69 protein-coding genes, 1 tRNA gene and 1 riboswitch are annotated in these 98460 nt (G+C 54.1%); of the genes, 37 read left to right on the top strand and 33 right to left on the bottom strand.

Annotation, left to right across the window (positions count from 1 at the left end):
• Nucleotides 1-336 precede the first annotated feature (336 nt).
• From uppS to RC85_RS04530, 3 genes are all read right to left on the bottom strand, one after another.
• Nucleotides 337-1053 carry a polyprenyl diphosphate synthase gene (gene uppS, locus RC85_RS04540; protein ID WP_068259050.1) on the bottom strand — a complete coding sequence of 239 codons (717 nt, stop codon included), beginning with the start codon at nt 1051-1053 and terminating at the stop codon, nt 337-339.
• A 187-nt stretch (nt 1054-1240) separates the two neighbouring features.
• Nucleotides 1241-2566: an adenylosuccinate synthase gene (locus tag RC85_RS04535; RefSeq protein ID WP_200836809.1), complete on the bottom strand. Its 1326-nt coding sequence runs from the start codon at nt 2564-2566 to the stop codon at nt 1241-1243.
• A gap of 187 nt (nt 2567-2753) precedes the next feature.
• The gene (locus tag RC85_RS04530) at nt 2754-3329 is read right to left on the bottom strand and encodes a glutathione peroxidase (RefSeq protein WP_068259048.1); all 576 of its coding nucleotides are present in this window, start codon (nt 3327-3329) and stop codon (nt 2754-2756) included.
• A 345-nt stretch (nt 3330-3674) separates the two neighbouring features.
• Between RC85_RS04530 and RC85_RS04525 the strand changes: the two genes are divergently transcribed.
• Complete coding sequence (locus RC85_RS04525) at nt 3675-5297, top strand: MFS transporter (protein ID WP_068259046.1); 1623 nt, start codon at nt 3675-3677, stop codon at nt 5295-5297.
• 74 nt (nt 5298-5371) lie between these two features.
• Here RC85_RS04525 and RC85_RS04520 read toward each other — a convergent pair whose 3' ends face one another.
• From RC85_RS04520 to ychF, 3 genes are all read right to left on the bottom strand, one after another.
• Nucleotides 5372-5698, bottom strand: coding sequence for an amidohydrolase (locus tag RC85_RS04520; protein WP_068259088.1), 327 nt, complete (start codon nt 5696-5698; stop codon nt 5372-5374).
• A 14-nt stretch (nt 5699-5712) separates the two neighbouring features.
• Nucleotides 5713-6285 (bottom strand): hypothetical protein, encoded by a 573-nt coding sequence (locus RC85_RS04515; protein ID WP_068259044.1) that lies wholly within the window; start codon nt 6283-6285, stop codon nt 5713-5715.
• A 164-nt stretch (nt 6286-6449) separates the two neighbouring features.
• Nucleotides 6450-7541: a redox-regulated ATPase YchF gene (gene ychF / locus RC85_RS04510; protein WP_084422342.1), complete on the bottom strand. Its 1092-nt coding sequence runs from the start codon at nt 7539-7541 to the stop codon at nt 6450-6452.
• Nucleotides 7542-8046: 505 nt separating this feature from the next.
• Between ychF and RC85_RS04505 the strand changes: the two genes are divergently transcribed.
• Nucleotides 8047-8538, top strand: a complete 492-nt coding sequence (locus RC85_RS04505; protein WP_157593876.1) for a hypothetical protein — start codon at nt 8047-8049, stop codon at nt 8536-8538.
• A gap of 243 nt (nt 8539-8781) precedes the next feature.
• On the opposite strand, the gene larC is transcribed toward RC85_RS04505, so the two are convergent.
• Complete coding sequence (larC, locus tag RC85_RS04500) at nt 8782-9963, bottom strand: nickel pincer cofactor biosynthesis protein LarC (protein WP_068259039.1); 1182 nt, start codon at nt 9961-9963, stop codon at nt 8782-8784.
• Between the two features lie 108 nt (nt 9964-10071).
• Between larC and ykgO the strand changes: the two genes are divergently transcribed.
• The 9 genes from ykgO (at nt 10072) to RC85_RS04455 (ending at nt 19264) form a co-directional block, all read left to right on the top strand.
• Entirely contained in the window at nt 10072-10224 is a 153-nt protein-coding gene (gene ykgO / locus RC85_RS04495) for a type B 50S ribosomal protein L36 (RefSeq protein WP_068259038.1), read from the top strand.
• 448 nt (nt 10225-10672) lie between these two features.
• Nucleotides 10673-11047: a DUF4430 domain-containing protein gene (locus RC85_RS04490; protein WP_068259036.1), complete on the top strand. Its 375-nt coding sequence runs from the start codon at nt 10673-10675 to the stop codon at nt 11045-11047.
• A gap of 63 nt (nt 11048-11110) precedes the next feature.
• A tRNA-Ser gene (locus RC85_RS04485) sits at nt 11111-11199 on the top strand.
• A complete protein-coding gene (gene upp, locus RC85_RS04480) occupies nt 11158-11868 on the top strand; it encodes a uracil phosphoribosyltransferase (protein WP_084422341.1) in 711 nt (236 codons plus the stop codon). Before RC85_RS04485 ends, upp begins: the two co-directional genes overlap by 42 nt.
• Nucleotides 11869-11897: 29 nt before the next feature.
• Nucleotides 11898-13142 carry a NupC/NupG family nucleoside CNT transporter gene (locus tag RC85_RS04475; protein ID WP_068259034.1) on the top strand — a complete coding sequence of 415 codons (1245 nt, stop codon included), beginning with the start codon at nt 11898-11900 and terminating at the stop codon, nt 13140-13142.
• Between the two features lie 309 nt (nt 13143-13451).
• On the top strand, nt 13452-14405 hold the full coding sequence (gene ygfZ, locus RC85_RS04470) for a CAF17-like 4Fe-4S cluster assembly/insertion protein YgfZ (RefSeq protein ID WP_068259032.1): 954 nt from the start codon (nt 13452-13454) through the stop codon (nt 14403-14405).
• Nucleotides 14406-14422: 17 nt separating this feature from the next.
• On the top strand, nt 14423-15091 hold the full coding sequence (locus RC85_RS04465) for an ECF-type sigma factor (RefSeq protein WP_068259030.1): 669 nt from the start codon (nt 14423-14425) through the stop codon (nt 15089-15091).
• Nucleotides 15088-17787, top strand: coding sequence for a serine/threonine-protein kinase (locus RC85_RS04460; RefSeq protein ID WP_068259029.1), 2700 nt, complete (start codon nt 15088-15090; stop codon nt 17785-17787). Before RC85_RS04465 ends, RC85_RS04460 begins: the two co-directional genes overlap by 4 nt.
• A 256-nt stretch (nt 17788-18043) precedes the next feature.
• On the top strand, nt 18044-19264 hold the full coding sequence (locus tag RC85_RS04455) for a MerR family transcriptional regulator (RefSeq protein ID WP_068259028.1): 1221 nt from the start codon (nt 18044-18046) through the stop codon (nt 19262-19264).
• Between the two features lie 125 nt (nt 19265-19389).
• On the opposite strand, the gene RC85_RS04450 is transcribed toward RC85_RS04455, so the two are convergent.
• From RC85_RS04450 to RC85_RS04440, 3 genes are all read right to left on the bottom strand, one after another.
• A complete protein-coding gene (locus RC85_RS04450) occupies nt 19390-20736 on the bottom strand; it encodes a DEAD/DEAH box helicase (RefSeq protein WP_235033457.1) in 1347 nt (448 codons plus the stop codon).
• Nucleotides 20737-21043: 307 nt separating this feature from the next.
• The gene (locus RC85_RS04445) at nt 21044-21322 is read right to left on the bottom strand and encodes an RNA recognition motif domain-containing protein (RefSeq protein WP_068259027.1); all 279 of its coding nucleotides are present in this window, start codon (nt 21320-21322) and stop codon (nt 21044-21046) included.
• 411 nt (nt 21323-21733) lie between these two features.
• On the bottom strand, nt 21734-22969 hold the full coding sequence (locus RC85_RS04440; RefSeq protein ID WP_068259026.1) for a GTPase: 1236 nt from the start codon (nt 22967-22969) through the stop codon (nt 21734-21736).
• 65 nt (nt 22970-23034) lie between these two features.
• Here RC85_RS04440 and RC85_RS04435 point away from each other — a divergent pair, with 65 nt between their 5' ends.
• From RC85_RS04435 to RC85_RS04405, 8 genes are all read left to right on the top strand, one after another.
• Complete coding sequence (locus tag RC85_RS04435) at nt 23035-24072, top strand: putative zinc-binding metallopeptidase (RefSeq protein WP_068259024.1); 1038 nt, start codon at nt 23035-23037, stop codon at nt 24070-24072.
• Between the two features lie 217 nt (nt 24073-24289).
• Entirely contained in the window at nt 24290-25315 is a 1026-nt protein-coding gene (locus RC85_RS04430; RefSeq protein ID WP_068259022.1) for a D-alanine--D-alanine ligase family protein, read from the top strand.
• A 108-nt stretch (nt 25316-25423) separates the two neighbouring features.
• Nucleotides 25424-25594 (top strand): hypothetical protein, encoded by a 171-nt coding sequence (locus RC85_RS26600; RefSeq protein ID WP_157593875.1) that lies wholly within the window; start codon nt 25424-25426, stop codon nt 25592-25594.
• 672 nt (nt 25595-26266) lie between these two features.
• On the top strand, nt 26267-26698 hold the full coding sequence (gene rplM, locus RC85_RS04425) for a 50S ribosomal protein L13 (RefSeq protein WP_068259079.1): 432 nt from the start codon (nt 26267-26269) through the stop codon (nt 26696-26698).
• Nucleotides 26699-26761: 63 nt separating this feature from the next.
• Nucleotides 26762-27178 (top strand): 30S ribosomal protein S9, encoded by a 417-nt coding sequence (rpsI, locus tag RC85_RS04420; RefSeq protein ID WP_068259020.1) that lies wholly within the window; start codon nt 26762-26764, stop codon nt 27176-27178.
• Nucleotides 27179-27322: 144 nt separating this feature from the next.
• Nucleotides 27323-27544: a translation initiation factor IF-1 gene (gene infA, locus RC85_RS04415; RefSeq protein WP_068259019.1), complete on the top strand. Its 222-nt coding sequence runs from the start codon at nt 27323-27325 to the stop codon at nt 27542-27544.
• Nucleotides 27545-27957: 413 nt separating this feature from the next.
• Entirely contained in the window at nt 27958-29676 is a 1719-nt protein-coding gene (locus RC85_RS04410) for a hypothetical protein (protein ID WP_149753010.1), read from the top strand.
• A 23-nt stretch (nt 29677-29699) separates the two neighbouring features.
• The gene (locus RC85_RS04405) at nt 29700-30698 is read left to right on the top strand and encodes a DUF1571 domain-containing protein (RefSeq protein WP_068259018.1); all 999 of its coding nucleotides are present in this window, start codon (nt 29700-29702) and stop codon (nt 30696-30698) included.
• A 23-nt stretch (nt 30699-30721) separates the two neighbouring features.
• Here RC85_RS04405 and RC85_RS04400 read toward each other — a convergent pair whose 3' ends face one another.
• Both RC85_RS04400 and RC85_RS04395 read right to left on the bottom strand, forming a co-directional pair.
• Nucleotides 30722-31414, bottom strand: a complete 693-nt coding sequence (locus RC85_RS04400; RefSeq protein WP_068259017.1) for an MIP/aquaporin family protein — start codon at nt 31412-31414, stop codon at nt 30722-30724.
• Nucleotides 31411-31953 (bottom strand): NUDIX hydrolase, encoded by a 543-nt coding sequence (locus RC85_RS04395; protein WP_338060563.1) that lies wholly within the window; start codon nt 31951-31953, stop codon nt 31411-31413. Before RC85_RS04395 ends, RC85_RS04400 begins: the two co-directional genes overlap by 4 nt.
• 310 nt (nt 31954-32263) lie before the next feature.
• Between RC85_RS04395 and truB the strand changes: the two genes are divergently transcribed.
• From truB to RC85_RS04350, 9 genes are all read left to right on the top strand, one after another.
• Nucleotides 32264-33241, top strand: a complete 978-nt coding sequence (gene truB / locus RC85_RS04390) for a tRNA pseudouridine(55) synthase TruB (protein ID WP_084422339.1) — start codon at nt 32264-32266, stop codon at nt 33239-33241.
• Nucleotides 33242-33430: 189 nt separating this feature from the next.
• Nucleotides 33431-33527, top strand: a riboswitch (cyclic di-GMP riboswitch).
• Nucleotides 33528-33702: 175 nt separating this feature from the next.
• Entirely contained in the window at nt 33703-33891 is a 189-nt protein-coding gene (locus RC85_RS04385; RefSeq protein WP_068259015.1) for a Flp family type IVb pilin, read from the top strand.
• A 374-nt stretch (nt 33892-34265) separates the two neighbouring features.
• Nucleotides 34266-34832, top strand: a complete 567-nt coding sequence (locus RC85_RS04380) for an A24 family peptidase (protein ID WP_068259014.1) — start codon at nt 34266-34268, stop codon at nt 34830-34832.
• 318 nt (nt 34833-35150) lie between these two features.
• Nucleotides 35151-36218 carry a Flp pilus assembly protein CpaB gene (gene cpaB, locus RC85_RS04375; protein WP_068259013.1) on the top strand — a complete coding sequence of 356 codons (1068 nt, stop codon included), beginning with the start codon at nt 35151-35153 and terminating at the stop codon, nt 36216-36218.
• A 112-nt stretch (nt 36219-36330) separates the two neighbouring features.
• A complete protein-coding gene (locus RC85_RS04370) occupies nt 36331-38031 on the top strand; it encodes a type II and III secretion system protein family protein (protein WP_068259012.1) in 1701 nt (566 codons plus the stop codon).
• A 66-nt stretch (nt 38032-38097) separates the two neighbouring features.
• Entirely contained in the window at nt 38098-39324 is a 1227-nt protein-coding gene (locus tag RC85_RS04365; protein ID WP_068259010.1) for a MinD/ParA family protein, read from the top strand.
• 218 nt (nt 39325-39542) lie between these two features.
• The gene (locus tag RC85_RS04360; RefSeq protein ID WP_149753011.1) at nt 39543-40517 is read left to right on the top strand and encodes a hypothetical protein; all 975 of its coding nucleotides are present in this window, start codon (nt 39543-39545) and stop codon (nt 40515-40517) included.
• Nucleotides 40514-41539 carry a DUF362 domain-containing protein gene (locus RC85_RS04355; RefSeq protein WP_068259003.1) on the top strand — a complete coding sequence of 342 codons (1026 nt, stop codon included), beginning with the start codon at nt 40514-40516 and terminating at the stop codon, nt 41537-41539. The genes RC85_RS04360 and RC85_RS04355 overlap by 4 nt, the downstream gene beginning before the upstream one ends.
• 203 nt (nt 41540-41742) lie before the next feature.
• Nucleotides 41743-43248 carry a DUF1598 domain-containing protein gene (locus tag RC85_RS04350; RefSeq protein ID WP_068259002.1) on the top strand — a complete coding sequence of 502 codons (1506 nt, stop codon included), beginning with the start codon at nt 41743-41745 and terminating at the stop codon, nt 43246-43248.
• Between the two features lie 193 nt (nt 43249-43441).
• On the opposite strand, the gene odhB is transcribed toward RC85_RS04350, so the two are convergent.
• From odhB to RC85_RS04335, 3 genes are all read right to left on the bottom strand, one after another.
• Complete coding sequence (gene odhB, locus RC85_RS04345) at nt 43442-44785, bottom strand: 2-oxoglutarate dehydrogenase complex dihydrolipoyllysine-residue succinyltransferase (RefSeq protein ID WP_068259001.1); 1344 nt, start codon at nt 44783-44785, stop codon at nt 43442-43444.
• Between the two features lie 112 nt (nt 44786-44897).
• Complete coding sequence (locus tag RC85_RS04340; protein ID WP_068259000.1) at nt 44898-48488, bottom strand: mechanosensitive ion channel domain-containing protein; 3591 nt, start codon at nt 48486-48488, stop codon at nt 44898-44900.
• Nucleotides 48489-48720: 232 nt separating this feature from the next.
• Nucleotides 48721-50649, bottom strand: a complete 1929-nt coding sequence (locus RC85_RS04335; RefSeq protein ID WP_068259073.1) for a preprotein translocase subunit SecA — start codon at nt 50647-50649, stop codon at nt 48721-48723.
• A 513-nt stretch (nt 50650-51162) separates the two neighbouring features.
• Here RC85_RS04335 and RC85_RS04330 point away from each other — a divergent pair.
• Nucleotides 51163-52785, top strand: a complete 1623-nt coding sequence (locus tag RC85_RS04330; protein ID WP_157593874.1) for a BBP7 family outer membrane beta-barrel protein — start codon at nt 51163-51165, stop codon at nt 52783-52785.
• Nucleotides 52786-52938: 153 nt separating this feature from the next.
• Here the strand turns inward: RC85_RS04330 and RC85_RS04325 are convergent, their stop codons facing one another.
• From RC85_RS04325 to ypfJ, 4 genes are all read right to left on the bottom strand, one after another.
• Nucleotides 52939-54153, bottom strand: coding sequence for a pyridoxal phosphate-dependent aminotransferase (locus RC85_RS04325; protein WP_068259071.1), 1215 nt, complete (start codon nt 54151-54153; stop codon nt 52939-52941).
• Between the two features lie 573 nt (nt 54154-54726).
• The gene (locus RC85_RS04320; RefSeq protein WP_068258999.1) at nt 54727-55482 is read right to left on the bottom strand and encodes a PEP-CTERM sorting domain-containing protein; all 756 of its coding nucleotides are present in this window, start codon (nt 55480-55482) and stop codon (nt 54727-54729) included.
• A 266-nt stretch (nt 55483-55748) separates the two neighbouring features.
• Nucleotides 55749-57512 carry a hypothetical protein gene (locus tag RC85_RS04315; protein WP_068258998.1) on the bottom strand — a complete coding sequence of 588 codons (1764 nt, stop codon included), beginning with the start codon at nt 57510-57512 and terminating at the stop codon, nt 55749-55751.
• 384 nt (nt 57513-57896) lie between these two features.
• Nucleotides 57897-58748, bottom strand: coding sequence for a KPN_02809 family neutral zinc metallopeptidase (ypfJ, locus tag RC85_RS04310; protein WP_068258996.1), 852 nt, complete (start codon nt 58746-58748; stop codon nt 57897-57899).
• A gap of 511 nt (nt 58749-59259) precedes the next feature.
• Between ypfJ and RC85_RS04305 the strand changes: the two genes are divergently transcribed.
• Together RC85_RS04305 and RC85_RS04300 are read left to right on the top strand one after the other, a co-directional pair.
• Nucleotides 59260-63183, top strand: a complete 3924-nt coding sequence (locus tag RC85_RS04305; RefSeq protein ID WP_238383088.1) for a DUF7133 domain-containing protein — start codon at nt 59260-59262, stop codon at nt 63181-63183.
• Nucleotides 63184-64096: 913 nt separating this feature from the next.
• Complete coding sequence (locus RC85_RS04300) at nt 64097-66487, top strand: YidC/Oxa1 family insertase periplasmic-domain containing protein (RefSeq protein WP_068258994.1); 2391 nt, start codon at nt 64097-64099, stop codon at nt 66485-66487.
• Between the two features lie 370 nt (nt 66488-66857).
• Here RC85_RS04300 and bcp read toward each other — a convergent pair whose 3' ends face one another.
• On the bottom strand, nt 66858-67343 hold the full coding sequence (gene bcp, locus RC85_RS04295; RefSeq protein ID WP_068259065.1) for a thioredoxin-dependent thiol peroxidase: 486 nt from the start codon (nt 67341-67343) through the stop codon (nt 66858-66860).
• Between the two features lie 174 nt (nt 67344-67517).
• On the opposite strand from bcp, the gene rsfS reads away from it, so the two are divergent.
• Nucleotides 67518-68048, top strand: coding sequence for a ribosome silencing factor (rsfS, locus tag RC85_RS04290; protein WP_235033289.1), 531 nt, complete (start codon nt 67518-67520; stop codon nt 68046-68048).
• A 137-nt stretch (nt 68049-68185) separates the two neighbouring features.
• Complete coding sequence (gene argS, locus RC85_RS04285; protein ID WP_068258992.1) at nt 68186-70168, top strand: arginine--tRNA ligase; 1983 nt, start codon at nt 68186-68188, stop codon at nt 70166-70168.
• Between the two features lie 144 nt (nt 70169-70312).
• On the opposite strand, the gene glgB is transcribed toward argS, so the two are convergent.
• Together glgB and RC85_RS04275 are read right to left on the bottom strand one after the other, a co-directional pair.
• Complete coding sequence (gene glgB / locus RC85_RS04280; protein WP_068258990.1) at nt 70313-72178, bottom strand: 1,4-alpha-glucan branching protein GlgB; 1866 nt, start codon at nt 72176-72178, stop codon at nt 70313-70315.
• Between the two features lie 225 nt (nt 72179-72403).
• The gene (locus RC85_RS04275) at nt 72404-73744 is read right to left on the bottom strand and encodes an outer membrane protein assembly factor BamB family protein (RefSeq protein WP_162273164.1); all 1341 of its coding nucleotides are present in this window, start codon (nt 73742-73744) and stop codon (nt 72404-72406) included.
• A 133-nt stretch (nt 73745-73877) separates the two neighbouring features.
• On the opposite strand from RC85_RS04275, the gene RC85_RS04270 reads away from it, so the two are divergent.
• Nucleotides 73878-76790, top strand: coding sequence for a hypothetical protein (locus RC85_RS04270; RefSeq protein WP_068258988.1), 2913 nt, complete (start codon nt 73878-73880; stop codon nt 76788-76790).
• A gap of 135 nt (nt 76791-76925) precedes the next feature.
• Here the strand turns inward: RC85_RS04270 and RC85_RS04265 are convergent, their stop codons facing one another.
• The 11 genes from RC85_RS04265 to RC85_RS04215 form a co-directional block, all read right to left on the bottom strand.
• Complete coding sequence (locus tag RC85_RS04265; protein WP_068258986.1) at nt 76926-77504, bottom strand: Uma2 family endonuclease; 579 nt, start codon at nt 77502-77504, stop codon at nt 76926-76928.
• Nucleotides 77505-77922: 418 nt separating this feature from the next.
• The gene (locus RC85_RS04260) at nt 77923-78879 is read right to left on the bottom strand and encodes a tetratricopeptide repeat protein (RefSeq protein WP_149752769.1); all 957 of its coding nucleotides are present in this window, start codon (nt 78877-78879) and stop codon (nt 77923-77925) included.
• A 228-nt stretch (nt 78880-79107) separates the two neighbouring features.
• Complete coding sequence (locus RC85_RS04255) at nt 79108-81267, bottom strand: Tex family protein (RefSeq protein WP_068258980.1); 2160 nt, start codon at nt 81265-81267, stop codon at nt 79108-79110.
• Between the two features lie 100 nt (nt 81268-81367).
• Nucleotides 81368-82741 carry a cytochrome P450 gene (locus RC85_RS04250; RefSeq protein WP_068258979.1) on the bottom strand — a complete coding sequence of 458 codons (1374 nt, stop codon included), beginning with the start codon at nt 82739-82741 and terminating at the stop codon, nt 81368-81370.
• Nucleotides 82731-84623 carry a SidA/IucD/PvdA family monooxygenase gene (locus RC85_RS04245; RefSeq protein ID WP_068258978.1) on the bottom strand — a complete coding sequence of 631 codons (1893 nt, stop codon included), beginning with the start codon at nt 84621-84623 and terminating at the stop codon, nt 82731-82733. Before RC85_RS04245 ends, RC85_RS04250 begins: the two co-directional genes overlap by 11 nt.
• On the bottom strand, nt 84620-85723 hold the full coding sequence (locus RC85_RS04240) for a hypothetical protein (RefSeq protein ID WP_068258976.1): 1104 nt from the start codon (nt 85721-85723) through the stop codon (nt 84620-84622). Before RC85_RS04240 ends, RC85_RS04245 begins: the two co-directional genes overlap by 4 nt.
• Nucleotides 85716-86660, bottom strand: coding sequence for a hypothetical protein (locus RC85_RS04235; RefSeq protein WP_068258974.1), 945 nt, complete (start codon nt 86658-86660; stop codon nt 85716-85718). Before RC85_RS04235 ends, RC85_RS04240 begins: the two co-directional genes overlap by 8 nt.
• A gap of 36 nt (nt 86661-86696) precedes the next feature.
• Complete coding sequence (locus RC85_RS04230; RefSeq protein ID WP_084422332.1) at nt 86697-87191, bottom strand: ATP-dependent metallopeptidase FtsH/Yme1/Tma family protein; 495 nt, start codon at nt 87189-87191, stop codon at nt 86697-86699.
• A gap of 6 nt (nt 87192-87197) precedes the next feature.
• The gene (locus RC85_RS04225) at nt 87198-88079 is read right to left on the bottom strand and encodes a ThuA domain-containing protein (RefSeq protein ID WP_162273163.1); all 882 of its coding nucleotides are present in this window, start codon (nt 88077-88079) and stop codon (nt 87198-87200) included.
• A gap of 750 nt (nt 88080-88829) precedes the next feature.
• The gene (locus tag RC85_RS04220) at nt 88830-90059 is read right to left on the bottom strand and encodes a glycosyltransferase family 4 protein (RefSeq protein ID WP_068258969.1); all 1230 of its coding nucleotides are present in this window, start codon (nt 90057-90059) and stop codon (nt 88830-88832) included.
• 319 nt (nt 90060-90378) lie between these two features.
• Nucleotides 90379-94872 carry a DUF885 family protein gene (locus RC85_RS04215; protein ID WP_068258968.1) on the bottom strand — a complete coding sequence of 1498 codons (4494 nt, stop codon included), beginning with the start codon at nt 94870-94872 and terminating at the stop codon, nt 90379-90381.
• A 286-nt stretch (nt 94873-95158) separates the two neighbouring features.
• Between RC85_RS04215 and leuB the strand changes: the two genes are divergently transcribed.
• Genes leuB through RC85_RS04200 form a run of 3 tightly spaced genes read left to right on the top strand, consistent with a single transcriptional unit; the run spans nt 95159 to nt 98063 of the window.
• On the top strand, nt 95159-96232 hold the full coding sequence (gene leuB / locus RC85_RS04210) for a 3-isopropylmalate dehydrogenase (RefSeq protein ID WP_068259053.1): 1074 nt from the start codon (nt 95159-95161) through the stop codon (nt 96230-96232).
• A 10-nt stretch (nt 96233-96242) separates the two neighbouring features.
• The gene (locus RC85_RS04205) at nt 96243-97280 is read left to right on the top strand and encodes a phosphatidate cytidylyltransferase (protein ID WP_235033291.1); all 1038 of its coding nucleotides are present in this window, start codon (nt 96243-96245) and stop codon (nt 97278-97280) included.
• A 6-nt stretch (nt 97281-97286) separates the two neighbouring features.
• On the top strand, nt 97287-98063 hold the full coding sequence (locus tag RC85_RS04200; RefSeq protein ID WP_068258967.1) for a TatD family hydrolase: 777 nt from the start codon (nt 97287-97289) through the stop codon (nt 98061-98063).
• The last annotated feature ends 397 nt before the right edge of the window (nt 98064-98460 follow it).

Raw genomic sequence — 98460 nt, 5'->3', positions numbered from 1 at the left:
GGACAAGCCCGCAACGGAAATCGATCGAGTTGCCTCCTACGATTCGAATGGCCGCATTGGACTGAAAGCGGAACAAATTCTTAATTGCAAAATACTATGTCAATACCAAAGATTTAGCGGCCCAGGCATCGCCCCGCGCGTCCATGCGGGGCGAAACGCGCGGGGCGATGCCCACGCGGTTAAACGAACTAACCCGTTTTTTCCGAGGCCAAAACACTTCACGGCGTTGGGCAAGACCCACGGCACCGTGCTTTCGCCCCAGCCGGGGCTGTAGCAAATGCCCGGCTACGGGGGCGGGGCGCCGGCAATCTACTTTCGCCTACTACAGCCCTTACGCTACACATCCAAACCGCCAAACCGGCGTTGGCGGCTGGCGAATTCGTGGATCGCTTCCATGAAATCTTCTCGTTCAAATTCGGGCCAGCATTTTTCTGTCATCCACATTTCGGCGTAGCTGATTTGCCACAGCAGAAAATTGCTGACACGCATGTCGCCGCCGGTGCGAATTAGAAGGTCAATCTCGGGCAGCCCGTCGGTGTACAGCTTGCTGGCGAACGTTTCTTCATTGATGTCAGAAGATGCGAGATTACCCGATGCAACGTCATCAGCAAGTTGCCGGGCGGCATGCGTGATTTCATCGCGACCGCCATAGTCGATCGCAAGCACCAATTGGGTGCCAGGATTATCGGCGGACATTTCGAGCGTGCGATCCATCTGGTCCAACACGTTGGCGGGTAAGCGATCGCGGCGGCCAATGACTTTCAATCGCAGGCCTTGGTCCATGATCGTCCGCCGCTCTTCGATCAGATACTGCTCCAACAGGTGCATCAGGAAATCGAGTTCCGTTTGCGGTCGTTTCCAATTCTCGCTGGACAAGCAATATAACGTCACCGCCTCGATCCCAAGCTCCGTTGCCGTTTCGCTGACCATGCGAACGGTGCTCACGCCACGGCGATGGCCTTCGACTCGCGGCAGATCGCGAGACGTGGCCCAACGTCCATTCCCATCCATGATGATGGCGATGTGATGCGGTGGTTGCAGATTGTTTGGCATCAGTTTTAACGACGGGTTACTCAGAAACCGATACGTAAAGGCTTGTTCAATTAATCGATATCTCAACGTTCATGGTGAGCCGCTGGCCGTCAGGCCGTCAGGCCTCGGGCAACCTGGCATGCCCGGCCGCTCACGCGTCGCGGCTCACTTAATCAATAAGCCGTTACAGATTGGTTTGCTAACAAAGCTACGCGACGGGCGCTGCTTTCAGCGGCAAGGCCTGATCGGTGAAAATGGTTTGAGCTCGGTCGGGGCCAACGCTCAATACGCCAACGGGAACGCCAACCAATTCTTCGATTCGTTTGACATACGCCAACGCACCGGCAGGGAATTCTTCCATCTTGCGAACGTCGTCCACGGGCTCTTTCCAGCCTGGAATCGTTTCGTAGATTGGCTTGCAACGACGCAGTTCTTCCGCATGAGCCGGCACGCGTGTGATCCGCTCGCCATCAAGTTCGTAAGCGACACAGACTTTCAGTTCATCAAGATGCGCCAGCACGTCCATCATCATCAATGCCAATCGAGTCACGCCGCTTAGTCTTGCCGTGTAACGAACCGCGACCGCGTCGAACCAACCGCAACGTCGTGGGCGGCCGGTGGTGGTTCCAAATTCGTTTCCTAGCTTGCGAATTTTCTCGCCGATCTCGTTGTCCTGTTCAGTTTGGAATGGACCACCGCCAACACGCGTGCTGTAAGCCTTGCAAACCCCAAGCACCTGATGAATCCATTTCGGCGGAACTCCCGCACCGGCACAAACGCCGACACCGCTACTGTTGCTGCTGGTCACAAACGGGAACGTGCCGTGGTCGATGTCCAGCAAAGCTCCCTGAGCACCTTCGAACAGAATCGCTTTGTCATCTTCCGCCGCATCGAGCAAAAAGTCGGTTGTGTCACCGATCATGCCGCCCAAGCGATCCGCCCAACCAGCCGCCATCGCGATGATTTTCTCGGGCGAGATTTCATCGAGGTCTTCCTGCGGGGCGCCCATGCCTCGCAGCAATTCCAGCTTGGCCTTGGCAACGTCGCCAAGTCGTTCGTCACGATTTTGCTGCATCAAATCCGCCATGCGAATCGCGTGCGTGCGACCGACCTTATCGCGGTAACACGGACCGATGCCACGGTTGGTCGTCCCGATCGATTCACCACGAACCGCGGCTGCGTTGATGAATTTGTCCTCGGCCATGTGCCAAGGCATCACCAAGTGAGCTCTTTCACTGATCCGCATATTCACGCTGCAATCGATGCCGCGTTTGGCCAGCCCGTCGATCTCGTCCAACATCGTGGTTGGGTTAATGACGACGCCGGGCGTGATCAGGTTTTGGACTTCTGGATGCAGGATTCCGCTAGGGATATGGTGCAGTTTGTAAGTCTGATCGCCGGCGACGACCGTGTGACCGGCGTTGGCACCGCCCTGATAGCGAACGACCAAATCAAATCGAGGGGCTAGCAGATCGACGAGCTTTCCCTTCGCCTCATCACCCCACTGCAAACCAATTACGCAAGTTCCCGACACCACAAAACCCTTCACAAAGCCAGTAAAAAGGACCAACGCTAGGTGTGGACGACCTACACCGCACGCGCAGCCCGAAAGCCTAAAGGGATCGGTAAGCCAAGGCAATGACCAGGAAGGCCGGGGATCCAACACGCCCCAATGCAATTGCCGGAACTGCGCTAAGCTTGTTCCGGCCTACAAAAAACGGCTACTTCGCCAATTCGGCTTCGATCACCTTGACCAGATCTTCGTCCAGGGGAATTGTCCGCGGCGAAAAGCGGGCGACGGCTTGGCCTTCGCGATCGATGACGAACTTCTCGAAATTCCAGCTAATCTCGCCATCTCCGGCAGGTTCCAGCTCTGTTCCGGTCAGCTTTTTGTAGATCGGTGCGGCGTCGTCACCGTTCACCTTCACTTTGCTCATCATCGGGAACGAGACGTCGTACTTGGTGCTGCAGAACTTTTTGACGTCCGCATCGCTGCCGGGTTCTTGGCCACCGAATTGGTTGCAGGGGAAACCCAACACGACGAGCCCCTGGTCTTTGTACTTGCCATACAGCTTTTCCAAATCCGAGTATTGCCGGGTCAGACCGCATTTGCTGGCCGTGTTGACGATCAGTACGACCTTGCCTTCGTAGTCTTCGAGATCGACTTCGTTGCCGTCGATGTCGTTCATCTTGAAGTCGAGGTTGCAGTCATGGCCTTCGTGGTCGTGAGCAGAGACGGGATTGGTCATGGCGGCGAGGACTCCGAGGCAAAGGACGGAAAGCAGGAAAGTACGCATGGGCAAAGGCTCCGGTGAGGATGGCAACCGTAGCTGATCCCGCCAGGGTTCAGTCCACGATCAGTTGAGGTTCGACTGAACGAGTTACGGCTGAACGCGGTTCGACTGGCACCCTGGCCGGGAACAGCTACGACAACGTTCAGCTAGGACAAAGTTCAGCCAGGACAAAGTTCAGCTACGGCAAAGTATACGGACCATGACAGTGGCGACGACCAACCCCGTCGATTAGGCTGCCCTTTTGGCGAGAATGCGCACCAGTATTCTTGACGAAGGGAGTGCAGACTGCCAGCATTGGCAGATTGCTCGCCTCTGCCCCCGTTCTCCAACTGCTGATTGGCCTTGTCCATGACTGATTCCACCGACAAACCATCTCTGTACATGTTTTGGGGATGCTTCATCGCGTTGATCACGACCGCGTTCGCATTCATCACGCGAGCTTTCATGATCAACACCCAATCGATGTGGCCATCAGACTTTGGACTTAATGATGTTCAGGCTCAAGAATTATTCGGCAGCGGGATCTGGCCATTCGCGATCAGCATCATTCTTTTCAGCTTGGTGATCGACAAAATTGGCTATCGAGTTGCGATGGTGTTTAGCTTTGTTTGCTACACAGCCTACGCCGCATTGGCGTTGATGGCTTACAGCACCGTTAACGCCGAGGGGCTTGCGGGTGCAGAGTTGGCCGATGCCCAGGCTGCTGGTTTGAAGCTATTGACGATCGGTTCAATCATTCTGGGGTTGGGGAACGGCACCGTCGAAGCTTTTATCAATCCCGTCGTCGCCACCATGTTCAGTTCCAACAAGACAAAATACTTGAACATGCTGCACGCGGGTTGGCCGGGTGGATTGGTCCTCGGTGGAATCATTACGCTTTTACTTGGCACTGCGGCGACTGACGATTGGCGTTTACTGATTTACATCATCGCAATTCCTGCGGTCGTTTATTTGGCGATGTTGATCGGCGTGAAATTCCCTGTGTCTGAACGTGTCAGCGGAGGAGCGACTTACCGCGACATGCTCGGCGAATTTGGTGTGATCGGGGCGGCGCTTGCTTCGTATCTGATCTTCCGTCAACTGGGTGACGTGTTCGCACTCCCATCCGCGGTCGTTTGGGGGCTGATCATTGCCTCGGTCGTTGCCTATGGAGCCTATTGTCGCTCGCTCGGTCGGCCACTAATGATCTTGCTTTGTTTGATCATGATGCCTTTGGCTACGACTGAACTTGGAACCGACGGTGCGATCACGGGGATTATGGAGGAACCGATGACAGCGGCCGGTTTTAGTCCGCTTTGGGTTCTGATTTATACGTCCGCCATCATGATGGTTTTACGATTTTTTGCCGGTCCAGTGGTCAAGGCACTAACCCCGCTGGGATTGTTGGCTTCGTGTGCGGCGCTGGCGATTATTGGCTTGTATTGGCTTTCGGGCGTCCAGGGTTTTGCAATGATTTTCGCGGCTGCTGGTGTTTATGGTGTTGCCAAAACGTATTTCTGGCCAACGATGTTGGGTGTCGTTGCGGAACAGTTCCCGAAGGGCGGAGCAGTCACGCTCAATGCGATCGCCGGTATAGGGATGTTGTCTGTTGGTATTATTGGCGGACCGTTAATCGGGCGAATGCAAGAAGGTTCAGCCGAAACTGCGATTGTTCAGCAGATGCCCGGTGTTTACGAAGAAATCTCAGCCGAGAATTCTTACTTTTTAGGAAAGTACACCGCCGTTGATTCGGACAAAGTTGAAAAGATGGAGCCGGAACAGGTTGAGCAAATTCAGCAAACGGTCAAAGCCGCCAAGCAGAACGCCCTTGCGAAAATCGCCATCTTCCCCGCCGTCATGCTGATTTGTTACATCGCATTGCTGCTGTACTTCAAGTCAAAGGGCGGTTATCGAGCTGTCGAAATGTCAAAAGGCGGCGAAGTCTCTGCTGCGGACGCGATCGATGATGCCGCCGAAGCGCCCCAGCTTTAAAGCTTTCCGGCAGTCCAATACGCCGCAATGCAATTGCCGGAACTTCGCTTCGCTTGTTCCGGCCTACGGGACGCCTACAGAAGAACTTTGATTTGATCGACGGCCAACCTTAATGAGCGGGCGGCCATTGCGAAATTGGTGTGGCCGCTGACTTCGGGTTGGATCTCTTCGTACAACTCCGTTGCCCTGGTTAGGCGGCGGAGTTTTTTCTTGGCCATCTTCAAATAGACCGCCGGATCTTCGACTTCGGCGACCGGACCGACGGCCAAGATAAAGTCGTAGAGGTCTCGAACGATGTCGCGAAGGTCTTCGTCATCTTCGGCTTCGTCGGCATGCTTCAAGAAAGTGCGCACCATCCAGACGTGCGACACCTGTTGGTCGATCGCACGAACTCGATGCATTGGATCGTCAGCGGTCACGACGACGTTTCATCTTTCAGCGTTGCTGGTGAACTCTGCGCCGTTGTCGTTTCCACCGCTGGCTTTTTCGGTGCGGCGTGTCCGTGCGGCGTGTTCATTGCGACTAAAACGACGCCGACAACAGTTAACGCCATGCCGACCCACAACAGCGGATTGATTGTCACACCGCCGTGCAATCGAAGGATCGAAACGATCGCGGTGACCGATACTGCACCACCAAATACGATCGGCATGACCAACAACGCGTTGCCCTTGCTGGTCATCATCGCGGTGGTCAAACACAACGCGCCGAACGCACCAAGCGACCCAGCCAGGAAGCCCCATTTCATGGTCGCAAAATGTTCGCCGGTGAAACTGTAAGTGTCACCCTTGACGCCCATCATGATCAGGCCGCCGATGACCGCGATCACCAGGTAGGCGATGCCGATGAAAACATAAGGCTTAAACGGTGACCACAGTTTGGCTCCGTCCACCATCGGTGCCTGAGCGTTTCCGATCGTCGGTCCATAACAGCCCCAGAACATCGCGGTGCCGAGTGCAAAGAGAATTGGAATTAACATTTTGTTCATGAAGCTCTCGAAAAGGATGTGCTGGATTTTTTTATAGGTGGGCTTCGAAGGGCCTTGTCTTAACGTAGCTGATCCCGCCAGGGTTCAGTCCACGATTGGCTACAGCTTGACTGAACCCTGGCGGGATCAGCTACGGGGAAATCGCTGCAATTCTAAAGCCGTTTTTAAACGTTGAACAGGAAATGGCAAATGTCGCCATCCTTCATCACGTAACTCTTTCCCTCGACTCTTAGTTTACCGGCTTGGCGAATGTCTTTTTCTGTCTTGTGTTCTTCCAGGTCTTCAAGCGTGTAGACCTCGCAGCGAATGAAGCCGCGTTCAAAATCCGTGTGGATCACTCCGGCGGCCTGCGGCGCGGTCGCGCCGGCGGGAATCGTCCAAGCTCGGACCTCTTTTTCGCCGGCGGTGAAATAGCTTTCCAGACCGAGTGTTTTGTAGGCACCGCGAGCGATCGAATGCAGGGCTGGTTCATCCAAACCGACTTCGGACAGCATTTCGGCACGATCAGCTTCGTCAAGTTCGGCGAGTTCAGATTCTAATTTTGCACAAACGCAAACGACGCTGGCCCCGGCCTTGTCGGCGTACTCGCGAACCTTGGTCACCAGAGGATCTTTGCCTTCCAGATCATTTTCGCCGACGTTGGCGACGTACAAAATCGACTTGGCCGTCATCAGCCCGTAGCTGGACACCGCCGCACGTTCGATCTCGTTCAATTCAAGCGTCCGCAGCGGTTGGTCGGCCGCCAGATGCTCGTTGCACTTCTTGATCACTTCGACGCGAACCTTCGCATCCTTGTCGCCGCTGCGAGCCGTCTTTTCGGCTTTGCCGATCGCGTTTTCCAGCGTTTGGATGTCGGCCAGCATCAATTCAGTTTCGATGATTTCGATGTCGGCGATCGGATCGACTTGACCGGAAACGTGGATCACATCGGGATCCTCGAAACAGCGGACGACTTGGATGATGGCATCGACTTGGCGAATGTGGCTGAGGAATTTATTGCCGAGTCCTTCGCCTTCGCTGGCCCCTTTGACAATGCCAGCGATATCGACCAATTTCAAAATCGCCGGGATCGTTTTTTTAGGAACGATGTACTTGGTGATTCGATCCAGCCGCGGATCGGGCACGCTGACGATGCCCTCGTTCGGCTCGATGGTGCAGAACGGATAGTTTTCGCTTTGCGCCGCTTGTGAACAAGTCAGTGCGTTGAAAAGGGTGCTCTTGCCAACGTTTGGCAGGCCGACGATGCCAGCTTCCATGGAAATCTGCGAATTACGTGGTTGTTTTGGGATGATTTACTTCGCCAAAATCGTATCACCGGGGATGGATAGGGCCGAGGGGGGCACGCGAATGGAGTCATTTTCAAGTTTTTGAATGGATTTGCTTTAGGAGGCTAGCACGCGATGCCGATCCCTAGCTTTTGCACGACGCATTTTTGATCGACCCACTGTCGATTTAGTTTCATGGACGAAGCTGGTAGCCCACTCGCTGCTGCCGAGCTTTCATTCCAACTGCTTGGCTGGCCGCGTTCGTTTTTCCTTCCAGCTCCGAGCCCTCAGTACCTTGCGCAACTTAACTCTTGGCGTATTAATCGTCACAGGCGGCACCCTCGCAGCCCTACCGTTCCGCCGATCACCCGCCATTCCAGACGCACCCTCCCATCTAACTCAATCGCCAACCCAGGCAACTGGAACGTTAGATTCGGCGCTGGATTCAGTAACCGTCGTTTCTCCGGTGCATGCCGCTGTTTCGCATGGCAGTCAAATGCAACGCGGTTCCGCCCAGCCTTTTTCTCGTCAAGAAATCCCGGGCTTGGATGAGTTCATTCGCGACGAGGTTCCACCGCGATCAAACGATTTCGCGATCGGCAACCGACCGAATTCGTCGATCAAGCCGCTGACCTACGAAGACTTGATGGCACCGATCGTTCGCCCCAAGTCGATCCAGGATCGATACCAAGCGATCGCGTCGGTCGCTGCCGAGGCACGCCCGCAAAGCGAGGGCTTGGCGATGGAGTTGCCGCCGGTGGAGCGATTGGCCCCGGAACTTCGCAACGAGTTTCAACAGCGGTTCTCGTCCATGAAGCCAAGCCAAATCAGGCAACCGGGTTCACCGGCACCAGCCAATGGCGAACGCGCAGGCGGGTCGCTCGCCAGTTCGATGATTCCAAGAACACCCAGTCTGCCCGAGCTTTCGCAAGCACCGGTGATCGAACAGCCCAGCCAACGGCAGCATCATTGGATCGTGCAGCCTTAGTTGGCGGTTTTCGGCTTGTTGATTTAGTGAGCCGCGACGCGTAAGCGGCCGGGCGTTTGCGCATTTCCCGGTAAACCCAAAATGTCCCTTACGTCCAGCGGCTCACCATCGCCGTTGGGGTGTCGATTGCATATGCAAGCCGCTGCGGCGCAGTCCCGGCAATTGCAGTTCCGGCAACTGCATTGGATGGTGTGGGATTGCCGGAACTGCGTTTCACTTTGTTCCGGCCTACTTCAATTACATCTACTCGGTGAATTTCGACTGCGCCGCCAAGCGAACATCGCTGGCCAATTCGCCTTTTTCCATCGCGATTTTTTCCACCGCATCGTGGTCTGGCTTGAAGCGTTGTGTACCGCTGGGCAACGTGACCGTCTTTCCCGTGATCGTTCCGAACTTGGTTTCGACGGACGAATCTTGTCGGGCTAATTTGTGTCGGTCGAGTGTTTGACGTCGAATGCCGATCGTCGAGGTTGCTGCAAAAAGCAGTGACTCCAACTCATCAACCAAATGGGTCGGCGCGAGCACGGAGAAGAGAGCTCCGCTGCGACCCTTCTTCATCACGCAGGGAGTTTGGAAAACGTCCAACGCTCCGGCCGACATCAATCGCTCCGCCGCACCGGCGAGTTGTTCGGCGGTGCAGTCATCGATGTTGGTTTCCAGCATCACAACTTGATCGGACTCGATCGATGTCGAATCTGAACCCGTCACCGTTCCGATCAGCACCCGCAGCACGTTGGCTTGTGAGGGCAAGTCTTTGGTACCGGCTCCGAACCCGATCGCGTCGATGGTCATCGCGGGCAACGATCCGAACCGAGTCGCTTGCGCCTTCAAGATCGCCGCGCCGGTCGGGGTGGTTAGTTCGGCTTCGACGTCGCAAGCTGCGATCGGGACGCCTTTCAAAATTTCGGCGGTCGCGGGTGCTGGGATCGAGACTTTTCCATGCGCGATCGTGATGGATCCGGTGCCGGTCGGGACGGGTGATGATTGGACTTCGTCGATGCCGAGCGAGACCAGTGCCACGGCGGCTCCGACGATGTCGGCGATCGAATCGATGGCTCCGACTTCGTGAAAGTGGACTTTTTCGAGCGTCGAACCGTGGACCTTGGCCTCGGCGACGGCAACTTCCTGGAAAATTTTCTTGGCCAACGTTTTGGCGGCGGGCGAGATTTCGGTCGCTCCGTCGATCATGTCGGTGATGTGGTGCAGGTGCCGGTGAGCGTGTTCCGGCGGGTGGTCGATTTGCACACTGACCGCACGAAAACCATACTTTTTGACTTCTGACGCGGTGATTGAAACCTCTGGCAGCCCCATCGATTGGACTGCGGACTCGATTTTCTTGACGTCGGCACCGGCGTCGATCAGGGCCCCCAAAGTCATGTCGCCGGAGATTCCGCTGAGACAGTCAAAGTATGCAATTCGTGGCATTTGGGCAGGATTTGATTTGGCGTTGAAGGTTTAGTGAGTGTTGCTATACTCCGCGATTCTTAAACCAGCACAAGATGCCTCCATCTAAATAGCCAGAGATTCGATTCGATGAAAGTTGTCAGCAGCATTGGTGCCTTGAAGTACCGTCACCCCGACTGCCAAGTCGTCAAACGCCGTGGCCGAATTTACGTGATTTGCAAGAGCAACCCGAAGTTCAAGGTCCGCCAAGGCGGAGCCAAGGTCAAGAAAACTCGCCGATAATCGGCAGTTAGAGAGAGCGAGAGCTCATCCCGAAATGTGACGACCGGAAACCCGCCGGTCGTTTTTCATGCGCCAACATTGCGGCAAACCAGAGAATTGATGTGGGGCAGCCATCCGGGTGCTCGCGCACCCGGCAGGGAGCTGCCGGCCCTCCGGGCCTATTGCGCAGTAACTGATGCGACGTCCCCAGCGAAATCCCCAGCGAAAAGCGACTATAAAAAGTCGTACGTTCCTAACACGTGTTTTCCGGGACCAAAACCCTTCACGGCGCGGGGCGATGCCCACGCGGCTAAACAAAACAATCGTTTTTACTGGATAGAATCTCCTCACGGCGTGGGGTTCAGGATTCGATCGATTCATGCTCGACTGAACCCTGGCGGGATCAGCTACGGGTAGATGTTTTTTCAGTGACTCACACTACTTTCCTCATCGATTAGGTCTTTTCATCATGCGCATTCTCGGTCCACTGTTCCTGCTGATCGCACTTGCCGGTTGCACGACACAAACCCAAGAACCAGATACGAATGCCGCCACCGGTGTTGTCACCTTCGAATTCAAAACAGGTGACGAAACAGAAGTCGTCAACGTGGAAGGCATCGCTGATGGAGAAACGGTTGAATCCGTGATGCGTAAGATCGACGAAGTTGAGGTTTCAATTTCGGGCAGCGGCACGACTGCTTTCGTCAACAAGATTGGCGAAAAGGCGACCGCCAATGGTGAAGGTTGGACGTACACCATCGATGGTCAGCGGGCCGAACGCGGCATCGGAGCAACCCCGTTGTCACCACCGGCAACCGTGACTTGGGAATACGGTGAGTTTTAAACTCGCTGGGTTCGAGATCACTTTCACGGTCGATAACGCTTTGCTACGATGCACCCACCAGAAGGACGGTTGGCCGAGTCTGGTTTATGGCACTAGTCTTGAAAACTAGCGTGCGTGAAAACGTACCGGGGGTTCGAATCCCTCACCGTCCGCTTCTTACATCGAGCAGCATCGAGCAGTATTCCGTGTCAGGTGTCATCAAAATCGAACACCCGTTGATTGAGCATCACCTTTGCGTGGTGCGAGATCAGGCGACCCGCCCGAGTGAATTCCGTGCCGCGATTGCTCGTTTGACGGTCTTGGTTGCGACTCACGCGACAAATGACCTGCCGCTAAGTCCGGTCAAGATCACGACGCCGATTTGTGATGCGGATTGCCGATCCTTGTCGATCAACATCGGCTTGGTTCCGATTTTGCGTGCGGGCTTGGGCATGGTTGATCCACTGCAAAATCTGTTGCCCGATGCTGCGGTTTGGCATTTGGGTTTGTATCGAAACGAAGAGACCGCCGAACCGGTTGGCTATTACGACAAGCTGCCCAACAGTGGTGCGCCCAATGTTGCTTTGGTCTTGGATCCGATGTTGGCGACCGGCGGCAGCGTTGAATTGGTGATCGAGCGATTGCAGAGTTGGGGCGTCGATGACATCCGAGTGCTCAGCGTGATCGCGTCACAAACAGGCATCGACCGAGTTGCAAAAGACTTTCCTGATGTGCGATTGTACGTGGCTGCGATCGATCCGGAATTGAACGACCAAGCTTACATCGTGCCGGGGCTGGGCGACGCCGGCGATCGTATTTTTGACACTCCTCAAAACGATTAAACTGCAAATCGGCAAAACGAAAGAATCGCATGCAAGCCCGAATGATTTGTTTGTTGGGATTGTTTGCCTTCATCGCAATCGCCTGGGTGATCAGCACTGACCGTCGTCGGTTCCCCGTTCGCATCGTCATCGGCGGGCTGTTTTTGCAGTTGGCATTGGGGCTGCTTGTCTTGCGAACTGAACCCGGCCGATTTGTCTTCATCAAGATCGGCGAAGCGTTTTCGGCGGTCATGGAAACGGTCGCCGTCGGCAGCGGATTCCTGTTCAACGCTGGCCCCGATCCATCTTTGTTGCAGACGTTTGCGTTCGGTGTCTTGCCAACGGTGATCTTCTTTTCGTCGCTAATGAGCATCCTGTATCATCTGGGAATCATGCAGCGATTGGTTTGGGCGATGGCGTGGGTGATGCGTTTTACCCTGGGAACATCAGGTGCAGAAACCTTGGCGGCAGCGGCGAACGTTTTCGTCGGGCACACCGAAGCACCTTTGGTCGTGAAGCCTTACTTGGCAACGATGACCCGCAGCGAATTGTGCGCGATGATGACTGGCGGATTTGCGACCGTGACCGGCGGCCTGCTGGGCGTCTACGCGGGAATGGGAATCGATATCTCTCACTTGCTGACCGCGTCGGTGATCAGTGCGCCGGCCGCGCTGTTGATTTCTAAAGTCATGGTGCCTGAATCAGAACCAGAAAAAGTGTCAGCCGAGATGACGCTCTCTGCGCCCAGCAACCATGTCAACGTGATCGGCGCGGCCGTCGAAGGAGCGAGCGATGGGATGAAGTTGGCGATCAATGTGGGGGCAATGCTGATCGCGTTCTTGGCGTTGCTGGCCCTAGTCGATGTCATCCTGGGTTATGGATGTCAACTAACGGGATTGATCGATGAACAGAAAAATCCGCTGGTGACTTTGGGCGTGATTTTGGGTTACGTGTGTTGGCCGTTGGCTTGGTTGTTGGGGATTCCGGCGGCCGAATGCATGGAGGCGGGGCGATTGATTGGTCTGAAAACGGTTGCCAATGAATTCATTGCTTATGATCAGTTGGGGAAAGTTGCCACGGGCGAAGGTGGCGTCATCAGCGAAAGAACGCGAACCGTTTTGACATACGCGTTGGCCGGGTTCAGCAATTTGGGCGCGATCGGAATCCAAGTCGGTGGCATTGGCGGATTGGAACCAACGCGAAAGAATGATCTGGCCCGACTCGGCCTGCGAGCGATGGTGGGCGGGCTGCTGGCATGCTGCATGACTGGTGCCGTCGCCGGGTTGTTGCTGTAACAGAATACTTGACGCGAGCGACACTGTTTACTTCCACCGCGCAGCGAGGGAGGGCGGCCGTTCGAAGACACGTGTTAGTTCGTTTAGCCGCGTGGGCATCGCCCCGCGCGTTCGGGGCCGCACGACGCGTGGGGCGATGCCCACGCGGTTAAACGGGTTAGAAATCCTTCACGGCGTTGGGGGGCCAGCGTTGCCGTGAACCCTCTCCCTCGCTTAGGCTCGACCTCTCCCGAAGGGAGAAGTGCAACATTGAAAACGCAATACAATTAATCAAAACGGAAAAGCGCGGTGCCCAGCACTGATTCAATCATGACAAACATTTACTACCTACCCAAGCTATCCATCATCGATGTTCGCGGTGCGGACAGCGCCGCGATCCTGCACAACGTGACCACCAACGCCGTCAAGACGCTGGACGTGGGGCAAGGCTGCGAGACTTTTGTTACGGAAATTCGTGGCAAGACGCTCGGCCATGGATACTTGTTCCGCACCACCGACGGTTTTCGTTATCTCGGTGCGATGAACCAATCCGACGTGATCATGCAGCACATGGACAAGTACACGATCCGCGAAGACGCTGTTCCGACCAATGCCGATGACCAGTTTCAGGCTCTGGTGATTGCCCCTGGCGATGCCGCGAACTTGGCGATTACGTTGCCTGACAATTCGGCTCCTGCATGCTGGCAGCAGCAGTTTGCTGGCCAGGAATTGACGATGTACCAGGTCGATTTCCTGGGCCCATCAACGGTGATTGCATTGGTCCCATCGGATGTCATGGACTCGGTTTGCGGATCGCTGGCGCAGAAAGACATTACTGTTTTACCGGAGCCCGATTTTCATCGCGCGAGGGTTCACGCCGGTTTTCCTTGGTATGGAATCGATGTGGACGACAAGAATTTGCCTCAGGAAGCCGATCGCGATGCAGCCGCCGTTTCGTTCACTAAAGGGTGCTATTTGGGCCAGGAAACGGTCGCCCGACTGGATGCTCTTGGGCAGGTTCAGCGAAAATTGGTCAAATGGTCGATCGTTGGAATAATGCCTCCGGTGGGGGCGACGTTGGATTGCGACGGCAAGACAGTGGGACGCCTGACCAGTATTGTTGATTCCAGCAGTATTGTTGATTCCAGCAGCGAGGCGTCAGCCATCGCGATCGCACTGGGTTTTGCTCGCAGGAGCCATTTCGAGCCCGGTGCCACCGCCCAAGGCGTGGACGCAGAAACAGGCCAATCGTTTACTGGAACGGTGGTTGGTTCGGACACCTGAGTTGGTACGATAATCCGATGGCAAAACAATCAAAAATTGGCGATCCAGAATTCACGGCGCTGCTCGAATCCGTTCGTGCGGGTGACGAACAGGCGATTGCAACGCTCTGGGAAAACTACTTTCAAAAACTGGTTCGTATCGCGGCCAAGCGATTGCCTGCCAATCTGAAACGCAGCGGCGACGAAGAAGACATTGCCCTGTCGGCTTTCCACAGTTTCATCGCGGGAATTCGCCGCGACCAGTATCCGGACCTAAGTGGTCCCGATAATTTGTGGGGTCTGCTGATCACGTTGACCAGCCGCAAAGCGCACGCACATCTGCGACACCAAACGCGTCAAAAACGTGGCGGCGGCAGCGTCCGCGGCGAATCGGTGTTCATGGATTCGTCAAACCAAGATCGCGGCGGAGGAATCGGTGGCGTCGGGTCGGACAACCAGTCGGCAGACATTCACGCCGAGCTGGCCGAAGCATGCGAAGGCCTGTTGGCTCAACTTGGCGACGATCAGCTTAGGCAAATCGCGGTGATGCGAATGGACGGGTATCTGGTCGATGAAATTGCAGAAAACTTAACGATCAGCAAACGTGCGGTCGAACGAAGATTGCAACTGATTCGCAAAATGTGGAGTGAGCAGGAAGAGGATGAGTCGATCGGCGATGAGTCAAGCGATGACGGGGAATCGTCATGACGCTAAGCGGATTGTCAGCGACCGAGCTCGCACGCATCGATTCGGTTTGCCTGGATTTCGAGTCGCAGTTGCGCCGAGGCGAGGAACCGTCGATCGATGAGATCGTCGATTACCACGGTGGTGAGAACGCCGATCTATTGCGTCAGGAACTCGGCACGATCCGGCAGGAATTGTTGGTTGGCTTGGGCAAGCGTCTCACGCCTTCGCAAGATTCGCAGACCACGATCGCTCCGTTCGGAACCGGACCCCCACCAGCCTCGAAACAGTCGCTGCATCAGTTGCCAATCCCCGGCACACGACTTGGCCCCTATCAAATCGAACGGCAAATCGGTCAAGGTGGAATGGGCGTTGTCTTCTCGGCGCACGATCATCGGCTTGGGCGAAAAGTTGCGATCAAGGTTTTGTCAACGAACATGGCTGGCCGATCTGATCTTGTCGAACGGTTTGATCGCGAAGCACGCGCGGTCGCTGCGATCAGTCATCCCCACATTGTCGAACTGTTCGATGTCGGCAACTTCCAAGGATTGCCTTACGCGGTGATGGAGTTCTTGGACGGGATCACATTCGAGGACTTCTTGAACGATGAATCGTTGACTCCGACCCAGGTTCGTCGGTTCGGCTGCCAGATTGCTGACGCCCTGACCACCGCCCATGCCGCCGGCGTGATTCACCGCGACTTGAAACCGCAAAACATCATGTTGGTCGGCGGCGACCCCACGCGCGACTCGTCCATTTCCGACTCGCGAATTTCGTCGGTTGACCACGCCATCACCAAACTGTTTGACTTCGGATTGTCGCGAGTCGAACTGTTGGTCGCCAGTATGGACGCAGGTGACGAGCTTGACGGCACCCGGACCAGCGAAGGCATGATCATGGGCACGCCGGGTTACATGGCACCCGAACAGGCGTCCGGCGAAGCGGTCACGGCGTCGGCGGATCTGTTCTCGCTGGGCTGTATTTTGTACGAAGCGTTCTACGGCGAACGAGCGTTTGAGGGGAAAACGAAATCTCAGCGAATCGCTGCCGCGATCTCTGATTCACCGGGCGGCGATGCGAACAAGCGAACCGAAGATCCGGAGTTGGCAAAGCTGATCGACGACTGCCTGCAAAAACGCCCGGAGGATCGACCGGAAAACGCTGCCGTGATCGCCGATCGATTGCGAATGGGGTTGGCCGGTGGCGATGGGGCTCGGCCCGTTATTTCGCGTCGAGGTTGGATGGGTTTGGCGGCGACGGGCACGGCGTTGGCGCTTGGCGGTGGAGCAGTCGGCACGTGGTTCAGCATGAAGTCGCGGGCCACGCTGCACGCGATCAATTCGTTAGCTGTTTTGTCATTCGAGGATGAAACGGGATTTCCAAAACTGGACACCAGCCCGGGCAAATCAGACGAACTGCAACCGCTTGGTCAATCGACGCTGTCGCCCGGTGAAGCTCTGCCAGGTTTGTTGGTCCATGAATTGACGCGAGTGTCCGACTTGATGGTGCCCAGTTTTCGTCCCGCGACCGCCAGTTCACCGGCCGAGTATCGTGAGCTTGGTGCTCTGATGGAAGTCGATGCTTTGCTGACGGGAACGGTACGTCCGATCAATTCTGGATCGCAGTCCGCGCCGATGTGGGATCTGGATTTGCAACTGATCTCGTCAAAAACGGGAACTCAAATCTGGGGTAACCGGCTGCAGACCGTCGCCGGCGAACACCGGCTAGCTCAAACTCAAGCCGCATCCAAAATTGCCGCCGTCATCGGGCGACAACTAACGGCATCCGCCGACGGTTCGTCGGCCCCGAATGAACAAGCGTTCCATTGCTTGGTCGATGGGAAACTACGTTCAGATCCAGACAGTGCTGACGGGCTTGCACGTGCCTTGATGTGCTTTGAGAAAGCACATGAGTTTGACGCGAGTTTTGTTGATCCTATCGCTGGGATCGCGCTGACTTCAATCACGTTGGCGGCACAATCGCCGCCCGACCAGGCGATTGAATTGGCCGAACGTGCGAGAAAACGGGCCAGCGAAGCATTGCAGCTAGACAAGATGTCCATCGATGCTCGATTGGCGAAGCTGATGGTGGATTGGCAAATGTTGGGTCGATACAAAAAGATCGACGCGGGCTTTCAAGAATTGATCATGAAGTCGCCCGATCGTTGGCAGATTCATCATCAGTATGCCTTGTTCCTGTTGGCAAGCGGACGCACCGAAGTCGCGATTGCTGAACTTCGCGAAGCATCACTGCTGAGTCCATTATCGATCTCAATCCGAATCGATTTAGCACGAGCGTATTGGTTCGCTGGTGATCACGATCGAGCGATCACGGACGCGATACGAATTCGATCTCGTCCGGGTGGTCAGAAATTGGCTGACGGTTTGCTGATCGATATCTATGAACAGGATGGCGATTTTCAAAAAGCGGCCGAACTGGATCCGATGATCGCCGCTGAATCATCGACATTGGACGCGGCGGGCTATTGGATGAAACGCAAGGATCTTTTGGACTCGATGCCCTACGCTGCTTTTGGCGAAAAGGTCAGTCAGCTCATTTGGTATTCGCGTGCAAGGGAACTCAATGACAAGGCGCTCGCGTATTTCCTGGAACCACGCACTCCGATGTTACCGCTAGCACTGGCGGCCCATCCCAGCCTAACCAAGGCGCGGATGATGAAGCGGGTCACGGAGTTGTTGCCCAGCCGGGGAATGACGTAGGAACTTTCCCGAAATAACTTCCCGGTTTTCCCGTAGCTGGGCCCGCCAGGGTTCAGTCGAGCATTAGCTGTACTCGACTGAACCCTGGCGGGCCCAGCTACGAATAATTTCGCCAAATACGGAAATTGCTTCAGGAAAGTTCCTTAGCAGCAAAGGGTGCATCGGCTTCCGAAGTCCCTTCGCTTGCTTTGCCATTTGCTCACAGCTAGATTCCAGACGCGTTCCGCCCACCCTTTTCTTTTCGATCAAGCACGCGATGCCATTGGAAGACACCGATACGTTCTCCGGAACTCGCGTCGCATTGCTGGGGCGTTTTGGTGGAATGAACCAACGCGAAGCGGGCAACGTGTTGCGGTCTTTCGGAATGGTCGTTAGCGAACCCAACCCTAATGCGATCGATTGGGTTGTTGTTGGTGCCGATGAATCGCCGCTAGCCGAAGCCGATTTGATACGCGGTCCGATTCGCGATGCAGCGGCGACAGGCAAAATCGAAATCCTGCACGAAACCGAATTGTGGCAGCGATTGGGGCTGGTCGAAATTCAAACGACGCATCGCCAATACTACACGCCCGTCATGCTGGCTCATTTGCTGGGCGTATCCGTGCGAGTGATTCGACGTTGGCACCGCCGGGGACTGATCAAGCCTGTGCAAACGCTGCATCGACTTCAGTACTTTGATTTTCAAGAAGTCACCACGGCACGCCGATTGGCCCGATGGATCGCGTCGGGTGCGAACCCCAAAGTGATCGAACAGAGCCTGGTGGAACTGGTCGAAGTCTTACCAGACATTCAGCGACCGCTGGATCAGTTATCGATTTTGGTCGAAGGCAAACAAGTCCTGCTGCGCGGCGGCGAAGGCTTGGTAGAAACCGGTGGTCAACTGCGTTTCGATTTTGATCTCGCCGATGATGAATCGATTTACAACGAATCAGCGGAACCGACCCGGTGGCCCGAATTGGCACAGCATGATCCACCGGCGACGCTTTCAATGTTCAGCGGAAACAAATCATCGCCCGAAGCGTTGGACCCGCTGATCCAACAAGCGTTTGACGCGGAGGACGAAGGTGATTTCCAGGTCGCGATTGATTACCTGCACATCGCGATGGGCCGTGACGGGCCGCGATCGGATTGGTGTTTTCAACTGGCCGAGCTTCTTTACCGAGTCGGCGATGTCACGGCCGCTCGCGAGCGGTACTACATGACGATCGAATTGGATCCAGACTTTGTCGAAGCTCGTGCAAGCTTGGGCAACGTGCTGGTGGAAACGGGGCAGTTGGAATTGGCTGTGTCGGCTTTCCGCGGAGCCCTTTCATTACACGACGACTACTCCGACGCGCATTACCACCTAGCAAGATTGCTAGACCGATTGGACCACGACCTCGAAGCCGATCACCATTGGAAACGTTTTTTAGAACTCGCACCCGACAGCCCTTGGGCCGACGAAGCGCGATCACGTCTAGCCACGTCCACTACCTGAGCGAAAGTTATTCCCGGACGGTTTTCAACCGTAGCCGATCCCGCCAGGGGTCAGTCCACGATTGGGTCGTGCTCGACTGAACCCTGGCGGGATCAGCTACGGGTGGGGCGTTTTACAGCGGTTATTTAGACACCAGCGGGTTGTCGCCTGCCGGGGCCTCCGGATTTGCGATTACGGTTTTGGCTGCCGCCTCGCTTGTTTCCGCCGCCACCGCTTCGTGGGCGTCCGCCGCCACCGCGGTTGCCGCCGTGACGACTACGCGAATTTGATTTTGGCTTGGATCCACCGGTGGAAACCATCGACAGGTTTTTTGGGTTGTCGATTACCAGCTTTTGCTTGATCTCTTTTTCGATCGCACGCAACTCTTCAATCTCATCAGTCGTGCAGAACGAAATTGCGATCCCGCTGGCACCCGCGCGACCGGTTCGGCCGATTCGGTGAACGTAGCTTTCGGGTTCAACGGGCATGTCAAAGTTGACAACGTGAGTCACACCGTCAATGTCGATGCCGCGTGCGGCAACGTCAGTCGCAACCAGTACGCGAATCTTTTCTTTCTTGAAGGCGTCGAGTGCGCGTTGTCGAGCGTTCTGTGATTTGTTGCCGTGGATCGCGACCGCGCCGATTCCGGCTCGGTCCAGTTTGGTCGCCAACGTGTTGGCACCACGCTTGGTTCGCGTGAACACGATCGCTCGTTCGATTTCGCCACCGGCCAACATGTCTTCCAACGTGCGAACCTTTTCGGAACGCTCGATCATGCGAATCGTTTGCTTGATCTTGGTAACGCTGGACACCTTGGGCGTGACATCGACGCTGATCGGATTGAACAGCAATTCGGATGCGAGTTCGCGAATCTTGGGTGCCAGTGTTGCTGAGAAGAACAACGATTGTCGTTCTTTTGGCAATGCTTTGACGATCTGTTTTAGTGCTGGCAGGAATCCCATGTCCAGCATTCGATCGGCTTCGTCGAGCACGAATTGTTCGACGTCGGACAGGTCGATGTGACCTTGGTCCATCAAGTCGATCAAGCGACCGGGCGTGGCGATCATGACTTCGCTGCCACGCGCGACGCTGCGCACTTGGCTGTTTTGGTTGACTCCGCCGTAAACCGTGACGTGTCGGACTTTGGTGTGTTTGCCGTAAACCTTAAAGCTGTCCGCGATCTGGATTGCCAGTTCACGGGTCGGTGCCAAGACCAACGCCAGCGGACGTCTGGGCTTCGCTTGCAGTTTTTCGCCAGCGATGTAGTCCAGGATCGGCAGCGCGAAGGCGGCGGTTTTTCCGGTTCCCGTTTGGGCACATCCCAGGATGTCGTTGCCGGCAACGGCCGGCGGGATGGTTTGAGATTGGATGGGAGTGGGCGTGGTGTAATTTTGGTCGGCGAGTGCCTTTTTCAGCGGGCCGTACAGGTCCATCGACGCAAAGGTTTCGCTTTTGTTTTTGTTTGCGTCGTTCTTCGTTTGTTGAGTGTTCAATGTTTTCTTTCGGGAGTTGTCCATCCGCAAGAGAAAAACGTTTGCGCCGGTCACCGTCGCAGGTTTCTTCGGATGGGTTGAGCCAGGTCGTCGGCGGGAGGCGTACGCACGCATCCGCCGCGACGGCTAATCGATTCAGTTCGTGACCGAATGGTTCGTCTGTGTTTCTTTGTGGTTTCTGTGAGCCGCAGGCGCGTGAGCGGCCGGGATTCATACTGTGATTTCTGTGAGCCGCGACGCGTAAGCGGCCGGGATTCTTGCGATGCCCGATGCCCGAGGCCTTACGGCCAGCGGCTCACTTTTTCGGCTACCAGCGTCCGCCACCGCCGCCACCGCTGCGTTGTTCACGCGGCTTGGCTTCGTTGACGGTCAAACTGCGGCCGTCCATTTCTTTTTGGTCCAGGCCTTCGATCGCACTGGCACCCGCTTCGGCGGAAGCCATTTCGACGAAACAGAAACCGCGAGATCGACCGGTGTCACGGTCCTTGATAATGTTGACGCTTTTGACTTCACCGAATTCACCAAACACGTTTTCGACGTCTGATTCGTTCGAGTCAAAGCTTAAATTTCCGACGTAAATGTTCATCTGAGAACACTCCATAAAATTGTTTTGCTGAATCCGAGCGGACATTCATCCAAGCGCTTCAAACAAAAAGGGAAAACCAGGAGTCCAAATCTAAGGACTGCAAATGATTTCCGGCGCTAAGAAGATTCGGCGACCTGTGTCGCGGAGCCAAAGCGATGTGCCGACCATTTGCGGGTCGATCACATAAAAAGAGTTGAAGGGAAGACGCGAAGGTTACCGGGGAATCATCCCCAAACACGAAAACGAGAATCCAAAACAATCACTCAACCGAACTTATTCTCGTCAACCTCATACGCACTAACCTGGGTCGCGGGAAATGTGTTCTGCCAAAGGCCACACGAACACGTCTTAAACGCCCACGACCTCAAAACTATACCGTCAAAGCCCACCAAGTCGATACGAATTCGGGTTTCACGCGTCCAATTGAGGCAAATCGGTTGCCTTTGCGATCAGTGCAGCAACCGCCTCGATCACACCCTTATCATCGCCCGCGTTGCTAATTCGCCGCAAAGCTTCGACTTGACGCTGATTGACCGCGGCCGGTGAACCCGCCGACGGCCGATGCTGGACAAGTTGGTTTTTGATGGTGCTAAGCAGTGTTTCAACGCCATCGCCGTTGGTGGCAGAGACCAGAATGGCCGAAATGTCGCCGTCAACAATGTGGCTGTCAATAAACTGGCCGTCAGTGATTAAGTCCGATTTGTTGGTCACATCGATTGACTTGATGCGACCAGGGATGGCTGCGAAGTCGGTTTCGGGATCGCGAACTCGAATCACCAGGTCGGCAGTTTCGATTTCCTGAATCGCCCGGCGGATGCCTTCTTTTTCGATTTCGTCAGCCTGTTCAAAGCCGGTGTTTTGTTCAAAGCCGGTGTTTTGGCGGATCCCCGCCGTGTCGCTGATTCGGATCGGGATGCCGCCAATGATCGTTTCCGCATGAAGGACGTCGCGAGTCGTGCCAGCGGTGTTCATGGTAATGCTGCGGTTGTATCCAAGAATCGCGTTGGTCAGGCTGCTTTTGCCGACGTTGGGAGCACCGACCAAAACGATTCGATAGGGCTGCGTTAGGTGAGTGGTCAGCGGGGCGTAGGTCAGAATCTCACGTGCCTGTTCGATGATGGATTTCCAGTTTTGCCGGGCGCTAGTCAAGGCATCTTCCGCCCATTGGTTCATCGATCCGCGAACTTGGTCCATCGCGATCGCAGCGTTTTGTGCAGTCGTACACTCGATCAGGACGGATTCGGCTTCGCGGATCAGCAACGGCTTGGTTGTCATCGGATGCGGTCCCGTGGCGATTTCAACGCCGGCGACCTGCAAGTCTGAAAGGATCACGTCGATCGCGGCCTGGCCGCCGTGACAGTGGATCTCGAATTGATCGACATCGATTGGCGTGACGACGATTGATTCACCGGATGCTTGATTTTGAGATGCTTGGTTTTGGCTGCTCGACCAAGTCCCGTAGCGAATTTGGCCGGGATGCATTGGCGACGGCGTCGCGCGATGGAAGTACTGATCGACGGCACTGGCGGCTTGATCACCGGCGACCGAAATCACGGCGATCGCGCTGCGGCCAAGCCCAGTCAGCACGGTCGCGGCCGTGCGTGGTGTGACTGTTTTTTGGTCGGTGTTTGATTGGGGTGAAGACATATCAGTAATCTCGAATAGACTCTTGAGACCGACGACGTTTCAACAAAACTTTGCCGCACGGATTCATGGCGAAACGAAAAGCCCAACTCGACAGCAAGCTTCTTGGAAAGCTGAGCGACGAGCAATTGCTCGACACGCGGATTTGTGATCTGCCGTTGTCGATCGCTGGCACGCCGCTGGAAGCTCGGGTGGGACAGCTTAACGCAGAATTGGTCGCCCGAGGACTCGACTTCAAACCGCACTGCTGGCTCAGCGAAGAATGGTTTTCGCCCGATGGAGTTCCCGGTATCGCGATCCCGTTCTACCTGGCCCATCCGCGACTGATCCGGTTGGAACGAAAACAACTGCTAGAAGTCGAAGGCGGGACCAAGGCGGGCTGCATGAAGATCCTCCGTCACGAAGCCGGTCATGCGATCGATACGGCGTATCGCTTGCGAAGCCGAGCCAGTTATCGCAGCGTATTCGGCAGATGGACCGCAACTTACCCAACCTACTATCAGCCGATTCCATCGAGTCGTGACTACGTGTTGCATCTGGAGATGTGGTACGCTCAGGCTCACCCGTTGGAGGATTTCGCGGAAACATTTGCCGTCTGGTTGAAACCTGGGTCGCGTTGGCGAAGTCGGTATCGTGATTGGCCGGCATTGTCAAAGCTGCATCAGGTGGACGATTTGATGAAGTCGGTTCGGGGAAAGAAACCCAAGGTGACTTCGCGAAGTCAGCCGGAATCCTTGTCGCGAATCCGCAAAACACTGCGAACCCATTACCGACAAAAACGAGAGCATTACGGAATCGAAGTACCCAGCATTTATGACAACGATTTGCGAAAGCTATTTTCAAGCGATCCAGTGCATCGCCGCAACATGACCGCGGCGGCTTACCTGACTCGAATTCGATCTGAATTGTGCCGAAGCGTTGCCAAGTGGACCGGAGAATACACCTACACGATCGACCAAGTGGTGCAAGAAATGATCGAACGATGTCGTGACATGAATTTACGATTGGGATCTTCACCCGAAGAAGCAAAGTTTGACGCAATGATTCTGGTCGCAGTGCGAACGACGAATTTTCATCAGGAAGGACGCCGCAGAATCGCGGTTTGAGAAGAAGCTTTTAGCTGTTAGCTGTTAGCTTTTAGCTGTTAGCTGTTAGCTGTTAGCTGTTAGCTGTTAGAAACGATCGCATGCCCAAACCACCCTAGTACCTAGTACCTAGTACCTAGTACCTAGTACCTAACCGCTAACCGCTAACCGCTAACCGCTAACCGCTAACCGCTAACCGCTAACCGCTAACCGCTAATCGCTAATCGCTAATCACCCCATGAGCAAACTTCGCATTCTAGTGCTGGTCCGCGAGGGCCATGTTCCGCCGCTGACCTTAAAAGGGGTTAGCGATGCGGAGATGGATCCATGGAAGGCTGAATTCGATGTTTGCGAAACGCTTCGCAACCTGGGGCATGAAGTATTGCCGATCGGGGTTTACGATGATCTAGGTCCGATCCGCAAAGCACTTAAAGAGTTCGATCCCAACATCACGTTCATGATGCTGGAAGAATTCCACGGCGTCGTGACGTATGACTTTGCCGTGATCAGCTATCTGGAATTGATGCAGCAGGCCTACACCGGATGCAACCCGCGCGGCTTGCTGCTTAGCAAAGACAAAGCTCTGTCGAAGAAGGTGTTGTCTTATCACCGGATTCCGACGCCACGCTTTGCGGTCTTCCCGATCAACCGACAAGTCCACCGGCCAAAGAAGTTATCGTTTCCGCTGTTCGTCAAAAGCGTCATCGAAGATGCGTCGTTTGGGATCGCGCAAGCATCGATCGTTCACGATGACGCTCAGTTGCAACAGCGAGTCGAGTTCATTCACGCTCAAACCGGCGGTGCCGCGATCGCTGAACAGTATATCGAGGGTCGCGAGTTGTACGTCGGCGTGCTGGGCAACACTCGGTTGACGACTTTTCCGGCTTGGGAAATGGACTTTGGCCGGATGCCTGACGACGTCGCTAGAATTGCGACGCGTGCCGTCAAGTGGGACAAGAAGTATCAAGTCAAGCATGACATCACGACGCGTGCGGCCAGCGATATCGACGACGCGACTCAGGCAAAAATTGGCAAACTTTGCAAACGGGTTTATCGAGCGCTTAGCATGAGTGGGTATGGGCGGATGGATTTACGCATGACCGATTCGGGTGAGATCTTTGTGATCGAAGCCAATGCGAATCCCAACATCGAGTTCGGCGAAGACTTTTCGGAATCGGCCGAGCTGGCCGGCGTGACCTATGAAATGTTGATGCAGCGAATCTTGAATCTGGGGCTGAACTATCAGGCTGCCTGGATGGTGTGATTTTGATGACACATTTTGTGCGGGACTTCTCGAAATCTTCCGCGTCTTAGATTGTGGACGCAGTGTTGCGTCCGTGATTCCAAAGTTCTCTGCCGGGGGGGCGGGGCGATGTGCAAAATTGAAGAACGCAAGGTTGAATCCGCTGCGCCAGACGGGGCAACCAACAAGCAACCCGCCGCGGTGACAAATCCGGTCAAGGCCGCCGAGCGTGCCAAGCCGAACGTGACCGACCCATTGCCGTGGTTGATTCAGCGTTTGCTAAAAAAAACCGTTGCTTAGGTTGGTGAGCGTGAATGCAGCGCAAACCAGCCAATCTAGCCACAAAGCGGTAACAGCCGGTTTCTAAATTGTTTAACCGCGTGGGCATCGCCCCGCGCGTCGTGCGCGTCGTGCGTCCCCACAGTGCGCGGGGTGAGTCCACGGCTGGGCTGATGAAAATGTGTCGTTGTCAACCCTTGAAAGTAGGCCGTAGCGAGCCATAGCGAGTTACGGCGGTGCGCTAATTGCCGTAACTCGCTATGGCTCGCTACGGCCTACATGCTGGCGATCAGGGAAATGCGCCGTTGCCACAATGCTTCACAACGCTGCAGTTTGTGTTGTCTGCCATGGTGCAGCTTGCCCAATTTGCTGGGATGCAATGATTTTCATCAGGCCATTCTACGTCTGGGAACCAGAAAGTAGGCCGTAGCGAGCCATAGCGAGTTACGGCGGTGGGCAGATTGCCGTAACTCGCTATGGCTCGCTACGGCCTACAAAAACGTTTGGCGATTCGCGTGGCTGAACCCTTTTAGCAACACGCAACCGTTTAGGGCTTGCCGATCAGCGGGGATGCCGATAAGTTCTCCGATTCTCAAAATCGATGAGAACCTGATTCTGGGCAGCCAAACCGCTGCTTTTTCCGAACTGAACGCTTTTATTTAGTTGCAAAACGTGGTCGCTCAACCAACTTTCATGGCCAAACCGGGCCAAGTCGAAAAACAATGGCACATCGTAGACGCCTCGGACGAAGTCCTGGGCCGTCTGGCAAGCGATATCGCTGTCGTTTTGATGGGCAAGCATCGCCCTGAATACACGCCTCACGTTGATTGCGGTGACTTTGTCATTGTTACCAATGTCGAAAAAGTCGCGATGACAGGTCGCAAGATGGATGTTCGCCATTACACGTGGTACACCGGACACCCGGGCCTGCGTTTGGAAAGCTACGGCGATCGTCAAAACCGCAAGCCCGAAGACTTGCTTTACCATGCCGTTCGCCGCATGTTGCCAAAGAACAAATTGGCCTACGCGATGATCAAAAAGCTGAAGATCTACGCTGGCCCAGAACACCCGCACACGGCTCAACAGCCAACCGAACTCAAACGAACCGGCAAGAAGGTCGACTAGTCCAGTCCCTTGCTTGCTTGATTCCATTTAAACACCACCTTCAATTCAAACACACACGATTTTATGGTCGCGGTCCAAAAGAAAGACAAGATCAACGGTGACTCACTCGGCACCGGTCGTCGCAAAAGCAGCGTAGCTCGAGTTCGAGTTCGCGCCGGCAGCGGCAACATCAAGATCAATAACAAGCCGATGGCGGATTACTTCGTCAACGATCAACACCAAAACGCGATCACTCAAACGCTCGCTGCGGTTGAGCACAGCGACAAGGTTGATGTTCTGGTTCGTGTCAACGGTGGCGGAATCACTGGGCAAGCCGGTGCCGTTCGCATGGGGTTGGCACGTGCGTTGGTCAGCTTGGACGAATCGCTTCACGATGTTCTTCGCGAAGGCGGATTTCTGACTCGTGATTCGCGAATGAAAGAACGTAAGAAGCCAGGTCTTCGCGGTGCTCGTCGTGGTCGCCAATTTAGCAAGAGATAGAGTACGGCAAGCGTTAAGATCACCAAGCTTCGGTTATCAGCAACAGTCAGGCAGACTCCCAGCAAATGGGTGGCCGGAATACAACATTGCTGCCATACTACGAGTCAGCAAATGATTCCATCAGTCACCATAGGGTTTTAAGTTTTGGGAAAGAAAGAAGATGCCTTCGAGGTCGAAGGTACTGTTACACAAGCTTTGGCGAACACCCGGTTCCGAGTTCAATTGGAAACCGGGTCCGAAGTCATGGCGCACGTCGCTGGCCGAATGCGTAAACACTTCATCCGAATTGTCCCCGGGGACAAGGTTCGGGTCGAACTATCGCCCTATGATTTGACCAAGGGTCGAATTGTCTATCGCGAACGCTAATTCTTTGCGGTTCTATCCGCCCGGCGTATGATCCAGTTTCTAAGGTTGCGGAAACCATCGAAACGATTGTTTTGATGTCGAAGGAATCGTCCCGAAATACCTTGATGAGATTGGATTCAGCAAGATCCCTCGCTTTCGCGTTCGGGTTGGGATTTACGAAGCTGTGTCGGTACAATTCCTAACGATCAGGTTCGGCCGTCGTAGATCTTGTTTTCAATCGATAGATCCCAGCGTAGTGGGATCTCAGCGTGGTGGGATCTTTAGCAAGATCCACTACCCTACACCATCGGCAGCGGCCTAGAAAAAACTACAGATTCTTGAAACTCTATTGATGGTCAGTGGGTATAGCTTTACTGACTGACACCCAATCAACACTTCAAAGGATGATCTTTATGCTCACGGGGAAACTACCAATGCGCACCAACGGAATTCGCAACAAAATTGCGAACTTGTTTGTTTGCATGACAGCAGCTTTGCTGATCGCCACACCGGCGATCGCGCAAGAACAACTTCAGACAACGCCTAAACTAGCGCCTGCTGGCACCGGCGCATCCAGCGACGCGACTGATCCAGTCCTGATCGTGACCCTGGGGTCGCTTGACAAGTTGATGCAGGATGCCAACTACATCACCGGTGCTGTTGGACAGCCACAGTTGGGCGGATTGTTTTCGATGATCGCCGGTAGCTATGCCCAGGGCATGGACATGAATCAGCCCATCGGGGTACTGGTACCGCTGGTCGATGGTGTGCCGCAACCGATCGCGGTTTTGCCGACGTCGGACATCAAGTCAATCTTGAAACGCTTGGAAGCTCAAACCGGCGGACCAGCAGACGAATTGGATGACGGAACGATGGTGATTTCCATCGGTGCCAACACGATTTTCATTCAGCAGAAAGGTGCCTGGGCCGCATTGGCACCTCGCAAAGAACTGCTTGAATTCGCTCCGATGGATCCAACCAGCCTGTTCGAGGGAATGGGGAATGACTACGACATCGCCATTCGCTTGAAGGTCCAACAAGTGCCGCTGGAAACCCGCAACATGTTGGTCAGCCAAATGCGGCAAGGGTTTGAGCAAGCGATGCAGAAACAAGAAGGTGCCGATGCCGAACAAACTCGCGAAATGGCCGATAGCTCGATGAAGCAGCTCGAACAATTCATCAACGATACCGATGAATTGAACTTGGGCTTGAACATCGACAAAACCGAACAGCTTGTCGCGATCGATTCATCGTTCACCGCGGTTGATGGATCCAAGCTTGCTTCGCTTTACAGCGGAGCCCACGCAATCCCGTCGCAATTTGCGTCCGTGATTCGCTCCGATGCAGCGGCGTACTACCACGCCGCAACTTCCATCGGCCCCGAAGCGATTGAACAGACTCGTAAAACGCTCAAATCGAGCATGAACTCTCTTTCGGGAATGCTGGAAAGTCAAGACAACCTTACGCCCGGGCAAGCAGACGATATCAAGATCTTGATTGACCAAATCGTCGAACTTTCGATGAAGTCGATTTCGGAAGGGCGTGCCGACATGGGCGCGTTGTTGCTGACCGCCGAAGATAGTTTTCAGTTCGTGTTTGGTGCGTTTGTTGCCGATGGCGACGAAGCAGCACAAATTGCCAAAGACGTTGCTGCAAAGCTTGAAAACGAACCCGACGCGCCTCGCTTTGAATTTGACCGCAGCACCTACAACGGCGTCACCATGCACTTGGTCGAAGCCGACGTACCCGAAAGCGAAGACGAAGCTCGTAAGGTGTTCGGCGAAAAGTTGCAGGTTCACATCGGAACCGGTGAAAAATCCGTCTACGTTGCGATCGGCAAGGAAAGCGAATCGTTGATGAAGCAATTGATTGACAACAGCGATTCGGACAAAAGCGCCGACCGACCGATCGGGCAATTTAACCTGAAATTGAAGCCCATTTTGGAATTTGCACAATCCATCGAATCCAACGAAGGGATCGCTGCAATGATCGAAGAACTCGCTCGCGGAAACGCCGATGGAGTGATGACGATGGTCCAAGACAGTATCGAGAATGGTCAGGCCACCAAGATCACCATCAGTGAAGGCTTGCTGAAGGCCGTCGGCGCTGCTGCACAAAAGGCGCAAGCTGCCAACATGCAGGGACAGTTCTAAGTTCGCCTGATGAAACCTAGCGAATGAACTTTTCCGATATGGATTTTGATCAATCATCCAACCAGCCACGCACGCGTTTCATCACGGTGAAACGTGTCGCGATGGCTGGTTTTTTGTTGGCGTCAGTCGCCGCGGTCTTCGTCTGGAACTCCGGTGCAGCCGCCGATCGAGAGCGTGAAGCATCCGTGGTTGCGGCGATCGATTCTAAGTCGCTGGCCGAGGATGAAATTCAATCGCTAACGATGGCGGACGTGATCGAGCGTGCTCGTAACATCCGTCAAGCGATGTCAGAATCGCTCCATGATTACACCGCTACGTTTGTGAAGCAGGAACGTGACGCCAGCGGTGTGCTGGGCGAGGAAACGGCGATGCAGATGAAAGTGCAAACACCGTTTCGAGCCGAAGATGGTCAAGCTGCCAAACGAGTCTTCTTGCGTTTTGTCGCGCCGAAGTCACAAGCAGGCCGCAAAGTGATCTGGGGCGAAGACATTTACGACGGAAAGATGGCTGTCCATGAAGTTGGCATGCTGCTGAGCCTAAAAACCATCTGGCTGGACCCCACGGGCATGCTGGCGATGCAGGGGCAACGCTATCCGATCAGCGAAATTGGCATGATCAAGTTGATCGAAAAATTGATTGAGCGTGGCCAACAAGATTTAGGTAATCCGGACCTGAAGATCACGCTGAAACAACAACATGACTTCGGCGGTACCGAAGCTGAACTGTTGCAGGTCGTTCGCAGTCGTCCATCAAACGGCGAAAACGATTTTTCGATGGCGGAAATCGTATTGGATCCAAACCGTCAATTGATTTTGCAATACCGAAGCTTTGGTTGGCCAGATTCGGATTCCGAATCGTCGGATTCCGAATCATCGGATTCTGAATCACCAGATTCCGAATCATCGGGCGCGGAAGCACCGCTGCTAGAATCCTACACGTACAAAGACGTCGAGGTGAACGTCGGATTGGCGGACATTGATTTCGATGTCAAGAATCCAGAGTACGGCTATCCGGCGTTTTGAATCAGCGCGGAGCTCCACACGGCCTACGTTTTCGGATCGACGACAGCTTCCGCTTTCGTGTGCTTGATCAGGCAATGCAGTACACAACCAATCAACGCACCTAAAATTGGTGCGGCAATGTAGATCCAAAGGTTATCGGTATAACCCGATGCGATCGCTGGGCCAATGCTGCGAGCCGGGTTCATCGACGCTTTGGTCAGCGGTCCGGCGACAAACGCTTCCATCGCAATGGTCGATCCCACGGCGATCCCAGCGGTGATGGTTTCTTCCTTCGCTCCCGTTGAAACTCCCATTACGACGAACATCAAGATCGCCGTCATCGCAGCTTCGACGGCAAATCCCGCACCCGCCGTCAGTCCGTTACCAATTTGGGTGCTTCCCAATAGCGATTCATCGAGTCCCAATACGGCGCGAAGTGCAAGTGCTGCCGCCAGGGCCCCGGCGCACTGAGCCGGAATGTAAGCCAAGCAATCTCGCAACGGTAATCGCCGGGCAGCGGTAAATGCAATCGTCACTGCGGGATTCATGTGAGCGCCGCTGATCGGACCGACGGCGTAGATCATCACCATCACAATCAGTCCCCAAACCGTGGCGACGCCAACATGCGTGAGCGCGCCGGTTTGAAAATCAACGACCATCGCTCCGCAGCCGATCAAGATCAGGCAAAAGCTGCTGATGAATTCGGCGAGGCATCGTTGTGGGAGAGGACTGTTCATGCTGAACCGATACTTTGCATCAGCGGTGAGTAGAGAAAAATATACAAACCGATCAGCGTTTTTCCGTCGCGAATCTTTCCTTCCGCGATCAACTGCGCAACCTCGTTTCGAGTGACGATCCGATTTTCAATTTGTTCGACCGCTTCGCGAGCAGCGGAGCCCTCGGTCAAACCGGACGCAGCGTATAGATGCATCAATTCGTCGCTGATGCCTGGTGCTGAAAAGAATTCGTGCAGACAATCCAACCGCTTGGCGTGGTAGCCCGTTTCTTCGACCAGTTCGCGTGCGGCAGTCGTTTCGGCTGGTTCGCCCACTTCGCGAGTTCCCGCTGGCAGTTCCAACAAAGTTTCTCCCACAGTCGGTCGGCCATTTTCAATCAAGACAACCGTGTCCTGATCAATTAACGGCAACAGAACCACTGCGCCGGGATGCCGAATGACTTCGCGGTGATAGTGCTTTCCGTCACTTCCGGCGATTGTCATCTGATGAACGTCGAACCGTTCACCACGCAGTAACAACTTTTCTTCGATCGGTTTCACGAGTTTGTCTAAGGTTAAAAGGTTAAGTATCGAAGCTGGACGTTCAGTAAGCCCTAGTATTCCGCGTCACCTCAATTTTCGGGTAGCGGAACTCGCCAAGAGTTTCGGCTACGAGGGGGACGCCGAAAGTCTACGCGACTTCCGCTACCTCCTAACCGAAGATTGAGCTGACATGGACTACTACCCGTAGCTGATCCCGCCAGGGTTCAGTTGAGTTTCAGTTGAGTTTCAATCGGTCGTGGACTGAACCCTGGCGGGATCAGCTACGGTTTCGCTGCACAAACTCCACACCCTACTTAACTGCAAGGCGATGGTCCACAATGCCAGTTACTCGTACCACTATCCCCTCAATCAATTCTCGCATTCCATGACACCGTTTGGATTTCTTTGTTGCGACAAACCGGTCGGGATGACTTCACGCGATGCCGTCAACATTGTGGCTGGCTGTCTTCGCAAATCCAATGACGGCAAGAAGGTGAAAGTCGGGCACGCGGGGACGTTGGACCCGTTGGCCGAGGGAGTATTGGTGCTGGCGGTCGGCCGAGCGGTTCGGCTGGTGCCTTATGTGCAGCAGCAATCCAAGTTCTATCGGGCGACATTCTTGCTGGGGCAGTCAACGGTTTCGGGTGACACCGAAGGCGAAGTGACGGTCCGCGATGACCTGCCGATGCCTAATCGTAATCAGCTTGATGCCGCCGCAGCGAGTCTTCGCGGCACGATCACACAAATTCCTCCCGCGCATTCCGCGATCAAGATTGACGGCAAACGGGCTTACGATCTGGTGCGTGCTGGAAAAGAGGTCGTGGTGCCAAGTCGCCAGGTCATTATCAACCATTTAGACATTACTCGATTCGCACCGCCGGAATTCGATCTGGACATCGGTTGTGGTTCGGGCACGTACATCCGGACGCTTGGGATCGACTTGGCTAACGCAGCCGGATCGGTTGCGGTGATGACGTACCTAAGACGTTACGCGGTCGGTGTTTTTCACGAACGTGACAGCATCCCAATCGACGAAATACGAAACACTGATCCGTGTCAGTTCCTGCGACCAGGATTGGATGCGGTCGGTTATTTACCGAGTTTTCAAATCGACGACGACCAGGCAAGACGTTTGATTAACGGATTGGATTTAAATCTTGACGCGTTGGACGATGCGGGCAACGTTGTGACATCGGGTGATGCGGCAGCGATTTGGAAAGGCGAGTTGTTTGCGGTGGTTCATCGCCGCAAAATCGAATCGCAGAGTTACCAGTGGTGGCCTAAACGTGTGTTCCCCCGCGACTAATCGTTACGACCGCTACATCTTGCTGAATTCTCTGATCGTTAAGGTTTCGCCTGCCGGAGTTTTTTGACTCGCACGGTTTATGGCATACGTTTCCAGTAAGAAGTGAGTGGATCGATGTTCGATCCGCTGCCGAGAGTTCAGCACTGGTTCGTATAGCGAGTGCAACGTTCTTTCGGTCAGCCTTGCTTTCCAAGACAAAGGCAAACCGTTTGAGAAAACGGGGCGCAAAGCCACGGATCCGTGAGTGACCCATTTGGGATAGCTTCAGGAACGCCGGGCTGCCAGGGAACCTTCCATCGCAAACTTGTTTGTTGATCGATTGAGCCAAGGCGAGTCGGACGAAAGTCGAAAGACCAGGCTGCCTAAAACCGGGAAATGGTTCGCTTTGAACTTGCCCCAATTAGTCAATCGTGTGCTGCGGTATACCAAAGCACTCATCTCACTCGCGAGGATTGAGAACTATGAAGAATTTCGCAACAAGCGTCGTTGAATTCCTTAAAGAAGAAGATGGCCCAACTGCAGTTGAGTACGCAGTCATGCTTGCTCTTATCGTTATCGTTTGCTTGGGTTCGGTCAGCTTGATCGGTACCAACGCAAACGTGAAGTTCAAAGAAGTTGCTGACAAGATCGGCGCTGGCGCTGCATCTTGATCCGCGTGCTGAGGAAATTTCCTTAGCAATTGTTTGATGTCGCCGGCACGCACTCCCGATTACGCGGAGTGCGTGCTAGGCGCTTCGAACGGAACCACCGACTGGAGACAATACAAGTCATGAACTATCCACTTATTCCTGTCGATGCTGCGGCTTATGCCTGGCAATTGTCTTGCTGTGTCGTCACCCTTCTGTTTGCCGTTTTCAGTTGGATGATTGGTCCCCGCTAACAGCCAAGTTGGCTGACGCGTTTTACAAAATGAACAACCGGCGATAAACCGAAAACCGAGTTTCGCACGAACTCGAACGAAATAGCGGGATCACGATTCCGCCCAATGATGCTCGCTTAACAAAACATACACGGGGAACACACAATGTTTCATTCCACTGCTGCCGCTGCCGCGGATACCTGGGTCGTCTGGTTCGTCACGATTGTCTTGATCGTGGCCGCTGTGATCGACGGAAAAATCTTGAAGGTGCCAAATTGGTTGACCTTCCCCTTCATCATCGCTGGCTGGATCCACTGGACCGTCCAAGGCGGATTCGGAACCGATGGACTGCTTTTCAGTCTTTCAGGAACGTTCGTCGGCATGATGTTGTTGCTTGTTCTTCGCAACATCGGCGGCATGGGTGCCGGTGACGTGAAACTGCTTGCCGGTGTCGGTGCATGGCTTGGAACCGTGATCACACTTTACGCATTCGCCGCAACTGCTGTTGTTGGTGGCGTCATGGCCGCATTCATGATTTGGAAAAGCGGCAACTGGCAACATCACTTCACGATGGCCCAACGCATCTTGTTGGAATGGAAGGACGTCCGCGAGCCCAAGAAACTCGCCGCGATCGCACGAGAGCGTAAGCCTGACATGTACTTGCTTCCCTACGGCATTCCCATGGCAATCGGCTCCATCGCCTACTTTGCCCTAGCCGGAATGTTGGCGTAAAGCAGCCATGCCAGCGTAGCTGATCCCGTCAGGGGTCAGTCCTACATTGGATAAGCTCAACTGAACCCTGGCGGGATCATCTACGATTCAAAACTGTTTCACAGGACAAGCCAGGTAATTTATTTCGATTAGGAGAGGTCGTGCAATTGCATCGACCTCTTCGGTCGTATCGGTGGTGCCCCCGGCGACGTGTGGGGTGTAGTTGTAACGTTAATCGCGTCGAAAGCCTGTAGAGAGTCGGTTCCCGAAATCGGCGAAGTTTCCATTCAACTCGGGCCGATCCGCCAACACTTTGCCTGTAAGGGGCTCTTAGAAATCATGCGAAAGTCAATGCTTCTCCTGATCGCTCTGGTCGTTGGCACGGTTGCAACCGTGGTTGCCAATCAGTTCCTAAACGCTTCGACCGGACCGGCGGAAACGACCACGACTGAGATCTTTGTGGCAGCCGCAGCGATCGACATTGGCGAAGCCATCACCCCGGAAAAAGTTCGCCTGGAACAATGGCCCGCGGACAAAATTCCCGAAGGCTCATCGGGCGACTTTGCACAACTCGAAAAACGATACGCCAAACAACGCTTCTTTACCGGCGAACCGATCATGCCGGTCAAGTTGATGGACGAAAACTGGACCACGGTCCCCAAGGGATACAGCGTCGTCGCGATGCGAGCATCCGACGTCAGTATCGCTAACTTGATTCAACCAGGCGATCGCGTTGACGTGCTTTCCTACTTTGAAAAAAGTGACCTGATCCCACAAACGATGACCAAGACCGTGTTGATGGGTATCCGCGTCTATGCTCTTGATGGCGATACCCAGCGACGTGCCGGTGAGGACCGACCAAAATCAGTTCGCAACATTCAATTGTTGATTAACAAGAAGGATCAACAAGCTTGGTCCTACGCTGGCGAACTTGGACGCATTCAATTGGCTCTCGGCAGCGACGCCGACTACACCAACGACGACGGATCCAACGAAGCCGCAGCAGACTTCCTGTCTTGGATCGAAGAGTTCCGAATCAAACAAGAAGAAGCTCGTTTGCGTGCTGAACAAGACAAGCGTCGAGGCAACCGTCCTTACGCTCAACCAACCAAGCCATCGAAGCCTGTTGAAGAAGGCTTTTCGATGTTCAAATTGGTCGAAGGCCGCATGGTCGAGTACTGGATCGTCCCTGGCAAAATGCCGGTTCGCGTTGGCGAAGTAGGTGGCGAAGACGAAGTGAACGCTGAAGGCGAATTTCCGCTGATCGGCGAACAACCGGCCAGTACCACGAAGTCGGGATCCAAAGACGCCGACGAATACAGCTACCTCAATGGCGAAGACAGTCCGCTGTTCCAGCCACCAACAAATCGACGCGGATCACGCGTTCGCACAAACTACCAATACTAGAAGTTGACCAGAGAAGATCTTTTCAAAGATCTACGCTCCAAAGACACCTTTTCCTTTTACTGTTTACCGCCAAGACCTGATTGATCACTGAGCAAAGGATTGCTCGCCGTGGTTGATTTTCATCGATTTGATTGATGAGCGGGTCGATTGCAAGGACGCATTCGCGATGGAAATGATTCGCCAAAAGGCAAACGCCGCTACTCGTTTTGTCGCCGCTTTCGTGGTGGTGACAAGCATGACGGCTGCCTCCTACACGCCCGTTTCGGCTCAGGGGAACGCGGTCAAGTTGACGAACAGTGAATCCACGGTCAACAAAGCGATTTCGCAGTCGATCGAACGAGTTCAGATGCTGGTGAAAAGCAGCCGCATCTTGACCTTGGAAGATCGAATTCCAAAGTTCCAGGTTCATAACGAAACCATCTTGGGCGCAACGCCCGTTTCGCAAAACCAAATTCAGATCTTTGCGAAGGCTCCTGGTACCACTCAATTGAATTTGTGGGACACCAACGAAAAGATGTACACGGTTGATGTCACCGTCACCGCCGACGCTCGCGAAGTCGAAGGCATCCTGGCTAACCAATTGCCCTTCGCCAGCTTGCAAGTCTTGCCGGTTAACAGCAGTGCGATCATCTCGGGAACTGTCACCAACGTTGACGACGTGGACCGCGCTGTCGCAATTGTCGAACAGTTTTATCCAACCGTGGTCAACAACGTTCAAGTGGTTGGCGTTCAACAAATTCTGTTGCACACGCGAATCATGGAAGTGTCGCGAACCAAGCTTCGTGAGTTGGGCATTGACTGGGGAGCGATCAGCACAGACGGCTATTTGACGTCGGCTCCTTCGGCTCTGTTGGACAATAATCTGACCGGAATCGAAGACGCGGCTGAAGGGCTCTTTTCATTCGCAGGAACCGGAACCGCGTACACCAACGAATTGGTAACAAACGATTTCTTCGCGCTGATTAACGCACTGCGTCAACAAGACCTCGTCAAGTTCTTGGCTGAACCTACCGTCGTGGCAACTCACGGTCGCCCAGCTCGGTTTAACGTCGGCGGAAAAACGCCCTTCATCATTCCCGGCCAAAACGGTCAGGTTCAAGTTCAATTCGAGGAATTCGGAACGTCGATCGACTTCCTTCCGTTTGTTGTGGGGCCCGGACGCGTTCGGTTAGAAATTCGTCCAGAAGTTTCGGAGCTGAATCCAGCTCTGGGTATCTTCACCCTGGGAGCTCAGGTTCCTGGCTTCTCAACTCGCTATGTCGAAACAGCGGTTGAAATGCAGGCTGGACAAACCTTTGCGATCGCTGGTCTGCTTCAAAGTCGCACCGAATCGCAAACTCGAGCGACACCGTTCTTTGGTTCATTGCCGATCGTTGGAAGCTTGTTTCGGGACGTTGTCGAGGAACGCAACGACATCGAATTGCTGATCACCGTCACGCCTGAATTGGTCGCGGCGATGGATCCCTACGAAGTTCCATCTGGCGGACCAGGCTTGAACAGCATGTCGCCCACCGACCACGAACTGTACATCAAGGGGCACATCGAAGTGCCAAACATGTTGGGCGATGGTACGGGATGCACCGTGAACGGCGGCCAGTCGTCGTGTGGTCCCGATGGTGGTTGCAACACTTGCAATGATGCGGCTAGCGGTGCCGTTCATCACCAACCCAATTACGGTGGCGGCGTTTCTTATGGAAACGAAATGCATGGCGGAACCATTCTGCCATCTTCGATCCCATCGGGTGCGATCGTTCCCGGTAATGATCCGATTGTTGTTGGCGAAGGAATCACGATCACTTCACCCTCGAATTAGTGCCAAAGTTTTGCTTTCTCGAGATTCCTGTCAGTTCATTCACACCACGTCATCGAAAAGAAACTCATGAGTAATGTCCTTCGTATCGCTTTAGTCGATCCAAACGACAAGTCTCGAGAAGCGCTCAAAGCGATGCTGGTCAGCATGGACACCATTTGGTTGGAAGCTGACTGCTCTCGATACGAGTTCTTTCCCGACGTCATCGAAACCACCGCGCCCGATGTCGGCGTCATCTCGCTGGATTCTGATCCCGATCAAGCGATCGCGTTGGTTTCGCGGATGGCCGCCGAAGCACCTAGTACTGCGATCTTGGCAGCAAGCGAAAGCGCTGACGGTCAACTCATCCTCCGCACCATGCGTGCGGGAGCCCGCGAATTTTTAACCTTGCCAGCAGTTGGCGAAGAGCTGGACGCAGCCCTTGCTCGTGTCAGTCAACAAAAATTCGGTTCCGCCGAATCCGGTGGACGAAGCTGCGAGATTTACGCGATTGCCGGTGCAACAGGCGGCGTCGGAACCACCAGCGCAGCAGTCAACCTTGGCTGTGTCCTGGCATCCGATCCGCAAAACAGTGTTGCCTTGCTGGACCTGGATTTAGCGCTCGGCGATGCTGACGTGTTTCTGGATTCCATTCCCGATTACACCCTGGCCGATGTCGTGCAGAACGTTTCGCGTCTGGACATTCAATTGCTAAAGCGTTCGTTGACCAAACACAGCAGCGGCCTTTACCTGTTGCCACGTCCGGTGGAATTGCAGGACGCGTTGACGATCACCGAAGACAGCATTCGCAAGGTGATCGGTTTGTTAAAGGCATCCTTTACGCACCTGATCATTGACCTGTCCAAGACTTACAGCCCCATCGACATGGCTGCGGTGGAAAGTGCGACCAAGGTCGTGCTGGTGACGCAGCTAGATTTGCCATGTCTGCGAAACGTGGTTCGATTGATGATGAGTTTCGAGGAAATTGACGACTTGTCCGCCAAGGTCGAGATCGTCGTCAATCGTGCTGGACTGGACTCGGGACAGATCAGTTTGAAGAAGGCGAAGGAAACACTAGGACGAGAAATCTTCTCGCTGTTGCCTAACGATTATCGAACGATGGTCGAAGTACGCAACAACGGTGTGCCCCTGATCACCCAGGCTCCCAAAGCCGCAATCACGTTAGCGATTCGTGACCTCGCAACTCGATTGCAAGGAAAGGCAAACGCCGCAGAAGCCGCCGGGGAACCTGGCAGCGAAGAAGCCATCGCAGGCGAAAGCAAGTGGAAGAAATTCTGGCCCGGTGCCAAGGCGTAGCGATTTGCTTTTGTAGCTTTTGTAGGCCGTAGCGAGTTGAGCGAGTTTCGGCATTGTGCTGCCCGCCGTAACTCGCTCCACTCGCTACGGCCTACGTTGCGTTATCGAATTATCGAATCATCGAATTATCCCAACCCAACCTTCGGGCTTGATTGGCGATCGTTGAAACTTTAGGCTTTGGGCACACTAGCGATAACCTTGCGAGCCCGGGCAAAGCCATGGATGTTCCCCCAGCCTTGACTGTAGCCAGTTGGCTGACGGACTGGTTAGATCAGCAAAAAAAACGTCTCATCGCCAATCCGCTTTGCGGGTACTCCAAGGACGAATCAGCGACCGCCGAACCGGTCGCCTTTGCTGCGATCACTGCGTGTGGCTTTGGCCTGAAAGCACCAGCCGAAGCAGCCTGCAACCGTCTGCTTGATGCTCAAAACAAACACGGGTCCGTGTCCGTTCGCCTGGATTATCAAGGCCCGTTTTGGCCAACCTCGTTGGCGGCCATCGCTTGGCGGCAATTCGAGCGGACTTGGGAGCCAACGGATTGGCGATATCGCGATGCCTATCGAAACGCTGTTGAGTTTTTAACCAGCTTTGGTGGCGCGAAGATCGATCCCGACCCGGAACTTGGACACAACACCCAACTGGTGGGTTGGCCTTGGGTCGATGGCACGCATTCGTGGCTGGAACCGACCGCAATGGCGCTGTTGGCGATGCGTCAATGCGGTTTTGCGAAGCACCCGCGTGCGATCGAGGCAGCGGAACTGTTGTTGGATCGTCAACTGGACTCGGGCGGTGCCAATTATGGCAACACCTTTGTGCTTGGCAAAAAACTTCGTCCCCACGTCATGCCCAGTGCCATCAGCCTGGTAGCTCTGCATCGATTCAAACCAGAACCGCAAACACGGCAATCAACGATCAACTACTTGCGATCCCAAATCAATCAGCCCATCGCCGCAATCTCATTGGCCTGGGCGATCCACGCGTTGGCCGCTGTGTCGTCAGAAACAACAGAACCAGGCGTTGAATCAGAGATTAGTTTTGAAACGCCGCTGAAGACAGCGATTGATCGGTTGCGGTTAGCTGACCCGAACCCGCACCGGCAAAACATGCTGATGTTGGCGAGCCTGCAAGATCAGTCGCCATTGCTGGATCTCGGTTATCACTCGTTGCCGAACTCACGCGAGGCGATCCGATGAATAACAATCAACCACCCGACAACCACACTCCCGACCGTCGCAAGTTTTTCATTACCGGTGCCGCCACCGCAGCGGCAGCCGTTGGGACCGCTTACGTTTCGTCCAGCTACCGTTCCAGCAGCGACGTCTTCATCGCAAAGAACCAAAAGTACTCGGGTGAACTGGTCCGCACAATTCGCGACGGACTATTGGCGTGCGAGTTCGATCCCGCGACGATTCGCGGAAAACGAGTCCTGTTAAAACCCAACCTGGTCGAACCGTCTCGGTTGGCTCCCCACATGACGACTCACCCGGTCGTGATTCAAGCGGCCGTCGAAGTGTTTCGCGGTTGGAAGGCTGACGTCACCGTCGGTGAAGGCCCTGGTCACGTCCGCGACACCGAACAGGCGCTGATTGAATCCGGCGTCATGGAAGCACTCGCCGACATCAAGATGCCTTTCCAAGATCTGAACTACCAAGAAATCAAAGCAGTCACCAATGCCGGCCGAGCTTGCAAGTTGAAAGAGTTCTTTTTCCCCCGGTCCGTCATTGAAGCAGACCTCGTCGTCAGCATGCCCAAGATGAAAACGCACCACTGGATGGGAATGACCGGTGCGATGAAAAATCTATACGGCGTGATTCCGGGAATCAAATACGGATGGCCCAAGAACGTGCTTCATTACAACGGCATTCCCCAAACCGTGTTCGACATCAATGCATCGGTCGGCAACCGAATCACGATCGTCGATGGCATCGACTGCATGGAAGGCGATGGCCCGATTCTGGGAACCCCCAAGCACATGGGATTGATCATGGTCGGCCAGGATTTGACCGCGGTCGACGCGACGATGGCGCGGCTGATGCACATCATTCCAGAACGTATCCCATATCTGGAACTGGCGTCCGGTCTGCTGGGATCGACCGACGATCGACAGATCAACCAACGTGGTGAAGCATGGCAACCGTTGGCCGATCCATTCTTGATCCTGGATCGTAAGCATCTGAAAAATATGCGAGATAGCAACGACAATTTTGTCAGTTAGTAGCTTTTTTAAAATGTAGCTGATCCCGCCAGGGTTCAGTCCACGATCGGATTCAGCTCGACTGAACCCTGGCGGGATCAGCTACGATTGGTGCGAAACAATATCTTCCGATCGACTTAGTGACATCGGCGTTAGAATGTTGGAAGGGTAGCTTGTCATCCTCACGCTACTCTTTTTTCCTATCTTCAAAAAAGAAACGCTCGATGACGCACCGACATTTATTGCTGATCGCTCTATTGGTTTCGTTTCTCGCCAATCAGAATTCCCCGGTCTGGGGCCAAGACAATCGCCAGCAACAAACCGGGGTGGCCGGTGGAGGTTCGTTCGCCGATTTCGCTTCTCTAATCGACTTGATTCAAACGACGGTCGTCCCAGACACATGGGACGCACTTGGCGGCCCCAGTTCCATGCGGGAATATCCGCAAGGCGTTTATGTCGATCCATCGGGAACGCTGCTGGCATGCGAAACGGTTGCTCAATCAGATTCGCTCGCAAATTTAGAATCGATGCTGCAAAGCAATTCCGATTCCGACGCAGGTCAAAATTGGCTCGCCGAATCAACGCTGCGATGCGTTTCTCTCACACGGCTCAAAGATGCGTGGATGAATCGACAGGCTGGATTTTCCAAGCCAACCGAATCGATGGTTCACATGGCTGGTTTATCGAAGGTTCGTTACGTCATGTTGACCGACGACGACATTGTTTTGGCAGGACCGGTCGGTGGCATTGAATCGCATCAGGGTTGGGTTCGCGATCGACAAACGGGACTGGCCGCGATTCGGTTGGACTTCCTTAGTACGACGATCGCGGCAGCACGATCGAAGGCTTCGTTTGGTTGCACGATCGATCCAACGAAGCAAGGACTGCAAAACGCGGCGAAGGTTGCCGCCAACATCCAGTCAAAGTCGATCCCGATCGGATTGGCCGCCGAAGAGTTGGCCAGCGCGATTGGAATGCAACGCATCGAAGTCTTTGGGACTGCCGCTGACACGCCCATCGGGTTGATGATGGTGGAAGCTGATCGGCACATGAAACAACTTGCCCTGGGCATCCATCCAATGCCTGCGGAAGTCGCAAACTATTTGGACGCGATTGACACGACGATCCAACAGAACGCTGCACAGGGACCGCCAAATGATTTGCTGTTACGTTTGTGGTTCACCGCGAACGCCTGCCAAGTTCGGTCAGACACTGACCGCCGCGTCTTTCAGATTGATGGCGATGCGATGCGTTTGTCAGGGCAAAACGAGCGTGCGATGGCCGACGGTCAACGCGGTCACGTCATCGATGATCCCAGAACCAAGATCTTTGTGGACAGTTTTAACGGCAACGCGTCAAAAATTCGGTCCAAGTATCCCATCTATGCGGGGCTGCAATCGATCTATGAATCCGCGGTCGTCGCAGCGATCGCGGACAAGTATGCCGCGTCAAAGTCTCACGAATCGTTGCTAGACTTCTTTGCCGCAACTTCGTCATCTGCAAGTTTAGGTTTGCCGATTCCAAAACAAGTTCAAACGATCGCAGTGATGCATCGCACTCGGTCTGGCAAACAGAGACACAACATTCTGATCGCCAGCGGCGGTGTCGCGGTCAAACCTTCCGGCACCGTTGCGATGGACCTAGTCGTTGATCCAACGCTTCGGTCTTTTCAGAATATGCCGGGCGATCGTCCCAAAGTTATCCAGCGATGGTGGTGGGACGCAAATTGATGCGGCCATTCTCTTAAGGCGGCTTCGCCGCAATTCGTAGTGGATCTTGTTAAAGATCCGATGCCGCAAGGATCTTTAACAAGATCCACTACAAAATCATCGCCCAATAACATCGCCTAATATCATCAATCGAAGCGATAACTGATGTAGGCCGGAACTGCGCTCCGCTTGTTCCGGCCTACGTAAACGGAACCTACAGCTCTAAAAACAATCGTGCTGGTTCTTCGATGACGTCTTTGATCGTTTTCAAGAAACCAACTGCTTCGCGTCCATCGACGATCCGGTGATCGTACGTCAGTGCGATGTACATCATGGGGCGGATGACGACTTCATCGTTGACCGCGATCGGACGTTTCTGGATCGAGTGCAAACCGAGGATTCCACTTTGAGGTGGATTGACGATTGGCGTCGATAAAAGTGAACCGTAAATGCCGCCGTTGCTGATCGTGAACGTGCCGCCCATCAAGTCTTCTGGCTGCAACCGATTCTCACCAGCTTCCTTGGCATAGTCGCTGATCGAACGTTCGATGTCGGCAAAGTTCATCCGTTCGACGTTTCGCAGGATCGGTACCACCAACCCTTTGCCGCCGCCGATCGCGATGCCGATGTCTTGATAATGTCGGTAAACGATATTGCCGTCGCGAATTTCCGCGTTGACGGCTGGGAACTTGCGAAGCGCTTCCACGGCAGCTTTGGCAAAGAACGACATAAAGCCAAGTTTGACGCCATGCTTTTCAGCAAACAAATCCTTGTACTGGCTACGCATTTCCATCGTCGGCTGCATGTCGATTTCGTTGAACGTGGTCAGCAGAGCCGCGGTCTGTTGTGCCTCGACAAGTCTTGACGCAATCGTCCGACGCAACATGCTCATCGGTTTGACTTCTTCGCCCCGATGCGGTGCTTGTTCGGTCATCAAAGACCCAAACGATCCGCCGCCTGGTGCGGGTGGTGCCGGTGCAGCAATCGCGGTGGCAGCAGGTTGCGGTGGGGCGGGAGCCGGTGGTGGGGCTTGTTTTTGAGGCGGATTGCGGATGAAGGCAACCACGTCTTCTTTCAACAACCGTCCGCCAGGCCCGGTCGCAGGAACATCCTGGGCGTTGATGCCGTGTTCATCCAAAATTCGCCGTGCTGCTGGCATGACGATGCCGCCACCACCGGAGTGGGAACCGCCGACTTTAGCGGGCGAAGGTGTGTTGGAAGCTGGTGCCGCGGGGGCGGGGGCTGACGGTGACGCTGACGAGGTCGCTGGTGCCGCGGATTGCTCATTCGTTGATCCACCGCCTGATGGTGCTCCGTTGGGATCAATCTGCGCGATGACTTCGCCGACCAAAGCGAACTCTTCTTGCTGTTTCTGAATGCCCTGCAAGATGCCGCTGGCCGGAGCCGGGATTTGCACCGACGCTTTTTCGGTCTCGATTTCGACTAGATCTTCACCGGATTCAACAAAATCACCTTCGGCTTTCAACCATTGGCCAATTTGGACTTCGCTGATCGATTCGCCAACGGTGGGAACTTCTACTTGGATCATTTCGCTCACGAGAACAGCACTGCTTCAGAGAGGGACAGAAATCTGGGATTCTTACGTTATACAAACGATACCAATCTACCGACATAATGTCAGCCACGAAGGGCTTGCGATTCGTTCGAATTCAAGCAGCTTCTCGCTGCGGTTCCTGTCGCTGGCCGATCATCGCCGGAAGTCCATCGATCGACCGAATGTGCAAATCTTGCTGAGGAAACGCGATCTCGATGCCGGCTTGGCTAAATTCGTCCGCGATCGCCAGATTGATTTCGTTGACCACATCAACATAGAGTTCGCGTTTGGGAATAAAGACCCGCAATTCCACATCCAGCGTGCTGTCACCAAAACCCTTAAACAAAACGTGAGGCGGCGGTTCGCTCATCACCGAACTGCTGTTTTCGGCGATCGTCAGCATGATTTCCCTGACCCTGGCGACGCTGGTGCCGTAGGCGACGCCGACCGGCAACGTGATACGCGACACTGGATCGGACAAGGTCCAGTTGATGACGCTATCGGTGATGAAGGTCTTGTTGGGAACAATCAATTCGCGGCGATCAAAATCCGTGATCGTCGTCGCACGCATTTGCATCCGCGTCACGTGACCAGTCACATCGCCAACGGTTACCAAGTCACCGGCTCGGATGGGCCTTTCAAACAGGATGATCAGCCCGCTGACCAGATTCGCAAAAATTTCCTGCAAACCAAACCCCAGCCCCACCGTCATCGCGGCTGCCAACCATTGAACACTGCCCCACGACAAATGGATCGCGTTGCACACCAACAACATCCCCGTCACCGTGGCCGTGTAGCGAACCAGGATCGCGATCGCTTGACGGGTGCCCGGTTCCAACGGCAACCGTTCCAACAACGTCAGTTCCAACAGACCTGGCAGGCGACGCCCCACCATGACCGTTCCCAAACCGATCACGAAGGCCATCAAGACATTGGTCAGCGTGGTTGGAGAGTTCCGTTCGATGGTGCGAATCGATTCGCTGCCATCTTTACCGATCACCGTTTCGGCGACGGTTTCAATGTTTTGCCACAGTTCAACCTTGTCCAGAATCCGCAGCGCCGGCAGCACGTCTGACCAGATAAACCAACCGCCAACGATCAACGTGATCACCGCGGCGTATCGCAACAGCTCTTTGAATTCCTGGTCGGCGGCCTCATTCATTTGTTTGCGAGACGTTTCCATCGATTGGTTTGAAACATCGATCACCGAAGCCGCCGCAGTGTCAATCGTTGCAAGTTTTGCCGGCGATCCAATCGGTTCGCTTGCACCAAGCATTTCTTCTCGCTTCTTTTGTTGTTCTTCTTTGCGTTGCCGAAGTTTTCGATTGAAACCTTTGACCTCCAACCAGCAAAGCGACAAAGAATGCAGGACAATCATTGCGACGATCGCTGCGCCGGTTTCCGCCAAGCGTCCTGATAACTGGTACGCCGAAAAGTGGAACCCGGCAAACGACATCAGCGCGAAACCAATCGGTGCTGCGGTCGCAAAAATGCCAATCGGACGGCGCAATCGGCACACCAAAGCTTTCGGCGCGTGAATCACCAACGCCCGCATCAGCTTGCCGTTGTTTCGAGCCAACCAACCGAGCTGAAAACCGGTCAGCATCAGCAACGTGATGAACAGAAAACGTTTCAGGCTTTCCATTTCAGGCGTTTCATCGAACTGGGCGAGTTGCAACAAAGCAAACAGCGGTGTCCCCAACAGCAGCATCGTTTCCAGCGAACCGCGGATCGAAGCGGAAACACCTTCGGACCAACCAAACAGTTTTTCGCCAACGCCACCGCGACGACTCATTTCGCGAATCAGTTCAAAGCTCCAGACAAACAAAACGGTCGTCAAAAGAGCCTCGCCAACACTGTGAGTCCATGGCGTTGTTCCACTAGCAGAAACCAAGCGATAACCAAACGCCGCCAACAGGATTGGCCAGCGGACTGAAATCACCAGGGTGATCACGCAGGCGAGTGCGTAGTCGCGAAAGCTGGCGCACTGGCCGGCCGAAGGTGGATTGGTCAGTCGCGTTTGCGTCGCAACCATTCGTGCACGAAACATCATCACCAAAAAGAAGGCTGCAATGACTGCGACGGCCACCGCGGGGCGACGCAACATATCCGCGCCACCGACCTTGGCGACTTCCGCGATCCTGCTGGGCGCGATCACGGTGCGAAGTCCCTTCGCGGCGTCGCGAATGTCCGAAAGACCAAACATGTCGTCGCTGCGAATCCACAGCACACGCTGGTCCAAGAAATTCTGGAACTCGTTGACCTGAGTCGCCAAGGCACCGTTGGCCAAATCAAGTTCGTTCAAATCGCGTAAGTACGTGTTCTGGTCAGGAATCACTTTGTCCAGAAAATCACGTCGATCGGACAGCAAACGTTTTACGACCGCGATCACGTTGTCGCGATTGTAGTCAGCCAAATCGTCGCCAACGTTCTGCATCACGATTTCTGCTGCGTTTCCCAAATCGGCAACTTCGCGCCGCCATTGTTTCATCTCCATCAAACGCAAATGCGCCTTTGGCATTTCCTGTTCAACCAGGGTTTCTCGTTTCAGGAACGTTGACGGTTGAGGCAATTCGCTGCGTTGCTTTCGCAGCAAGATCCCAGTCGATGTGGTCGCGCCCGCATGTTCGACGCGATCACGAAGATCATCAAACTGCTCGCGGGTTCGCGTTGACGATTCGCGAATGTCGTGAAGCATCTTTGCCAGTTTGTCGATGCCGGCGGCTGTTGCAATTCGGAGCTCGGCAATGTCAGCGTTCTGGCTGGCCAGCGACTTCAGTGCCGGGTGCGATTGCTCGGCGATACGGCGGGCTTGCTTGGCTTGGCGTTGTGATTCCTGTTTTCGCCAACGGCTGACGGCGTCCTGCCACAACGTCAATTGTTTTTCAGCAATCGACGCATTGCGGACAGCCAGGTCTCGCTGCATCGGAAGGATTTCGCTGTTTGCTTCCATCAAACGCTGCTTGACCTTCAACATTTCCAGTTGTTTCGTCAACGAGATTTGTCGGCAACGCTGCTCGGTCAACTTTGTCTTACTCAACAGGTCCGTACCCGTGATCCCGACGATGGATTCGGCCGTTTGGGTCAATCGTTTGTCGGTTTCAAGAATCTGTTTCGCCAAATCAGCGATTCGAAGCCCGCGAGATTCCGTGGCTTTTTGACTCGCTTGCGCATCGGCGTCGGCGGCTTCGACTTGCTGCCGCATGTCAGCTAGCCGAGCTTCCAATCCTGCGATCGTGATCCCTTCGGGGAATTCGGGCTGCAATGCGTCAGCGTCTTTGGCCAACTGTTGGCGAACGTCTTCGGTGCGTGCGGGTAAAGAGGTCAGTTCCGCTTCGATGGCCGTGCGTTCTTGGCTGGAAGCTTGGGCACTTTCCAGGGACGCCTTCGCCTTGCCAAGCCGATCGAGGCATTCTTTCTTCAACTCGTCCGCAAGGTCTGCAGCCGCCGTGATGACATTGATTTCATCGATCACCGATTTAATCGTCGGCTGGTTGCCGTCGGTTGACTCGTTGTCTGTAACCGCCGGAATCTGTTGCGTTGACGCCCCAGTGTTGGCCGACTGTAAATTCGCTGATTGTGAAACCGCTGACTGTGAAACCGCTGGTTGTGAAACTGGCAGGGGCAGTCCCGCGAACTGGCCGCTCGCTGGAAACGAATGCAGAAAAATCGTCGCAAAAAAGATCGAAAGCGAAGTGAATCGCATTGGAAATTGCATCAAGGTTTACACGCCAGGACTTGTCTAAGACAGGAAGAATCGAATCGAGTATTCGACGCTTCTTAAGTACCTGAGTGGCCGTGATGGCGTCAAGAAGATCAGGCCAACGCTACAGCACGAGATTGCGTTGCCGACACCATCTTTTTGACAATAATTTTTTTGTCTTTATCACGCCAGTTCCACACGGCCCACTTTTTCTAGTCCCGAAGTAAACCAAGGATCAATCTGGCGTGTCCAAGTACGGATCTTGGCCGATTTCGCGTTGCATTTTTTTGCGTTCTTTTTCGTGATGCATCAGGACCATGCGATCTCGAAAATGCTTGCGTTCGACTTTTCGCTGAGCCTTACGAAACAGCTTTGCGTAGCGGTCCGCTGAACCGCCCATCAACTCGCCTTGGTCCTTCAATTTTTCACCGCGTTTCAGACCTAGACCACTCTTCAAAATGTCATCGTCAAGCGACAGGTATTGGCGGTAGGAACCGCGGTCACCTTGGCGACCACAACGACCAATCAATTGGCGGTCAATCCGTGCCGCATCATGGAACTCGGTACAAATCACGTGCATGCCACCGATGTCTTCGACACCGTCGGACAATTTAATGTCGGTACCTCGTCCGGCCATGTTGGTTGCGACGGTGACTTTGCCCTCGCCACCAGCGGCAGCAACAATTTCCGCTTCTTGTTCGACATTGTTGGCGTTCAAAACTTGGTGTTGGATGCCAAGCTCGTCCAGCATTTTGGAAATGATTTCGCTTTTGTCGATCGACCGAGTCCCGATCAAAATCGGTCGCCCCTGGGCGTGAACCTCTTCGATCTCCTTCACGATCGCCTCGAACTTTCGCGTCATCGTTCCAAACACGCGGTCGCGTAATTGTTGGCGTTTTGGCGGTTTGTTCGTCGGCACTCGCAGCACGGGTGTTTTGTAAATGCGGCGTAATTCGCGAGCACTGGTGGCCGCGGTTCCCGTCATGCCAGCCAGGTTGGGATAACGCAAAAATAAATCCTGAACCGTGATTCGCGCCGCTTGGCCCGTGGGCACACTGATCTCGATATTTTCCTTCGCTTCGATCGATTGATGGATCCCGTCACGCCACTTACGGCCCTCGGCCAACCGCCCAGTAAACTCGTCAACGATCACGATTTCATCGATGCCTTTGTCGCCCGGCCGAACAACATACTGCCGATCCAACAAGAATTCACGATGCACCTTGATCGCTCTTTCGGTGTATTCGTACAGGTCCACCAAGCCCATCGTTCGCACCAGATCAGACTTGGGCAGCGCACGGACTCTTTGCCGACCGCGAGCAGTCAATTCAATCTGTTTGGTGTCCGGATCGATCGTGAAGTGTTCTTCTTTTTCGTAGTCTTTACCGTGTTCAGCCGCCCAGCGATACGTTTCAACAATTTGGTCACGAACGGTGTCTTCGATGCTGCCGATGATCAGCGGCGTGCGAGCTTCGTCAATCAGAATGCTGTCCGCTTCGTCAACGAGACAAAAGTGCATGCCGCGCATCACGATTTCATCTCCGCTGCCACCAAACCCGCCGCCACCGTCGCCGAGCATCTCGGTTTGAAGACGGTTTTGAGCACGCAGCAACAAGCGATCTCGCAAGAAGTCAAAGCCGAACTCTTTCGCGGTTCCATACGTGACGGCCGCAGCGTAGGACTTCCGCCGCGATCCCTGGTCATCGGCAGTTTGAATGATTCCCACGTCTAGCCCAAGCATGTTGAAGATCGGCTCCATCCACTCGGCATCACGCTTCGCCAGGTAATCGTTAACCGTCGCCAGGTGGGCACCCTTGCTGGTCAACGAGTGCAGGTACAACGGCAACGTCGCTGTCAGCGTTTTACCTTCGCCCGTTTGCATCTCGGCGATGTAGCCTTCAAACAATGCAACGCCACCGATAATCTGAACGTCGTAGTGACGCATCGAAAGCGTGCGACGACCGGCTTCGCGGACCAACGCGTAACCCTCGGGCAGCAACGTCGAAAGTTTCTCGCCGGCCATGGCTTGGTATCGCAGAGCCAACGATCGTTTTCGAAGCGATGCGTCGTCTTCTTTTTTAAGAACTTCCTCCAACGCGTTGACCTGCGCGAGTTGACGTTTCCAACGGACCATCTGAGGCCGAAACCCCTGACGCGAAAACATCGACAGCGTTCGCCCGGTGTCGTTGGACCGTCGCTTGTTGGCTTGCGAATCGGTTGCCGGGGCGGGAGCCGGAACTGGGGCCGGAGTTGCCGGTTCCGAAGTTGCCGGTGTGTCTGAATTCGGATCGTCAGAAGAGGCTGTTTCAGGAACAGGAACCGACAATTCGGAGCTTGCAGGCGTCGCTTCGCGATTGGGATCAGCGCCGGTCGACATGAAAGCCGCCTTTTTTGGAGAGAAACAGAGGACAAGTTGATCGTGAAACGGCTCGATTTGGCCGGGGAACTCATTCTAACGCGCAAGCCAGGAATGCTAGGCAAACTGAAACGCTTTGGTCCATCAAGATGGGTAGTTTGGCTTAGTTATTCCTCGGTTGACGGCTGTGCTGCATAAACCGGTCGTTTGCGTCGATCGTCTTATACCAGTCAATCAGTGTTCCCGGACTGTAAGAGACATTTTATGAAAATGAGATTTGGAAGACTAGCAATCGCAGCTATGTTGCTGACAGGTTCTAGCATGGTTGTTGCAAACGATGGTACCTCAGTGGTGGGCGATTTGCCCGGCTATGGCGAGGACGCCTACTTTGGCGAAGACGCTGCCTACACGGCGGTCCCAGAAAGCAACGAATCATACGATTACGAAGACGAAATTGTCGATGGTGACGAAGCCTATCAAGGCGACTCGATCATGGGTGACGTTCAACCCGTTGGACACACCCAGCGTGCAACCCAGCGAGCCAGCGGCCGCAGCGTGATGCGTCAAGCATCCGCCCGGATCAACCGCAGCAACGCGGCGATGCCAGCACGGCAAATGTATCCAACGCAGCAAATGCAACCTGTGTCTCATCAGATGATGGGATCAGGCTACAACGAAGGCGGTTACGTTGACGGTGGTTACGTTGACGGTGGCGACTGCGGTTGCGGCGACAACTCATGTGGCGGCGGAAGCAGTTGCGGTGCCGACATGAGCTGCGGTTGCGGTTCGTCCGCTTGCGGTGGCGGATCGTCTTGCCGAACGCACAAGCGAATGTGCAAGTTGTTCGATCGCAGTCAAGGAAACACTTGGGCTCAAATGGATTTGCTGTTGTGGTTCCCGCAAGGACGCAAGTCGCCGAGTTTGATTGCTGAATCCGATGCCGGCACGTTGCCGATTCTCGATCCCGCGATCTCACCTTCTACTCGAACTGTTTTCGGTGGCGAAAACGATGCTGAATTGAGTGCCGGTTTCCGAGCCGACGCAGGCATCTGGCTGACCGATAACGTCGGTGTGGGTGGACGATTTTGGACCTTGGCCGAAAACGGTCAATCCTACGCCTTCAGTGGCAACGGAGATGATATTTCCGTCGGACGTCCTTTCTTCAACACCAACAGTGCATTGTTTGCCGGCAATAACGGCGGCGAAGATTCGCTGCCGATCGCTTTGACGGGTGTTGCAGGTGGACCTGACCTCAGCGGCAGCGTCAACGCTGAAAGCGCGCTGGACATTTGGGCGGCCGAAGCCTACGCACGACTTCGTTTTGGTTGCACCAAGAGCTGCCAACTTGACTTCATCGCAGGTTACTCGCACTTCGACATCGCCGACAGCCTGTTCATTAACAGCACGACGACGATCGAAGGAACCGGCGGAGCACCGCCAGCGGGATCCGCAGTCGGCGATAGCGTCAGTTACCTTGATCAAGCGATGGCAGAGAACACCTTTGATGGTGGACAGCTTGGCTTTGAAATGGTGATGAACCGCGGTCGCTGGACAGCTCGTTCATTAACCAAGGTTCACTTGGGTAACATGAATCAAGCGATCGCAATCAACGGTTCATCGATCACGACACCTGCAACTGGTGCTCCAACGTCGAACCCAGGCGGCATTCTGGCTGGCAACACTCCGATCGCAGTCGAACGCGATGTGTTTGCTTTCGCACCGGAAGCCAATTTCAAGTTGGGTTACCAGTTCCGACCAAACGTTGCACTGACGGTTGGTTACAGCTTCATCTACTTCGACAATGTTGCTTTGACCGGAACCGGCATCGATCGACTTGTTGACGGAGCCACCCTTGGAACCGGCCTCAACGACAACGGATTCCTAGAAGACGACAGCAGCTTGTTCGTCCATGGCATCGACCTTGGATTTGTGATCGACTTTTAGGTTGAATGCACAGCAGGCCGGATGACGCCTGGGTGCATCAAGTTTCGGGAACACTGCGCCCGAGGCAAATCTGAAGATCTGCTTAAAAGCTCGCGAGACAAAAAGTCTCGCGGGCTTTTTTGCCGTTTAAGTTAGCGTGCTGGGCACGCTAACTCAAACGCGATAGCGATTGACGATCTCGATCGTGCGATGAATCGCTTCAACGGCTGCTTGATGATCCTGCGAAAAATTGATCCGAAAACTATCGCCAAACTCCGGGCCAAACTCGGTGCCCGGCGTGACGATCACATCAGCTTGCAAGCGAAGTGCTTTTGTGAAATCAGCCAGACTGATCGCCAGCTTGGGCATTTTCGGGAACAGGTAGCTGCCGCCTTCGCCCAACCGAAGCTTGAATCCATCAGCATTGCTGAAAACGCCATGGATGTCATTCCGAATCGCCTCGTGGTCTGCGACACGCTGCTCCATCCAACCGGCGGGCTCGGAAAACCATTGCCGCAGAACCGCCTGGCAATACCCAGCCGCTCTCAGCGAAACGATCGCTTGCAGCTTTTCCATCCGGTCGATCATTCGCGACGAACCAAAGCCGACACCGAGACGAAAGCCACTCAGGGATTCCGTCTTCGATGGACCAATGATCGTCAACAAGTTTTCTGGATTTAGCTCCGGCACGCTACGCAAATGCGTAAACTCGCAATCGCTGAAAATCTGTCGCGAATAAAGTTGGTCAACGATGACGTCAACGTTGTAGCGTTCTGCGAGGGTCGCGATCGAAACGATCTCCGCACGCGAATACACCGCGCCGGTCGGATTGTTCGGATTTGAAAACAGGAACAATTTCACGCCGGATTTAAAACTCTCTTCCAAACGTTCGAGGTCAATGCCACTGCCCGATTGAACACCAAAATAGTCCATCGGAATGGGAACCAATTCGCCGTCGAAAAATTCGACCATTTTACGGTTGGCAAAGTAGTCAGGTTCGATGATTGCGACCTTGTCACCGCGTCCGATGTTTGCACCCGCAGCCAAGAACAAAGCGCCCTGTGTCCCCGGAGCCAGGATGAGTTCCGTTTCGGCATCGATCGGGGCACCCGAAAACACCGATAGCTTCTCAGCAAGTTCTTCGCGAATGTCTTGTTTGCCGCGATATTCGGTATAGGCCTGAACCCCGCCAACCTGAAACCCCTCAGCAAATTTTTCAAATGAACCAGGGATCGGCGGATGGGCATCAATGTCGCCATGCGAAAAGTCAACCGGCGTTCCCGCGATGTTCTCACCACGCAGATCCATGTCGTCGATCTTCTGTCTCGACTCTTGCCCCGGCGCATTTGCGACACCCAGCTTGGAAAACTTGTCGAGTAAAGAAGTCATCGGGTTGTCCTGCGAACGTGGGCCAGAGTTGTCAATCAGTGCTGTATCGTGGTTAGAATATACTGCGATCAAGCACGCACGCGACACCCACAGCGAAACTCACATTTTTTGCAGACCGGTGCCTGACGCCTACTTTCTAGACGGTTAACCCGCGTGGGCATCGCCCCGCCTGATGAAAATCATTGCAACGCAGCAAATTGGGCAAGCTGCACCATGGCAGACAACAGAAACTGCAGCGCTGGGAAGCATTGTGGCAACGGCACATTTCCCTGATCGCCAGCATGTAGGCCGTAGCGAGCCATAGCGAGTTACGGCAATGTGCGCAACGCCGTAACTCGCTATGGCTCGCTACGGCCTACTTTCAAGGGTCGCTAGAAGTTGACAACGACACATTTTCATCAGGCCAGTTCAGCGCCGTGAGTTTAACCGAGAGGTGCTCCGATCAATACGAAAAAACGCCGGACTCCCTCAATTCGAGGATCGCCCAGCGTTTCGTAATGTCAGTTTATTGCTCACGGGGGCGAGCAGAAAAGGTATTGCTGCCGCCCGATGTGTCGTTGCTGCTAAGCAGTCTTAGCTGCGAAACGAATTTCTTTTTCGTCGCATTCCAACGACTCCTGCAACAGCAAGCAACATGGCAGTGCTGGTGGGTTCTGGAATCACAGTACCGGTGATAAGAATGTTATCGAAGCTGACGCTGTCGTTGCCGTCAAAGTCATCAAAACGGAATACCAACAAAGACTGGTTGTTTAAATCGGTGATGCCGCTTAGGTCAATTGAAATCGGTTCAAACAAGGCGTTGGTAGCGATCGGTTGATTGTTGAAAATATCTATATTTCCGTTGGAATCAAAATCCTTGATCGTTCCGACGACGTCACCGGGATTCGTAACATCGATAAGGGGATTGAGGGCGTACACAAAGTCGTACTCCGCAAACCCGCCTTCATCGTTCCCTTCGACGTCGAACCGAATCATGATGTCTTTAAAACCGAAGGTTGATGTCGTAATGAAAAACTCGGCGTCGTTGTCGCCTGACTTTGAAATGTCATCCCAAGTCATTGACTTTCCTTCAACGGCGTTTACCAATGGATCAGTACTGCTGAACGCAAATCCCCCACCGCCGTTGCCATCGGTATCCGCACGCTGCTGGTAAATTGTGCCATTGCCCAATGTCGCCGCGTGAACAATTTGAGGGATATTGTCATCTACGTCGAAGCCGTCGTTGAAGTCCCAGAATGCGATCACTTCGGCAGCACTTGCTGTTGTGGGAGCGATCGTCATGCAGGCGATCAATGCCGCGATGGCGGCGGAGTAAATTCGAGTGTTCATTTAATTACGGTTTCCTGTGGGAAATTCGATTCGTTGGATTCGTTGGGGGCGTACTCAGTTCGACACTACGCGTTCGACTTATACATAGGAACGCATTCAAACATTGAATGTACTGACGCTAATAAGGAATTCATCACTGGTTGGACGCTGGAGGCCGTTATTAACCATAATTTCACAGTTCCGCTGACTCAATAAAAAAACGCTAGGCCCCTCGATGGAAGGGCCTAGCGTCTCGTTTTGCTTCAATACTGATTCGCTAGTGCGAACTAGCAACCGCAATCGCTTGCTGGTGCTGGTGCGTTGCCGCATCCACAACCAGCGTCGCCACAACCAGCGTTACTGGCCGAGCCAGCTCCGCAGCCGCTTGCGACGGGAACTTCGATCGTTTGTGGGACCATGATGGTCTTGCAAACTTGAACTTCCTTTTGAACCTGAACAGGAACGCAGACCGTGTAGCTTTCGGTCTTGGTTTCTGGAACTTGATCCACAACGGTGACGCTGTAAGGAACTTCTTCGCTGACAGTGTCAAATTCGGTCACGGTGTACTCGCGAGTCTTTTCTTGTGGCACCATGACGGTGACATTTCGTTGGCGAGTTTCAGTGGTCATCGTGGTCTTTGGAACCATACGAGTACGAGTCTCGGCAACTTGCGTGCAAACTTGCTTGCTGCGAGTACGAGTTTCGTTTGCGTAGCTGGTTCGGCACTCGGTGCGAGTGCGTTGTTCAGCACGCATCTTGGTGACTTGGTACTCTTGAGTACGAGTCTCGGTGCGGCAACGTTGAACAGGAACTTGCTTGACGCGAGTTTCTTGACGTGTGCGAGTCACAGGAACGCTCTTGGTGCGAGTTTCCATGCGGCACTTGTTGATCGAAACCATACGAGTCTTGTTTTCGGTACGGTACTTGGTAACCGAAACAGGACGGGTGCGAGTTTCGCAACGAGTCTTGGTGACGGTGTACGTGTAAGGTTGTTGAACCTTTTGCGTGGTGTAAACGGTGTAAGGAACTTCTTCGCAAACAACGTTTGGAACCCAAACTTTCTTGGTGATCGTTTGAGTCGCTGGTGCACATCCGCCACAACTGCTTTCGCAACCGCAGTCGTTGCTGCATCCGCCGCATGATCCGCAACCGCCACAGCTAGATGTACCGCAACTGCTTGCTGCTGGAACTTCTTCGGTGATGCATTGGTAGCTGCCCATGTCTTTCGACACGGTGCGAGTCTTCGTCACAGGAACTTTTTGGCAAACGGTTTTCGTTGCGGTCAAAGTTTCGGTGTAAGGCACGTTGACGGTGTAGCTTTGCTCAGTCGTCTCGGTGTAAGGAACCTTAACGCAGTAAGTTTGTGCAACTTGCTCGGTGTAAGGAACTTTCACTGTGTAAGTTTGTTCGATGTTCTCTGTGTAGGGAACACAAACCGAGTAGGACTTTTCGACCATTTCGGTGTAAGGAACTTGCACGGTGTAGTTGCGAGTCGCAGTTTCGGTGTAAGGCACGTTAACGGTGTAAGGCACTTCAACTTGAGTGCGAACAGGAACGCGAACGGTGTAAGCTTCTTCGACCGTGCTGGTTTTAGGAACCATGACGGTGTAGGACTCTTGGACTTGCGTCGTGACAGGAACCTGAACGGTGTAGTCTTGAACTTGCGTCGTGGCAACCATTTCGGTGTACGACTGAGTCTTGGTGACTTGGCGAGGAACTTGCTTGGTCACGGTGCGTGTGCGTGTTTCAGTGCGTGGAACGCTCTTCATCACGGTGTAAGAACGCTGACGCGTTTCTTGTTTGTTTTCAGTCACTGTTACCATTTTGGTTTCAGTCACTTGTTGTGGGACCATGATGGTCTTGGTCGTCATTGCTGGTCCACAACCAGCGCCCGATGCGATGGCTTCGCCACCACCGACGATGGTGCCAGCTTCACCGCATCCACAGCCTTCGGCGGCGGGAGCGGGATTGTCACAACATTGAGCGTAAACTTGGGCTCCGCCGCAGACGGTTGCCGCTGCGATCGAAAGAGAAAAGAACAGCTTCTTCACAGGTGAGATCCTCTAGAGGTGCATTGGAGTGATTGCCACAGTTGGCGATCACCCAGGGAAACGAGAGTGTTTCCACGCGAAACTAGTTGGCCCAAAAAGCCTTTCTAGGAAAAGATCGCAGCTTAGAACAATCTGACCAAAGAACCGGATCGACTTTAGCAAGAGTGCAGGTTGTATCGGTTACAGGCTGCAAAACCGCATGCCGATCGGGCATTCGGGCACCGATGGATTCTCGGTAGGCCGGAACAAGCTTAGCGCAGTTCCGGCAATTGCATGGTACTACGTTGGATTGCCGGAACTGCGCTAAGCTTGTTCCGGCCTACGACAGTTCCGTTTGGAAAATTCCCATGCAACCTTGCATCGGACGAACCCACATTTTACCTCCTACAACTGAGCCGCGTTGAACGTATCGCCTTGGCCGGGGTCGCCGGTTTGCAGGCCCTTCATGAACCATCGGACACGCTGTTCGCTGGTGCCGTGAGTAAAGCTTTCTTGGTTGGCTTGACCACGCGAACGTTTTTGAAGTTTGTCGTCACCGATCGACGACGCGGCACGTAGCCCTTCTTCGATGTCGCCGGGTTCCAAAATGTTGAAACGCTTTTGCGCGTGATGGAACATAACGCCGGCGTAAAAGTCGGCCTGCAATTCAAGCATCACTGAATACCGGTTGTATTCGACTTGCGGAACACTGCGTCGAAGCTTGTCCAGTTCCGACGTTTTGCCTAGCAGATTTTGAACGTGATGACCGACTTCATGTGCGACGACGTAGGCCTGCGCGAAGTCGCCGGGGGCACCAAGTTGATTAGCCAATTGGTCAAAGAACGACAGGTCCAGATAAACCTTTTTGTCAGCCGGGCAGTAAAACGGGCCCGATGCCGCGGTCGCCGATCCACAAGCAGAAGTGGTTGTATCGGTGAACAATTCGAGCCTGGGTTTTTCGTAAACGAGATTGCTGCGTTGAAAGAGGTCCGTCCAGACGACTTCGGTGTCTGCCAATACGGTGGAGACGAACTCACCAAGTTCTTTGTCTTTCTCTGATAGCGGACCACCGGCACCTGCTTGGGGAGCCGCTTTTTGTTGTTGAGCTTGCTGCATGAATTGGCGAGGGTCGCCGCCCAGGAAACCGATCAACAACGCGATCAGCATCACGCCGATCCCACCACCGGCAACGGTGCGTCCCGAGACGCCGCGACGGTCCACCACATTTTCACTCTGTCGTCGTCCACGCCACTTCATTGCTCTGACCTCAACCCGATTCACGTCAATCAAAAATTCAGGCCGGAGACGTCTCCGACCGGCCCTTCTTTTTAAGGTCACATCAGTTCACTCGCTACGGGTGCAGGCAACCGAATCGGATTACTTTTTCGTAGGCCGTAGCGAGCCATAGCGAGTTACGGCACTTTTTGTGGCCCTGCCGTAACTCGCTTTACTCGCTACGGCCTACTTCAACGATCGACGACACGGAAACTCACTGGTTCAAAAAGCCGTAACTCGCTATGGCTCGCTACGGCCTACTTCAGGGCTACTTCGGGGCGTTTGCCACCTGGATTGCCCGCAACTGACCTCTTTCAAGCGCGAAAAAATTAATCTTGCGGGGGGCGTGGCAGAATCGATAAGTTCCTTGGCGTTCCTTGAAACGCTCCCTTTATCGATTGATTGTGCCATGGAAGGCCTTCGCCCATCGCTGTCGTTGACACGATTTTACAAGCATTTCTCACGTTCTCGCTCCCGCAGCTTGCCGGTCAGTGTGCCTATTTGGGCATTCGTGATCCTGCTGTCGCTGGTGATTCATCCGCGTGATGCCTCGGCGGCCGAGGCACAATGGATTTGGGCCACCGGCAGCTCGCTTAGCAAGCCCATCGCCACCGGCGAAACCTGCTATTTCCGCAAAGCGATCAATCTCCGCACGCCAGGCGAAGGGCGAATCGAGATCGCGGCAGACGATCAATACGAGTTGTATTTGAACGAGGAATTGATTGGTCGAGGCAAATCGGCTCGCCAATTAAAGCAGTACGACATTTCCGACCGTTTGGAAGTTGGCCGCAACGTCGTCGCGATCAAGGTCATCAATACGAACGGAAAAACGGCCGCATTGGCTGCTCGCGTTTCGGTGAAGCCCAACGTGAAAACGAGCAACGGACAAGCGAAGTGGTACACCTTCAGCACCGATCCATCGTGGAAAACCACCACCGACAAAATGGCGATGTGGGAAACCGTGGTCTTCAACGATCGCTTGTGGGGATCAGCGGCTTCGTACGGAAAACTGGGCGACACCTCGCCGTGGGATAAACAGGAATCGGTCGCCAGCACGCAACCTCCTGCACCACCAGAAGCTCTCAAGCCAAAATCGCAACTCCCCAAGGTTGCCTCCAACGAAAAAACCGCCGCACCTGATGCCGATGACTCTGCGGTTGAAAAAGAAGTCGAACAGCGCGAGCGATTCCAAATCCAAAAAGGCTTTGGTGTCCAACGAGTCCTTGACGATGACAAAGTTGGCAGCGTGCTGGCAATGGACTTCAACGAATTCGGTCACATCATCGTTTCGCAAGAAGGCGGCCCGTTGTTGATGGTGTTTGACCAAGACGATGACGGCATTCCTGAAACCGTTCGGACTTATTGTGACAAAGTGAATTCCTGTCAGGGCATCCTGGCACTTAATGGCGAAGTCTTTGTCACTGGCGAAGGCCCCGAAGGCAGCGCGCTGTACCGTTTGACCGACGCTGACCGAAACGGGTCGCTCGAAAAAGTCAAAGCGATCGTCAAGTTCAAAGGCCAACCCGGCGAACACGGAGCACACGGATTACGGCTTGGACCGGACGGAATGATCTACGTTGTCCTGGGTGGTTTTGTGCAAGCCGATGCCGAAGCCGGCCCTGGCGAAACACTGATCGATTCCTACGAAGGCGACTTGCTGCCTCGTTATGAAGATCCAGCGGGACACGGTCGCGGCGTCAAAGCACCCGGCGGTACTGTGATCCGAACCAACATTGATGGAACGGTTGTTGAGCGAGTCGCCGGTGGAATCCGCAACGCTTACGATTTGGTCTTTCATCCGTCGGGCGGCATGTTCGTTCACGATTCCGATATGGAAGCCGATGTGGACACCGCTTGGTTCCGACCAACCGCGTTGTTTGATGTCACCGAAGCGGCCGAATTTGGATGGCGTCCGGGTTGGGCAAAGTGGCCTTCGTACTACGTCGATCGCTTGCCCGATTTGTTAGACACCGGCCGTGGCAGCCCCACCGGTGCGCTTTGTTACGAACACTACATGTTCCCCGTCCGCTATCACAATTCGTTGTTCCTGGCTGATTGGTCGGAAGGCCGAATCCTGAACGTGCGTCTGAAACCCAACGGCAGCGGATATACCGCCGACAGCGAGGTGTTCCTGAAAGGGCAACCGCTAAACGTGACCGACCTTGCCGTCGGCCCAGACGGTGCGATGTATTTCTGCACCGGAGGCCGCGGGACTGCGGGCGGTGTTTATCGCGTCGTTTACAAAGGCGACATTCCTGATCGCATGAAGAATCTTGGCGTCGGAATCGCCGCCGCCATCCGTCAACCTCAACTCGAATCCGCGTGGGCCCGACAAGAAGTCGCGTCGATCAAGCGCGAACTCGGCGACAAGTGGGGCCAACTGGTCGCCGGTGTCGCCTACAGTAACGACAACCCGTCGCATTATCGCACCCGAGCGATGGATTTGATGCAGTTGTTTGGTCCTGTGCCAAGCGAAGACCTGATCATCGAACTCAGCCGCGCACCCAGCGAAGCCGTTCGCGGTCGCGCCGCACGCTTGATGGGATTGCACCCCGGCGACCGCAGTGCCAAGCGTTTGGTCGAGCTTTTAAGTGACAGCAACAAAGCGGTCCAACGTGCCGCCTGCGAAGCGATCCTTCGCAGCGGACAAATTCCCAAAACAGCCGACGAGGTTTTGCCTTTGCTGGGTGACGATGACCGAACGCTTGCCTTCGTTGCACGTCGTGTCTTGGAACGAATTCCTACACCGATTTGGCGAGGCGAAGTGCTGGCCAGTCCTGAACCTCGCGTCGCGATCGTCGGCATGTTGGCACTGGTCAATGCCGACACCACCGAAGCGACTTGTTTGTCGGTCACCGAACGAGCAAGCGAGTTGATGGCCGATTTCCTTAGCGACGCCGACTTTGTTGACACGCTTCGTTTGTGCCAGGTGGCATTGCATCGCGGCAAAATCAGCCCCGAAAAAGTCACCTACCTGCGTGATCAAATTGCCGCCGAGTTCCCAGCCGGCGATCACCGCATGAACCACGAAGTCATCCGGTTATGTGCCTACTTGCAAGCCGACAGTGTCGCCGAGCGAGCGTTGGACTACATCAACGATTCACAGAACCCAACGATGGATCGAACGCTGGTGGCGATGTGCTTGCAGTTCATCTCACACGATTGGACGGCGAAACAACGGTTCGAGATTCTGAAGTATTACGAGAACACGGCCAACGCGGCGACGACCGGTTCGTTGTCGATGTACTTGATGGCGGTCACGCGCGATTTCGCAAAATCGTTGTCACAAGAAGACGTGCAAGCGATCTTGGAACAGGGATCGGTTTGGCGTAACGCGGCACTGGCGGCGATCTACAAACTACCGCGACCTGTTGACGAAAAAACTGCCGAGCTGCTGCGAACGCTCGATCGATCCGTCGCCGATGATCCACGTCCTGGTGATTTGCAGCGAAGACTGCGAACGGGCATCATCGCGATGTTGGCAACCGCTTCGGATGAAAAGTCAGGTGCGTATCTGCGTAAGATGTGGCGAAGCGAACCCGAACGTCGGGCTGTGATCGCGATGGCACTGGCTCAGAATCCTGACGGCGAGAACTGGGATTACCTGGTGCGAAGCCTGAATGTATTGGACGAACAAACCGCCGACGAAGTCATTCGTGCTTTGTTGAGCGTTCAGATTGCGACCGACGACCCCATGGCCCTGCGTCAGTTGATCTTGGTCGGATTGCGTGCCGAAGCGGACCCGCACAGCACGAGTGAAATGGGTGCCGACAAAAACGGTTTCGAGAATGTTGAAAAACTGCTGGAACATTGGACCGGCATGGAACGTCCCCAGGGTGCCAAACGGTCGATGAAGCCGTGGCAAAAATGGTACGCCGAAACCTACCCCGATCGCCGGCCAGCGGAATTACCCAAAGCCGACGAATCGCGATGGGATTTTGATCAGCTGGTGACCTACCTGGACAGCACCGAAGGTCGTTTCGGCGATCCGGTTCACGGAAAATCGGTCTACTCCAAAGCTCAATGTGCGTCGTGCCACCGGTTCGACGATGTTGGATCCTCGGTCGGCCCCAGCCTGAGCAGTTTGTCGCGGCGGCTGAGCAAACGTGAAGTTCTGGAAGCGATCCTGTATCCCGCCCATGTGGTCAGCGATCAGTACGCCAGCAAGAAGGTGCTGACGCTGGACGGCCGAATCTTGGTCGGCATGGTCAGCCAGAGCGGTACTGAGGCAATCGAAATTCGTGATGCAAACAATCAAGTCACGATGATCAATGAATCCGAAGTCGATCAAATCCTACCCAGCACCAGCAGCATTATGCCGAGCGGTTTGTTGGATGATTTGAAGTTGTCCGAAATCAGCGACCTGATGAGTTACATGAAGCTGATCCCGGCCGAACAGGTTGCATCGCGGCCGTAAAAGACTGTTTTAAAACGTAGCTGATCCCGCCAGGGTTCAGTCCGCGATCGGATCAAGCTCGACTGAACCCTACGGCTCACGCGTGGGATCAGCTACGGGCAGGTCGTCGGCAACCTGCGAGGTCGTTTTAAAACAGTTCCTGAGATCGGAGTTCTTGGATCGGGCAACGCATCTGGACTGCAACGACGGTTTGACAAAAAAATTAGCGTCAAAAAAATTGTTAGCTTTCAATGGGCTCGATCTCCGGGGAAGTTGAATTATTGGGAACTGTCCCGAAACAACTTCCCGGTTTTCCCGTAGCTGATCCCGCCAGGGTTCAGCCCGTCAGGAACTGCATCCAACACCGTGAAGGGTTTACAATTCGTTTAACCGCGTGGGCATCGCCTGGCCTGATGAAAATCATTGCAACGCAGCAAATTGGGCAAGCTGCACCATGGCCGACAACACAAACTGCAGCGTTGGGAAGCATTGTGGCAACTGCACATTTCCCTGACCGCCCGCATGTAGGCCGTAGCGAGCCAAAGCGAGTTACGGCAATGTGCGCACCGCCGTAACTCGCTATGGCTCGCTACGGCCTACTTTCAAGGGTCGTGACAAGTTGACAACGACACATTTTCATCACGCCAGGCGATGCCCACGCGGTTAAACGATTTGGGCGTTGAGCTGTGACCGACTGAACCCTGGCGGGCCCAGCTACGAAAAATTTCGTCAAATACGGAACTTATTTTAGGGCAGTTCCTTGGCGGGTGACCTTGGTGGACACCCATGATGCGTGAGAGAACTGAATCGCTAAAAACCCGGTCCGAACGCCGCGTTTTTGCTTTCGGCTTCCCAAGATCACCGTTGGGCGGCAGAATACGCGTTCAACGAACCAAATTCTCGCTTTTAACCATCTTCCCCACCGGATCTGCTCGTGGAACGTCGTCTGCTCACCTTTTTCATCGCTTCGACGGCGTTCCTACTGCTCTATATCTCGCTGCAGCGACTCATCGGCCCCCAACCAGTGCGTCCACCCGCGGTCGCGGAAAATGCCGAAGCCGACAATTTGCTGGCCGATCCCGAAGCACTCGATCAAGACGAAGATTCAGAAAATGCAGACGCCTTAGGTGCTTCTGACGACGCGGCCGCGGCACGTCCCAAGTCCGGGAAGCTGATCACGCTGGGGTCGATGGACCCCGCATCAGAGTATCTGATGCTGATGACGCTCAATTCGGAAGGTGCCGGGGTCGAGCGGATTGAATTGACCGAGCGAGATGAAAAAGGCAAGCTGAAATATCACCGCGTCGATGTTCGATCGGGCTACCTCGGTTACTTGGCGGCTCAACCCGCCGCCGAAATCGATGGTGTCCAAGTCAATGTTGTCGGTCCGGGAACACCAGCCGACACCGCCGGACTAAAGGTCGGCGACATCATCGTTTCGGTCGACGCAAAACCCGTGCTCAATCGAAATGACATCGATGATGTGCTGCTCGAATCGAAACCAGATGACGAAGTCAAACTAGAAGTCGTTCGCGAAGGTTCTTCCACTCCAGTTACGATCACGGCGACGCTTTCCGATCACCCGCTGGATCTGGTCCGCCTGGCCAGCGATGCAGGCATCGATCAGATCGACGGCAATCTATCGCGACAATCTTGTTTGATGACGCTGGCACAGATCAATCGCAAGAGTATCCCGGCCAGTAAGCTGTCGATTCCAAAACTAGTCAATCCGACTGAGTTGGTTTGGACGTCGAGTGATGTCGAAGCCGGCGATGAACAGCAGTCGGTCGAATTTGATTTGGAACTTTCGGCGAAGGAAACCGCGGTCGTCGGCGGATCGCCGGTGCGACTCAAACGCTCTTATACGATCAAGCCTGGTTCATACGCGGTCGACATGGATGTGCAGCTCGACAACCTTGGCGAAGAAGCACAGGATTTGGCGATTCGCTTGGAAGGTGCCAACGGAGTCACGTTGGAAGGTTGGTGGTACAGCAACAAGATCAGTCCCAATTGGTCCGGTGCCGCCGCACGCGACATCATCTATCGCACCGCTGCCGATGGACACCAATTGATCAGCGGTTTCAATCTGCTCAAACGTGCTCGAAAAGAAGTTGACGAGCCTTTCCAAACCATTTTCGCACCCGACGGCAGTGTTGATTCGCGAAACCTAAAATACATCGGCGTCGATGCCCAGTATTTCACGGTCGGTTACATCCCGGCAGAAGACAACAATTCCTTCACGAGTTTTAAGCGGGCCGCAGTCGGCTTGATCGTTGATCCGGATGAGATCCCCAGGCACAAAGAACGAGCCGTCAACACGTCGTTCTTTCTGGATACCGAAACGGCGACCGTGCCGGCCGGCGGATCGATGCGTCAAAGCTTGCGGATGTTTGCCGGGCCAAAGGATCCCGATGTTCTTGCCAATTACGGCCTCGGTGACGCTGTTTACTACGGATGGTTCGCACGATTCGCAAGTTTGTTGGCCGGTCTGTTGCACGTTCTGGCCGGTTTCTTTGGCAATTACGCGGTCGCGATCATCGTGCTGACGGTGATTGTTCGTGGAGCAATGTTCCCACTGTCACGCAAAGCCGCCGTGAATGCTCAGAAAATGCAAGAGCTTGCACCGGAGCTGAAAAAAATCGCTGAACAGCACAAAGAAGACATCCAAGCTCGCATGGCTGCCCAACGCGACCTACAAAAGCGAGTTGGTTTCAATCCGATGGCGGGTTGTTTGCCGATGTTCTTGCAGTTGCCAATTTTTATCGGGCTCTATCGAGCTTTGTCGGTCGATATCGAATTGCGTCAACAACCGTTGTTCCCCGGTCTTGATTGGGCGTCAAACTTGGCTGGCCCCGACATGTTCAATTACTGGGGTGATTGGATGATGGACTACTTTGGCGGGCGCGGTACCGGATGGCTTGGCCCGTACTTCAATATCCTGCCAGTGGTTGTTGTGTTGTTGTTCTTGTTGCAACAAAAATTGTTCATGCCGCCAGCGACCGATGAACAAACCGCGATGACTCAAAAGATGATGAGCATCATGACGTTGATGATGGGCTTGTTCTTCTTCCGTGTGCCAGCGGGATTGTGCCTGTACTTCATCACCAGCAGCCTGTGGGGAATTTGCGAGCGAGTGTTGGTGAAAAAAACCATCCCCAGCAAAACCCACTTTGACCTCGCCACACCCGAAGGCGTGGTCGAGGGCACCGCCAAGCCAACCGAGAAACCCAAGGTCACGTTGGCTCAGCGAATCAAAGACCAAGTCAACGGTCCCGAACCCACCTTCGATCGCCCCAACAAACGCAAGAAGCCGAAGAGGAAGTAGAAGAGTAGGGGTTAGGGATTAGGGATTAGGGATTAGGGATTAGGGATTAGGGATTAGGGATTAGGGATTAGGGATTAGGGATTAGGGATTAGGGGTTAGGGGTTAGGGGTTAGGGGTTAGCATCCAGAAAGACGATTGAGGGGGAACGCCCAACGCCGTGAAGAGTTTGGTCCAGTAAAAGCCGATTGTTTTGTTTAACCGCGTGGGCATCGCCCCGCGCGTTTCGCCCCTCGCCTTACACCCCGCATGGACGCGCGGGGCGATGCCCACGCGGTTAAACAGTTTAGAAACCCTTCACGGGGTTGGGGAACGCCTGCGGTCGCATGGCCTCAGCACCGACTGCGGAGCGGTGTGCCACTTTTCCTAATGCCTAATCGCTAATACCTAATACCTGACGCGCAGCGTCGATCACTTGCTGGTCGTGGCCGTCGACTTTGACTCGCTTCCATACTTTGGCGATCTTGCCTTCGGCGTCGATCAGATAGGTGCTGCGTTGGATGCCCATTGATTTTTTGCCGTACATGTTCTTCTCGCGGTAGGCACCGTACTTTTCGCTCATCGCGTTTTTGGCGTCTACCAGCAATGGGAACGGCAACGAATACTTTTCGCGAAACTTGACGTGGCTTTCGGCACTGTCACCGCTGACGCCAAGCAACTGGATGCCCAGTTCTTGGATCTCGGCGTATCGGTCACGAAATGCACACGCTTCCTTGGTGCAGCCCGGCGTATCGTCGCGAGGATAGAAATAGACGACGACAGGCTTCCCTTTTAGGTCTGCCAAGCGAACCTTCTGGCCCTGGTCGTCTGTCAGGGTAAACGCGGGGGCTTTTGAACCGGGTTCTAACCAATCGGCCATCTTTTGCGACTCTTCTGTTGCGGGTGAAATGGTGGAAATGTCCGCAAAACGATAGTGTTCTGCCAAGGTCAGTGACAGAACGGACAAATTTACTAGACTCTGGTCACTAGCCGATCGCCATCTTCTGATAATCGGCTCACTATTGACTCCCCTTTTAGCCCCCTAAGCGGTCCCGTGGAATCCAGCCACAACCAAGAAACTCCAGTCGATTCAACCCCATCAACGGAACCCGATCAAGCTGCAGCAACGGACAAACCCGTCAGTCCGCTGGGCTGTGCCTCGCGCGCGATTAGACCTTTGGGTGTCGAGTATGGTCGCAAGTTGGCGACCGAAGCGGCGCGAGTAGCGCTCGACAATAACGGGACCGAAGTGATGGTCATCGACGTCTGTGCTCAATCCGCCGAGTTCGACTTTTTTGTCCTCGCCACCGGAACCAGTCGTCGGCAATTGCACGCGATTAGCGAACAGATTGATGACGCGTTGGAAAAAGGCTTGGAGGACAAGCGATTGGGCATCGAAGGTTACGACGAAAGTCGCTGGATCGTGCTCGACTACGGCAGCGTGGTGATTCATTTGTTCGATGAAGAAACACGCGAATACTACGACCTCGAATCGCTTTGGGCGGACGGCAAAGCAGTTCCGCTGTCCGAGCTTGGTTTGGAACAGCGGCAAGGTGAAAAGAACGATTCGAGCGATGAGTCTTAGAGACGCACCCATCCGTTTAGGCGGAAGCGGCTTGTGAATCTAGTGAGACGCGGGGGGCGGTCAAGCTTCCGAGCTTTCCGGACGTTCCGAGCCAGCCCAAGGCCTCACCATTCGTGTTCAGTTTTCGATAAAATCAAATGCACTTCACCCAACTTCTGCAAGACCGGTTTCACGAAGCTCTCAAGCCGCTGACGGATGCGCCGGAATCCTTTGCGTCGATGATTCGCCCCACCACCGACCCCAAGCATGGCGACTACCAAGCCAACTTGGCGATGCCGCTGTCAAAGAAGCTTGGCAAGCCACCGCGTGACGTTGCCGCGGCGGTGGTCGAAGCAGTCAAATTGGATGACGTTTGCGAGACGCCGGAAATCGCCGGTCCAGGATTCATCAACTTGAAGGTCAAGGATTCTTTCCTGGCCGAACAAATTCGTGGGCTGCTGGGGGACGCTCGTTGTGGCGTCGGTAAAACCGATAGCACTCAGCCCATCGTGATCGATTTCTCGTCACCCAACGTCGCCAAGCCGATGCACGTCGGTCACATTCGCAGCACCGTGATCGGCGATTCGCTCGCTCGAACGCTGAAGTTCTTGGGCTACCACACGATCACCGACAATCACTTGGGCGATTGGGGAACCCAGTTTGGCATCATCATCTACGGCTACAAACACTTTGGTGATCCTGAAGTCGTCGCGAAAGATCCGGTGCCAGAATTGTCGAAGCTTTACCGACGCGTCAACGGATTGATCGAGTATCGAAAAGCGGTTGCGTGGGTGCCGGACATCGAACAGGCAATCGAAACCGCTCGCGCAGACGCTGCTGATTTGGAATCACAGACACCTGACCCTGCCGATGCCAAAGCTGCCAAGAAATTAAAGAAGTCCATCGCTTCGGCGAACCGTCGCGTTGAATCGCTGCAGTCGGAATTGGAATCGCTTCGCAGCAAGATTGCTGGCGTCGAAGCTGACCCAACATCGGCCGCCGACGCGGCGGCGCATCCCGATATCGACAAGGCAGTGCTTCAGGAAACGGCAAAACTGCATCAGGGCGACGCCGAAAACCTGGAACTTTGGAAGAAGTTCTTGCCGTTTTGCAAAGACGAAATCAATCGCGTCTACGATCGCTTGGACGTTCAGTTCGATCATACACTCGGCGAGAGTTTTTATCATTCGATGCTTGGTGGCGTCGTGGAACAACTCGAAAGCAAAGGCCTGGCATCGACCAGCGACGGTGCGGTGTGCGTGTTCCTGGACGGTTTTGATGCCCCGATGATTGTCCGCAAACAAGACGGCGCGTTCCTGTATGCGACCACCGACTTGGCAACGCTGCGTTATCGTTTGGATGAATTTAATCCTGCAGAGATTCTGTACGTTGTCGATTCACGACAGAGTGAACACTTTGACAAGATCTTCGCGGTGGCAGGTGAGTTTGGCCTTGCCGAAGTGAAGCTGGTTCACGTCAACTTTGGCACTGTGTTGGGCGAAGATGGCAAGCCGATGAAAACCCGCAGCGGTTCTCTGATCGGCTTAGAAAGCTTGCTCGACGACGCCGTCGATCGCGCTAGAACAGTCGTTTGTGATCCGCAGCGTTTGGAAAACTTCGATCCGCCGATGGAAGTCGCCGAACAAGAAATGGTGGCTGAAACGGTTGGCATCGGTGCGATCAAGTTTGCCGATCTTGGCCACCATCGAACCAGTGACTATCGATTCAACTTGGACAAAATGGTTGCGTTGGAAGGCAACACATCCACCTATGTCCAATACTCCTACGCTCGAACGCAAGCGATCTTGCAGCGTGCCGAAAAAGCCGAGAGTGACGTGATCGCAATGATCGACACTCACGGTTTGTCGTTTTCACATGTCGCCGAGCGAACGCTGGCACTCAGCCTGTTGCGGTTCGAGGAAGCGTTGCTGGCAGTCCACAAAGATTACGCACCCAACGCATTGGTCGATTACTTGCTGGACACCGCGCGAGTTTATTCACGTTTCAACGACAGTTGTCACGTCCTTAAAGCAGAATCCGAAGCGATTCAGGCAACGCGTTTGGCATTGGTCGCACTCACCGGCCGAGTCCTACAACTTGGCCTGCGGCTGCTAGGCGTCGGCGTCGTCCCCCGAATGTGATAACAACAGTTCCAAGTCGTTTAACCGCGTGGGCATCGCCCCGCGCCGTGAAGGTTTGCTAAATCGTTTAACCGCGTGGGCATCACCCCGCGCGTCCACGCGGAACGAAACGCGCGGGGCGATGCCCAACGCGGCTAAACAAACCTATTTGCCGCTCTTCTCGTCCAACGTCAACATCATGATCGCTAGCGGTGGAATGTTTAGTTCCATGCTGTACTTGCGGCCGTGACTGGCGATGTCATCTGTTTTACGCACGCCAAGATTGCCGATATTGCTGCCGCCATAGACTTCCGCGTCACTGTTTAGAATTTCGATGTACGAACCTTTTTCAGGGACCCCGATGCGATAATCGGAATGCGGGGTTGGCGTAAAGTTGACCACCACGACAACCTGTTGACCGTCGCTGGAAGTGCGACAATAGGTATAGATACTCTTGGCAGCATCGTCTGCCGCGATCCATGAAAAGCCTTCGGGTTCACAATCCAATTCGTGAAGCGCTGGATAGTCTTTGTGCAAGCGATTTAGATCGCCAACAAACTGCTGCAGTCCACCGTTTAAGTCGCCGGATTGAGCGGCCCAATCAAGCTGTTCTTTAAAGTTCCATTCGCTCGCTTGTGCGAATTCACACCCCATGAAGATCAACTTCTTTCCTGGAACCGAGTATTGATAGCCAAACAGCAATCGCATGTTCGCGAATTTCTGCCAGTCATCGCCCGGCATTCGCGACAACAATGATCCTTTCCCGTGGACGACTTCATCATGCGACAGCGGTAAAACAAAGTTCTCTGTAAACGCATAAACCGATCGAAACGCCAATTCGTTTTGATGGTACTTGCGGTGGACCGGGTCACGCTTGATGTATTCCAACGTGTCGTGCATCCATCCCATGTCCCACTTGAAACCGAACCCAAGACCGCCCGTGTACACAGGCCGCGAAACGCCACCATAGGAAGTCGATTCCTCGGCGAACGTCATGATGCCGGGGAAGTCCGCGTGCAGGTTCGAGTTCATCTCTTTCATAAACTCAATGGCGTCCAAGTTCTCGTTACCACCATAGTTGTTCGGAATCCACTGGCCATCGTCTCGGGAATAATCCAAGTACAACATCGACGCGACTGCATCGACGCGTAGTCCGTCGATGTGATACTCGCGAAGCCAAAACCGGGCGTTGGACATCAAGAATTCTCGGACTTCGTTTCGTCCGTAGTTAAAGATGTGCGTCTTCCAATCAGGATGGAATCCTTGCTTGGGATCATCGTGTTCGTACAAACCGGTGCCATCAAACCTAGCCAAACCATGAGCGTCGTATGGGAAGTGGGCGGGCACCCAATCCATGATCACGCCAATGCCGTTTTGGTGACAATAATCAACAAACTTTCGGAACTCATCTGGTCCGCCGAAACGACTGGTGGGTGCGAAATAACCAGTCACCTGATACCCCCACGAACCGTCAAACGGAAACTCAGTCACCGGCATCAATTCAATGTGAGTAAAGCCCAACGACTTGACGTGCTCGACCAGCATTTCAGCCAGTTCTTGATAGCTGTGATACTCGCGACCATCCCAGGGCCGTTTCCATGACGGCAAGTGTACCTCGTAGATCGAAACAGGACTCTGCAATGCATTGATTTGGCTGCGTGCTTCCATCCAATCCGTGTCGGCCCATTCATATTGGTTTAGATCATGGACGATCGAAGCGGTCGCGGGCGGATGTTCGGCAGCAAAGGCGAACGGATCAGCCTTGCTTAAAATCTCGCCTTCCTTGGTTCGGATGCTGTACTTGTACCGAGTTTTTTCAGTAACACCGGATACAAAACCTTCCCATACACCGGAGTCGCTGCCGCCAAGCCAATCTGCGCCGTGGGACCATCCATTCCCATCGGTCAACACGCTGACTTCGGTTGCATTGGGTGCCCACACAGCAAACCTGGCTCCCGAAACGCCGTCGCGAGTTTCCAGGTGAGCGCCAAGCCAGTGATATCGTTCGTGGTTTTCTTGTTGATGTGTCATGTTGGTGATCGATTGATACCTTCGAGTAAACAGGAACAGACGTGGACGGTGACATGCCCTCAGTGAACGCCACCATATACCTCCACCGCGCATCGGGGGAAGTCGTGCTCTCAGGCCCGGGAGGGGGCAGCGTTGCTCGCAAACCCTCTCCTTCGCTTTGGCTCGACCTCTTCCAAGGGGAGAAGTCAATTCCGCAGCGTTCGCATAGAACAACGCGATTCATAATCAGGATCCGATGCGATAGAGATTACTTTTTGTTCGGATGATTAGCGAGTCGCCGATGGCGATCGGGCTGGCCGTTGTGTACGGTTCGTCATCACCGAGCGAGTTGCTGCTGATCACACGCGGTGATTCTTCATCAAGCGGGCCAATCACATGCGTGGTTCCTTCTTCGCCGGTGACGTAAACGTATTGACCAGCAACCAATGGCGAACTTGAAAAATCGTGACGCGTCAGTGGAACCTGCAACGACCACATCGTCTTGCCGGTTTCCAGATCAACACCACTAACCGTTCCACGTTGTTTTTTTGATCCGCCTACGAAGATCACTTGATCATCAAAAATCGCGGGCGTGGGAACATCGCTGCCAACATCATCTCGAAACCACACAATGGATTCATTGCCTTCACCGGCGACAAGTTTCTTCGTGTCGAAAACTGTCACCGTTTCGCCGCGTGAATAGGGACAGACGACGTAGTCACCTGAAACAACCGGGGAAGCGATCGAGCGAAAGTTTGTCCTTTGCCCCGGATTGAGCCCACCGATTTTGCCCATCAAGTTTCCGTCGGCGGCATCATGAAGCGTCAAGTGATCTGCACCCAACACCGCAATCGCCTCTCGTCCGGCGACTTCAACTGAAACGGGAGTGGCGTAACTGTCATTGGCTTCAGCGGGAGCTTCCAAATTCCGATCGACCTTCCAAAGCTGATCTCCGGTTTTGGGATCCAAAGCAAGCAGGTAGCTATCGCCTTCTTGGACAACCGCAATCACCAAGGCACGCTGGGTCATTAACAGCGACGTGCCCAAATCCCACTTTAGCCGGTCAGGTCCGTGCTCTTCCTGAACGTTGATTTGCCATTGGATTTCGCCCTCCGAATTCACGCAGCCTAAATCTCCACTTCTAAAATAAGCATAGACCAAATCGTCTTTGGTTACTGGCGAAGGATTCGCTCCACCACCTTTGCGATGTTTCAGGCCCCGATCCGCACCGATCGTTTTGGTCCACTTTTCGGTCCCATCATCGATCGAAATCGCCACCAATCGATTCTCGCCGTCGAATCCGGTGGTTAAATACGCAGTCGCGCCCGAAACGACAGGCGTGCTGCCGCCCTTGCCCTGAATTGACGTTTTCCACATCACATTGGTTTGCTCGTCCCAGCGGATTGGGTAGTCACCTTTGCCCGCATCGCCGTTCTGATTTGGTCCTCGCCATTGCGGCCAGGAATCGCCTGCCAAGGCAGAACCGGGCTCGATCCCAGTCAGCGATGCGAGCACCAGCCCGCATATGACTGCGGCTGGGCGAAGGTGAAAAGCAAAATCTGGAATTGGCATGGGCAATCGCAGCATGATGAAATCCATCTGAGAAGATAAAACACAAAAATCTGGGAAGAGAATCGACGCCCTTGAGGTTAGAATTCTACCGGGTTATCGTCCATCGTGGGGTCCAGACCATTCGCCTCTGGAAGGTTTAGATTTGGAAATGAATTCTTCAGCGCAACTTTCAACAGCGAATCGCGATCAATCAACGCAGCTTGGTGCCGTCGCGGGAAAAATCTTGATCGCGTTAATGGTCGGTTGCGGCTTGTTCTTCAGCACCACGATCGCGTTCGCACAGCATGCTGAATTCACGGACGAAGACTTCGCGAAACTTTCTGAAGGCGATTACGCGACCCGCCATCAAGCCACCATGAACATGTGGAAGAATCGTGATCGATCTCGAAACGCGGTTCAGCGAGCAGCCCGAAACGAGGATCCCGAAATCGCTGGACGTGCGAAATGGATTCTACGCAAGTGGCGTCTGGGAGCACTTCCAGATACTCCGCCAGAGCTTTCGCGTCTGCTAGATGATGGCGATGGGCAATCTGCGATCTTGCGTCTAATTGAAAATGGTCAGTTCGGTGCCGCAGTCGTCGCGGTCGAAGAATCCGCGGGCACGCCCGCGCGAGAAGCCATCAGTCGGCGGGTCACCGCAGCCGTCACGCAGCGGTTTCCTGTTTACGCTCAATTGGCGATGAAGAGTCAATCCGTTACGCAGCTACTAAAGCTGATCGATCTGGTGGCCGAGACTCCTGAAATGTCGCTTTGCCGCATCCGTTTGATGCAACATCTTGATCTGCCGATTGATGATGAGAACTTGTTGCCGAAGTCATCATCAGCGTGGCCAGAAATCCAACAACAGCAAACCCGGATCGCCCTGCTGGTTGAACTCGGCCAATTCGATGCTGCAATTGAGATTGGGATTCAAAGCAACAATCCAGAATTGATTCGGCGTTGCCAAATGATCGCTGGCGATTGGCAAGGGTTAAAGAACGACGCTTATCAGTCCGCCACTCGGATGGAACGAAACACAGACGAAAACGATAGCGTTGCGATGTGGAAACACTGGTCGGATGTTCTTGTCGCCGCTTCGCGAACAGGTGACACGGCCAAGATTGATGAAGCAGTCACGCGATTGACGCTATCCGACGTTGAACAGCAACAATTGCAAGCAGAGGGACAGGACGAAAGCACTGACAAAAGCACGGAAACACCGAGGCAGCGACCTTTAGAGCTGCGCTGGCGATCGCTCGCGCTGCATGGAAACCTGCAGCCTGCAATGAGCATCCTTTCGGCGGTCGACCAAGCCGATGTGGTGAATTTATGGTTGACGTTATCACGGCCTGAAAAAGCTTTTGCGTCGCTGGAAACCACCACGACCGAAATTGATCAGAACCTACATCAATGGATCGACCAGGCCATCAAAAAACAACGCGATTCATCAGAGAACGCGTTGGCCGCAGAAACACAGCGGTTGCTCTCGCTGATGCAAGTGTTGACGATCGTCGGTCGCGATGACGCGGCGTGGTTGATCGCATCGGGTCTAAGCAGTGGCCACGGCAATACCGTCGCAACGGAAGGTGCAGGCGAACTGGTCAGCAGTGCTGTCTTGGACGGTTTGTCGGGCGTCGGACGCTCCGATTGGGCTTTCAAGTTGGCGATGCAGATGGACACGCCATCGGATGCGGGAAAAGGTGAAGATTCAATTTCCGCCAGCCGGATGGCAGCCATCGCTGGATCCTTGCCTGAAACAAGCGAAGAGACGCTGGAAGTCGTCTTGGCGGCGATGAAATCGATGCAACCAAAATGGAGTTTTGCGAAACGCTTGGAAGCGGCAGGACAACTGTTGCGGGGAAAAATCCCAGATAAATTTGATCCGCAAACCGACTTTCGTCGCTTTTACGAATTCGTCGGCCGTCCAAGATCGACTCGCAATCTCGCTGCCCGTTTTTCTCGCAGTGCGACTCTGCGAGGAAACATGCAAATCGTCTGGATGCTATCGCGATTGGATCAACCCGATCTGTCGTCCTCGCTTCTGCAGTTGCTCGCCCAATCAGGCGACCCCGACGCCATTCTGGAAATCGCAAACCGGGCACTCGATTCAGGCGACCTTGATTCCGCGGAAATGATTTTCCAAACGATTCGCGAAAGCGCGACGCTCAATGGAAATCGCGGCGTCATGTTTGGGGGTGAAAAGGTGCATCGCATTGCGTCCTACCCAAGCCTGACCGTCACCGGAAAGGCATTGGTGGGACAATGGATAGTGGCCAAGTCACGACGCGATGAAGCAAACGCGAACGCATTGAAACGAGAAATAGAAGTCGTGCTGTGCGGCCCATCGGCGGCCCTCAGGCGATCAGTCGCAGACGCTTTGTCCAAACGCGGCGAGAAAGAATGGGCAGCCGAAGTCTACGAAGGCATGCTCGCGTCCAGTTGGTTTTCCCCCGAACAATCGCTCGACTTTTATCAAGACGCCAGACGATTCGCACTCCTGGCCAGCAAAACAGATCCGTCGTCCGCCGCCCGCTGGTTCGACTTGGCCATGATCCAAATCATTGATTCGAACCAGTTTCTACCGACGGCATTCGTCACTTTGCCCGTCTACGTCCATCGCTGGTACTTGGAAGCAGCCATCGAAAATGGTGACCCAGTCCAGGCCGAATACCGAGTCAATGAATCCCTAAAACTGGATCCGATGGACCTAGACCTGACCGAACGACTGCTTCCACCGATGCGGGATGCTGGGATGCACGATCTCGCTGATCAAACGCTGCTGAAAGTTCTTCAGCGTTGTGAATCGCACGCAAAGGAATTCCCAGACGACGCGATGACACTAAACAACGTTGCCTGGGTCGCAGCAGTCAATCGCAAGCACCTCGATCGTGCCCTCAAACTTTCACGACAAGCCGTTCGAACGGAACCCGACAGCGCGATCTACCGAGACACGCTTGCCGAAATACTCTTCCTAAAAAACCAACCCGAACAAGCCATTCAAATTGAACAAGACTGCGTCCTCGATGATCCAGGCCAATGGCATCTGCACGAACAGATCGAACGATTCTCGAAAGCACTTTGAGTATTGATGTAGGCCGCGTGGAGCCAATCACAAATACTTCAAGCCACAGATGTGAGACTCAAGACATTGTCGACGACATGCGTACCTGAGACTTTCAATTGGTGATGATGAAGAAGAATTTGGCAAGACAAACGGTTAGGCGTCATCGGCTTCAAAATTGAACAGATCGCCAGTGTCCAGCACGGCGGAGCGATGGCACAGCGGCGAGAGACTTTGCCCGCGAGGAATTAATCGCAAATCGCGGTAAGTTCCACCGTCTGGCTGGGCCATGACATGAACTCGACGGTTGGGAACATCGACGATCCAGTACTCAGCGATACCGCCAGACGCGTACAGGTCCGCCTTTTCTCGCAAGTCGCTGGTGAGTGAGCTGTCAGCGACTTCAATCAAGAGTCGAATGTCGCCAGCCGTCGGTCGTTGGGCGCGGCGGGTGGTCGGGGTCAGCCACGCGATATCGGGCTCAGGTCGGTTGTCGTCTACGACAATGCCACACTGCACGCGAATGCGAAATTCCGTTGCAGACCTGCTGGCGTGCGACCATTCCTGAAGGTATTCAATGAGATCGTCGTGAATCGGTCCAGCAGGATTCATGATGCGTATCTCTCCGTGAATGAGTTCGATTTTCCCTGGAGGAAAAGCAGCAAAGGCACCATGGTCGACCATCCGGTCAAATTGGTCGCCAGTGATGTAAAGCTGATCGGTAGTACTGGACATGGGATCGCCAATTTACGAGGGTGATTAAACCAAGCTTTCAATATCAATCGTAGCCAATCATCAATTTGGCTGCAGCCTAAAGATCGACTTGATTAAAAACTTTTCGTACCCCTCATCAAACTCGTTCGCCATTGTCAAAGCAAAATCCTGGTCCCCTTGCCATTGCGACAGGGCGGTTGTTGAGCAATTGGGCAAAACAATTAAAGGGCAAAACGATGGTGCGCTGGCTGCCTATTGGAGTTGACCATTATGACCGCGCACCATCGTTTTGCCCCTCCATCGTTTTGCCCGAAAAAGGAATCTGTGAGCATTCAATGTTGAGGAAACAGGACGCTTCTCAGTGAACGCCAACAAGTGGTCGGCCTGGAAAGTCATCCAAGAACTCTGGTGCACGATTCCATCGGATGAGCTGCAAAAGTCAGTCCTTGAGTGCTTGGACCAGTTTAAGTTTTTCGTCGCATTGTTCTCGGTAGGCATCGATCTTGGCGGTTTGCCGCGCGGCGGTGTAATGCTTCAGCGCCGGAGCTTTGGCGAGGTGTTTCAGGAACAGGTCGGCTAGCATTCGGTTCCAGTGATACAGGTCTCGGTAAGGTTTTGCATCCGGTCCAAGATTCGAAGCTTCGATGGCAAGCGAGATCGCCTTGTCGGGTTCGCCCGCACGCTGCCAAGACTCAGCCGCCTCGGCCAAGCAGGAAGACCGTTTGCTTGGTACCTGCTCGGCGAGGTCTTGATACATTTCTGCCGACTCGACTTCTTTGTCCGCGAGACGCAACGTGAAGGCGAGCTTGGCGACTCGATCAAAGTCCAGTGGCTTGCCATCGGCTTTATCGAGTGCAATGAGTCGCTGCAAAAGATCAGCCCTGCGAGGCATGTCGTGTCTTAGCATCGTGACGGCTCTCTCTAATATGATCAGCGTCGTGCGATCTTTGGGGCTTTCCTCCAGCCGAGCTTGGTAACGCTGAAGCAATGCGTCACCCATGTTTTTGCGAGTCGCGATCCCAACCATCGACGACAACGCAAGCGAAGCGAACGCGGGTGCAGGCGGGTTCTCGACAATCTGCTCGGCTACCTCGTACGTTTTTTCCCATTCGCCAAGTTCGGGATAAACGTAAATCAATGCTCTTAAGACTTCGTTTCGATCGCGATTGGACGAATCAAAATCTAACGCAGCCTCGTAGGCGTCTCGACTCTGTTCAAACTTGCCAGCATTTCTAAACTCTCGTCCCGCCGTCCTCGCCTCTTTAAAGCTTGGATACTTCGCTGGACTCGACTTTTCCGAAGCAGTGGTTTGGGCGAGTACGCACGGCGCGGAAAACCCTGCGACGACGATCATCAACGAGAACAGCGATAGCGATGAAAGAACACGTAAAAACACTGCGAGCCTCACACAAAGAACAAAGGTAGAAGTAACTCGATTTGTAAACCTGAACCGATCGAGTTCCTTAAGTTTAGTTGGATGCACTACGTTCGTGGAGTCCTAACTGAATATCGAACAGTTCTCGGGGCAACAATTGTGAGCTCAAAAAACAGACGACTTGTGGACATACGAAGCCCGACCGCTAGCACTTTGAGGGGAAATTGTCACCGCGTGCGAACAACAACTTCAAAACTTTCGCGTCATCGCGATTCGCTTGCGTTGCTCATCGACTTCGACGACTTTCACTTTTACCACATCGCCCACTGACACAATTTCGTTTGGATCCTTGACGAACGTGTTGGACAATTGCGAAATGTGGATTAGTCCGTCCTGGTGGACGCCGACGTCCACAAACGCGCCGAAGTGTGTCACGTTGGTGATCACGCCTTCCAAGATCATTCCGGGTTTCAGGTCGGTCATTTTGTTGACCTTGTCATCGAACTTGACCGCCCGGAACTCGCTGCGTGGATCGCGACCGGGTTTTGCTAATTCAGCAATGATGTCGATCACCGTGGGAGCACCAAAACGATCATCGACAAAATCATTTGGGTTCAGCTTTTGGCTCAGCGTCGCGTTGCCCACCAACGACTTTGAATCGGCACCAATTTGCTTGGCCATCTTTGTCACCACCGAATAACATTCAGGGTGAACGGCTGAATTATCAAGCGGTTCGTCACCACCCCGGATGCGTAGAAAACCGGCAGCTTGTTCAAACGCTTTCTTGCCTAACTTGGGCACCTTGGTCAATTGCTTGCGACTGGAAAAACCACCATGTTCGTTGCGATATTCAACAATGTTCTCGGCCAACTTTGGACCAATCCCGGCGACGTGAGACAGCAGCGGCACGCTGGCCATGTTCAGATCAACGCCGACTCGATTGACGCACGACTCGACCGTACGGTCCAAGCACTTACGAAGCTGAGTTTGATTGACGTCGTGTTGATACTGGCCCACACCGATTGACTTAGGATCCGTTTTGACCAATTCAGCGAGCGGATCCTGCAAACGTCTGGCGATACTGATCGCGCCGCGGACCGTGATGTCCAAATCCGGAAACTCCTTGCCCGCCAATTCGCTAGCGGAATAGATCGATGCCCCCGATTCGCTGACCATCACCTTGGATACGTCCAGCTTGTGTTGGCGAATCAGATCGCCAACGAAGGCGTCAGTTTCTCGTGACGCGGTACCGTTGCCGATCGCGATCAATTCAACCTGATACTTGTTGATCATCGCCAACAGAGTTTTACCGGCACCGACAGTGTCATTTTTAGGCGCGGTGGGATAGATCGCCGTGTTGGCTAAGTACTTGCCAGTCGCATCAATCACAGCGACCTTGCATCCGGTGCGAAAACCGGGATCGATTCCGATCGTGACTCGCGGCCCCGCCGGTGCAGCCATCAGCAGGTCGTTCAAGTTTTTTCCAAACACAGCAATCGCTTCTTCGTCCGCTTTTTCTTTTAGCATTTGCATCACGGTGGTTTCGGTTGCTGGCTTTAACAGGCGATCGTGGCAATCCTGCAAGGCACCTTTCAGATCCTGGTAAAAAGGAAAGCTACGATCGCGTATCAACTTGAGCTCGATCGTTCGCATCACTTCGGCTTCGTCCATATCGACGCCGATCTTAAGCACGCCTTCGGCCTCGCCTCGCAGCATCGCCAGCAATCGGTGCGAGGGAACTCGACCGACGGATTCTTGATGATCGACGTACAGTTCAAACTTCTCGACCGCGTCTTTCTTGCCGCGTTTGACCTTCGATGTGATCGACCCGCGATCGATCGCGTGACCATGCATCCAGGTGCGAATATCGGCATCTTCGGCCCACGTTTCCGCCACGATGTCCAGCGCCCCGGCGAGCGCCGCATCGGAATCAGGAACTTCTTTGTCGGGCGATACAAAGCGGCCCAGAATCGCTGACTTTGATTCGGACAATTGTGTTTGCGAGAGCAAAAGATCAGCAAGCGGCCCAAGTCCGCGTTCGCGGGCGATCGTGCCTCGTGTCCGACGTTTGGGTTTGAACGGCAGGTAGATCGCTTCCAAGGTTGGCAGGTCGGTGCAAGCTTCGATCTTCGCCCGCAGTGAATCCGTCAACAGTCCCTGTCCATCGATCGACTTCAGCACCGTGACTTTTCGAGCGGCCAATGCATTGGCTTTTTCCAACGCATCCTCGATTGCTCGGAGTGCGATTTCGTCCAGCCCACCGGTCGCTTCTTTGCGATAGCGAGCGATAAAGGGAATCGTGTTTCCATCGGCAAGCAAGTCGATCGCAGCGGAGACTTGCTTGTGGGGAATGCCAAGCTCGTCGGCGATGGCTCGACTAAAATGGTTACTGGAAGGCTTCGTTGCCATAGTGGTCGTCAAACAAAGGGTTCGTGGATTGAATCGGGGAATGGATTCTAAAGTTTGGTCGTTGTTTTGTCGGTGTTTTGCTTCAGTGTAGCGGAACCGCTCATCGACGCTTCAGGCGAACACGCAGACCATGCTTTGGCGTCATGGTTAAGTGTGCGGCCATCCGGTGACGATTGCTTTCGTCGATAATCACCTCAAAGCGTTTCGCAATGGACGACACCGCGACGGTAAGTTCCATCATGGCAAAATGGATTCCAATGCAGATTCTTGGGCCGCCGCCAAAAGGTACGGTGGCATAGGTGGATCGATTGTTTTCCATGTTTTCGGGATCGAACCGATTGGGGTTGAATGAATCAGGGTTCTCCCAAAACTGTTCATGTCGATGCAGCGAATAGCGACTAAACACCACCATCGACCCCATGGGCAGCGTTGCACCGCCAAGCGTCACGTCGGTCATGGCATTTCGATTTTCAAACCAAAAAGGAGGATGTAGCCGCAAAGCTTCTTCGATAATCATTCGGACAAACTTTAGCTTCGGGAGATCAGAAAGCTGAATTTCACGATTCCCGATAACCTGATCGAGTTCGTCATGCAGACGCTGCTGAATTGCCGGATTCTGTTGCAGTTCGTACCAGATCCAGGTGAGAGCACTCGAAGAAGTTTCATGGCCGCCAATGATCATCCCCAGTGTTTCTTCGACAATTTCCAGGTCCGTCATTGGTGGATCGTCATCACTTCCCAAGTTGCCTGCCGCCATCAACATCGACAGCAAGTCATGGTGACCGGCGGCATCCTGTCGATCAGAAATCATTTGCTTTAGAAACGTATGGAATTCATCTAACGCTCGGAAGAAACGAAAGTTTGTTCTCGATGGGAACCACGAACTGCGAATGATCGGCAACGGAGGTTTCGCGACGTAGTGATTGATGATTTGCGTCCAATGACTAATCCGTTCGCTGGCAGAATCAAAACCGTTGCTAAAAAGAGCACGCCCAGCAATTTGAAGCGTCAACTTGTTCATCTCTTTTGCAATGTCAAAGGCAACTGCTTCTTGGTAATCCTGGTCCCATTGATCCGTCATCCGGTCGGTCGCATGAACCATCAAATCAAAAAAATGCTGGATCGTTGTGGGACCAAAACTAGGCTGCATGGACTTACGGCGACGCTTCCATGGTTGCCCCTCCGCGACGACTAAGCCGCCGCCAAAAGCGACTCGAAACCGATCGTAGATCAAACTGTTTTTGTCAAACGAAGTGTGAGTGTCCTGAAGAACTTGTTTGACCAAGGATGGATGGTTAACCAAGTAGAAATCAAAGAGACCTCGGCAATGAACAAAGTCACCAAAGTCGTTGACCAAGCGGTCAAAGAAGTACGCGGGGTTCCCAGCCAGCATCCATTGGCGGTACATCCACGGTGCGCGGACCAATTGCCCATCGAAGGAATTTGAATTCACTGAATTTTGTCTATCGACCATAGAAATGATTTCGCAGTTTTCGATAGACGCGATAGGCCCAATCGATTGGCTTTAGAAGTAACAGCAAAGCGATCAAGGATGCAGGTAAATAAATCGATTGATCATCAACCGTGCAAAGTTGATTCGATCCTGAATGCGGATAATACCTTGTCGTTGCGGGCGTGAGTTGCTGTTTCCACCATCGCCACAAACCGCCCAAACGCGGCTTTGGCATGGTTCCCATCATCTTTGCGAGTTCGTCGCAATAAGGAAACATTTCGACCGGATAGATCGCGTCCAAATCGAGTGTTTTAAAACGATTACTCAAAGCTTCGATTTCATTTTGGTGCAGGGTCGCGATGTCTGCGGGGCGTTGATGCAAACCGGCAATCAATCCGACAACGTACCGTGATTGCATCTCGCTGATGGTGGGAATGTTCCCAATCACGGGACGTGCAAATCCAACCAGGAACAGATTCGGGTGTTCTACATGAACACATCCAAGATAAAAGTCACCAATGCGAATCGTTCCGTTGGACAATTCGTCTAGCGTTGATCGATAGCCAATCGCAGGAACAATCAAGTCAGGATTCACTTGCACGAGGTCTTCACCTGTGCGATCGCCAAACGCGCGAAAGACGTTCGCTGTTTCATCAGTGGGCGAGCCAACGATTTCCAAATCTCCGTTGGCGACCGCATCTAGGAAATCATCGCTTTTGTTATGAAACATGTCGAACAGTTGATCTTTCGCAGCCTCATTCAAACGCGTCGCCCAGTGTTTCCTGCGACGTTTCCTGCGACGTTTCCTGCGACTTTGTTTCCTGCGACTTTTCCAGGACGAGTCCGCCAAGGAACTGCCCCGAAATAACTTCCCGGTTTTCCCGTAGCTGGGCCCGCCAGGGTTCAGTCCATCATTAGCTGTACCCGACTGAACCCTGGCGGGACCAGCTACGAAAGATTTCGCCAAAGACGGAACTTGGTTCAGCATAGTTCCTGAACTGCCGGACGAATCTTGATGTGTTCCTCCATGCGATTTCGACTGCTCATGTTTCGGCGTGAATAGCTTTTCGAAGAGACTTTGGTAGCGAATCCTCGCTTTCACGAAACCGCCACCGATCCAATTCCGAATGTCTCGATGAATCGAAAGTAGTAAGCGGTTGCGCAGAAAGTCCGACGGAACACCTCGAATGGGATGATAGCGCGGGCTGACTCGAATTCCGGATCTCAACGACAAGTAGACCTGGTTCTGCTGACTGGGTTCAGCGAGCCGACGGGCGTAATCGACTGCCGATTCGCCACCTCCAAAAACGACAATCCTTTGATGTTTGATGGACTGGATTCCACCGTTTTCATTTAACTTCGCTGGTGATATCATCCGCGTAGAAGATTCGATGGTCTTTGGGACCGACGCCAAACCTGTACACAGGATGACTGCATCAAATTGTTGTTTAATGACCTCTTGCTGATTTCCATCGACCGACCACTTCAACTGCCACCCAAGTTTTGACTGATCGGGAACAATCGAACTGACGTTACAGCCGAACGAAATCCACCGACGCAAGTCAAATTCGTCCGCGAACGATTCCAGGTATTGACCATATTCTCCATCGCAAAAAAACTCGCTGGCGGTTGCGGTCCGATTGCCCTGAACAGTCGCGTTCTGAGTCGTCGCGTTTTGAACCGTCGCGTCCTGAGCCGTCGCGTCATAGGGCGCAAAGCATGCGAACTGGGTGGTGTACTTCGTCGAAGTTGATTTAAAACCTTCGAACGGGTTTCCCCAGCACCCCTGGATTGAATGCGATCTCTCCAGGCAAACAATTTCCCAATCACTCAACTGCTCAATTGCATTCTTAAGTGCAATCAGACCACTGCTTCCGGTTCCGACGATTGCTAGCCGTTTCATGTCAAAATAACTGCGGTCAGGCTGACCAGAACAAAATTGAATTGCCCTGATTCAGGAATGAACAACAGCAGTCGTTGCCCTTCGCGGATCGATTGACCTCGCAGATATTCGTCCAACATCACGTATGCACTTGCTGACCCGGTGTTTCCAGCGGTGGCAAGGTTGGTCCAGTAGGAAACCGGCGGCGCAGATTCTTTGGCAAATTCTTGCATGATCCGTTCCATGCGACGTCGAAAAAAGAATGATGAAAGGTGGGGCAAGATTTGGTCGTATTGGTCCAAGCTTTCACCATGTGTTTCCATGGCGTCCGAAAGAAACGATCGCGAACTGGTAAACAGGTGTCGGGACAAGACGGCAACATCCTGGCTTAGCACGGCCGATCGCGAAGGCATTTTCATGCATAGCTCTGTCGCATGAGCAAACGACAAGGAATGTGTCCAGTTGACGCGAAGCGAGATCCCATCGCTTGCGGGTTTGTTTTGGAACAGAAAAGCCCCCGCACCATCGGATAACATGAATCGCAAAAAGACAGACATGAACCATTGGCTGCGACGGACATCGTCGTGTTCGCTGCGGTCGTCGATGGGATGAAAGACGTTCGACTTTAAGACTTCGGAGGCATGTTCCACGCCAACGCTGATGCTTGATTGGTGGCTGTTGGTTTGAACTGCCCTTATCGCTGCGACCATCCCCGCAGCGGACGCGGTGCAAACGCCGCCATGGGAACTAATTTCGACTGGGTAGTCAAGCCAACCATCGCGGCGAATTCTGTGATGCAAAATCGATGCAATACCGGGTGCCGCTAGTGGCGCGAACGTTGTTCCAGCGGCAAGAAACGTGGGAGGTTGAAATGGCCCGCTGTCGGTCAGTGTCCTATGCACAGCTTGCGCCGCTAATCCATAGACGTCATCAGTCGGATTTTGATCAGTGTCCTGAGCGTAGTGCCGAGTTTGAATGCCGTTCATCCGCAGCACCCGTTGCTTGATATCGGCTTCCCCGTCGATGTCGCCAAGGAAACGTTCGATGTCCTGGTTGGCAATCGGCTTGCCAGGCAAGAAGGAACCCGTGTGCGTCAGGTAACACGGCATCAATTTAGGCATCTATCTGGTTTGGGCGTAGCGGAGGTTGGCGTCGGAGCAGATCGTAGGCGACTTCGTCGAACACAATGTGGTAATAGAGATACTGGCTAGGGTTCGAGAAAAACGCACTACTGTTGTAGTGCCCGCGGTTGTTCACTTCTTGCATGAAAAAATCCAAATCGATCAGAGATTTTTGATCTTCCAGATAAATGTGCTTGAGACACCAAAGTAAGATCGAATCAGAATCGAACGAACCAAGTGCCTTCATTGCAGTCCGCAGGTCCGCGAAAACGGTGATCGTCGTGACGATCAGCAACACAATGTTGGTGGCACCAAGAATCTGCCACGAATGGCGTTTGTTCTCTTCCAAGGCGGCTTTGCTGTACTGAGCGTGATCTTGCGGTTGTTGCGAACGAATCTGATCGAGGTTGTCGAGAAAGGTTTGGCGATCAAAGCGATCAATCAATTCGTAGGACAACTCGTCATGACCGATCGTCATGTTATGCTCGACCACGGTTGCGAGATCCTCCACGCTAAAATCTCCATCGATTCCATTGAGTTTCCGATCTTCATCGACGGAGGGTTGCGGATGTTGTCCCAATAGCATGTGCCGATAAAGCAGCGGTTCAATCTGAACGTGACGAAGCATCAGCTCGGCAGCTTCGTATCGAGCCAAGTACTTCATGCCCAATGACATGATTCGATCGATTACCTTCGCTTCAAATCCGTAGGGAACCCGATGCAAGACAAACTTGATCGGAAAGCTGACGGTTCTGAGAAAGAAATAGGCGACCAACAAAATGGGGCGAAGCAGAACGTAGTCCCAATGACTCTTTTCATCAGAAAAGACTTCGTTGATGTAGTCCGTGATGTACGGGAAGCGATTCGACGAAGGACTGGTCGCGGATTGATTTTGCTTGTCTTTAATCATCTGAATTTGGGCATCGGATTTTGGCATCGGATTTTGGGTGACAATGAGGCGTCAGTTTGGTCGCTAGCGAGAACGTCCTTCGGCTTGTTGCAAGAAATGCTTGACCGCTCGTCCGCTGATGGTCGTTTTAGCGAGCAACTCTTCAGCAATCCAGCGGATCGCTTGGGCGTTGGATTCGTCGCTCAGCAGGTGTTCGGTTTTGTCCAGCATTCGGCGTTGAACTTTTTCTAATTGCCGTTCACTTCCGGGTCGAGTCCGAATCAGCCGAGCGATCCCTTGCAGGTCTTGCCCCGCACCTGCCGGGCAATACTTACCCGTGAAATGAGCTTCGGCAACCATGCCTGAAAACAGAATCATGACCTCGTCTTCAAGCCAATCTTTGGACGACTTGATTCGCCCTTTTTGAATTTGACACACGCCCAGTCGCCCGCCACCGGTTTGCAGTTTTCCCGGTGCGATGGAAACTTTCTGAATCGGGCGGCCTACGATTGCTGCCATCACGGCATGCCCAGCTTCGTGGTACGCCGTCGCGGTTCGTTGCTGATCAGGTTGTTCCATCTGCGGCTATGATCCAATCCCGAGTTCTGTTTTGATTGCGTCGGGATTGAAATTTGGCGGTGGATCGAAGTCTTGGTTTTCTAGCAGGCCGCTGAACTCAATCGCTGTTTCCAATTTGGATCCATCGTCGGGGATGGATTGCACCGCGGTCCAGCGAATCGCGTTGGTGACCAAACGCAAGATATCTTGGTTGGCCCAGTTCCAATGGTAGTGGCCGCCGGTGAATCCAAATGATCGTCCAGAATCGGGTCGTTCATAAGCCCATGCAACTGTTTGCAGATCACCCGCGGCGACCTTCTTTCGCACATCCGGATTACCCGAATGTGGCCCGTCGCTGCGCCGCATGGTTTCAGCAGGCGCGATTGCGGAAAGAATCGGCGTGACCTTTCCATCGGATGCGAATCGCATATTGAAGTACCATTCGTCGTTCGCTTGGAACGGTTTGACTCCGCGTGTAATCGAATGATCGGGCAGGGCGGTGAACTCGGCGATCCAGTGGGGATTGACGCTGTAGTTGACCTCGAAATGTCCGCCTAGCAGTTTGCGGAACCGTTCCCCCATTTCACCAGGCACAGTTTCAACGGCGTAGTGCAAACAAACCAGTCCACAACCTTCGGCCAATTTCTGTTCCAATCGATCCATTTCAGCGATGGCAAGATGCCGTTTGCCACCGTCGCAATAGATCACAATCGTGTCTGCTTCGGCAATCAGCGAGTCTTTTTTTGGCCAGCCACGTACCACGTCCACATGCGTGTCTTCGTCGGCCATCGCTTCTTCCAAAATCTTCAATCCCGCGTAGTGTTCGTGAGCGCCGTAACCATGCGACCGGGCACCTGCAATCATCAAAACGTTGCGAGGCTGTGCGGCGTCGGCTATGCCAACTGCCATCAACAAAGCAGTCAAAATAACAAATCGAAGCATTAGGATCACCGCGACACAAGTAGAAACAGATCAAACGAAACGAGCACAACAATTGATCGTATCCGAAACTCACCGTCGTGTCTTGAAAGCGGACTGATGTAGGCCGGAACAAGCTTTGCGCAGTTCCGGCATTCCAACAAAGCACTATGCAATTGCCGGAACTGCGCCGAAGCGGCTTGTTCCGGCCTACAGGAGCTTGTAGGCCGGAACAAGCTTTGCGCAGTTCCGGCATTCCAGCGCAGAACCATGCAGTTGCCGGAACTGCGCCGAAGCGGCTTGTTCCGGCCTACAGGAGCTTGTAGGCCGGAACAAGCTTTGCGCAGTTCCGGCATTCCAACGAAGCACCATGCAATTGCCGGAACTGCGCCGAAGCGGCTTGTTCCGGCCTACAGGAGCTTGTAGGCCGGAACAAGCTTTGCGCAGTTCCGGCATTCCAACGCAGCACTATGCAATTGCCGGAACTGCGCCGAAGCGGCTTGTTCCGGCCTACAGGAGCTTGTAGGCCGGAACAAGCTTTGCGCAGTTCCGGCATTCCAACGAAGCACCATGCAGTTGCCGGAACTGCGCCGAAGCGGCTTGTTCCGGCCTACAGGAGATGTAGGCCGGAACAAGCTTTGCGCAGTTCCGGCATTACAACGCAGCACCATGCAGTTGCCGGAACTGCGCCGAAGCGGCTTGTTCCGGCCTACAGGAGATGGCGGCAAATAGCGATCAGGATCATTTCGCTAGGACGTCGCGGTAGACGGCGGCTGTTCCGGCTGCCATCGCTTTGTCCGAAAATTTGTCCGCGTGGGTGGTGAAGGCGGCTTCGGACATTTTGGTCCAGTCGTATTTGCCGGTGACCAATTCTGAAATGGCTTGGGCAAGTGATTCCGCGTCGCGTGGTTGGGCCAGTAAACCTTCGACGCCATGCGTTACCGCTTCGGGCGTTCCTTCGACGCTTGTTGCGATCACAGGCACCGCGGCTGCCATCGCTTCCAACACGACCATCGGCAAGCCTTCGCCAAACAGGCTGGGCAGCAACATCGCGTCAAGCTTGACCAACTCGGCAGGAACGTCCGTCGTGAATCCGACTTCTTCGATCCCTTCGTGCAATCGCAAGCGATCGATTTGGTCTTCGATCGATCGTCGGTACGCTTCCGTTTCATAGGGACCGATAATTCGCAGCACCACATCGTGTCCATTGCCACGAAGTTTGGCGACCGCTTCCAGAGCAAATTCAAGTCCCTTGCGTGGTCGCTGCAGAGCGATCAATCCCATCACCCAGCGACCGCCGGGTTTAGGAGTATGAGTCCTTGGTGGTCGAACCGCTGGAACACCATTGTGGACCACCGAAACTTTTGCGGGTGCCGATCCACTGGCGATGCAGTCTTCACGAAGACTGGCCGAAACCGTGATCAGGCGGCTGCAGGTTCGCAGTGCCAATTTTTCGATCCAGGCATTCAAACGGTTCGTAAAGGCTTTGGCCGAATCACGTGCCGCTGGTGAATGAACGTGATAGATCCACGGCACGCCCGACATCTTCGATGCAAACGCAGTAATCATCGCGCTGCGAGGAGTGTGTGCATGCAACAAGTCATAGCGTTCATCATCAATGATCTTGCAAATTGACTTTGCCGCGTGCAGATCAAATCGATGCTTCATTGGCGTAAAGTACCCGCGTCCCCATGCACCACCTTGCTGCGTCACCATCTCGGCAAACTTGCCCGGTTTGACGCTGGCAAAATCTGCTGTCACGCCAAACTCCGGAAGACATCGTCCCAGGTGCGACTGCACTCGCTCGGCTCCTGAAAAGTGTTCGCCGTTGACGACATGCAAAACGCTTATCTTTTCAATCGCACCGTCGCTACCTACCGACGTCGATGACAGTTGCCCACTGGATGGCAGCACCAAATTTGCAGTAGCGGATGTCGTATCAACTGTCGTTGCGTCAGAATGAGAAGGCATAAAACTGGAACTGCTTGGGTGATCAACGGATGGTTGGCTGCGGGCCCGAGAACACTCGCGCGAGACCGTACGCTAAACCTTGCCATCCAAAGCGACCTCTTGCGCATCCAAAGCTCTTGGCTGACCTTATCAAAGACAGAAAGTGCATCGGTTGTAACGATTAAACCAACTGAGCTGCAGCTCAAAAAAATGGGTCGAGCAGAATACGAATTGGGGAGTTCCACACGGCCTACGCTTGCTAAGGAACGTTCGACTTTTATAGTAGCCTTTCGCGGAGCGAAAGGCGACACTGATTTCCCGCTCGTTTCTAAAGCACTTCCTACTGCGGAAATTGCATTGCTGGAGCTTGCTCGCGTTCCAATGAAGTGTTCCACAACAGGGGTTTCACCAACGCGATCGGCAGGCTGCCGTGTTGCATCACGCCGTCATGAAATTCGATCAACGGTCGTCCTTGGGAAACCCATTCTTGGCTTAGTTCACGCAGTTGCAGAGCGCCGATCATGTACGCCGCCTGATAGAGCGGCGGATAATCCGGTCCCACGCTGCGGCGAACTTCCGCGGTTGAATTGCGACGGTCAAAACCAACATTGGCGACCAAAAAATCGATGCATTGATCCGGTGACATCTGACGCAAATGAAATCGAAGTGAAAAGATAATTCTCGCATAGCGATGAGCACGCCAAACCAGAAAACCTAACTTCTGTGCCTCTGGACTTGCGCCGAAAACCGGTTCATCGGCGAACCCACTTTCATACAGAAGAAATTCCCAATACACCGCCCAGCCTTCCAACCAAAACGGGGTCGAGAAACCTTGTCGATGCGTTGCATGACGAGCCATCTGAAAATGTTGCAGATGGTGCCCAGGAATCAGCTCATGATGAACCGTGGCACGGACAAAGGGAATGTTGTTCCCTCGCATGCTCTGCTTCTTTTCGCTGGCGTTCATTTCCGCAGTTGGAAACGAGATGCTGATCACTTCGCCGCCGGTGAAAAACGGATTCACTCGTTGTCGCTGCGGGCTCATCATCTGCATCCGCCAACTTGATTGGGCCAGCGGGTCGATCGTAAGCCATTGATTGTCTCGTATGAAATCAATGGAATCCTGTGCAGTCTGATCAATCAGTTCTGGTTGCTTCCCCGGCGCGACATGAACGTTTTTCATCGCATCAACCGCTGCCAACCAATCGTCACCGTGCCCCATCTTGCGAGCCAACTCTTTCATCTCGCGATGGCATTCTTCCAACCCCTGCTCGGCCATTTCGATCAAACGCTCGGGAGTAGCGTCAATAAATTCAGCTCGCAGTTCCGTCAGCAATCGCTCGCGACCGACCGCGATTCCGATAATGCCCGAACCGTCAGACGATCGCACAACAGACGACGATGATTTATCAAAATCGATGCGTGCGAGTCGCGTTTCAATGTCCCGCAGAATCAGGTGATAGTCCACCTGATCGCTGACCGACCACCGCGAAAACTCAACGTCTTTTCGCTGCATCTTGGTCAGCGAATCCTGCCACTGCGTTAGGAACCCTTGTTTTCGCGAAGCATCCTTTTCGAGTTCCGCCAATCCGGTTTGGTAATCACGCAGGATGTTGGCAAAGATCGCCTCCGGTTCACCCCCCGGCTTTTCATTGGCGACGGTTACTGGCGGCAGCATTTGCGAGGACGTCATCTTAGGGAACTCAGATGCGTCGTTCAAAGCAGCAACACTTTGCCATGCATCAGCGATCGCCAAGGATTCGTGCTTTGGAATTTCGGCACTTTGTTGCTTTGCCCAGGCGGCCAATTGCTTTGATGCATCAGTTGCCACGTCAGCGCACCACCAATCGAACGATGGATCATATTTGGCGTAGAACGTGTTCCAGGAACGGAATTGCTGGGCCAGGTTTTTCGCCAGCGGCTTGGATACACGAGCCTTTTCGGGGCTGAGGCTTTTTAGCGATTCGCCCCATTCGCCCATCGTGGCTGCCAGGGCAGGGTAGTCGAGCGGTTTGCCGCGGCGAAACCAATCGCATCGTTCCACAATCTGACCCATCACCGCGGCGCGGTCGATCACGTCCATCGCCGCGACCGCGTCAGCGTCAAGTTGCCCGCGAAGCTCACCGACCTCGACACGAAGTTCGTCCAGGATCGGATCGGAATCAGACGAATCGGCGAGTCGCTTTTCCCATTCGCTTAGGAAGTGATTCAGTTGCGTTAAGCGATGGGGTGAAAGCCGTGTTGGCAGCTTTCGTGACAGGCTGCCCCAATCTGCTTGAAAGCGTGTTTGCCGTTTTTGCCAAACTGATTCAGGCGGAGTCAGGGCGAGCTGCTGCGGGGTTGGGACTGAAAAGTTCAGGACTGAAGGCTTTAGAACTGAAGGGTTCAGGACTGAACTGGGACTCTTTTTTTTTTCGCTAGCTGAACTCTGTTTCGATTCAGGTTGAACTGCCGCCGATGTCTCGGATTCTGGCTTCCCCATTTCTGGCATTAGTGATCGGCAGAAGAATTCCTTCGTCCGCCGCCATCCGTAGTCACCACCGCCGCTATGCCCCATTCCTGGGATCATAAGGAAGTCGAAGTCCTTGTCAGCTTTGATCAATGCATCGACGACTCGCAAGGTCGATTCGGGTGGAACATTGGTGTCCAGTTCGCCGACGATCAGCAGCAGGTCACCCTGAAGCCGGTGGGCATTATCGACGTTGCTGGACTGTGCGTAGTGCGGCCCGACGGGGTATCCCATCCACTGTTCGTTCCAGGACGCTTTGTCCATGCGATTGTCATGACAACCGCATGACCCCATGGCTGCTTTGTAAAAGTCGCCGTGGAACAACAGCGCACCCATCGCGTTTTGACCGCCCGCCGAGGTGCCGTAGATTCCAACACGAGTTAAATCCATGCCTGGAAATTTTTCCGCCGCTGCCTTCATCCAAGCGATGCGATCGGGGAACCCGGCATCCTTCAGGTTGTGCCAACAGACATCATGGAACGCTTTGGAACGATTCGCGGTGCCCATCCCGTCGATCTTAACGACGATAAACCCCAAATCGTTCAGGTCTTTGTAGGGCGGCGATCCACGGAACCGCTTTGGCACATGCGAACTGTGCGGCCCGGCGTAGATGGATTCGATCACCGGATACTTCTTGCCGCTGCTGGGATCGTAGTCATCTGGGAACGTGATAAATCCCCAGATGTCAGTTTCGCCGTCGCGACCTTTTGCTGAAAACACGGTCGGCAATTGCGAAAGCGTTTCTCCCGGATCAGCGATACGTTTTGCCTTTGAAAGAGTCGCCAACAATTGTCCGTCATTGGCGTTTCGCAGTTCGTGGATTGGCGGCGAATCAACGCGGCTGTACGAGACAACCACGTGATCTCGGTTTGGCGAAAACGACCATTGATGCTCGCCGTCGCCGTCGGTCAGCACGTCAAAGTTCTGACCATCGAAACTGGCGCGAGCTAAGTGTCGGTGGTAGGGGTCTTGGTCGTCGTGGTAGCCGCTGATCACGATGTCAACGGTTTGGTTTTCTTCGTCAACGTGAATCAGTTCTCGCACAACAAATTCGCCTGACGTGATCGCAGTCGGTTCGGCTTCGCCGCTGAGATCCACCCAATACAAATGACGCCAACCGCTTTTCTCGCTGCTGTAAATGACATGATCGGCGTCATTCAAATACGTTACCGGTCGCCGGAACGGGCCGTGGGCTGTCCAGATAAAGGTGTCTGTTTGCTCATCAATCGGTGTGGTGACTGTTTTGCTGTCTGGGTTGATCCGAAAGAGACGGAATCGTTGATGCCCGCGGTCAACCTTTTCAATCAACAAATCGTGGTCGCCGTGGAAACGTATGCTAGGCCTGCCAAAGTCAAAGACCGGTGTGTCCAGCGAAATGGGTTGCCAATCTTCGGTATCGCAGACGATCAATTCAAATTGATCAAAATCGTCTCCGGGCAATGGGTAGGGACGTTGACGCAGCACGGCCAAACCGCCGCCCTTGGGCGAGGATTCAATCGTCGCAACCAACGTTTTTTCTGCCGCGGTTTTCTTCCACATCACCAGGTAACGCTCATCCGGTGAAACCCTTGGTGTCAGTAGGCTGCAGTCCTCACCGACCAGACTGTTCACGGAATCGATTGAATCCCAGGAACTTGAATCTGCATCTTTTGAACGCTTTTGAAGCTGCCCGTCGTCAACTCGCAACTGCCAACCCTTTGCTTCCAGCATTGGACGCTGAGACCTACCCCGGGCTGACGAACGTTTCTTGAAACGCTTGGCTTCGACAAGCGGAAAAACTTCTTTTGCAACCGCGCGGCCACCGAGTCCCTCCGCAACGATGCTGCCGTAGAAATCACCGTTCTTACCCTTCACGATCCAGGCGTGTCCGACAAAGGTATGTTGAGCAGAAGTTTTGCCCGGCTGAATGGTCGCATACTGGACCTGTTCACCGCTGGAGGTGATCCAGAAGGTGGTGACGGGCTGTTCAGTTTTGTTGACAAACTTGATTTCCGTATCGTCGATATTTTCGAGAATCGATTTCGGGATCGGTCCACCGATTAAGCCCGCCGGGCGATCCGTCAGCCTGCCATCCTTACGAACCTTCATTGATCCGTCGTCAACATTAACGTCAACGACCTCTCGTTCGCCATCTTCGGTTTGACGAACGAACCAGAAATTGCCGTCGTCGGACCAACGAGGTTTGATCTGCAGGTTGATCGTTTCCGCTGCCATCGCGGTTGAGCCGTCGAGACCTATCCAACAGAGCATTGCCAACAAAGTCGAAAACAGAATCGCTGCCAAAGTTTTTGGAACGGTCATGGGCTTTGCAATGGAGACAGGCATTGGCGTTGGTATCAGCGAGCGTGGCAGGAATCAGATAGGAGATGGGTCTGCTAACATCATGCTCGTATTTGCCGACAAGAAAACAACGCGATGGGCCACTTTTGGCAATTCGGCCAAAATGGTGCGTCGAGCACTGCAAAATGCGCAGAATCGTGACGCTTCTCGATCAGCGTCACCTGATGGCCGTGTGGACCTTCACCAGAAGCCGAGGGTACTCGCAGGGGAACTCCTCAGCTACATTCAGTGCTTCGGTTTCTCATTTCCATCCGTCCGCGAAGCAAGTCCCTTGAAAGCCAAAATTGTCCTGTTGCCTGGTGATGGCATTGGCCCTGAAATTGTTGCCCAAGCTCAGCGTGTTCTTGAAGCCGTTGCGAGTCGCTTCGGGCACGAGTTTGAATTTTCCTCGCACCTAATCGGCGGCATTGCCATCGATACCTGCGGCGATCCGCTGCCCGACGAAACCGTGGCTGCGTGCAAGGAATCGTCGGCGATCTTGTTGGGTGCCGTTGGCGGTCCGAAATGGGATGACCCTTCGGCCAAGACTCGGCCGGAAGCCGGGTTGCTGAAAATCCGCAAAGAGCTTGGACTGTTCGCCAACCTGCGTCCGATTCGATTGTTTGATCAACTGATCGACGCATCGCCGCTGAAACGCGAAATCATCGAAGGCACCGACATTCTGTTCTTCCGTGAATTGACCGGCGGAATCTACTTTGGTGAATCAGGTCGCGAAGGCAGCGGCGATACCGAGTCGGCGTATCAGAAAATGATCTACAGTGTCCCCGAGGTTCAGCGGATCGTGCGATTGGCGGCCAAGGCGGCTCGTAATCGCGAAAACCGATTGACCAGCGTGGACAAGGCCAACGTTTTAGAACCCAGCCGTTTGTGGCGATCGGTTGCCGCGAAAGTGATGGCCGATGAATTTCCCGATGTCGAGTATGACGTCGTGCTGGTGGATTCAATGGCGATGCACTTGATCAATCGTCCCAAGGATTTTGACGTCGTTGTGACGGGCAACATGTTCGGCGACATTTTGACCGATGAAGCGTCGATGTTGCCCGGTTCGCTGGGGATGTTGCCAAGTGCGTCGCTCGGTGACGGTGGCCCCGGTTTATACGAACCGATTCATGGATCAGCACCTGATATCGCGGGCAAGGGAATTGCCAATCCGCTGGCAACGATTTTGGCGTCGGCAATGTTGCTGCGTCATTCGTTGGGCTTGGGTGAAGAAGCCGAACTGATTGAAACAGCGGTTGAATCGGTATTGGCCGATGGTCACCGGACGGCCGACTTGGCGCGTGGCGGAGCATCGATCGGTACCGAAGCGATGGGTGACGCCGTGATGAAGCACTTGGCCAACTAGGAAAACCAGTTTGTTCATTCAGCCACCGTTGGGATTGGCCCAGATCGTTTGGGCAGAGCCTCGGACGTACATCTTGTTGGCGGTCATCCTGGGTGCGCTCGGCATCGCTCAGATTGTCGGCATCGTGCTGGCACGCCGCGAAAAAGTCGGCATCGATTCAGCCCTGGTTCGACGTTACAACCACAAACTGCGCGTTTGGTGGTTAATGATCGTGATCTTTGCGCTCGCGTTTTTTCTGCACCGGATCGGGATGGTGGTGTTGTTTGGATTGGTGTCGTTTTGGGCGCTGCGTGAATTCATCACGATGACGCCGACGCGTCGTGGTGATCACCGAACCCTGTTTTGGGTGTTCTTTATCTTCACGCCACTGCAATACATCTTGATCGCACTGGGCAGCGATCCGCCCCCGCGTTTTGGCGGCACCAGCGGTGTTGATTACTACGATTATTACAGCATCATGATTCCGGTTTACGCCAGCCTGTTCATCCCGGCTCGCGCGGCGTTTGCTGGTGACTACAAACGTTTCCTGGAACGCAGCGCAAAGATCCAAGCGGGGCTTTTGATCTGTGTCTACTCGCTCAGCTACGCACCGGCGATCTTGGATTTGTCATTCAAACAAACCGGCGGTGATCCGTGGCAGGGCAGCGCCGTTAGTGTGCTTATTTTCTTCGTGCTGATCGCTCAATTGGCCTCGGTGTTTGAACGCGCGTGGGGCAAACTTGCCGGGCGTCACGTGATCGCTGAAAAGATTAATGCGTCGCGAACTTGGGAAGGGTTCTTCGGTTCGATGGTGACGACAGGCTTAGTCGCCGCGGCATTGTTTTGGGCAACGCCTTTCTATCCGTGGGAAGCTGGTTTGCTGGGCGCGGTCGTGACCGTGATGGCATGCGCGGGAACGATGACCATGAGCGCGATCAAACGCGACCGCGGCGTGACGGACACCGGCACGCTGGTTGAAGGTCATGCCGGTGTGCTGGACCAGATTGACAATGTTTGCTTCGCCGCACCGATTTTCTATCACCTGACTCGGTTCTTTTGGTCGGTCTAAAACACGATGACATTGACGCTGTTTGATACTCACGCACATCTAAATTCTGATCAATTCGTCGGCAAGGTCGATCAAGCGGTCGCCAACGCAAAAGACGCAGGCGTGATTGGCATCGCGGTCATTGGCGTGGACTTGGCGACCAGTCGCCGTGCTTGCGATCTGGCGAACGAGTATTCCGGTTACCTGCACGCGGTCGTGGGGATTCAACCCAACAGTGCGGGCGAAGCAGCCGAAACCGACTTTGATGAAATCGAATCGTTGCTGAAGCGACCGGGTGTTTGCGGGATCGGCGAAACCGGTTTGGATTGCTATTGGGACGACACGCCGATCGAAGTTCAGCAGGACTATTTTGACCGGCATCTTGAACTGTGTCGCCAAACAAAGCTGCCGATGGTGATCCACATGCGAGAGAGCTGTGATTTGATTATCGAGCAATTAAGAAACCAACCGTCGGTGCCCAGCGGAATCATGCACTCGTTCACAGGCGACCGCGACCAAGTTCAGGCGTGTCTGGATCTGGGCCTAATGATCAGCTTTGCGGGCATGGTGACGTTTAAAAAGAGCGATGATCTTCGCAGCGTCGCCGCGATGGTGCCGGAGGATCGGATCCTGGTGGAAACCGACTCGCCTTATTTGAGCCCGGAACCGCTTCGTGGTCGCCGCCCCAACGAACCGGCACGTGTGGAACACACGCTGCGATGCTTGGCAGACGTGCGAGGCGTGTCAGCCGAACACTTGGCGGAAGTTACAACAGAAAATGCCAAGCGACTGTTCGGACTTTAGGCTTAGGCAACTGAGACGAAATAAACTACCAGCCCACACTTTTGGCAGCGGACGAGACATCGACGATCCCCTAAACGCACGTTAGCCCGTGAGATGCAAGTAGAGTCAGCCTCGGAGAGGCGAAAGCACAGTGCCGGGTGCGCAGCACCCGGTCAGAATTGGTTCGCCCCGGTCCTCCGCACCCATGATCGGCGGCTTCGCCGCCGATCATGGGTGCGGAGGTGGTGAGCTTGCGAGTCTACCGGGTGCTGGGCACAACGCCGTGAAGGGTTTTGGTCCCGGAAAACACGTGTTAGGAACGTACGACTTTTTATAGTCGCCTTTCGCTCGGGACGTCGCATCAGTTACTGCGCAATAGGCCCGGAGGGCCGGGAGCTCCCTGCCGGGTGCGCGAGCA

The organism is Rubripirellula obstinata, assembly GCF_001642955.1.
GTDB lineage: Bacteria > Planctomycetota > Planctomycetia > Pirellulales > Pirellulaceae > Rubripirellula > Rubripirellula obstinata.
Note: the sequence above shows the minus strand (reverse complement) of the source record. Positions and strands in the feature narration are given on the sequence as shown.

Coding starts and splice junctions, on each gene's coding strand:
- uppS (WP_068259050.1), bottom strand. CDS start 1,053: ATGCCAAACAATCTGCAACCACCGCATCACATCGCCATCATCATGGAT.
- RC85_RS04530 (WP_068259048.1), bottom strand. CDS start 3,329: ATGCGTACTTTCCTGCTTTCCGTCCTTTGCCTCGGAGTCCTCGCCGCC.
- RC85_RS04525 (WP_068259046.1), top strand. CDS start 3,675: ATGACTGATTCCACCGACAAACCATCTCTGTACATGTTTTGGGGATGC.
- RC85_RS04520 (WP_068259088.1), bottom strand. CDS start 5,698: ATGCATCGAGTTCGTGCGATCGACCAACAGGTGTCGCACGTCTGGATG.
- RC85_RS04515 (WP_068259044.1), bottom strand. CDS start 6,285: ATGAACAAAATGTTAATTCCAATTCTCTTTGCACTCGGCACCGCGATG.
- ychF (WP_084422342.1), bottom strand. CDS start 7,541: ATGGAAGCTGGCATCGTCGGCCTGCCAAACGTTGGCAAGAGCACCCTT.
- RC85_RS04505 (WP_157593876.1), top strand. CDS start 8,047: ATGCAACGCGGTTCCGCCCAGCCTTTTTCTCGTCAAGAAATCCCGGGC.
- larC (WP_068259039.1), bottom strand. CDS start 9,963: ATGCCACGAATTGCATACTTTGACTGTCTCAGCGGAATCTCCGGCGAC.
- ykgO (WP_068259038.1), top strand. CDS start 10,072: ATGAAAGTTGTCAGCAGCATTGGTGCCTTGAAGTACCGTCACCCCGAC.
- RC85_RS04490 (WP_068259036.1), top strand. CDS start 10,673: ATGCGCATTCTCGGTCCACTGTTCCTGCTGATCGCACTTGCCGGTTGC.
- RC85_RS04475 (WP_068259034.1), top strand. CDS start 11,898: ATGCAAGCCCGAATGATTTGTTTGTTGGGATTGTTTGCCTTCATCGCA.
- ygfZ (WP_068259032.1), top strand. CDS start 13,452: ATGACAAACATTTACTACCTACCCAAGCTATCCATCATCGATGTTCGC.
- RC85_RS04465 (WP_068259030.1), top strand. CDS start 14,423: ATGGCAAAACAATCAAAAATTGGCGATCCAGAATTCACGGCGCTGCTC.
- RC85_RS04460 (WP_068259029.1), top strand. CDS start 15,088: ATGACGCTAAGCGGATTGTCAGCGACCGAGCTCGCACGCATCGATTCG.
- RC85_RS04455 (WP_068259028.1), top strand. CDS start 18,044: ATGCCATTGGAAGACACCGATACGTTCTCCGGAACTCGCGTCGCATTG.
- RC85_RS04445 (WP_068259027.1), bottom strand. CDS start 21,322: ATGAACATTTACGTCGGAAATTTAAGCTTTGACTCGAACGAATCAGAC.
- RC85_RS04440 (WP_068259026.1), bottom strand. CDS start 22,969: ATGTCTTCACCCCAATCAAACACCGACCAAAAAACAGTCACACCACGC.
- RC85_RS04435 (WP_068259024.1), top strand. CDS start 23,035: ATGGCGAAACGAAAAGCCCAACTCGACAGCAAGCTTCTTGGAAAGCTG.
- RC85_RS04430 (WP_068259022.1), top strand. CDS start 24,290: ATGAGCAAACTTCGCATTCTAGTGCTGGTCCGCGAGGGCCATGTTCCG.
- RC85_RS26600 (WP_157593875.1), top strand. CDS start 25,424: ATGTGCAAAATTGAAGAACGCAAGGTTGAATCCGCTGCGCCAGACGGG.
- rplM (WP_068259079.1), top strand. CDS start 26,267: ATGGCCAAACCGGGCCAAGTCGAAAAACAATGGCACATCGTAGACGCC.
- rpsI (WP_068259020.1), top strand. CDS start 26,762: ATGGTCGCGGTCCAAAAGAAAGACAAGATCAACGGTGACTCACTCGGC.
- RC85_RS04410 (WP_149753010.1), top strand. CDS start 27,958: ATGCGCACCAACGGAATTCGCAACAAAATTGCGAACTTGTTTGTTTGC.
- RC85_RS04405 (WP_068259018.1), top strand. CDS start 29,700: ATGAACTTTTCCGATATGGATTTTGATCAATCATCCAACCAGCCACGC.
- RC85_RS04400 (WP_068259017.1), bottom strand. CDS start 31,414: ATGAACAGTCCTCTCCCACAACGATGCCTCGCCGAATTCATCAGCAGC.
- truB (WP_084422339.1), top strand. CDS start 32,264: ATGGTCCACAATGCCAGTTACTCGTACCACTATCCCCTCAATCAATTC.
- RC85_RS04385 (WP_068259015.1), top strand. CDS start 33,703: ATGAAGAATTTCGCAACAAGCGTCGTTGAATTCCTTAAAGAAGAAGAT.
- RC85_RS04380 (WP_068259014.1), top strand. CDS start 34,266: ATGTTTCATTCCACTGCTGCCGCTGCCGCGGATACCTGGGTCGTCTGG.
- cpaB (WP_068259013.1), top strand. CDS start 35,151: ATGCGAAAGTCAATGCTTCTCCTGATCGCTCTGGTCGTTGGCACGGTT.
- RC85_RS04365 (WP_068259010.1), top strand. CDS start 38,098: ATGAGTAATGTCCTTCGTATCGCTTTAGTCGATCCAAACGACAAGTCT.
- RC85_RS04360 (WP_149753011.1), top strand. CDS start 39,543: ATGGATGTTCCCCCAGCCTTGACTGTAGCCAGTTGGCTGACGGACTGG.
- RC85_RS04355 (WP_068259003.1), top strand. CDS start 40,514: ATGAATAACAATCAACCACCCGACAACCACACTCCCGACCGTCGCAAG.
- RC85_RS04350 (WP_068259002.1), top strand. CDS start 41,743: ATGACGCACCGACATTTATTGCTGATCGCTCTATTGGTTTCGTTTCTC.
- RC85_RS04340 (WP_068259000.1), bottom strand. CDS start 48,488: ATGCGATTCACTTCGCTTTCGATCTTTTTTGCGACGATTTTTCTGCAT.
- RC85_RS04335 (WP_068259073.1), bottom strand. CDS start 50,649: ATGTTTTCGCGTCAGGGGTTTCGGCCTCAGATGGTCCGTTGGAAACGT.
- RC85_RS04330 (WP_157593874.1), top strand. CDS start 51,163: ATGGTTGTTGCAAACGATGGTACCTCAGTGGTGGGCGATTTGCCCGGC.
- RC85_RS04325 (WP_068259071.1), bottom strand. CDS start 54,153: ATGACTTCTTTACTCGACAAGTTTTCCAAGCTGGGTGTCGCAAATGCG.
- RC85_RS04320 (WP_068258999.1), bottom strand. CDS start 55,482: ATGAACACTCGAATTTACTCCGCCGCCATCGCGGCATTGATCGCCTGC.
- ypfJ (WP_068258996.1), bottom strand. CDS start 58,748: ATGAAGTGGCGTGGACGACGACAGAGTGAAAATGTGGTGGACCGTCGC.
- bcp (WP_068259065.1), bottom strand. CDS start 67,343: ATGGCCGATTGGTTAGAACCCGGTTCAAAAGCCCCCGCGTTTACCCTG.
- argS (WP_068258992.1), top strand. CDS start 68,186: ATGCACTTCACCCAACTTCTGCAAGACCGGTTTCACGAAGCTCTCAAG.
- glgB (WP_068258990.1), bottom strand. CDS start 72,178: ATGACACATCAACAAGAAAACCACGAACGATATCACTGGCTTGGCGCT.
- RC85_RS04275 (WP_162273164.1), bottom strand. CDS start 73,744: ATGCTGCGATTGCCCATGCCAATTCCAGATTTTGCTTTTCACCTTCGC.
- RC85_RS04270 (WP_068258988.1), top strand. CDS start 73,878: ATGAATTCTTCAGCGCAACTTTCAACAGCGAATCGCGATCAATCAACG.
- RC85_RS04265 (WP_068258986.1), bottom strand. CDS start 77,504: ATGTCCAGTACTACCGATCAGCTTTACATCACTGGCGACCAATTTGAC.
- RC85_RS04255 (WP_068258980.1), bottom strand. CDS start 81,267: ATGGCAACGAAGCCTTCCAGTAACCATTTTAGTCGAGCCATCGCCGAC.
- RC85_RS04250 (WP_068258979.1), bottom strand. CDS start 82,741: ATGGTCGATAGACAAAATTCAGTGAATTCAAATTCCTTCGATGGGCAA.
- RC85_RS04245 (WP_068258978.1), bottom strand. CDS start 84,623: ATGAAACGGCTAGCAATCGTCGGAACCGGAAGCAGTGGTCTGATTGCA.
- RC85_RS04240 (WP_068258976.1), bottom strand. CDS start 85,723: ATGCCTAAATTGATGCCGTGTTACCTGACGCACACGGGTTCCTTCTTG.
- RC85_RS04235 (WP_068258974.1), bottom strand. CDS start 86,660: ATGCCAAAATCCGATGCCCAAATTCAGATGATTAAAGACAAGCAAAAT.
- RC85_RS04230 (WP_084422332.1), bottom strand. CDS start 87,191: ATGGAACAACCTGATCAGCAACGAACCGCGACGGCGTACCACGAAGCT.
- RC85_RS04225 (WP_162273163.1), bottom strand. CDS start 88,079: ATGGCAGTTGGCATAGCCGACGCCGCACAGCCTCGCAACGTTTTGATG.
- RC85_RS04220 (WP_068258969.1), bottom strand. CDS start 90,059: ATGCCTTCTCATTCTGACGCAACGACAGTTGATACGACATCCGCTACT.
- RC85_RS04215 (WP_068258968.1), bottom strand. CDS start 94,872: ATGCCTGTCTCCATTGCAAAGCCCATGACCGTTCCAAAAACTTTGGCA.
- RC85_RS04200 (WP_068258967.1), top strand. CDS start 97,287: ATGACATTGACGCTGTTTGATACTCACGCACATCTAAATTCTGATCAA.